Source organism: Kitasatospora sp. GP82, assembly GCF_029892105.1.
In the GTDB taxonomy this organism is placed as follows: Bacteria; Actinomycetota; Actinomycetes; order Streptomycetales; family Streptomycetaceae; genus Kitasatospora.
In genome coordinates this window covers 56,044-168,741 of record NZ_JARZAJ010000005.1, presented here as the reverse complement: position 1 = coordinate 168,741, position 112,698 = coordinate 56,044, and the positions used below count along the sequence as shown (strand labels likewise).

Here is a 112,698-nt window from a genome sequence, read left to right as displayed (position 1 = left end):
CAGCCCGGCGGCCAGCTTGCCCGGCTGCTGGAGCAGCTCGAGCAGCCGGGGCAGCACCTCGGCGCGCAGCGGGCGCAGCAGGGCGGCGAGCCGTCCCCGGACCCACGGCACGGCGAGTGCCAGCACCACGACGACGCCCGCGACCGCCGCCGCGGCGGCCAGCACCGGCGGGTCGGGCAGTTCGGCTCCGGTGCCGCGCCCGAGCAGGGCACTGAAGGCCGCCAGTTGCAGCAGGTGGAGCACCAGTCCGATCAGCTGGGACGCCCCGACGCTGGACAGCGCCTGTGCGGTCGGGATGCCGCTGCACTGCAGGAAGCGGGTGTTGAGCGCCATCCCGCCGACCCCGCCGGGCGAGACCAACTTCACGAAGGAGCCCGCCGCTTGGGCGGCCAGCGCGCGCCGGAAGTCGACTCGCTCGGGGACGAAGCCGATGAAGCCGAGGGTGCCCGCGAAGTAGCTGGCGACGGCGGCCAGCGCGGCCGCGGTCAGCCAGCCGGGGTCGGCCTCGGCGACCGCCGACAGCGGGTTGGTCCGGGAGCTGAACAGGAACTGCAGCAGCAGGTATCCGGCCAGCACCCCGGCGGCCACCGTGAGCAGGGTGCGCGGACGCAGCCGCTCCAGCCGTACCGGCTCCACCGGAGCCTGTGGACGGCCGCGCAGGCCCTCCTCCCGGAGGGCGGCCAGCAGCTCGGGGCGGCCCTTGAGCGCATTGCGGGTGCCGCGCGGCAGCGCGATCGGCTGGAGCAGCGGAAGCGCGGCGCAGACCGCGTCCCCGCCGAGCACCGCCGCGGCGGTGGCCACCGCGCGCTCGGCGCCGACCCGCAGCGCCAGGGCGGTCAGCAGTCCGGCGACGTCCAGGTGCAGCAGCAGCTCGCCGGCGGCGATCTCGCCCTCCGTGAGTCCGATCAGGTGCACCGCGCCGTCCGGGCCGACCAGGATGTGCTCGGGAGCCAGGGCGCGGTGGGCGATCCGGCGGCGGTGCAGCAGGTCCAGTTGCCGCCAGGTGTCGGTGAGCAGCTCGTCGGTCAGTTCGGCGTCGGCGAGTTCCGGCAGGGTCCGTCCCGGCAGGTACTCGTACGCGACCACGGCGCGGTCGGCGTCCAGTTCGGCGGTGGCGGCCAGGCGGCGGGTGCGGGCTCCGGCGGCGGAGGCGGCGTAGGCGAGCAGGGCCTCGTGCTCCAGGCCGGAGCGCAGTGAGCGCAGGCCGCGCGGGCGCGGGGCGGTGCGCAGTCGCAGCAGCAGCCAGAGGCGGTGGAACATCCCGGTGGCCTGGGCCTGGCGGTCGAGCAGGTGGACGTCGAGGTCGGGCCGGTCGTCGTGCTGGGTGACCAGGTAGCGGCAGGACCCGGTGCGGCGGGTGAGGTGCGGTCGTACGCCCGCCTGCCCGAGGGTGTGCCGCAGCTGCTCGGCGGTCGGGCGGCAGATCGGGGTGCCGACGGCGTACACGGTGCCGTGGGCGGTGGCCCAGCCCACCAGCAGGGCCAGCACCAGGGAGAGCGGTGTGGCATAGCCGGTGACCAGGCCGGAGAGCCCGGCCATGGCGAGGGCGGCGGTCAGGGCGGTGCGCCAGCGGGGCAGGCCCGCGAGACCGGCGGCGGTCATGAAGGCGAGGACGGGCGCCAGGTGGCCGTACACGGCGTCGGTGCGGCCGAGGCCGTCGGGGGCCGGGTGGGTGAGCGTGGCGACAGTGCCGAAGGCCGCGTCGAGCCCGAGCGAGAACCCGTAGGCGATGACGGCGGCGAAGACTCCGTCGGCGACCCGCAGTGCGGCCCGGCGGGCGAGCCGGTCGATGGCGAAGGCCAGCGGGACGAGCAGCAGTACGACGGCGGAGGCCACCCCGGCGATCTGCCCGGGTGGCCAGGGGACGTGCTCCGCGCCCTCGGCGACATCGGCCTCGAGGCCGTCGGCGGTGCCGTGGGCGCCCATGGCGACCAGCAGGGTGAGTCCGGCCGTGGTCAGGCCGAGCGCACAGCGGATCAGCGAGCCCGGATAGCGGACCCGCTGGACCTCGGGGGTTGTCGCTCCGACCCCCGCTTTCGTTGGATTGTCGTCCCGTATCACCGTGGCCACGCGGCATGCTCCCACATGTACGGTTCGACGTTCGGCTGATCGGTCAGGTCGTGTCGCTGTCGGTATCGGGGTCCGCAGCCCTACCCGAGAAGGGTCTGAAGGCTAGAATCCGGACATAAAGCCCATGCGTCCGCATCCCCGCGCACCCCGGCGCGGCGAGTGGCCGCCGAAGGGAGGTCGATGATGACCAAGCGATCGACGAGCAAGATGACCGGACTCCGCCGCGGCACCCAGGAACTCCTCGAACGCCGTGGGATGGCCGCCAATCCGAGCGGGCTCCCGCCGGTCCTCAACGCCGGCGGACCCAAGGGCGCGGAGGGCGGGCCGCACTTCGGCGACGCGAGCTTCAGCCACGGCGGTCGCCGCGCCTTCGGGATGGCCACCCCGCTCTCGGGACCGGCCCGGCACGCCGAACTCCCCGGCCACCGCCACCGCGGCGCGGAGAAGCACTCCGCCCACTGAACCCTTCCCCGGACGGCGGGGTGGCGCCCATCCAGGGGTGCCACCCCGCCCGACTCCCGGGCCCGAATGGGAGAGTGGGCGCGCACGCCCGGCCCACAACACGCCCGGAGGAAAGTCATGTCGGACACGCCGCTGCTCCAGACCCGCGATGAGTGGCTCGCCTCGCTGACCCGCGTCTACGCCGCCGCCGGCTGCCTGATCAGTGATCAGCAGGGGCGGGTGCTGATCGTGAAGGCCGGCTACCGGGAGCACTGGCAGTTCGTCGGCGGCACGGTGGACCCGGGGGAGAACCCCGTGGAGTGCGCCAAGCGTGAACTCCTGGAGGAGACCGGCATCGTCGGCGAGCCGGGAGAGCTGCTCGCCGTCGCCTGGACCCACCCGTCGGCGGAACTCGAGTACCCGGCCTGCCACTTCCTCTTCGACTTCGGCACCATCCCGGCCGACACCCCGATCACCCTCCCGCCCGGCGAACTCGACAGTCACCGCTGGGTCACCCCCGAAGAGGCCCTCACCCTCCTCGGTCCCAGCCGCTCCCTGCGCCTGACGGCGTCCCTCGCCGCCCGCGCGGACGGCCGCGTCCGCGTTGTCACGAGTCCCAACGCCGGTTTCTGACCGCGGGTTTCGATGCGGCCTCTCGCGGGGCGCAGGGTCGGCGTGAGCAGGCGTGCGGCCCGGCGCCGTCTCAGCGCCCTGCGCCCCCGGGCAGTGCATGGTCACCGGCTGCGGAGGGATCGGCCGGGCGGGGCTGCTCCGGCTTGCGCCAGACGTACGCGGCGGAGACCGGCTGGTGGCGGTGGCGCTCCCACTTGGGCTTGAGCGCGATCCAGCGGTCGCCGACCAACTCCTCGCGCATCTCGGCCAGTTGCCAGCCGGCGGCCAGGCCGGCCGTGAGGTGGTCGCTGACCAGGTGGAGGTGGGTGGTGATGGCGATCGGCGAGCCGTCGGCGCCGTCGAAGTGGGTTGGCATCCCGGCGGCCATGATGAAGTGCGGATGCAGGCCGACCAGCACGAACAGGGCGCCGGGACCGGCCAGCCGGAAGGCTTCCCGGTAGAGCGGGGCGAGGTCGGCCAGGTGCTCGTCCACCAGTGAGGAGATCACCAGGTCGTACGCCTCGCCGGGCAGGCCGGTCGCGGCGAGGTCGCCCTCGATCAGCCGGTCGTGTGCGCCCTTGCCGCGCGCCACCGCCAGCATCTCGGGTGTCAGGTCGACCCCGTCCACCGCGCCGACGCCCTGGGCGCGCAGCCAGGCGCCCGTCCGCCCCGTCCCGCAGCCGAGGTCGGCGGCCCGCTCGACCGATCCCCAACCCGGTACCGCCAGTCGGGCGAGGACCTCCAGGTCCATCGCGTCCTCGACGGTCTGCTCGTAGCTGCCGACCCACTGCCCGTACCCCGTGCGGACGTCCACCATGGGATATCCGCGCGCATCGAAGTCTGCGAATTGCGCCATACTGCGCAGTATTGGCGGCCTCTCGGGCCCGCCGCGAACGAATTTCGACCAGCAGACGTCCGAACGAACTCCGGAGCAGCGCAGTGCGGATACGGATCCTGTCGTACCCGGAGGCCGAGGTGCCGCCAGAACTCCGGGCACGGGTATGGGAGTTGCAGGAGTCGGCCTGGCCGAGCGGCGGACCGGACCCCGGGCTGAGCCATGATCCCGCACTGGATCCGCAGTCGATGCTGCTGGTGGACGAGGACGGCCGCGTGCTCGCCGCGCTCGATCTGCTCGGCAAGCAAATCGCCCACGCCGGAACGACGTTCGCCGCACGTGGCCTGAGCAGTGTGGTCACCGACCGCGCGCACCGGGGGCAGGGCCACGGCGGGCGGCTGGTCGCCGCCGCCCGCCGGGCCGTCCAGGACGGCGGCGCGGACCTCGGACTGTTCACCTGCGACCGCGTGCTGCGGGGCTTCTACGAGAGCGCCGGCTGGGAGCCGCTCCCGGGTACGGTGCTGGTCGGCGGCACGCCGCAGGAGCCCTTCCCGAGCGATCGGCCGGGCTTCGACAAGGTGACCATGGCGGGGTTCTGCTCGAAGCGGGCCCGGGCAGCAAGGGAGAGTTTCCTGGCCGCCAGGATCGACCTCCATCCGGGCACCATCGACCGGCTGTGGTGATCCGGCGGCAGGGGGTTCAGCCCGTCAACCGGGCCCGGAGGGCGGCCAGTTCGACGGACGGCAGGTAGCGGTCGGGGTCGAAGGCCGCCAGGGTGCCCAGCAGCGCGGCCTCGGCCGTGGTGCCCGCCCCGGCCAGGATGCCCTCGATCACCTGCTCCTGGTCGGCCTGGCCGAGCATGCCCCAGAGCGGGCGCAGGTTGGGGGTGCTGAGCAGGTAGTCGTCCACGATGGCGCCCGGCTCGGTACGGACCGCCGCCAGCAGGACGAGTGCGGCCAGACCGGTACGGTCACGCCCCGCGCCGCAGTGCACCACGACCGCTCCCGGACGCGCCAGCGCGACGGCGGAGACCACGTCCTGGACGGCGTCCGGGCAGTGGTCGAGGTACGGGAGGAAGGACAGCGGGGTGCCGTCGAGGCCGCCGAACCGCTCCCACCAGGCAGGTCCGGCGAGCTGGTCGAGCGGAACCCGGACCAGGTCGATCCCCTCCGGGAGGGGGAGCAGCGGCCGGTACTCCTCCTCGTTGCGCAGGTCGACCACGGTGCGCACCCCCTGGTCGGCCAGCGCTGCCCGGCCCTCGGCGGTGAGGCGGTCGAGATTGTCGGCGCGGATCACGGCGCCCCGCCGGGTGCGGCCGCCGTCGGCGGTGGGCAGCCCGCCGAGGTCGCGTATGTTCAGACAGCCGTCCCAGGTGAGCCGGCGGTTGGTCAGCAGCTCGTCCGTCATGCAGTCGTTCCCCCTTGGTCAGGAGGCGTTCGCCCCCTGTTGACCAGACACCGGGGGTCGTGGGGACGGTTCCGCCCACCCCGCCCGGGCCTGTTCGGTGGCAGCGAACACCGCGCCGTGCCCCGGTGCCCGGGGTGTGCCGGGGCTCACCCCGCACCGGGCGGAGACCGGTTCACCCCAATGCCGCATGATGTGGTGGGTGCACAGTGCAGAACCTCAGGGGACGGGCGGCGACCACACCGTCGGCGGCCCGATATCACCGGTCGGCCCGATCGCGGCCGGCCCTTCGGAGCCGCCGGGCGATCCGCTGCCCGCAGGCCGTCCGACCGACCTCTCCGGCGCCGTAAGGGCCGCCCAGCAGGGGGACGAGGACGCCTTCAGGCTGCTCTTCCGTGCCGTCCAGCCGGGGTTGCTGCGCTATCTGCGCATCCTGGTCGGCGGCGGGGCCGAGGACGCCGAGGACATCGCCTCCGAGACCTGGCTGCAGATCGCCCGCGACCTCGGCGGCTTCACCGGGGACGCGGACGGCTTCCGGGGCTGGGCCGCCACCATCGCCCGCAACCGGGCCCTGGACCACCTCCGCCGGGTGCGCCGCCGCCCGGTCGCGGACCTCCCGTTCGAGTACCTGGCCGAACTGGCCGCAGCCGAGGACACCGCGGGGACCGCGCTGGCCGCCGTCTCCACCGCCGACGCGCTGGCACTGATCGCCCGGCTGCCCAGGGACCAGGCCGAGGCGGTACTGCTCCGGGTGGTGCTCGACCTGGACGCGGAGAGTGCCGCGCGCGTCCTGGGCAAGCGCTCCGGCAGTGTGCGGATGGCCGCCCACCGGGGGCTGCGCAGGCTCGGGAAGCTGCTCGACCAGTCCGGCGGCCCGGCCCTCGGCATCCCGGACAGGTCCGCCCAGCCGCCCCGGTCGGGGCCGTGGCGCGACCCGGGACAGGAGGCGGAACCGGAGGCCGGGAAGAAATCCTCGAAAACCTCCGCACAGGGTGTGACACGAGCCAGGGCCGCGACGCTGAAGGACATGAGATGAGCACCAACCGATCCCGCCGGATCGACCGCGACTCCGCCGAGCAGCTGCTCGGCGGAGCCAAGGTCGGCACGTCGGCCGGTCAGGCCCCCCTCGCCGGTCATGCCGCCCTCGCGGGGCTGCTCGCCGCCGCTGCCGCTCCGGCCGACGCGGACGGCGGGCCCGATGCGAACGGCGTACTGCCCGGGGAAGAGGCGGCCCTGGCCGCGTTCCGGGAGGCCCGTCGCAACCCTGCACCGCAGACCCGGAGACGAACGATGGCGGACACCGCGACCACGCGGGCCTTCAGTGCGAAGGCCGTTGCTGTCGCGCTCGTCGCCACCGCACTCGGCGGTGTGGCCGTCGCCGCAGGTACCGGGCACCTGCCCGCCGCCCTGGGCGGACCGGCGGCCAGGAATGCGCCGGTCGGTGCGCAGCCCACCTCCGGTGCGTCCGACGGCTCCGCCGGGCGGTCCACCACGGGCAGTGCCGCAGGCGCGGCCTCGGGGCAGCCCGGGCTGAACGGATCCACCCCGCCCGCGACGAGCCAGGGCCGGGGCCAGAGCCCGAGCGTGGACGCGGCCACGGGCGGGAGCAGGTCGGGCAGCAGTCCCGATGACGACGCCGCCGTCGCCTTGGCGGTCAAGCTCTGCCACCTCTACGCCGACCGGCTGGCCGCCGGGGCCAAGGCCGACCCGCTGTCCGGCGAACCGGCACTGGCCCCGCTGGCCGTGGCGGCAGGCGGGGCGGACCGGATCGAGGGCTACTGCACCGCCGTCGCCGCCGCAGTCGGGGGCAGGGACGGCAGTGGCGGTGGCCCGGGCAACGGGATCACCATCCCGGCGCCCGGCCCCGGCGGCGGCAAGGGCCTCCTCCCGACCAGGCTCCCGATCGAGCTGCCGACCCTGCCGGCGCAGGCCCCCAAGCCCTCGGGCCTGCCCGGAGACCACGGCGCTCTTCCCAGCGGCAACGCCGGGGACGGCTCGGTGAGCCCCTGAGACCCCGGACGGGCGGTGAGCGACACCCCCCGGGCTCACCGTCCGTCCGGTTGCACCACACAGGCAGTACCTGATTCCAACTCCCGTACTCCGGGCGATCGGTGGGCTCCCCCGTGTCCACCGGCCGCCCGGCTCGAAAGCTCCGGGCGGGTCGGCGAGGTTCCCCCGGGCCTGCCGACCCGCCCGGACCGCTCCGCAGGACCGCCCCGAGGGCGCATCCTCAACTCCCGGGCTCCGGGTGGCGGCCGCTATCGTGCACAGGTGCACGAGGCGGCCCGAAGCCTCCGGCCGGTGGACCCGAGGGGAGTGGTGCCAGGTGATCGGACGTGCGCTGAACGGGCGTTACGTACTGGAGGAGATACTCGGCGTCGGTGGCATGGCCACCGTCTGGCGCGGCCACGACCGGGTGCTCGGACGCGCGGTAGCGGTCAAGGTGCTCAACGGCGGTCTCGCCGACGACCCGCGTTTCGCCGAGCGCTTCGGCCGCGAGGCCCAGCACGCCGCGATGCTGGTCCACCCGCGCATCGTCACCGTCTTCGACTCCGGTGTGGACCAGGGCTCCCCGTACATCGTCATGGAGCTGGTGCACGGCCGTCCGCTCAGCCGGCTGATTGCGGAGCTCGGACGGCTGCCGGTCGAGCGGTCCGTCGGTATCGCCGCCGCCGTCTGCGAGGCGCTTGAGGTCGCCCACGCGGCCGAACTCGTGCACCGGGACATCAAGCCCGGGAACATCATGATCACCCACGACGGCGGGGTGAAGGTGGTGGACTTCGGCATCGCGCGCGTCGGCTCCTCCAGCTCGCGGCTGACCCAGACCGCCACCGTGCTCGGCACGGCCGCCTATCTCTCGCCCGAGCAGGCCACGGCCGCCGGGGTGGACGGCCGCTCCGACCTGTACGCGGTCGGCTGCGTCCTGGTCGAGATGCTCACCGGACAGCCGCCGTTCGACGCCGACACCCCCGTCGGCATCGCCTTCAAGCACGTCAGCGAGCAGCCCGCCCCGGTCGCGGCCCGCCGCCCCGACGTACCGCCCGCGCTGGACGCGGCAGTGCTGCGCCTGCTCGCCAAGCAGCCCGCAGACCGACCGGCCACCGCCGCCACTGCCCGGGCCGAGCTGCTGGCCGCTGTCCCGGTCGCCGCGACCACCGACCGCACGGCCGAGTTGCTGGCCGCCGGTGACCGGACGGCCGAGCTCATCGGCGCGACCCAGCTGTTGCCCCCGGTTGTCGCTCCGCAGCTCGGCGTCGGTGCCGCCGACCCGGGGCATGCCGATGCGCAGCGCACCGCCGTACTGCCGCCGACCGTGCCGCCGCCGTTCGCCCCGTCCTTCCCCCCGTCGGCTGTCCCTTCGGACGCACCGCCGGTGACCGGCCCGGCGACCTCGCTGATGGAGGCCGTCCCGCTGTCGCCGCACGAGGCTTCCGGGCCGTCGCCGCAGCGCCGCCGCCGACCGCTGGTACCGATCGCGATCGGTGTCGCCGTGGTGGCGGGTGTGGCCGCCGTCGGCGCCTTCGCGCTCAGCGGGTCCTCGGGCAGCCCGGCCGGGACCGCAGCCGAGACCGGCCGTCCGGCGGCCGCCGCTCCCACGGCCGCTGCCTCGGCATCCCCCTCGCCGAGCGCTTCGGCCGGGCCTGCGCCCACCGCCAGGAGCGGTCCCGCCGCCGCACTGGCCGCACTCCGCGCCGAGGTGGCGAAGGCGCAGTTCGCCAAGGAGCGGGACAAGCAGGGCGACTTGCTGGACCGCCTGGACAGCGCCGCCGAGGCGATCGCCGAACACCGGCCGCAGGACGCCGAGTCGGTGCTGCGCAACGTCCAGAAAACCGTTAGGGATCTTGCAAAGAAGCATGTGATCGACGGCGGTGCGGGCCAGAACTGGCAGAACCGGCTCGGTGCGCTGATCAACACCCTGCACGGGCAGCAGTCCCGTGACCACAACAGCTCCGACAACAACGGCGACATCAGCTACGGGGACAACGGGAACGGCAACTGAATCAGCGGGCCCGGCACCACCGGTTTGCCGTGCGGAAATGCCGGAGCCTCCGGTCCGTCAGCTGACGGACCGGAGGCTCCGGGGGACGGCTTTTGCGGCCGCTCAGGCGCCGGTGGCCGACTTGTTGGTCTCGGCCGCCGTGGTGACGTGTGTCGGGTTCACCGCCGGGCGGGGCTGCTCGGTGGCCGTGTTGGCAGCCGTCGAGTTGGCGGTGGAGTTCTGGGCGGCCGCATCGGCCGGGACCTCGTCCTCGCGCAGCGCCTTGGTCTCCGCCTTCAGGATGCGCATGGACTTCCCGAGGCCACGGGCCATTTCAGGCAGCTTCTTCGAGCCGAAAAGCAGAACGATGACAGCCAGCACCACCAGGAGGTGCCAGGGCTCCAGACCGTTGCGCAGCATCCCTGACCACCGGTCCCTTCGGATATCTCGCCGTTATCAGGGCCGGGCGGGCTCGCCCGACCTGGCCAGTATGCCTGGCGCGAGCGCAGAACGTATACACCGGCCGGGAAACGGTGGTCAAAGAGCAGATGTTCTGCAGGGGAGATGGGAAATGTGGTCTCGACCACAATATGTCAGGTCGGCCGGTCAGGGCCCGCTTTCGGGAGTCGCCGGGCAGGCTGCGGCGGCCGGCGGGCGTTCGGGGTGCCGAGCCCCGGCTGACGGTTCGCCAGACCGGTGTGCGGTGCGGGCGCCGCGTTGACGATCGGTGCCGGGCCAGGCGGCGACGGCCGCCTCGCGGGCGGGCTGGGCCTCCCGCCCAGGGGGGTGTGCGCGGCCTTGGCGGCGCCCGCCGGAAGGGCGGCGGGCAGCTTGACCTCCAGGTGGGCCCGGTGGACGGCGGCTCCCGCCGAGGATCACGATGCCCAGCGAGCTGCCCGGTTCGGTGGCGGTCTCCGAGGTGGCGGAGGCCACACCGGCACGCTCGGCCGGGGCAGCGGTCAGGATCACCCACAGGAGTGAGTCGGGGCCGGGTCATCAGCCCGAAGCCGGCCGCACCGGAGATCTTCGTCCAGGTGGAGAGCCCGCCCGAGCCGGAGGAAGCCCTGGGCGCAGTGAAAAAGCAGTGCAAAAAAAGGGTGCGGCTCGGACTCGCCGCGCTCTTCCAGGAGCCGCAGGAGGTACCGGACGAGCCGGCCAGGGGCGCTTTCTTCCGGCTGATCCTGGCCTGACCGGCCGCACAGTGGTTCGTGGCACCCGGGCAGGTGCCGGACGGGCGGCAGCTGCTGCGCGGAGTGCAGCTGGCCGGCGGGAGGGTGCTGGGTGTGCCGGTGTCCGAGGCGTCGGCCAAGGAGCGGTGACGTCCCGGTTCGGTTGGCTCAGTTTGTGACGGCGGTGAGCAGCACCACCGAGTTCTCGTGGGCCAGCAGGCCGTGCCGCTCCTGTGGGATCACGCGCAGCTGCCCCGCTGTCAGCTCCAGCCGTCGGCCCGAGACGGTCAGCGACACCCGTCCGCGCAGCACCTGGAGGCTGGCGGCGATCGGCGCGTTGTGCTCGTCCAGCGAGGTGCCGGCCGTCAGCGCGATCACGCTCTGGCGCAGCACGCTGTCGTGGACGACGAGGTGTGCGCTGCGCCCGTGCGGGGAGGCGGCGGCCTTTGCGGCGTGTTCGGTGGCGAGCGCCATGAGGTCGGCGGGGGTGTCGACGGGGGCGGGGTCGGCCATCGCGTCCTCCTGGCTCGCACAGTCCCGGGTCGGGGCGGAGGGTTTTCCGCGAGGAGCTCCGGCTCCTGGTGAAGGGCTCTCGCCCGTGACCCTAGGCGCGGCCGCGACTATCCCGCGCGCTGGACCGGTCGGTCGGGTTAGCCCTGTCGACGGGTGTCTGCCGGAGGGGGCGGGCACGGTGCCGTCCATCGGCAGGCGTCCTCCGGGTGCGGGCGGCGCGGTGCTCTTGGATGGTGGATGCCATGGCGACCAATCAGAACCTCATCGGTGGATTCCAGGTCAACCGGGGCATGCTCACCGTCGGCGCGGCGCTCACCGGACTCGGCGCGCTGATCGGCCTGACCGGCACAGTGATCGTCGGCGTGGCGCTGGCCTCGGCCGGGCGGGGCTGGGTGCGGCAGCTGGAGACCCCGCCGGGCGAGCTGGCGGCCCGCACCCTGCAGCACGCCAGGGCGGCCTCGCTGGCCGGGCTCGACGCCTGGCGGGCCCATGCCGCGGACTCCGCCCACTGAGCGGACCACGCCAGCAGCCCTCTCGGGCAGACGCCGAGCCCCTGGACGTCAGCGGGAGAGCTGCGCCGTGATCTCGTCGCGGAGAGCGCGTTTGACGATCTTGCCGGTCGGGTTGCGTTGCAGTTCAGTGCTGCGCAGGAAGACGTGCTCGGGCACCTTGAAGGCGGCCAGTCGCGCGGCGACGTGGGCGCGCAGCCCGTTCACGTCGACGCATGAGCCCGCCCGGAGCACCACCACGGCGGCGACCTCCTCGCCCAGGATCGGGTGCGGCACGCCGACCACGGCGGCGTCCGCGACCTCGGGGTGGTCGAAGAGCACGCCTTCGACCTCGACGCAGTACACGTTCTCGCCGCCGCGGATCACCATGTCCTTCAGCCGGTCGACGATGTACACCTCGCCGTTGCGGAGGCAGGCCAGGTCGCCGGTGCGGAACCAGCCGCCGTCGGCGAAGGCGGCCGCGGTGGCCCCGGGGTTGTTGCGGTAGCCGCTGAAGATCGGCTGTCCGCGCAGCCAGAGTTCGCCGACCTCGCCGTCCGGGAGCGCGGTGCCCTCGGGCCCGGCGATCCTGACCTCGACGGCGGGGGCGGGGCGGCCGATGCTGTCGGGCTGTTCGACGTAGCGGGCGCCGAGGTTGGCGATCACGCCGCCGCAGGTCTCGGTGAGCCCGTAGCCGTTGCGGGCCTCGACCCGGCCGTCGAAGCGGCGGGAGATCCGGCGGGCCAGTTCGGGCGGGGCGGCCGCGCCGCCGGTACTGATCATCGCCAGTCCGGGCAGCGGGTACTGGCCGGAGTCGGCCGCGTCGAGCAGGCCGAGCGCGGTGGCCGGGACGCCGACGAAGGTGGTGACCCGGTGTTCGGCGATCAGTCCGAGCGCGGTGGCGGCGTTCCACTTGCGCATCAGTACGGCGGTGCCGCCGGTGGCCATCAGCGGGAACATCGAGGTGAAGGCCGCCACATGGAAGAACGGGAAGGTCATCAGCACGGTCTGCGGTTCGACCCGGGTGAGGTCGCCTCCGGCGGAGAGGACCGAAGCGGCCGCGAAGAAGCGCGGGTTGAGCACGGCCGCGCACCAGGCTTCGTGGGTGGCGACAACTCCCTTGGGATGTCCGGTTGTTCCCGAGGTGTAGAGGACGGTGGCGGTGTCCCCGGGGGCGAGGTCGACCTCCGGTGCGGCCAGGCCGGTGAGGGGCAGCTCCTCCAGCCGGTCGTGCCCGGACCCGGGTGCCTCGACGGTCAGCAGCGGTACGCCGTGGGCGGCGGCCCAGGCGCCGGTCCGCTCCGCGCGCTCCCGGTCTGCGACGATCAGGCGGGGTGCGCAGTCGTCCAGCGCGTACGCCAGCTCGGGGCTCTCCCACCAGGCGTTCAGCGGGACGGCCACCAGGCCCGCCAACTGGGCGGCCCAGAAGGCGATCTGCCACTCGGGCAGGTTTCGCATGGCGATCACCACCCGGTCACCGGGCCGCAGGCCGTATTCGACGCGGTAGTGGTGGGCGAGGGCGGCGGCGGCCGCGTGGTGCTCGGCGAAGGTCCAGCGGCCGGATCCGGCGATCAGGAACGGGCGGTCCCCGTGTGCCAGGGTGTCGTTCAGCAAGTCCCGCAGTGTGCGTGGACCATGGCGGTACCGGTGGCCCCGCGGGGTGTCGACGGTCTCGAAGGGGGCGCCCGGCTCGCGGAGTGCGGCCTGGATGTGGGCGAGCTTGGCGAGCGCTGGTGTCATGACGTCCTCGGTGCGGTGGCTCGGGAGGTCGCGGCCGGGTCCGGCAGCGGGCCCATGGGGGAAGCCCGCTGCCGGGGGACGCGCGGCGTGCGGTGGGGGTTCGACTGCCGCGCGTGCTGCTGGACCTTACAGGCCCAGGGACTTGGCGATGATCGTCCTCATCACTTCACTGGTGCCGCCGTAGATTCTGAAGACCCGATTGTCGGTGTAGAGACGGGCGATCGGGTATTCCAGGATATAGCCGTAACCGCCGTGCAGCTGAAGGCACTTGTCGATCACCTGGGAGGCGGACTCGGTGCAGAACAGCTTGGTCGCCGCCGCGTCCGCGACCGTCAACTCGCCGTTCTGGTAGAGCTCCAGTGCCCGGTCCACCATCGACTGCTGGGCCGTCACCTGGGCCTCGCAGTCGGCGAGTGTGAACTTGGTGTTCTGGAAGTCGGCCACCGCCTGGCCGAAGACCTTGCGCTCCTTGACGTACTTCACCGCGAACCGCACCGCCGCAGCGGCCGACGCGTACGCGCCGACGGCGATCGCCAGGCGCTCCTGCACCAGGTTGTGGGTGAGGTAGCTGAACGCCTTGCCCTCCTCGCCCAGCAGGTCCTGCACCGGCACCAGGACATCGGTGAAGGAGAGTTCGGCGGTGTCCGAGGTGCGCAACCCGATCTTCTGCAGCTTGCGGCCGACCGCGTAGCCGGGGGACTTGGTGTCCACGCAGAGGATCGACAGGCCGGCCCGGCGGTCGGCCGGGTCGTACGGTGCGGTCCGGCAGACCACCAGCACCAGGTCGGCCAGCACGCCGCCGGTGATGAAGGTCTTGGCACCGTTGAGGACGTAGTGGGTGCCGTCCTCGGAGAGCCTGGCGGTGGTGGAGATCCCGGCCAGGTCCGAGCCCGCGCCCGGCTCGGTCATCGCGATCGCCGTCATGATGTCGCCCGAGACGAAGCCCGGCAGCCAGCGCTGCTTCTGCTCCTCGTTGGCGTACTCCAGGAGGTAGGGCAGCACCAGACCCGTGTGCACGCCGGAGGAGCCGAAGGTGACTCCGGCGCGGGCGCACTCCTCGCTCACCACCGCCTGGTACTTGAAACCGCTCTCGCCCGCGCCGCCGTACTCCTCGGGCACCTCGATGCCGTACACGCCCAGCGCGCCCAGCTTGCGGTAGAAGTCGCGCGGGGGGTGGCCCTCGGCCTCCCAGCTCTCGTAGACCGGGGCGACCTCTTTGGTGATGAAGCTCCGGATCGTCTCCCGGAACGCCTCGTGGTCCTCGTTGAACACGGTGCGGCGCACGGCGGCGCTCCCTTCGTGGTGCCCGTTGATCGCTCCATAAGTTAATCGTCGGTAGCTTCGACTGTCCAGCATTCCGACGGCTTTTTCTCGCGGCTCAGGGGTGGAGAAGTGAATCCTTGGTACCCTGATCCGGATCATCACTGGGGCCGACCGCGAGGGGATGGACGTGGCGACAGAGCGGGGGGTCGTGCGCAGGCCGCCCGGACGCAAGGCCCAGATCCTCGCGGTGGCGAGCGAGCAGTTCCACCGGCGCGGCTACCACCAGATCTCGATGGCCGAGGTCGCCGCCGAGGTCGGCATCACCGCCCCGGCGCTCTATCGGCACTACCGCAGCAAGCCCGAACTCCTGCTCCGCGCCGTCGAGTCCGACCTTGCGGCCGTGCGTACGGCCGTCCGCTCCGCCCAGGGCTTGGACGGGCTGTGCGCCGCGCTCGCCGCCGTCGCCGTCGACCACCGCGCGCTCGGCACTCTCTGGCAGCGGGACGCCCGCCTGCTGCCCTCCGTCCAACGGGCCGAACTGTGGGGGTGTCTGCGCGAGGACATTGCCGAGATGGCCCGGGTCCTCACCGCGGCCAGGCCCGAACTCCCCTCGGAGGATGCCGAGTTCCTCTGCTGGTCGGTACTCTCGGCGTACGGCAGCCTGTCCTACCACACCTTCGCGCCGCCCCGGCGCCGGTTCGAGCGGCTGCTCCAGCGGATCGGTGGTGCGGTGCTCGCAGGCACCCTGGAGGGTCTGCCCGACACCGGATCGGTGGCCCAACGTCCTTGCCCTGCCTCCGAGTCGAGGCGTGAGGAGCTGCTCACCGCCGCCGTGCGGCTGTTCCACGAGCGCGGCTTCGACAACGTCAGCACCGATCAGCTCGGCGCCGCCGTCGGCATCGCCGGACCGAGCGTGTACAAGCACTTCGACACCAAGGCCGAGCTGCTCGCCGCCGCCCTGGTGCGCAGCCGGGAGCGGCTCTGGCACGAGGTCGAGGGTGCCATCGCGGGTGGCGGTGCTCCGCCCGAGGCCCTGGCGGCAGGACTGCGTGCGTACGTCGACTTCGCGCTGCGCCACCGCCACCACCTCGGGGTGATGCTCAGCGAGACCGAGCGGCTGGCCGAGCCGGACCGCAAGGCGGCGGTCGACTTCCGCCGGGACTTCCTGCGCACCTGGGTCGGGCTGCTCCAGCAGGTGCGGCCGCAGTACGAGAGCGCGGAGGCCCGTATCCGGGTGCATGCGATGTTCGCCCTGGTCAACGACGGGGTGCGGAACAGGCCGGGGTGCTCGCGGCCCGATCTGGCAGGATGCCTGGTCGAGTTGAGCCGTGCTGCGCTGGGTCTGACGGCGCAGCAGCCGGACTGAGGGGCGGGCCCGCGGGGAAGCCCGCCCGGTCACCGGCTCAAGCCTCCTGGCGGCGGCTCAGTAGAGGACGAAGGGGTAGTACACGTGCCGCGCCAGGTTCTTGTCGCCCTGGACGGTGCCGACACCGCCGGCATTCCCGGCGACGCCGAGGCTGTTGTTCTGGTTGCCGCCGCCCGAGCCGGTGGCGGACTGCCGGGCCGCGTTGCCGTTGCCGCTGACGCTGCCGACGATGTTGCCGGAGCTGGTGTTGCTGACCACGCTGCTGTTGGAGTCGTACGTGGCCCCCGCGCCGTTGTCGGCCTGGGCGGCGCCGATGCCGGCGGCGAGGAAGGCCCCGACGGCGGTGACGACAGCGGCTGCGCGAATACGGGACACAGTGGTCTCCCTGCTGGCTGGTGCGAATTGTGGCGCCGACGGGGTGGCCGCCCCGACTGCGCCGGTACCTGACGTCGCACCGCAAGCATTCCCCGATCGGCCGATTGACTTCAACCGATCACCGTCCGGTTCCCTCGTTCGTGTCACCCGGATGGAATATCCGCAGGGCGTCCAAGGTGGGTCCGAAGGTCACGCCATCCAGAAGAAGACGGCGGTCATGCGCTTGTCCTCCAGGGTGCTGCCCCAGTAGCCGGTGGCGCTGTGGATCATGTTGGAGGTGTAGAGCAGCAGTCGGTTGTACTTGTGCGGTACCCGGACGTCCTCGGTGAAGGCGTCGGGGGCGACGAAGCGTGTGCCCAGGGCGTCCACCAGATTGTTGTGAGGCGCCGTCACCATGTTTCCGCCGAGGGTGCCGCCGGGCAGCTGCTGCCGGTAGAAGCTGGTGCCGCAGTCCTTGGGCACGCCGGGGTTGAGGTAGAGCACCGCGGCGTACCTGCACAGGGCGCGGGAGTCGGTGTGCGGACGGGTCTCGCACTCGTCCCGGCCGACCACCTGAATGCAGTTGTGGTTGAGGGTGGCACCGCCGGGGGCGGTCTCCTGCCAGAGCCTGCGCTCACCGGTCGCCTTGCGCACCAGCCGCTCGACGTGGGCCAGTTCCTCCGGTTCGAGTCCGGGCATGGTGCGCAGCCCCGGCCAGGTCTCCGGCTTGTGCGGGTAGCCCTCGGTCCAGTCGTCCTTCGCCAGGCAACGGGCCCGGACGGCATCCGCGTCGGGCAGCACATTGTCCAGTACCCAGTAGTCCCTCCCGGGCGTGGGCTTGCGGTACGGGAGGACCGGGAGAGTCGGGGTCCGCTGTGGCCTAGGGGGAATTGGCATGGGCAAACCATATGGTTCGGGCCCGTCAGCGGTCGCCCACGAGTTGGTCAATCTTCAGTCAAGCCAAGGGAGTTGTTCTATCTCTTGGCCAATGCTTTACCATTTCATTTCCCAAGCCCTGCCATCAGGAGTTCAGCGCGTGACCAGCCTCTCCCTCGGCCCGTCCCCACGGAGCTGATCCCCGCCTTCGGACTGCCCGGCATCCTCGCGATCGTCTTCGCCGAGTCCGGCCTGCTGATCGGCTTCTTCCTGCCCGGTGACTCGCTGCTCTTCACCGCAGGTCTGCTGGTCGCCGACGGCGCCTACCTCACCCAGCCGCTCTGGCTGGTCTGCCCGCTGATCGTGGCCGCCGCGATCATCGGCGACCAGGTCGGCTGTCTCTTCGGGCGGAAGGTCGGCAGGGTCGCCTTCGTCCGGGAGAACATCGAGGCGATCCTGGTCGGCATCGTCGTGGTGTCGGTCGTCCCCGTGGCCATCGAGCTGCTGCGCTCCCGCAGGGCGAGCCGGGCCGCCGTGCGGCCGGTGGACCGGTAGGTCGAGTAGTCGCAGCCGGGGCTGCCATTCCGTACATGTGCGTCTGCGCGTTCGATCAGGCAAGGTTGGACGAAAAGATCACACCGGTGGCCGGATGCCACCAGGGGCGGTAGGGAGTGGTAGTGCCTAAGCGGGGCCGGGGCCGATCGGGCGGCGGCAAGAAGGTCAGGGGCGGGCGGCCCACAAGATCGGTGCCAAAGCCCGTACCGCCGCGCGAGGCGCCGCCCACCGAGGGTCTCCTCGGATCCGCCGCGCCGCCCGTCGAGCGGCAGACCGTCATCCCGCTCGCTCCGGCCCCGGTCGAGACGGAGGGGCTGCTCGGTCCCGGCGAGCCCACGGCGCCCGAGCCGGACACCGCACCGCCGTCCGCCACCAGGGCCCCGCGCTACCCCGAGGGCCCGGAGGACACCCTCACCCCCGAGGTCTGGCGCGCCGTCGGGTACGCCCCGCCCACCGGCCTGGCCGTCCCCACCCTCAGCCCCGGCGCGCCCGGCGCCGCACCCTGGCCCGACCGGATGCGCACCCTGCTGCGCACGCCCATGGCCGAGCGCCCCGCCTACGAGCGCACCCAGCGCGAGCAGAAGCCCGAGGTGGTGGTCAAGAACATCCCACGCATCCTCGACCTGACGCTCCGGATCGCCGAGCTGCTGCTCGCCACCGGCGAGGCCGCCGAGGACGTCGAGGCCGCGATGCTGGGCATCGCCCACGCGTACGGGCTCGACCACTGCGAGCCGCAGGTCACCTTCACCCTGATCGGGATCTCCCACCAGCCCTCGTTGGTCGAGGCCCCCATCACGGCGGACCGGGTGGTCCGCCGGCGCACCACCGACTACACCCGGCTCGCCGCCGTCTACAAGCTGGTCGGGGACATCACCGCCGAGAAGCTCTCGGTCAACGACGCCTACCGCCGCCTCGCCGAGATCCGACGCAACCGGCACCCGTACCCGACCTGGCTGCTGGCCCTGGCCACCGGTCTGCTGGCTGGTGCGGCCTCCTTCCTGGTCGGCGGGCGGCTGGACGCCAAGGCGTGGCTGGTCTTCGCCAACGCCTTCGTCGCCGCCATCCTGGGCGACCGGCTCGCCTCGCTGGTCGCCCGGCGCGGGCTGCCGGAGTTCTACCAGTTCGTGATCGCCGCGATGCCGGCCGCGACCTCCGGCATCATCCTCTCGCTCAACCACCTCGGGCTGCGCGGATCCGTGGTCATCACCGGTGGACTCTTCGCCCTGCTGCCCGGACGTGCCCTGGTCGCCGCCGTGCAGGACGGTCTCACCGGCTTCTACATCACCGCCGCCGCCCGGCTGCTGGAAGTCCTCTACCTGGTCGCGGGCATCATCATCGGCGTCATGCTGATCCTCTATCTCGGGCTGAGCTTCCACGCCAGACTCAACCCGAGCGAGAGTCTGATCGGCGTCAGCCACCCGCCGGTGCAGCTGGTCGCCGCGATGGTGCTGACCCTGGCCTTCGCGATGCTGTTGCAGACCGACCGCCGCAACCTCCCGCTGGTCACCCTCAACAGCTGCATCGGCTGGTCCACGTACGGGGTGCTCACCCACAACGCCAACGTTTCCCCGATCGTGGCCACCGGCGTGGCCGCCGGCCTCGTCGGCCTGTTCGGCCAGCTGATGGCCCGCTACCGGCGTGCCTCCTCGCTGCCGTACGTGACGCCCGCGATCGGTCCGCTGATGCCCGGTTCGGCGATCTACCTCGGGATGCTCTCCTTCACCCAGAACCAGCCCGACATCGGACTGATCGCGGTCGGCCGGGCCGCCGCCCTCGCGCTGGCACTGGCCGTCGGTGTGAACCTCGGTGGCGAGATCGCCCGGCTCTTCCTCAAGCAGCCGGGCACCGAGCAGCCCCTCGCACCGGCTCTGAAGGTGCCGCGTCGGGCCGCGAAACGCACCCGGGGATTCTGACCACGCGTTAGCCGGGCGAGACCCGGAGCACCAAGGAACGAAGGCAGCGCCACCCATGATCAGCTCGCTGTTGGACGGCTACCGTACGCACATCGTCGCTGCGCACAAGCAACCGCTGTTCCTGCTGCTGGTCGGCTTCATCTGCTCGTTCGTGATGATCAGGTTCAGCGTCCGGATGATCCGCGCCAAGGTCCGCTGGTGGCCCGGCAACATCACGCCGGGCGGTCTGCACATTCACCACATGGTCTTCGGGCTCGGCTTCCTGCTGATCAGCGGCATCGGAGTGTTCGCCACCAACGGCGGCCATCCCTGGATCGACTGGTTCGGTCTCGCCTTCGGGATCGGCTGCGGCCTGGTGCTGGACGAGTTCGCGCTGATCCTGCACCTCGACGACGTCTACTGGAGCGAGCAGGGACGCAAGTCCGTGGACGCGGTGATCCTCGGCATCCTGGCCACCGCCCTGCTGCTCACCGGGTACGTGCCGCTGAGCGTCGTACCGGGTCAGACGACGCCGGAGGGCTCGGGCCGCTGGGGCCTGGTCGCGGTGATCTCGGTGAACGCGCTGGTCTCGATCGTCGCGCTGCTCAAGGGCAAGGTCTGGACGGGTCTGCTCGGCATCATGGTGCCCGGCCTCTCCGGGATCGGCGCCGTGCGGCTGGCCCGGCCCAGCAGCCCCTGGGCGCGCTGGTGGTACCCCGGCAGGCCGCGCCTTCAGGCGCGCGCGCTCCGTCGCGAGCGCCTGCTGCACCAGCGCGCGGACCGTGCCCGCACCTGGCTGTTCGACCTGATCGCCGGGGCGCCGGACAAGGTCCCGGCCCACCACGCCGCCACCCACCGGGTGGCCGAACGCATGGCCGCCCGGGCCACCGCCCATCTCGACGCGCACGCCGCCCGCGCGCTCGCCCGCCGCTCCGCGCGCCTGGCCGACCGCCGCTCGGCCGGGCCGGCCCCCGCCACGGCCCCGGCGGGTACCGCAGCCTCCGCCGCGAGCGACCCCGAGCGGCACACCCGCGCCCAGCAGCGCCGCCGCACGGTACGCGCGGGCCGCAGCCGCAGCTATGCCGTGGGCCCGGGCGGGCGACCCGCCGCCCGTGGTGGGGCCACCGGCGCGCAGGGCGCCCCGAGCGCGGTGGGCCCTGAGGCGCGCGCCCCGTACCGCCACCCTCACCACCCCCGGCTGCCGCATCCGAGGTCACGACGCTGACCATGCACCGGCCGTCGCCCGCCGCCAGCCCGTCTTCCCGGGACGAGGGCTGACGCAGGGTCGAATAAATCCGATATCTCACCCGACCGGGGGTGCGGGGATGCCGTCGGAAATTTGCGATGTTTGAGAATATTGCGGTGAGTGACTGAATTGTCACGTGATGGGACATTTGACGAAGTGTCATACTCCGCACGAGAGGGCCCCCCATGGCACGCAGACTCCTGCCGACGCTCCTGCTGGCATTCTCGGGTCTGCTCGGGCTGCTCCCCGCTGCCGCCGCTGCACCGGCGGCGAGTGCCCCGGTCCCGCCTCGGTCGGCCGCCGCGACCGCCGACGGTCCCTACCCCTCCACGGAGGAGATCGACCGGGCCAGGACCGACGCCGGTACGAAGGCCGGCGACACCGCGGCGATCGAGGCCCGACTGACCGCCGCGCAGGCGGAACTCGCGGACGCGGGCCGGGCCGCGGAGCAGGCGGTGGAGGCGTACAACGGCGCGCAGGCCCGGCTGGCCAAGGCCCGCACCGAATCGACCGCCGCAGCCCGGCGCGCGACCGTCGCCGAGGCGGGCCGCACCGATGCCGCCGAACGCGCGGCCCAGCTGGCCGCCGAGACGTACCGTCAGGGCACCAGTGCCGAACTCTCGGCCATCAACGCCCTGTTGGGCGCCAGGGGCCCGCGCGCCGCCGGCGACCAGGCGTCCGCCATCGGCGTGGCGGGGGCCAGGACCAAGGAGATCCTGGACGCGGCCACCGCCACCGCCACCGCAGCCGCCCGCGCCTCCGTGGCCGCCAAGGAGGCCGAGCAGAGTGCGGCCCGCGCCGCCGAAGCCGTACGGGTGGCCAAGGAGCAGGCGCAGGCCCGGCTCGCAGCCCAGCAGTCGCAGGTCACCGAGATCGCCGGGCGTCGTGAGGAGCTGCTGACCGAGCTGGCCAAGGCCCGCAACACCACCGTCGAACTGGAGCGGCAGCGACGCGAGGCACTGGAGACGATCGCGCAGCGCGAGGCCGAGCAGGCGGCCCGGGCAGCTGCGGACGCCGCAGCCTACGTTCCCGGCCCGTCTGCCGACAGCGCCTGGTCGGCCGGTGGCGCGGAGGCGGCGATCGCCTTCGCCCGCTCCAAGGTCGGCCTGCCCTACATCTGGGGCGGCGAGGGACCGGACGGTTACGACTGCTCGGGCCTCACCATGAAGGCCTGGCACCGGGGCGGCAAGTCCCTCACCCACTTCGCGGCCACCCAGTACGCCGAGTCCACCCCTGTCGGCTACCACCAACTCCGGCCCGGTGACCTGGTGTTCTGGACTCACACCGGCCGCGCCGAGGACATCTACCACGTGGCCATCTACATCGGTGACGACCAGATGATCGAGGCTCCCCGCCCTGGCATGGAGATCAAACAGGCCAGCCTCTGGATCATGGGCCGCCCCGACTTCTACGGCCGTCCGTAACGGGCCCGGCCGCCGTAACGTGCTCAGCGGGCAGGTGGGCTGCTCGCATCGGACTGTGTGAGGATGCGCCGAAGCCAGCGGGAACGGGCGTTGCGGGCGTCCTGGCTGAGAGCTGCCCGTGGTGCGAAGGTGTCGAAGCCGTGGAAGGCTCCGGGCCATACGTGCAGTTCGGCTCGGCCGCCGGCCTGCCAGATCGCATTGGCATAGGCCACATCCTCGTCCCTGAAGGTCTCGGCCGACCCGACCTCGATGTAGGCCGGGGGCAGCTTGGACAGATCCGTAGCGCGGGCGGGAGCCGCGTAGGGCGGCAGGTCCGCAGTGCCGTACCGGTCGCCCAGCAGCGCCTGCCACGCGGTTGCGTTGGAGGTTCGGTCCCAGGTGTCGATGCCGGCCATCTGGTGGCTGGAGAAGGTGTTGTTGCGGTCGTCGAGCATCGGGCACAGGAGCAGTTGCCCGATCGGTGTGGGCCCGCCTCGGTCACGGGCGAGCAGGGCGAGTGTCGCGGCGAGTCCGCCGCCGGCACTCTTTCCTCCGACGATGATGCGGTCCGCGTCGATGCCCAGTCCGGCCGCGTGCACAGCCGCCCAGACGAATCCGGCGTAGCAGTCCTCCACCGGTCCGGGGTACTGCGCCTGCGGTGCCAGTCGGTACTCGACAGAGATGACGGCCAACTCCAGCGTGAGAGCCCACTCGCGAAGCAGCTGCGGAAGTACGGACCACGCATTGCCCATGATCATTCCGCCGCCGTGCATGTAGTACAGCAGCGGCAGCGGCCTGGCGATCCCGGCGGGCCGTGCGCTCACGAGTGTGACGTCCTGCCCGCCCGACGCTCCCGGCACACGCAGCTCATCCACCTCGAAGCGGCCGTCGGCCCGGAGATCCCGGACCGTCGGCCTGGGCCGGGCCGCAGCATCCCGCTCCTGCCGGGCCGCAAGGTTCTCCAGCGTGAACGGCTCCCTTGCCCCGTCCCCCAAAGCCCCCAGCGCCACACGCAGTTCTGGGTCGAAAGGGGGCGCATCCCAAACCATCGAGACAGGGCCGGGCTCCGACGGCATGCCACCGGCACTCATGACAGGCCGTCCCGTCGGGCGGGGGAGTACCGGCCGGCATCCCGACCGGAACAGCTCGTCAGCACGTCCGTGCATGCAGGGAACGCTCGCGCGAGGTCCATGCGGCGTAGTCAATCACCTGCCAGGTGCAGGCCACAGCTCCTCAGCGAAGGTCACAGGTCGAGACCGTCCTCGGCCTCCTCGGCCCAGGCGGGCTGCCAGTCGTCGCCGAAGAGTTCGACCTGCTCCTCCGGAGTCAACCGCATTCCGGTCTTCGATGCCTCCATCATGCGATCGACTGCGCAGGGCATCTTCTGCAGGCGGGAGATGCGCTCCACGAGCTGTGACCGCTGCCGACGCAAGTGGTCGCACGCAGCGGCGTCCGGGTCATCGAGGATCCGGCCGATCTCTGCGAGCGGAAACCCGAGTACACCCGGTACCCGCCCCAGGTGCGCCCGCTCGGGCGGAGGTTGATGAACATCGGCATGCAATGCCCGGATTCGATTGGAAGGAGCCGTTTGCCGCCCTGCACCGGGACGCCGAGGGGACCGTCACCGGGCTCGCCGTCTACCGCACAGACGAGGTCTGGGACGGCAGTTACCCCAACTCCGTGCTCACGGTGAACGACTTCCTCGCCCTCGACTCCGGCACCACCGTCGCCCTGTGGCGGTTCCTCTGCTCCGTGGACTGGGTGCGCAAGGTCGTGGTCCGGAGCTGCGGTGCGGACCACCCGCTCCCACTGCTGCTCAACGAGCCGCGCGCCGCGACCCCGAAGGCCGAGAACAGTGACTTCACCTGGCTGCGTCTGCTCGATGCGCCCGGCGCCTTCGCAGCCCGCCGCTACGCCGCGCCCGGCCGCGTGGTGCTCCAGGTCGGCGACCCGGACGGCTACGCCGGGGGACGCTGGGCGCTGGAGGCCGGCGCCGACGGCACCGGCAGCTGCACCCCCACCGACGACGAACCGGATCTGGCCCTCGGCGCCGGCGCACTCGCCTCGCTCTACCTCGGCGACGAGACGGCGCCCAGACTGGCTGCCGTCGCGCTGCTCACCGAACTGCGCCCGGGCGGTGTTGCCGCTGCCGACCGGCTGCTGCGCACGCCGCTCGCACCATGGAACCCGGACGGCTTCTGAGCCGGTCTTCTGGGTCGGTTTGCTGGGTCGGTCTGCTGAGCCCGTCGCGAAACGGAGCGGCCCTGCTCGACCGAATTCACCCGGACTCAGGGAAGCAGGCCGCTCCGTCGACTACGGCCTCGCGGTGCGGCCGATCGTGGGCAGGATGAAGTCCTGGATCAAGTCCTTGGCGTCCCGGACGATCGGGCGGAATACCCGATAGCGCGAGAGATTGATGATGCGTGCCGCCATCGGAGTCGAGCGGCGGACGAATTCGCGGGTGCGCTCGGTGTCCGGGGTGCGGTCGAACACCCAGTAGAGGACGACGATCATCAGATGGAGCCAGAGCAGGTCGGGCAGCAGCTCCGCGAGTTCCGAGTCCAGCTTGGGCGCCAGCTCCGAGCCGGTCAGCACCTCGCTGAACAGCTCGACCGCCGTCGTGCGGGCCGGATGGGACTCGTTGGAGAACGGGCTCAGCGAGCTCGTCGGATCGGCCGCCGTGCGGAAGAACTGGGCGGCGAATTCGTGGTACTCGACCGCGCAGTCGATCCATGAGGTGAGGGCGATCTCCAGCCGCTCGGCGAAATCCTTGCGACCGGCCATCCGGGCTCTGGCGTCCGCCGCGTGCTCGTACGTCATCCGGTCGTAGAAACCCTGGATCAGGAATTCCTTCGACTCGAAGTAGTAGTACGCATTTCCGACCGAGACGCCCGCCTCGGCGGCGATGGCTCTCATGGTCGTCTTGTCGTAACCGCGCTCCTGGAAGAGTCGCATGGCGGTTTCGAGGATCAGCGCACGGGTCTGCTCGCTCTTGTCGGTCTTGGGCTGCGCGCGCCCGCCGCGCACCTCGGTCGTCGGTGCGGTGCGCACCTCCGCGGCCGGGTCTGAAGCGGGCAGCCGGTTGCCCGGGGTGCTCCCGTTCGCCAGGCCGTCCCCGCTCGTAGGGCCGTTTCCGCCGTTCGTCGTTGCCACGTCGTCCACGATTCCTGAGCCTAGCCGGACGCCGTCGCGGGACGTTCTACGCGATCGGGCTGCGCCGTACGGGATGTCCCCTGTTCATCCGGTACGGCACAGTCCGGCGCCCCCGCGCCCCCGATCCCCCTCCACCCCCCCGGGCCTTCCGGTGTCCGGCCGGCGGCCCCCGGGTGGTTTCGAACGCGTTCAAAACCACCCGGGAACGACTCTAACGACACCGCTGAACGCGTTCAAGTCGGCGGCGTGGGAGGCTCGTCACATGAACCGACAGACCGTCATCCGCGTCGGGGGCGCTGCCGACGCGGCCACCGTCGCCGCCCTGCACTCCGAGAGCTGGCGCACCACGTATGCCGGGATCGTCCCGGCCGAGGCGCTGGGTGACGGACTGGCGGAGGAGCGCCGCGAGCTGTGGGCGATCCGGCTCACCGCGGACTACGGCGAACCCGCCGACACCCCGGTGCTGCTGATCGCCGAGGCCGACGGGGAGGTGGTCGGCTTCGCCTACCTTGTCCCGCAGCCGGACGGCCGGGTGCTGCTCGACAACCTGCATGTCAGGCCGGGGCGCACCGGCGGCGGCATCGGCCGGGCGCTGCTGCGCGAGGCGCTCGCACGCACTGCGCACGCGCCCCTCTGCCTGGAGGTGCTGGCCGGCAACACCCGTGCCGTCGCCTTCTACGAGCGCGAGGGCGGTGTCCGTACCGACGAGCGCGAGGGGTACTTCCCGGGCGGCTTCACGCTTCCCGAGTACGAGTACACCTGGGCGCCGGGCGGAGAGGGGGCGAGGGGCTGACGCCCTGCCGCGCCGGGGGCCGGAGCTGGGGGTGTCCTTTGCGCACATGCGGGCCTCCGAGGGTGGGGTGTCGTTCGCCAGATAGTCGTTGATGACCTTGCGGGGCAGTTGGCGTCCTGGTGGCGGGGGAGGCCGTTCCGCCTGCCGGTACTGCTCCGGCGGAGCAGTACCGGATTGCTGCGGGGCGCACCGACAGGATGCGGAGTCAGGTGTGGTCGTAGACCGTCACGGGCACCCCTCGATCCGTCAGCCGCGCCGCGACCATCGGCTCGATCAGCTCCCAGCGGCCGCCCGCCAGGCCGCAGCCGATCCGGGGCATATGGACGGAGGCGCCGAGTCTCAGCGCGTGCTCGCCGAGCCGGCCCAGCGCTGCGTCGATCGCCTCATACCGGACCGGAACGCCTGTCGAGCGCCCCGTCCGGATGCCTCGCTGGCCCACCAGGTTGGCCACCCATACATAGGGCTCGACCTGCACCAACTGTGCCGCGCCGAGGCCGAAGTCGTTGCCCGAGCGCTCGCGGTGCCAGCGCCGGTATGCCGCCTCGGGCTCGGGCCAGCGGCGGGAGAGTGCCACCACGAAGCCCTTTCCCCAGCCGCCCAGGTCGTTGCAGACGTGCGCGATCACCTTGACGCCCTTGCCCTGCGGCGCGGTGGCGTCGCCGCGCACGTACCTGATCTCCGTTCGGCGCGTGTCCGCTGCCTGTGCCCCCATGACCGCAACGCTAGCGGCCGGCACTGACAACCGCCTCCGCATTCGGCGCTGCGTCGGTCGCCCGTGCCGCGGCAGCCGCGGCAGTCACCGCAGCCGTAGCGGCTGCGGTGGTCGAGGCCCGGTGAGGTCGCAGTCGGCGGTACCCCGCAGCGGTGAGCAGCAGGGCCAGCGCCGCCGCTCCGGCGGGCACCGCGTAGCCGGTGCCGGGGGCGGTGTGCTGGGCGATCGTGCCGCCGACTGCGGATCCGGCCGAGATCCCGATCATGATGCCCGACACGGCGAGTGACATCCCCTCGTTCAACTTCCCGGCAGGAAGCACCTCCTGGACCACCGTCATCCCGGCCACCATGGTCGGGGCCGTCCCGGATCCGGCGACGAACAGTGCGACCGCCAGCAGCGCCAGTCCCGCCCCCGAGGCCGAGACGGCCAGCGGCAGCAGCAGGAGCCCCGCCATCGCGGCCACCCCCGTCAGCAACACGGACGCCGCCGACCGCCGTGTCCTGACCAGTCCGAAGGCCAGTCCCGACACGCACGATCCGGCCGCCATCAGCGCCAGCAGCCCGCCCCCGAGTGCCCGTTGGCCGAGTGCGTCCGAGTACGCGATGGTGGCGACCTCCATCGAACCGAAGGCGACCCCGGTGGCGAGGAAGACCGGTACCACCACCCGAAGTCCGCCCGTCCGCCAGATGCCGTCACGGTCCTGCTGCACGGGCTGCACGGGCTGCACCGGAGGTTCGGTACGGCGCTGCGCGGCGAACAGCAGCGTGCCGCCGGTCGCCATCAGTCCGCCGGCCAGCAGCCCGGCCTCCGGGAAGAGCGAGGTGCAGAGCAGCATCGCCAGCACCGGCCCTGCCATGAAGCAGAGTTCGTCCAGGGCCTGTTCGAGGGAGTTGGCGAGGTGCCGGGCGGCCGGGTCGTCCCGGTGGAGGTGGGCCCAGCGGGCCCTGGCCATGCCGCCGAGGTTCGGCAGCACCGAGGCGGCGGGCCAGCAGACGAAGTACGTCCAGGTGGGCGCTCCGTAGTGCACGCAGAGCAGCAGTCCGGCGAACGGTGCGGCGGCCACCAGGACGCTCGGCACCGCCACCCGGGCCTGCCCGTAGCGGTCGACCAGCCGCCCCAGCAGCGGCATTCCGACCGCGACGGTCGCGACGCCGACCGCGGAGACCGCCCCCGCCAGGGCGTACGAGTCGCGGCGGGTGGCGATCATCACCACGGTGCCGACGCCCGTCATCGAGAAGGCGAGCCTTCCCAGCAGCCCTGCCAGGGTGAAGGCGACGGCTCCGGGCGGGGTGAAGATGCGGCGGTACGAGGCGAGCACGGGTCTCCCGGGTCGGGTGGAGTGGGACGGCCTCAAGCGTGGCCGTGCCGGGTCCGTCCGGTCCAACACCTGTTCTGCCGGATTGACGCACTGCTGTTGTCAATCAGCCCGGCGCTTCAGGCGGAGCGACGGCCCGCCGCCTTCCGGCCGGGGGTGGGGAAGCGCGTTGCTAGCCTGCCGACATGCCCGTTGATCTGCACCCGCGACTACTGCGCGGTTTCGTGGCCACCGCCGAGACCCTGCACTTCGGCCGCGCCGCCGAGCGGCTGCATATCGCCCAGCAGGCCCTCAGCCGGGATGTCCGGACGCTCGAACGGGCGCTGGGCGAAGTCCTGTTCGGCCGCACCACCCGTACCGTCCACCTCACCCCGGCCGGGGAGCGGCTGCTCCCGCAGGCGCGTCGCCTGCTGGCCCTGCACGACGAGATCGTGGCGGGCTCCGCCGGGCGGGCGCTGCTGGTGGACCTCAACAGTGCGGTCACCGGTGAGGACCTGACGGCCGACCGGCTGCTCGCCGCCGCCCGTACCGCCCGCCCCGAGTGCGAGCTGCTTGCCCGCTACCACGGTGGACTCGCCTCGGCGGCAGGGGAGTTGCTGGCACACCGGCTGGATGTCTCCTTCGGCCGCTTCGCCGGTCTTGCGGCACCGGTACGAGCCCAACTCGCGCACGAGCCGGTACGGTTGGAGCGGATGGCGGTCATCCTGCCGGAGGCCCACCCCCTCGCCGGACTGCCGGAGATCCCCGTGGCCGCCCTGGCCGGCCACCCGTTGGACATCTGCGCGGGCAATCAGGCCACCACCGAGTGGACCGATCTCGGACGGCAGCTCGTCGACGCACACGGCCTGGTGGCCGCACCGCCGTACAGTCCGCCGGTCGGTGTGGGCGAGCTGGCGCACTACCTGGCGCGCCATGGCGAAGCGATGCTCACCACGACCGGGGGCCCTGCGGTGCCGGGCTCCGTCACGCGCCCGCTGGTCGAACCGGTGCCGTTGAGCCTGGTCGGACTGGTCCACCGCCCGGAGCTGCGCCACCCCGGGTTGGACGCGCTGCGCGCTGCGGCGGCGGAGTTCGGTGCGCGCGAGGGCTGGCTGCGGCGGCCGTCCGGCAGTTGGCTGCCGCGCGAGGATGCCGCCCTGCTGGACGGCTGACGGCTGACGGTTCGCGGCCGGCGGTCGCCGGCATCTCGGCCGCGAGAGCCGTCCGGACGTGCGAGCGCCCCCGCCGTCCGGGGGTCGGCGGGGGCAGTGCGCGGAGCGTAACGCTCGTGCGAGGTAGCGCAGTCGGGTGCTCGCCGGGTGGGCCGAGGCTCAGGCGGCCTTGACGGCGGAGATGTCGAAGGAGAGCTTGACCTTTTCGCCGATCAGCACGCCACCGGTCTCCAGCGCCGCGTTGTAGGTGAGTCCCCACTGCGTACGGTCGATGGTGGCCGAGCCCTCGAAGCCGACCCGCTCCGCGCCGTAGAGATCGGTCGCGTTGCCGGTGAAGTCCAGGTCGAGGACGACCTGGCGGGTCGTGTCCTTGATGGTCAGATCGCCGGTCATCCGGTAGGAGTCGCCGCGCAGCCGCTCGGCAGAGGTGCTGCGGAAGATGATCTCCGGGTAGGTGTCGGCGGCGAAGAAGTCGCCGGTGCGCAGGTGCTCGTCACGCTGGGCCTGGTTGGTGTCGATGCTGGCGACCTTGATCACCAGCTCGGCGGAGGAGTTGGCGGGGTCGCTGCCGTCCAGGCGCAGCTTGCCCTCGTACTCGGCGAACTCGCCGCGAACGTTGGTGACCATGGCGTGGCGCACACCGAAACCGATCCGGCTGTGGGCCTGGTCGATGGTGTAGTCGCCGTTGAGGTGGGACAGGTCGGGGCCTTCGGGGGCCCGGACGGCCGTAGCGGTGGTGGTGGCGGTGGTCTTGTTGCGGCTGAAGATGCCCATGGCTCCTCCTGGTGCTCCGAAGCCATTTGTTTAGGCTTCAACTTGTTGGCACCAGCATAGCCCCCCTTTGTTCAATGTTCAACCATGGCGTGGGGGATTCCCTCGGGAATCCCCCGGACGGCCGTGTGTGCGCCGCCTTGCCCTCGGGTTCAGTGCTTGGTGGCATCCACCAGCTCGAAGGCCGTGCGGCCGTCGATCGTCTCGCGGACGATGTCCGCGTGGCCCGCGTGCCGCGCCACCTCCTCGATCAGGTGCAGCAGGATCCAGCGCGCCGTACGGCGGCTGTTCGGCGGGAACCACGGCGCCACCGGCAGTGGAGCGTCCACCTCGAGGCTGGGCAGGCCCCGGATGATCTCCTCGGTCTCGGTGGCCACCGCCTCGTACTCCTTGAGCCAGCCCGCGAGCGTCTCCCCTTCGGTCAGCCGGTGCTCGTCCGCCCAGTCGGCGGGCTTGATCCGCCCGCGTTCGTCACCCGCCAGGATGCCGACGATCCAGAAGCGCTCGCACCGCGCCACATGCTTGACCAGCCCGGCCACCGACAGGCTGCTCGCGCTGGGCGTGGCCACCGCCTGGGCCTCGCTCAGGCCGTGGGCCGCGCGGCGGATCGCACCGCGCTGGGCGTCCAGGAAGGCCAGCAGGCCGTCCCGCTCGTCGGTCTCCGTGCGCACCAGGATGGGCATTTCGACTACCTCTCGTCGTGGGGGTTTCCCCGCTTCGGCACGACCGACGCTATCGGCGGTATAGGACAGTTCCGGTCCGCTATGGACACCCGGATAGGCTCGATCGGGTCCGCAGTCACGCCCGCCGTCACGCCCGCCGTCGACTCCGCCATCGGGTCCGCAACGTATTCCGGGAGGTCAGAGCGATGTACGCCCTGCACGCGCTCTGGCAGTCCGACGGCCGGTTGGCCCTGTGGGCCGAGGATGCGCAGGCGTACGGCGCTCCCCGCGAACCCGTCGGCCGGCCCGCTGAGTCCGGCGAGTCCGGCCTGCCAGGGGGGTCGATCGTGGGCGGTGGTTCCGGTGGTTCCGGTGGCACCGGGGAGCCCGGCGTACTCGCAACGGCAGGCGCACCCGGAGCGCTGGTGCGCCGAGCGCGCAAGGACGTACGGGTCGCCGCCCACCCCTATGCCTGCCCCGCCGGCTTCCTCGCGCGCCTTCTCGCCGGCATCGGCCCGGGGCTCGGCTGGCTCGCCGAGCAGGCGCCCGAGCGATGGGCCACTCTGCTGCTTCCCGGCCTCGGCGCAGCGCCCACTCCGTCCCCGCAGCTGCCCGTCGGTGCCGTCGGGCGCGGGATCCTGCTGTCCCCATGGCGGGTGCCGGTACTGGTGTTCGGCCCTGTCGAGGCTGCCCAGCTGCTGGGTGAACTCTTCGACCCCCACGGGTCCGTGGCCACGGCCGAACTCCCCGGAATGGGCGCGGTCGAGGTTGCCTACGGCGCCTCGGTGCGCTGGCTGACCGCCGTCCACGACCTCGCCTGGCGGCTCGTCGGCCGGGGGCGTGTGCTGCCCGTACTCCGGGAGGAGGAGAGCGGAGCGGCCTACGCGCGCTGGCAGCCCGCGCCGGACGCACTTGCCCGGCGCGAGGCCGAGGCACTTGCCGCCGGGTGTCCGCCGATCTGTCTCGCCGAGTACCGGCCCGGCGCCCCGGACCGTACCGGTGCCGAACTGCTCGCCGAGGTCCTGGACGTCCTGGCCGACCGTGAGACCCGCGTCGCCCTGGAAGGCGCACCGCCCCCGCTGCGGCGCGCGCCCGCCGGCACCGCAGAGGCATGGCTGGCGGCCCTCTGCTCGCACTCCACCGACGGACGCTTTTACGACGGGCGCTCCGCCGACGGAGGTTCCGCCGAAGGGCGTTCTGGCGGCGGACGTTCGGGGGCCGTCGCCGACCTCCGGGAACGGCTGGCAGCCTGGCACGCCGGGGCCGGCGCTCCCGGGCGGCTGCTGCGCCTCTGCTTCCGGCTCTCCGAACCGCTCGGCGACGACGAACCGCCCGGCCATGACGGTGACGGTGGTCCGGCCGAGAATCCCAACGATCGAGCCGGTGACGACGATTGGCGTCTCGACTTCCTCCTCCAGGCAGTCGAGACGCCGTCCCTCCTGGTCACCGCCGACGACCTCTGGTCCGGCGGCCCTGCGCCGGCTGCTCTCGCTCGGCAGGTCGCGGACCCCGTCGAGACGTACACCGCAGAACTCGACCGGGCCGTCCTCCGTCGCCCCGAACTCCGCCCGGCGCTCCGCGCTTCCCGCCCCACCGGCCTCACCCTCGACCGCGCCGGGGCGCTCTCCTTCCTTCGCGAGGCCGCTCCGGCCCTCACCGAGGCCGGCTTCGGCGTGCTGCTCCCCGCCTGGTGGCAGCGCCGCCCACGGCTCGGGCTGGCCCTGACGGCAGCCCGTACACCCGTGGCCGGGGCCATCGAGCGGACCGGGCAGATCGACCGTGACGCAGTCGTGGACTTCCGCTGGGCGGCCGCACTCGGCGAACTCACCCTCACCGAGCAGGAGTTGGCTGATCTGGGCGCCGCACAACAGGGCCTGGTCCGGCTGCGCGGCCGATGGATCGAGGTGGACGCGAGCCAGATCGCGGCCGCGCTCGCCTTCCTGTCCCATCGGGGCGGCGGGTCCATGTCCACAACCGAGGTGCTGCGCCTGGCACTCGATCCGTCGGCACAGGTTGCCGGGCTGCCGGTCACGCGGGTCGAGGCCACCGGTCCGCTGGGCGCGCTCCTCGCGGACGCCTCGGCGGACCCTGATGCCACGGACGGCGCGCCGGGCGCGGTCGACGGCCCCGTGCGCGGTGGCGAGCGTACGCCGCCGCCCGCCCTCCCACAGGACTTCGGAGCCACCCTCCGCCCTTACCAGGAGCGGGGGTTGGCCTGGCTGCATGCCATGGCGCAGCTCGGCCTCGGGGTCGTCCTGGCCGACGACATGGGCCTGGGCAAGACCGTGCAGACCCTCGCCCTGCTGGCCGTCGAGCAGGGCGAACGGGCGGAACGGGAGGAACAAGCGGAACGGGCTGGGCGGCCGTCCGGGGTTCCGGTGCCCAATCTGCTGGTCTGCCCGATGTCCCTGGTCGGCAACTGGCAGCGGGAGGCCGCCAGGTTCGCCCCGATGCTGCGAGTCCACGTCCACCACGGCGCGGACCGCGCCGAAGGCTCGGTCGCCCAGGCCGTCGCGGCCGGGGCCGACCTGGTCATCACCACTTACGGGTTGGTCCAGCGGGACGCCGAGGAGTTGGGGCGGATCTCCTGGCGCAGGGTCATCGCGGACGAGGCCCAGTTCATCAAGAACGCGGCCACCGCCCAGTCTCGGGCCGTGCGTGCGCTGAGGGCAGAGCACCGTATCGCGCTCACCGGCACCCCGGTCGAGAACCGGCTGGCCGAGCTGCATGCCGTACTCGACTTCGCCAACCCCGGGCTGTTCGGTTCGGCCGAGTCCTTCAAGGAGCGCTACGCCATCCCGGTCGAGCTCAACGGGAACTCCGCTGCAACCGGCCGACTCCGCAGGCTCGCCGGCCCGTTCATGCTGCGCCGGTCCAAGTCGGAGCCGGTGATCGCAGCTGAACTCCCCGCCAAGCAGGAGATCACGGTCTGGTGCAACCTCACCCCCGAGCAGGCCGGGCTCTACCAGGCCGTGGTGGCCGATCTGCTGCAGCGCCTCCAGGGCGTTCGAGGTGTGGAGCGCCAGGGAGCCGTACTCGCCGCGATCGGCAGGCTCAAGCAGGTGTGCAACCATCCCTCCCAACTGCTCCACGACCGAGCGGAGCTGGGTGACAGGTCGGGCAAGGTGGCGCGGCTGGAGGAGATCCTGGCGGAGGCACTCGCCGAGGGCGACCGGGTTCTGGTCTTCACCCAGTACGCGGAGTTCGGCCGGATGTTGCAGCCCCACCTGGTGGAGCGGCTCGGTGAAGAGGTGCTCTACCTGCACGGGGGCGTGCCGAAGCGCCGCCGCGAGGAGATGGTTGCCCGCTTCCAGTCTCCGGACGGCCCCCGGATCTTCCTGCTCTCGCTCAAGGCGGGCGGTACCGGGCTCAACCTCACCAACGCCAATCATGTGATCCACCTCGACCGTTGGTGGAATCCGGCGGTGGAGGACCAGGCGACCGACCGCGCCTTCCGGATCGGCCAGCGAAGGGACGTCCAGGTCCGGCGCCTGGTCTGCGTCGGCACGGTGGAGGAGCGGATCGCCGAACTGATCGAGTCCAAGCGGGCCTTGGCCGAAGCCGTGGTCGGCGAAGGTGAGCAGTGGCTCACCGACCTCTCCGCCGCCTCCCTGCGCGAACTCGTCTCCCTCTCCGCCGACGCGATCGGCGAGACCGAGACGGCGGTCGCAGTAGCAGGCGGCGGAGTGGCCGGAGAAGCGACCGGTGCCACCACAGCTGGAGTGACCGACCGATGACCGACGCCCACGCACTCGCCGCCCGCCTGGACACCTTCTGGGAGGGCGACTTCACCCTCCACGCCGCTCCGGCGGGGCCCGTCACGCCCGCCGGCCCGCATGGGGCCGCTCCCGGGGACACCGGGGCCGAGCTCGGACCGGCGATCGCGGACCTCGGCCCCTCGGGCATCCGTGTCGCCGGCCGCGACCTCGCCGTACTGCTGGCGTCCGCCTACCGGGAGATGACCGGCTCCGGTGACTGAGGTTCCGCCGCAGGCCGAAGCAGCCGGCGGCCTGTGCCCCTGACGGATGCGGCGGGTGTCGCGTTCGAGGACGCGCGGGAAGCGGTCGTCGCAGACGACGCGGATCAGCTCACGATGGAACGCGCGATGCGGAACCCCACGTCGTCGACCTGGAAGCCCGGGTGGCTGCGCCGCCGCGCGGAGGCCCGGCAGCTCCAGTGCTCGTCGAACCAGCCACCGCCACGTAGCACCCGGTAGGTGCCGTAGACCTCGGCGTCGTAGATGTCCCAGCACCAGTCCCAGACGTTGCCGAGCATGTCGTAGAGGCCCCACGGGTTGGGCTGCCTGCCGCCCACGTCGTGGATTCGCTCGTGCGAGTTGCCGCGGTACCAAGCGATCTCGTCGAGCGGCCCGTAGTGCGGCCCGGTCGTACCGGCACGGCAGGCGTGCTCCCACTCGGCTTCGGTCGGCAGCCGGTACCCGTCGGCGGATTCGTCCCACTCGATGCCTTCGCCGTTGGCATGGAGGTGGTAGGCGGGCGCGAACCCGTCGCGTTGGGACAGGGCGTTGCAGAACCGGACCGCATCCCACCAGGAAACGCCCTCGACGGGCAACTGGTCCCCCTGGGCAGTGCTTGGCCGCCGGCCGGTGATCCGTGCGTACAGCGCCTGGGTGATCGGGAGCGCCGCCAGCCGGTACGGCGCGAGCTCGATCGACCAACTGCGCTGTGTCCGCCGGTCGGACAGCGTTACCTGCCCCGGCGGAATAGCGATCATCTCGTTTCCTGCACTCGCGTCCATGGGCAGGAGATCCTACCGACACCTGTCCTGGACGACCGTGCGGCCGGCCTTCCGGGACGGGACAACTGATCACATCTCCGCGCCGGGAACATGACGCGCCGTCTGGTCTCATCCAGCTCCGGGCATGAGTACGCCGCAGACCTGTCGCAGCGTTCACGCCGGCGTCCTACTCGGCGGGCTGGTCGAAGGTGGGGATCCGACGCTCGGGCGACCTGCACTGGTTGCTAATGTTAGCGCCCTGCTTGCATTTGCAAGCAGGGCGGAGCAGACTGCGGGTATGGCCTCACTCAACGTCGGCTCGCTCGGCGAGTACATCCGGGAGCAGCGGCGGAACGCACAGTTCTCGCTGCGGCAGCTGGCGGAGGCTGCCGGTGTGTCCAACCCGTACCTCAGCCAGATCGAGCGCGGGCTGCGCAAGCCGAGCGCGGAGATCCTGCAGCAGATCGCCAAGGCGCTGCGGATCTCGGCGGAGACGCTGTACGTCCAGGCCGGGATTCTGGAGGAACGGCAGGGTGAGGGGCTCGAACTGAGAGCCGCGATCCTGGCCGATCCGCTGATCAACGAGCGGCAGAAGCAGGCGTTGCTCGCGGTCTACGACGCCTTCCTGAAGGAGAACAAGGAAGGTCCGTCGACGGACGGGGCGACGGCGGCGATACCCGCCGACAAGGGCTGAACAGCCGACAAGGGCTGAACAGCCGACAAGGACCGAACGACTGAATATGGGTGGCCGTCCAGCCGGGTGGCCACCGGGCGAAGACCTACGACAGGCCCGTGGCCGGGCCGTCGACGCAAGGGAGGACCGGTCATGCCGATCACCGACGAGATCAAGAAGACCCTCAGCGACCCGACTCCGCTGTACGCCCTCGCGGGCGCCGGCGATCTCGCGTACGAGAAGCTGCGCGAGGTGCCCGGCAAGGTCGAGGCGCTGGCGGCCGACCGTAAGGGCACCCAGGAGAAGGCTGCGGTCCGGCTGCAGGAGGCGCAGGCCCGGCTGGTCGAGGCGCAGGCGAAGGTGACCGAGACGGTCACCACGCTGCCGACCGACCTCAAGGTGCTGCAGGAGAAGGCCCAGGTCTTCGCGTTGCAGCAGGTGGGCCGGGCGGCGGAGCTCGCCGTCAAGGCGAAGGAGGTCTACGACGAGCTGGCCGTGCGCGGCAAGGCGGTCGTGGACAAGGGCCAGGACGAGGACCGGACGCAGACCCAGGGGGCCGGGCCCGCCGTGGTCGCGGTCGATGCCGAGGAGCCCGTCGAGGCCGGGATCGTGGCAGAGGAGCCCGCTGAGGAGACCGCTTCGGCCTCGGCGAAGAAGACCCCGCGGGCGCGGAAGTCCGGCGAGAAGCCCGCCGAGAGCTCCGGTGAGGACTCCGCGGCCGCCGCCGGGAAGTAGGCGTCCACCGAGAAGTAATGCGGGCACATCCCGCAGGGTCGGTTCGTTGTCCGGTGTACGGGTGCCCGGTCGTGCCACGATGGGAAGTGACCTTGCCCGCCCCGGTGTCGGCGAAGCCGGTGCTGCCGTAGCCGCAGTGAGGAGACCGCAGTGGTGCAGATCCTGCTCTTCGACTTCCTGAACCCGTTCTGGTGGCTGACCACCGCGATGGTGTGCTTCAAGCTGTTCGCCTTCGTGGACGCGGCGACGCGGCGCGAGGACGCCTACCGTGCGGCGGACAAGAAGACGAAGCAGTTCTGGTTGATCATTCTTGGCATCGCCCTTGCGCTGGACCTGCTGCTCGGGGGCAGTGTGTTCGCCCTGCTGTCGCTGGTCGGACTGGTCGCCGCGATCGTCTACATGGTGGATGTCCGCCCCGCCATCAGGCAGCTGACCGGTGGCTCCGGCGGCAACGGCAACCGGCGGAACACGGGCCCGTACGGTCCGTGGTGACCTCGGTGCAGTAGAACGGTGAAGTGATGGTGGGAGCGGTACCCCGATCGGGTACCGCTCCCACCGCGTTTCGCGGCCCGCAACAGTCCGCAACAGCCCTGGCAGTCAGCCCATGATGACGGGCGCCGGGTTGCGCTCCAGCAGCAGGACGGCGACGTCGTCGGTCAGCGAGCCTCCGTTGAGCTCCTCGACCTCCGCGATGGCACTGTCGACCAGCCGGCCACGGGTGAGGCCGGTGGACTGGTGGTCGCCGATCAGCTCGACCAGGCCGTCCTGGCCGAGCCGAGGGGAACCGGCGCCGACCCGGCCCTCGACCAGCCCGTCCGTGTAGAGCATCAGCCGCCAGCCGGGCTGGAGCTCCAGATGCTGGGCGGGCCAGACCGCCTGGCCGTCGTCGCACGGGACCAGCCCCAGCGCCGGGCCGGCCTGGTCGGACGGGAGCAGCACGGGCCGCCCCTCCGGCCGGAGCAGCAGCGGGGCAGGGTGCCCGGCCAGATAGAGCTGGGCGTGCTCCACCGCCCCGGCGGAGGCCGGAGCCGCGGGAGCGTGAGGAGCCGGGGAGGCCGAGGGAGTCGGGGCAGTCGGCTCGGGGGAGAGCACCAGCATGCAGAGCGTCGCGAAGATCTCGTCGCTGCGCCGCTCGTGCTCCAGGACGTGTTGAAGCGTGCTGAGGAGCTTCTCGCCGGTGAGCCCGGCGAAGACCAGGGTGCGCCACGCTATCCGGAGGGCGACACCGAGGGCGGCCTCGTCCGGACCATGGCCGCAGACATCGCCGATCACCACATGGACGGTGCCGTCGCCGGTACGGACGGCGTCGTAGAAGTCGCCGCCGAGGAGTGCCCGGCGGCGGCCGGGGCGGTAGCGGCGGGTGAAGGCGAGCCCGGCCCCGTCGAGGAGAGGGGTGGGGAGCAGGTGCCGCTGCAGGCGCGCGTTCTCCTGGCCGCGCAGCTCGGCCTCGACCAGTCGGCGCTGCGACTCGTCGGCCCGCTTGCGCTCGACCGCGTAGCGCAGGGCGCGGGCCAGCAGTGGTCCGTCGGTCTCGTGCTTGACGAGGAAGTCCTGGGCTCCTGCCGCGACGGCGGCCGCGCCCAGCTCGGCGCTGCCGGCGTCGGTCAGGACCACGACGGCGGTGTGTGGCGCGCGCCGAAGAAGCTCGCGCAGCCCGTCCAAGCCGTCCGGGGAGTCAAGGCCCTCGGTGCCGTCGTTGGCGTCCGGCCGGCCGGAGCCGTCGGGCCGGCTGAGCAGTCCGGGTCGGCTGTGCGGGCCGGGCGGGCCGGACACGCCCGACGAGTCCGGCAGGGCGGGCAGCTCGCCGGGGGCGGCCAGGTCGAGCAGGACACAGCTGAAGTCGGAACCGCGCGGGCGGCTCCGGCGAGCCGCGGGCAGGGTGGGAGAGAGAAGAGCGGCGGCCTGGTCGATCCCGTGAGCCCAGTGGATCTCGATGGCGGCACCGCTGTCGGCGACCAGCTGTTCGATCAGCACCGCGTCGGAGACGTCGCTCTCGATGACGAGCAGTCGGAACGGCGTGCCGCGGGAGGGTGTCACGGGGATGCCGTTGGTACCGCGAGGGTGCGGTATGGGGCTGGTGCCGCCGTCGATGCGCCTGTCGTTGCGGCTGCCGATCCGTCCTTCGGGCTGCCCGTCCTGCCCGTCCGCGTGCACGGCGGCGGATTCGGTGTCCTCGAGGTCGGGTTCGCCTGCCCGGGCGTTCATTTTGCTGTCGGTCCGCCCGCTGACGCGTCCGTCCCTTCGGAGGGCAGCGAGTCCTGCTGTCCGCCTGGCCGACCGGCCAGAGGCGGTCTCGCCGCCGCCGTCCAGCTGATCGGCGGCCGCGCCGATGGTCTGGCCGGCGGCGTGCTCAGTCGTGCTGCCGGCACGTTCGGTCAAGACTCCGCCGGTGCTGCCCGGCCGGTACGAGGCACGCGGTGCCCGCCCGTCTCCCGTTGCGGGCATTGGTCGATCCTCCCTTTCCCCGACTGGGCAACGGCTGAGATCCGTGCTCAGTGCCCGCATGGCACCGTGCGTCGGGGAGCTTCTCGCGACCATAACGTGATCTCCGGGGATTTCTCTGGCCGACCGGCGCCGATGTGGTAATTGCCACGCTCTCAGCGGGCCGGGCGGTTACTGTGGGCGCCCTGTGGAGGCGGTGTGACGGGAGGTCCGGTCCGGTGACACAGATCACGCTGGTCGAGGGTGACATCACCGAGCAGCAGGTGGACGCGATTGTGAACGCCGCTAACTCCTCCCTGCTCGGCGGCGGTGGGGTGGACGGCGCCATCCACCGCCGGGGCGGCCCGGAGATTCTGGAGGACTGCCGCAGCTTGCGGGCCTCGCGTTACGGCAAGGGTCTGCTGACCGGTCGGGCAGTCGCCACGAGGGCCGGCCGGCTGCCGGCCAGGTGGGTCGTGCACACGGTCGGGCCGGTGTATCTGCCGGAGGAGTACGAGCAGCGGGCCGGGCTGCTGGCTTCCTGCTATCGGGAATCGCTGCGGGTGGCGGTCGAGTTGGGGGCGCGGACGGTGGCGTTCCCGGCGATCTCGGCCGGGGTGTACGGGTGGCCGTTGGAGGACGTGGCACGGATCGCCCTCGTGACTGCCACGGAAGCGGCGGCGGAACTGGCGGAGCGGGCGGAGCTGGCTGAGATTCGGTTCGTACTGTTCGGAGCGGAGGCGTACGAGGTCTTCGAGCGGGTCTGGCGCGCACTGGGGCCCATGAGCTGACGGAGGCTCAGGCCCTTGGGTTGAAACCGGCGGTTCATACGGCTGCGTCCATGGTGACGTGATGGGGCGTCAACATGCTAGGGATATTCGATAACTCGTTCGAGTGAAATCCCGTGGCCCGTCAGGGAGTCGAAGTGTCCAGGGCCCGAGGCCGAGGCGGACCCGCTACGGGGCCAGCGCGCTCCACGGCACCGTGACCTCGCCCTGCCGCCAGCGCCCTCGCGCGTCCGCCAGTGGCCAGTTGCCCGCCAGCGCCGTGCAGGCGGCCACCCATCGCTGGCGCGCCCCGAACGCTCCGTACGGCGCCGCGGCCGACCACGCCCGGTCGAAGTCGGTCAGGAACGCGTGCACCGGACGCCCGGGAACGTTGTGGTGGATGAGCGCCTTGGGCAGCCGTTCGGCCAGATCGGAGGGCTGGCCGAGCCCGCCCAGCCGGGCGGCGAAGGTCACCGTCCTGGGCCCTTCGGGGCCGAGCGCGACCCAGACGTGCCGTCGGCCGATCTCGTCGCACGTCCCCTCGACCAGCAGGCCACCGGGTGCCAGTCGTCCGCAGAGCCGCTCCCAGACCGCGGCGACCGCCGACTCCTCGTACTGTCGCAGCACGTTCGCCGCCCGGATCAGCAGTGGCGCCGCCCCGTCCAGCGGCACCTCGAAGCCGCCGCGCCGGAAGGTCAGCAGCGGCGGTTCGGCGTACGGAAGGGCGGCCGCGACCCGCTCGGGCTCGATCTCGATCCCCACCACCCGTATGTCCGTCCGCACCGCCCGCAGCCGGTTCGAGAGCTCGACGGCGGTCCATGGTGCAGCGCCGTAGCCGAGGTCCACGGCGACGGGTGGCCGGTCGGCCGAGCGCAGCACGGGGCCCAGGGTGTGGGCGATCCAGCGGTCCATCCGGCGCAGCCGGTTGGTGTTGGTCGTGCCTCGGGTCACCGTGCCGACCGGGCGGGCGGAGCGCCCACGGGCGGGGGAGGGATCGAACGAGGCGGCCATGCCAGGCAGCCTACGTGGCCGATGTCGGCCCATCTCATCCAGCGAGACGGGAATACCGGCCATCGACCCCGAAGTTGTCACACTGGACGAATGCCCGTCCGAGCCACCGCCCATAGGCGGTGTCCAGGCAGGGCAGGAGCCCCGGCGGTTCGGCGCGGCAGGCACGCCCGCTGGCCCGGCACGCAGGACAGGCACGCAGTAGCAGCACAGCCCGCAGGAACAGCATGGCCACGGCAGTCGGGGAGCAAGAGGAGGCTTCAGCCCGGTGACCCAGCACCCCGTACGGACGGCACTTCGTGCCCAGATCGGGCTTCCACCCGCCCGTGGGCGTCTGCAGGCACTGGTCGGCGGGCGCTCCCGTCGGCCGCGCCGGATAGCCATGCTGAGCGTCCACACCTCGCCGCTGCACCAGCCGGGCACGGGCGACGCGGGCGGGATGAACGTCTACATCGTCGAGCTGGCCAAGCGCCTGGCCGAGCTGGACATCGAGGTCGAGATCTTCACCCGGGCGACTCGCTCGGAGGACGCGCCCACCGTCCCGCTCGCCCCCGGGGTGCTGGTCCGGCACGTCACGGCGGGCCCGTACGAGGGGCTGCTCAAGGAGGACCTTTCTGCCCAGCTCTGCGCCTTCACCCACGGCGTGCTGCGCACCGAGGCCGGGCACCGTCCGGGCCACTACGACCTGGTGCACTCGCACTACTGGCTCTCCGGGCAGGTCGGCTGGCTGGCCGCCGAGCGCTGGGGCGTGCCGCTGGTGCACACCATGCACACCATGGCCAAGGTCAAGAACGCCGCGCTCGCCGAGGGCGACACCCCGGAGCCGGCGGCGCGGGTGATCGGTGAGACCCAGGTGGTCGAGGCTGCGGACCGGCTGATCGCCAACACCGCCGAGGAGGCCGACGAGCTCTCGCACCACTACTCCGCGCGCCGGGACCAGCTCGCCGTCGTCCATCCCGGCGTCAATCTGGACGTCTTCCGGCCCGGTGACCGCGCTGCCGCGCGGGCCGGGCTCGGCCTGCCGCAGGACGCCGCGGTCCTGCTGTTCGCCGGTCGGATCCAGCCGCTCAAGGCGCCCGATGTGCTGCTCAGGGCCGTCGCGGTGCTGCTGGAGCGGGCGCCGGAGCTGCGCGAGCGGCTCGTCGTCCCGGTCGTCGGCGGCCCCTCCGGCACCGGCCTCGAGAGGCCGGAGAGCCTGCACAAGCTCTCCGCCCAGCTCGGTATCTCGGACGTGGTCCGCTTCAACCCGCCGGTCGGCCAGCCGCAGCTCGCCGAGTGGTACCGGGCCGCCTCGGCGCTGGTGATGCCCTCGTACAGCGAGTCCTTCGGTCTGGTGGCCCTGGAGGCGCAGGCGTGCGGCACGCCGGTGGTCGCGGCAGCGGTCGGCGGTCTCCCGGTCGCCGTCCAGGACGGCCGTACGGGCACCCTGGTGCACGGCCACGACCCGCACGCCTGGGCCGAGGCGCTGCACCCGTATGTCACCCGGCCCGAGCTGGTCGGACAGCAGGGCGAGGCCGCCGCCCGGCACGCGGCGGCCTTCGGCTGGAACGCGGCCGCCGCCGCCACGGCGGAGGTGTACGCGGGCGCGCTCACCCGCCCGGCAGGGCGTCTGGGGCGCTCCCGGCTCCGCCTGTCCTGACGCTCCGGCCCGGGGTGGCCGGTTGCGCTGACGCCCCGGCCCGGGGCGATCGGCTGCGCCGGGCCGGGGCGATCGGCTGCGCCGGGCGGGGCCGTACGGCCTGGCTCATCGGCCGGGCCCGGGGCGCAGGGCCGAGCTCGGCCCACGAAGGTGCTGCGCAGACACCGGCCGACCCGGCTGCACTGTGCCCCTACCGCCGAGTAGCGTCTCCTCCATGGCAATCCGCACGAAGGACGACGCTCTCGGCCTGCTCCGCGCCGCACTGGACGAGGCCGAGGTGGCCTGGGAACCGGCCGCAACCGACCCGTACACCCTGGTCGCCTCGCTGCCGGGCACCCGGAAGCTGGCCACCACCTGCGCACTGCGCATCGGGGACCACACGCTCTCGGTGAACGCGTTCGTGATCCGCCGCCCTGACGAGAACCACGAGGCGGTCTACCGCTGGCTGCTGGAACGCAACACCCGCCTGTTCGGGGTCGCGTACGCCATCGACGGCCTTGGCGACGTCTACCTCGCGGGCCGCCTCCCGCTGGAGGCGCTGACCGCGGACGCGGTGGACCGGCTGCTCGGCACCGTGCTGGAGAACGCCGACGAGCCCTTCAACACCCTGCTCGAACTCGGCTTCGCCTCCGCCATCCGGCGCGAGTGGGAGTGGCGCACCAAGCGTGGCGAGTCCACCCGCAACCTCGAAGCCTTCGCCCATCTGTCCGTCCCGGCCGGGCCGGCGACCCCGCCGCAGCCGACCGATCAGGGCTGAGCGGCCCCGGGCGGCCCCGGGCAGCCCCGATGCAGGAGGGGCCGCTCGGCGAACATGTAAGCGGCATATGCCGTACATGCACCTTACGGAAAGGCTTTCGGCCCGGTCGGCGGTTTTCCGGCTCCATTAAGCTGTGAGCCATGGCTGACACGACGTACCGACTCATCCTGCTCCGCCACGGCGAGAGCCAGTGGAACCAGAAGAACCTTTTCACCGGCTGGGTCGACGTCGACCTCAACGAGAAGGGCGAGAAGGAGGCTGCGCGCGGTGGCGAGCTGCTCGCCGCCGAGGGCTTCTTCCCCGACGTGGTGCACACCTCCCTGCTGCGCCGCGCTATCCGCACCTCGCAGATCGCCCTGGACAAGGCCGACCGCCACTGGATCCCGGTCAGCCGCAGCTGGCGCCTGAACGAGCGCCACTACGGTGCGCTCCAGGGCAAGGACAAGGCCCAGACCCTGGCCGAGTTCGGCGAGGAGCAGTTCCAGCTCTGGCGCCGCTCGTACGACACCCCGCCGCCGGTGCTCGCCGACGACGCCGAGTACTCGCAGGCCGGTGACGCCCGCTACGCCGACATCCCGAGCGAGCTGCGCCCGCGCACCGAGTGCCTCAAGGACGTCGTCGAGCGCATGCTGCCGTACTGGTACGACGCGATCGTCCCGGACCTGGCCGCCGGCCGGACCGTCCTGGTCACCGCCCACGGCAACAGCCTGCGTGCGCTGGTCAAGCACCTCGACGGCATCTCGGACGAGGACATCGCGGGCCTGAACATCCCCACCGGCATCCCGCTGGTGTACGAGCTGGACGCCGACTTCAAGCCGGTCGTCAAGGGCGGCCGCTACCTGGACGCCGAGGCCGCCGCGGCCGCCATCGAGGCCGTGAAGAACCAGGGCAAGAAGTAGTCCCCGCGCCTCGAAGAGTGCTCGAGCGCAACCGAGCCCCCTGCCTGCGGATCTCCCGCGTGGCAGGGGGCTCGCTCGTGCGACGGCGCCCGGGGCCGATGCCTCCTGTCCGGCAACGCCCCTGCTGTACAAGGAAGTTCGAGGTCTTCAGGGGTGTTTCAGAGGTGGTTCAGACCATTGACGGCCGACGGCCGCGCTTCTACCGTATGTGCCGGAACCGGCGCGGGCGCGCCACCATCCGTTCTCGGATCCCGCCCCCACGCATGCGGGCTGCGCCTCCGTGCACTCCATCCACCCCCACGCCCCGCCTTGGCATGTCCAGAAGCGGGTTCAGGAAGGAGCACCATGCGTAAGCGCCACGCCCTGGTGGCGGCTGCCTTCTACTCCTGCACCGACGTCACCTTCTGACGCGCAGGCCGGGTGCCCCCCGCCGAGCGGTTGGGGGCACCCGGCCTGCGGACGGGACGCGGCTGCTCAGTGGCCGCCGCAGCAGCCGCCGCTGGCGCCGCCGCACTGGCACGGCGCGCCCGACTGGCAGCCGCAGCCGCAGCCGGGGCCGCAGCCGCAGCCGGCGGCGAGGATCGGGAGCAGGGCCGGTGCGGACGGCTCGGTGATGCTCGGCGGGGGAGTGTTCGGGGTCGGGGTTGCCTTCATCGCGCTGGGGCCCTCCTCGGTACGGGCACACGTCGGTGTGCCTACTCCATGAGTGAAGCCCCGTTGGTGACGGGGCGTCAACGGGCGCGTGGTGGTGGCCGGACGGCGCTTCCGTGCGCCCCCCGCCGGGGACCCTGGGCGCGCGGTTCAGCAGTGCAACCGCCTCGCGCGCCCCCGAGGGGGCTGCCTACTCGGCGCTGCCGACCTCGGTGGCCGGGACGAACTCGCCCGCGTGCTCGCCCGTCACCAGGAACACCACGCGCTTGGCCACCGACACCGCGTGGTCGGCGAAGCGCTCGTAGTACCGGCCGACCAGGGTCACGTCCACGGCCGTCTCGATGCCGTGCTGCCAGCGGTCGTCCAGCAGGTGCGAGAAGAGCTCGCGGTGCAGCGCGTCGATCGCGTCGTCGTCCTGCTCCAGCTCCAGCGCCTTGTCCACGTCCTTGGTGGCTATGACCTGGCCGGCCTTGGCGACCAGCCGCTGGGCGAGCTGCCCCATCTCCAGCACGATCGAGTGCAGGTCACGCGGGACCGCCGTGGCGGGGTAGCGCAGTCTGGCCACCTTGGCGACATGGCGGGCCAGGTCGCCGCAGCGCTCGAGGTCGGCGCTCATCCGCAGGCTGGTGACGACGATCCGCAGGTCGGTCGCGACCGGCTGCTGGCGGGCCAGCAGGTCGATGGCCCGGCTCTCCAGGTCGTGGTGGAGCGCGTTGACCTTCTCGTCGGCGGCGATGACGCTCTCGGCCAGCGCCAGGTCCGCGTCGAGCAGCGCAGTGGTGGCCCGGCCCATGGCCGAACCGACCAGCCGGGCCATCTCGACCAGTCCGTCGCTGATCGAGTCGAGTTCCTCGTGGTACGCGTCGCGCATGCTCTCTCCCTCAGTAGCTGTGTCGGTGGCGGTGCCGACCGGGCATCCCGTCATTCCGTACGGTCACGCCCGGCGGGCATCGCGTACGACGGCCGGGAAGGCCGCTGCTGGTGGCGCGAATCGTACGCGCGCCACCGCCCACACGGGCTGCGCCACCCACATTGGGCCGTCCGGGCGACCACGCACGGCCGGTGCAGTGAACCGGTGGAAACCTGAAGGTGAATTCTCGGCAACGTAAGGCCGATCCCTTGATCGCACTCTTGGGGGAGGTCTTCACCTAGCGCTTAGGCTGGCCGTATGGACGTGAATGTGGCTGCCGCCGCTGCCTGCGCCATAGCCGGGCTCGGTGTCGGCCTCACAGCCGCCATAGCGTTCCGTTGGAGCGAGCGTGAGCTGAACCGTGGCAGCAGCGGCAAGAACCGAACCAGTGTGAGCAGCGCACCGACCCAGGAGCCGGCGCTGCCGCCCGGCGTGGACACCGTGCTCTCCGTGCTGCGCTCCTGTGCCATCGTGCTCGGCGAGGGCGACGAGGTGGTCAAGGCCAGCTCGGCCGCCTATGCGATGGGCCTGGTCAGGGGCGGTGCGATGGCTGTCGAGCAGATGCTCTCGCTGGCCAGGGCGACCCGCAGGGACGGTGAGATCCGGCAGGTCGAGCTGGAGGTTCCCCGTCCGGGCGTCGCCCGGGCGGCCGAGCCGCTCGCGGTCTCGGTCCGGGTCGCCCCGCTCGGCTCGCGGCTGGTGCTGGTCCTGGTCGAGGACCTCACCGAGCGCCGCCGGATCGAGGCGGTCCGCCGCGACTTCGTGGCCAACGTCAGCCATGAGCTCAAGACCCCCGTCGGTGCGCTCTCGCTGCTCTCCGAGGCCGTCGCGGACGCTTCCGACGACCCGGAGGCCGTCCAGCGCTTCGCCGGCCGGATGCAGATCGAGGCCACCAGGCTGGCCAGCCTGGTCCAGGAGATCATCGACCTCTCCCGGGTCCAGGACGACCAGCTGCTGATGGACCCGGAGCCGGTGCCGGTGGACGAGTTGATCGCCGAGGCGATCGACCGCTGCCGCCAGCCGGCCGCCGCCAAGCAGATCCATATCGCGGCGGGCGGCATCGGTGAGCTCTATCTGCACGGCAACCGCGGCCAGCTGGCCGCCGCACTCGGCAACCTGGTCGAGAACGCCGTCAACTACAGTCCGCCCCGCACCCGGGTGGCCATCGCCACCCGTCGCATCTCCAGCGCCGCCGCACTCGGCGAGGCGGACGGCGAGCTGATCGAGATATCGGTGACCGACCAGGGCATCGGAATCTCGGAGAAGGACCGCGAGCGGATCTTCGAGCGCTTCTACCGCGTCGATCCGGCCCGCTCCCGGGCCACCGGCGGAACCGGCCTCGGCCTCTCCATCGTCAAACACGTCGCTGCCTCCCACGGCGGCACCGTGTCCGTCTGGAGCGTCGAGGGCCAAGGCTCTACCTTCACGGTGCGGCTCCCCGCCGGGCAGGCCCCGGCGGAGCACCCCGTACCCGACCTGTCGAACGAACCCCCCGTAACCGCAATCCCCCTTCCTGCCCCGGAGGCCCGATCGTGACCCGAGTACTGGTGGTCGAGGACGAGGAGTCGTTCAGCGACGCCCTGTCGTACATGCTCCGCAAGGAGGGCTTCGAGGTGGCCATCGCCGCCACCGGGCCCGACGCCCTGGAGCAGTTCGAACGCAATGGCGCCGACCTGGTGCTGCTCGACCTGATGCTCCCCGGCCTGCCCGGCACCGAGGTCTGCCGCCAGCTGCGGGTCCGCTCCAATGTCCCGGTGATCATGGTGACGGCCAAGGACAGTGAGATCGACAAGGTCGTCGGGCTGGAGATAGGAGCCGACGACTACGTCACCAAGCCCTACTCCACCCGTGAGCTGGTCGCCCGGATCCGGGCGGTGCTGCGCCGCCGCGGTGAGGACGGCAACGGCAGCGGCGACAGCGGCGGCCCGGGCGCGCTGGAGGCGGGCCCGGTCCGGATGGACGTCGATCGGCACGTGGTCACGGTGGACGGCGCCAAGGTCGACCTGCCGCTGAAGGAGTTCGACCTGCTGGAGATGCTGCTGCGCAACGCGGGCCGGGTGCTCACCCGGATGCAGCTGATCGACCGGGTCTGGGGCGCCGACTACGTGGGCGACACCAAGACCCTGGACGTCCACGTCAAGCGCCTGCGGGCGAAGATCGAGCCCGACCCGGGAGCGCCGCGCTACCTGGTGACGGTGCGCGGCCTCGGCTACAAGTTCGAGCCGTAAACCGCCTGGACGGAACACGAAGGGCCCCTGCTCAGCAGGGGCCCTTCGCCGTTTGCGTGGTCGCTGACCGGCGTCAGTGCGCGCTCGGGCTGCCACTCGGGGTCGTACCGGCCGGGGCGGAGGCCGGGGCCGAAGCGGGCGCCGAAGCCGGGGCGGACGCCGGGGCCGAGGCGGGGGCGGAGGCCGGGGCCGAAGCCGGGGCCGAAGCCGGGGCGGACGCGGTGCCCGACGGAGCGGCGGGAGCCACGGCCGGGCCGAAAGCGGCGTACAGGCCGGTGGCCGGGGCGACCTGGGCCTGGGCGGTGACCTTGCCGGCCTTGGCGAAGGCGAAGGTGGCCGGGGCGAAGCCGCCGACCTTGACGGCAGCCGAGGCGAGGTGCGCGGCGGGCTGGCCCTCGCCGCCGAGCAGCACCGAGCCGCCGGCCGGGATGACGATCTCGCTGAGCGGAGCGCCCTTGGCGTCGGTGAAGGTCGCGGCGGCGCCCTCGCCGACGGTGACGGACTGCAATGCCTCGGGGGAGGTGCCGCTGTTGGCGATGTTGACCGAGACGTTGGCCGGGCCGGTCTGATCGGCGACGGCGTCGGCCTTGGTCACCACCACGATGTTGTTGAGCTTGAGGTTCTCCCCGAGCGAGGCCGCCGCGTTGTCCGGCTTGATCTGCAGGGTGTCCGGGGTGTTCCCGGCGGCGCAGGCGGACAGCGGGACGATCGCTGCGAGGACGAGGGCGGCGATGGCGCCGCGTCGAAGGCTCCGGCTCACGGCGGCGCTTCTCCTTGGATCACGTGTCGGGTGGTCAGGGCTCAGACTACCGACCGCACTTATCCGCTACTCACGGGGTGGCCCCGTGTCGCGCCCCGGGTGCCCGTACGGCCTTGCTCGGCCGTACGGCTGAGGGGTACGCCGCGCACGAACGATGGTCACCCGCCGGTCGCCCCCCGTCCGGCCGGTGGAACCGGGCCGAAAGCAAGATCGGGCCACGACGGAGTACGCGGCAAAAACTCAAGATCCAATCATGGTTTCCGCAGTGTCGCCACAGGTTTCGTCAGGTCCTCCATACCGCCTCCGACCTGCGGGAAGCCTCCGTCGAACATCGGTCGCAGCACGTGAAGGGGGTGCTTGTCAAGCCCCGAGACCGGCCCTGACCTGCGAAAACGCCCTTCGGGTGCGCCGAAAAGCGTGTTATTCTGGAAAGCCACGGAAGGGGTCCTGTCACATGACGTTCAAGGTTGGCGACACGGTGGTCTACCCCCATCACGGGGCTGCGCTGATCGAGGCCATCGAAACTCGCCAGATCAAGGGTGTGGACAAGACCTACCTGGTGCTGAAGGTGCAGCAGGGAGACCTGACGCTGCGCGTGCCCGCTGAGAACGCAGAGTTCGTCGGCGTGCGTGACGTAGTCGGCCAGGAGGGTCTGGACCGCGTCTTCGAGGTGCTTCGTGCACCGTACACCGAAGAGCCCACCAACTGGTCCCGCCGCTACAAGGCGAACCTGGAGAAGCTGGCGTCCGGCGACGTCATCAAGGTTGCCGAGGTCGTGCGCGACCTGTGGCGCCGCGAGCGCGAGCGCGGTCTGTCGGCCGGTGAGAAGCGAATGCTGGCCAAGGCCCGGCAGATCCTGGTCAGCGAGCTTGCTCTGGCCGAGAACACCAACGAGGACAAGGCGGAGACGCTGCTCGACGAGGTGCTGGCCTCCTGAGGCCGACCTCACGGTAGCCCCGCAATGCCACGGCGCCCGATGTCGGCGCGCCATCATGGTCCGGTACCCCGCGTACCGGGACGGATGGTGCGGCGGCACTTCGGGCGCTTCGGCATACCCGCGCCCGGGCGTGTGCAAGCCCGGGAGTGTGTCGACGCGGTGGACCACGGCGGAACTCGGTGCGACGGTGACTCTGCCCCGCGGGGCCCTGAGGAGTGTGCGGAGGCTCACGGACTCGCGGTTGGAAGGGGTCCGCGCCGTGCACCCGCCGCGCACGCCATGGCCATACCCACTTCGGCGAAGGAGTGAAACCTGAACGCCACAGCAGCAGTTGCAGCAGCCGTCGTACCAGCCGCAGGCCGGGGCGAGCGGCTCGGGCCCGGAGCCCCGAAGGCCCTGCGCGAGCTCGGCGGGGTGCCCCTGCTGGTGCACGCGGTACGGGCCCTGGCACGCAGCCGGGCAGTCGGTCTCGTCGTGGTCGCGGCGCCGCCCGGCGGCGAGGCCGAGGTGGCCGCGCTGCTGGACAGCCACGGTCTGGACGGCAAGGACGTCCGGGTGGTGGCCGGCGGCGCCACCCGCCAGGAGTCGGTGCGCCTGGGTCTGGCCGCGATCCCGGCCGGGACCGAGATCGTGCTGGTGCACGACGCGGCCCGGCCGCTGGTGCCGGTGGACGTGGTGGACGCGGTCGCGGCCGCCGTCCGCGCGGGCGCCGAGGCCGTCGTCCCGGCCGTACCGCTGGCGGACACCGTCAAGCGGGTGGCCTCCGCCACCACACCGGGCGGCCCCGAGCCGGTGCTCGACACGCCCGAGCGCGCCACGCTGCGCGCCGTACAGACCCCGCAGGGCTTCCGTCGGGACACCCTGCACGAGGTGCACCAGAAGGCGCTGGCCGAGGAGGCCGACGGCGCGCTGCCGCCGGTCACCGACGACGCCGGACTGGTCGAGCGCTACGGCGGCCAGGTGGTCGTCGTGCCCGGCCACGAAGAGGCCTTCAAGGTCACCCGCCCGCTGGACCTCGTACTCGCCGAGGCCGTACTCGCCCGACGGAGGGCCTCCGATGGCTTCTGACCCTGTGGTGCCGCGGATCGGCATCGGCACCGATGTGCACGCCTTCGAGGCGGGCCGCCCGCTCTGGGTGGCCGGTCTTCAGTGGCCGGACTCGGAGTTCGGCCTGGCCGGGCACTCGGACGCGGACGTGGCCGCCCACGCGGCCTGCGACGCGCTCTTCTCGGCTGCCGGGATCGGTGACCTGGGGGCGCACTTCGGCACCGACCGGCCCGAGTGGTCGGGCGCGGCCGGGGTGAAGCTGCTCGGCGAGGCGGCCCGGCTGGTCCGCGAGGCCGGTTTCGAGATCGGCAATGTCTCGGTCCAGGTGATCGGCGTCCGCCCGAAGATCGGCAAGCGTCGGGACGAGGCGCAGGCCGCACTCTCCGCCGCCGTCGGCGCCCCGGTCTCCGTCTCCGGCACCACCACCGACGGCCTCGGTCTCACCGGCCGGGGCGAGGGGCTGGCCGCGCTCGCCACGGCGCTGGTCTACGAAGTCGGCTGATCACCCCGGCCGTTGCGTTCCATCCGGCGGGCTCATGTGCTGACTGACAGTCAATTCGTCTTTTCCGCAAGGGAGTCGATGGAGACTGCCGGTCGGCCGGGAGTCGCTCGCAAGGATGCTTCGTGCTGCGGGGCCGTTGGCGACAGCCAGGACGGGAGTGTCCGAGCGGTCTGCCGGAGCGGGCCCCGCACGGCGGTCGGCCGCACCCGTGCGGACGGTGGGCGGCGTTCGAGCGGCCCCCGCTGCGGTGTGGATACGACGAAGAACTGAGGACTGCGGGCCGGAAAGGTGGCGGGGCACCCCCTGCCGCCCACTACGCTTGACGCTGTGAGCCTTCGCCTGTACGACACCAGCACCCGCCAGGTACGCGACTTCGTCCCGCTTGTACCGGGCTGTGTCTCGATGTACCTGTGTGGCGCGACCGTCCAGGCGGCCCCGCACATCGGACACATCCGGTCCTACCTCAACTTCGACATCATGCGCCGGTGGTTCGGCTACCGCGGCTACCAGGTCACCTTCGTCCGCAACGTCACGGACATCGACGACAAGGTGATCAAGAAGGAGCGCGAACTCGGCACCCCGTGGTGGCAGATCGCGTACACCAACGAGCGGGCCTTCAACGAGGGCTACGCCACGCTGGGCTGCCTGCCGCCCTCCGTGGAGCCGCGTGCCACCGGACACATCCCCGAGATGATCGAGATGATGCAGAAGCTCATCACGAAGGGGCATGCGTACGAGTCCGAGGGCAACGTCTACTTCGCCGTGGGCACCTTCCCCCAGTACCTCGGGCTCTCCAACCAGCGGTTGGAGAACCTGCTGCAGCCCGAGAGCGAGGGCGAGACCGGCAAGCGCGACCCGCGCGACTTCGCGATGTGGAAGCGGGCCAAGGAGGGTGAGCCCAGCTGGGACACCCCGTGGGGCCGGGGGCGTCCCGGCTGGCACCTGGAGTGCTCGGCCATGGCGCACAAGTACCTGGGCAAGGCCTTCGACATCCATGGCGGCGGCCTCGACCTGATCTTCCCGCACCACGAGAACGAGATCGCCCAGTCCAGGGCCTTCGGCGACGACTTCGCCAACTTCTGGGTGCACAACGCCTGGGTCACCATGAGCGGCGAGAAGATGAGCAAGTCGCTCGGCAACTCGGTGCTGATCTCCGAGATGGTCCAGCGCTGGCGGCCGATCGTGCTCCGCTACTACCTGGCCGCTCCGCACTACCGCTCGATGATCGAGTACAGCGAGGAGTCGATCGGCGAGGCCGAGACCGGCTTCGCCCGGATCGAGGGCTTCATCCAGCGCGCGATCGAGCGCTGCGGCCCGGTGGACGCGGCGCCCGAGGTGCCGCTGGCCTTCGCCGAGGCGATGGACGACGACCTCGGTGTGCCGCAGGCGCTCGCGGTCGTGCACACCGCCGTCCGGCAGGGCAACAGCGCGCTCACCGCGGACGACAAGGAGAGCGCGGTGGCGCGACTCGCCGAGGTCCGTGCGATGCTCGGTGTACTGGGTCTCGACCCGCTCGACGAGCAGTGGGCCGGGGCCGACCGGGGCGACGACCTCCACGGGGTGGTGGACTCGCTGGTCCAGCTGGTGCTGGAGCAGCGGCAGGCGGCCCGGGCCCGCAAGGACTTCGCCACCGCGGACGCCATCCGTGACCAGCTCGCGCTGGCCGGGCTGTCGATCGAGGACACCCCGTCCGGCTCGCGCTGGACGATCAACAACCAGTAACCCCTTTGCGGTGAAGGGGTGAGGGTGGGCCGTGCCGGACCGGTGCGGCCCTCCCTCCTTGTCCGGCGACGGACGGGGAGGGGCCCACATGACGCAGAGCATGCCGTGGGCGGCCGACGGCCGCCGGGCGTGACGGACAGACAGGAAGTACAGCCATGGCCGGCAACAGCGCACGCAGGAACCGCCGCAACCCCGGATCGAAGAAGGGCGCGAGTGTCGGTACCGGTGGCCACAGCCGGAAGTCGCTCCAGGGCCGGGGCCCGACCCCGCCCGGTGAGGCTCGCAAGGGTCACCCCAAGCAGCGCGCCGCCAACGCCGCGCTGAAGCGCGAGCGGGACGCCAAGGCGCGTGCCGGTATGCGCCGCGCGGGTGCCGGCGGCCGTGGTGGCCGTGGTGGTGCGGGCGCTGCCGAGCTGGTGGTCGGCCGCAACTCGGTGGTCGAGGCCCTGAAGGGCGGCGTTCCGGCCACCGCGCTGTACGTGATGCAGTTCATCGAGACCGACGACCGCGTCCGTGACGCCTTCCAGGCCGCCAACGAGCGGGGTGTCCCGCTGATGGAGGCCCCGCGCGCGCAGCTGGACCAGATGACCGGCGGGCTCAACCACCAGGGCCTGGTGCTCCAGGTCCCGCCGTACGAGTACGCGCACCCCGACGAGCTGGTCGAGGCCGCCTCCGAGTCCGGCGAGGACGCGCTGATCATGGCGCTGGACGGGGTCACCGACTCCCGTAACCTCGGCGCCGTGGTCCGCTCCGCCGCCGCCTTCGGCGCGCACGGTGTGGTCATCCCCGAGCGTCGGGCCGCCGGTATGACGGCGGGCGCCTGGAAGACCTCCTCCGGCGCGGCGGCGCGGCTGCCCGTCGCCCGGGCCACCAACCTGACCCGGGCCCTGGAGGCGTACCAGAAGGCCGGTCTGATGGTGGTCGGCCTGGCCGCCGACGGCGAGGCCGAGATCGCCGACCTGGACGTGCTGACCGGCCCGGTCGTGATCGTCGCGGGCAGCGAGGGCCGGGGCCTGTCCCGCCTGGTCTCCGAGACCTGCGACATCCGGGTCCGGATCCCGATGCCGGGTGAGACCGAGTCGCTGAACGCCGGTGTCGCGGCGGGCATCGTGCTGTACGAGGCCGCGCGGCAGCGGGCGAAGCGCGGCTGACGCCGCCGCGGGAGCCTCGGGAGCTCCGGGCGTGCACGTCCGGGCTCGGCCGACCGAGGTTCCCGTCGCCTGCGGGTGACCCGGGGCACCGGATTTCTGACCGTCAACCGATCGGGCCTGACCGGGCTCGATCGGTTTGCGCATGATCACTTCAATCGGCGCCAGGAATCCACTCGGGAGAGTGTCCTAACCGGCCGTCACCCGGTTAGACGGGTGTGGACACCAGAACACCTCGGCGCCCGGGGCAGGGCAGCACGGCGGGGATAGACGACGGCCCCGGCCTCAACACGGTCAAGGTGCCGTCGGACCCGGCCCGCCTCAGCAGCACCCAGGCCAGCTTCCGGGTACGGCTCGCCGCCCCGGTGGCCCCGATCATTGATGCCCCGGCCGGTGCGGCCTTCGGCGACCCGTACGGCATGCAGAGCCTCGGCAGCAGGCCAATGGGTACTCCGCAGGTCGTGGTGGACAGTTCGGCGTTCCCGGCGCTGGCCGGGATCGGTCTGGTCGGGTCCGTCGGCACGCCCGTCCGTCGCAAGGGCCGGGTCACCGCCGTCACCTGGACCGGGCAGGCCGCGCCGGGCGACCTGGCGGCGACCCAGCTGCTCGAAGCCGTCCGCCTCAGCACCGTGCCCGCTCCCGCAGGCGGGCCCGGTGGCGGGTCAGGCTCCTTCGCGATGGACGACACCCAGCGGCTCGAGCCGTACGGGCACGCCGTGCCCAGGCAGTCGGGCTCGCCCGACGGCCCCGGCCGCGCAGCCGGTTACGGCGGTCGGGCAGGGCACGGTGGCCCGGGCATCAGGGTGGGGCCCGCCTGGCGCCCCAGCGGCGAGCTGTCCGAGGTCGGTCCGCTGCCCAGCGGGGAGACCAGGCACGCCTGGTACCCGGGCCGGAAGGTCGACCTGGGTCTCGTCCTGCTGCCGCTACGCGTGCTGCTGGGCTCGCTTTCGGTCTACGCCGGGTTCAGCAAGCTCTGCGACCCGGTGTACTTCGACGGCGGCCAGCGCGGCTCGATGATGCGCTGGCTCGGCTCGCTGCACCCCTGGAAGGTCGCGCAGCCGCTGCTCGACTTCGCCATGGCGCATCCCGTCGGTGCCGGGCTCGGGGTCGCGTTCACCGAGGTCGTGGTGGGCGTGCTCTCCATCCTCGGCCTCTGGCAGCGGCTCGCGGCAGGCGCCGCGATGGTGCTCTCCGCGGCCCTGCTCTTCACCGTCAGCTGGCGGGCCGTCCCCGTCTACGACGCACCCGACCTCATCTTCCTGGCGGCCTGGAGTCCACTGCTGATCGCCGGCGCCCCGTTCGGTTCGCTGGACGGGCGGATCGCCCTGGACGCATGGCGCCGGTACGGCTCCGACGCCCCGGCCGCGCTGCGCCGCCGGATCCTGCGCCGGGGCGCGGTGGTCACCGCCCTGGTGATCGGGACGACCCTGCTGCTCGGCTCCACACTGGGCGCAGCGGTCCGTACAGGCGGCCGCCCGGCCCCCGGGCCCGCCAAACCGCCGACCGAGTACGGCTCGCCGGTATGGCCCGCCACCGGCCAGTCCACGGCGCCGAGCCGGAGCAGCACGCCCTCGCCCAGCTCCTCGTCCGCTGCGCGCCCGGCCTCGCCTTCGCCCTCCGCGTCGCCGTCGCCCTCGTCGTCCAGGACCGGGAAGTCCCACTCCACCTCGAAGACGGACCGGAGCCCGAGCAGCTCCGCCGACAGCACAGGTGGCACCTCCGGCGGTGCCGGGGGCCGCAGCGGCGGCGCCGGAAGCGGCGCCACGGGCACGAGCGGCTCCACCCCGAAGCCCGGCTCCACCGGCGGCGGCCTGCTCGGCGGGGTGCTGGGGAGCGGCCGGCTGACCGACCTGCCCACGCTCGGGATGGACGGCGCCCGGCACGACAGCGGGAGGCCGGGAACCATGACCGTCTGATCGCGTCGACGTACGGCTGCCGGGCCTCTCCTTCGGGAGGGGCCCGGCAGCCGTTTCCGTGCGCTCTCCGCCTGCGGTTCGCGGCGGCTTGCGTGGGGGCGTATCCAGGCGAGGGCGCAGGCGAGGGCGAGGGCGAGGGCGCGGGGGTCAGGAGGCGATGGTCGGGCTTCCAGCCCCGGAGGCCAGTTCCTTGGCCGCCTCGGTGAGGTCCTTCGCGGTGTCGATGGCCCGCCAGTAGCAGCCCTGCGGCAGCTGGTAGCCCGCCAGCCGCCTGTTGCGGGCGAGTTGGGGGAAGGTGGTCCGCTCGTGGTCGCCGATGTCAGGCAGCAGCTCCCGGAACTCCGGCCCGAAGACGTACAGCCCGGCGTTGATCAGGAACGGTGAGGGCGGCGACTCGATGAAGTCCAGCACATTGCCGAACCGGTCCGTCTCCACGGCGCCCCAGGGGATGCGAGGCCGGGCCAGTGCGAGCGTCGCGATGGCGTCCCGCTCGTGGTGGAAGGCGGCCATGTCACGGAGGCTGAAGCGGGTCCAGATGTCGCCGTTGGTGGCGTACCAGGGTTCGTCCGGGCGCGGCAGCGCCTTAGAGGCGTGCTTCAGACCGCCGCCGCGCCCGAGCGGCTCGGTCTCCACGACGGTACGGACGTTCAGCGGCAGATCGGCCCTGTCGAGCCACTCCTGAAGCACCTCGGCCAGGTGGCCGCAGGAGATCACGGCGTCGGTGACACCCTCGGCGGCCAGCCACGCCAGCTGGTGCCCGACGATCGGCGTCCCGGTCCCCGGGATCTCGACCAGCGGCTTCGGCCGGTCGTCGGTGTACGGACGCAACCGGGATCCCTGACCGCCCGCCAGGATGACGGCCTGGGTCACGGTCGGCGGGCCGACGTGCGGTGGCACGGGGAGGGGCGCGGCGTGCGGGAGCGGCGGCATGGCGTCGGCAGCGGTCATAGCGAGAACAATAGGGTCCCCGGTCGAAGAGCGACTCCTGCTGGAGCGGCACCGCCCGTTCTGCACTCGGTACCCGCGTGGCGCCCGGTACCCGTGGGGCAGTCGGTGCTCGGCGTTCGTACGCCGGCGGTGGTACCGGGTGCCCGTACGGTCAGCCGACCACGCCCGCAGCGAAGGAGCCGTCGCAGACCGGGCGGGCGAACGAGCGGGCCCGCTGGACGTCGCCCTGGTATTTGCGGACGGCGGCGCGGCCGAGCTCCGCAGCGAGCGTGCTGCAGTACGGGGTGAGCGTGGGCTTCTCGCGCATGGTGCGCTCCAGCAGGTCGAGCGCGGTCCCCGGGTTGTGGTTGCGCAGCTCGTCCATCAGGTCGGCGCGGAGCGCGTCCTGCGGGGAGAGCCCCTCGGTGTTGGAGGTCGTGGTGGCGCGGCCGATGGTCCCGTCGCCGCTGGACGCCGCGACCACCTGCTGGTCGAGACCGGTGGGCGGCGCCCACGGGACGCGGGTCACGGCAAGGGTGCCGGTGGTCACCAGGATGACGGGCAGCGTGAGGGCGACGGTCTGGCCGATGCGGCGAACGAGCTGTTTCACGTTCAGGAGAGTAGCGCTGGGTGGGGTTTGAGTTGCACTCCGTTACACCATCGAGTGATTCGTGTCCTGATTCGTCCGGTCATCGTGTTGACGTGCGGCTGCCGAAAGGGGCCACGTACGTGCGAGGCGTGCGTGGTACGTGCGAAGGGTGCACGGTGCGGGCGGCGGTGCGTACGAGGGAGGGCCGGAAAGGGGTGAGCCCCGGCGGACACCGTCCGCCGAGGCTCACCGCCGTTGGCCGTTGTTCAGGAGCCCAGGCGGGCGCCCGTGCTGGTCGAGAAGACGTGCGCCTCGCCGCCGGTCGGGACCACGTGGATGGTCTCGCCCTTCTGCGGGACCTGGCGGCCGTGCACGCGCACGACGATGTCCTTGTCCTCGCCACCGATCTTGGTGGTGCCGTAGACGAAGCCGTCCGCGCCGAGCTCCTCGACCACGTTGACGGTGACGGCGACACCCTCGATGCCGCCCGCGGGGACGATCTCGAAGTGCTCCGGGCGGATGCCGACGGTCACGGTCTTGTCGCTGCCCGCGCCGGCCAGGTCCTCGCGCGAGACGTTGACGACCGAACCGCCGAACTTCACACCGCCGTCCACCAGCGGGACGTCGATCAGGTTCATCGCGGGCGAGCCGATGAACCCGGCAACGAAGACGTTGGCGGGCTTGTCGTACATCGCGCGCGGGGTGTCGACCTGCTGAAGCAGACCGTCCTTGAGCACCGCGACCCGGTCGCCCATGGTCATGGCCTCGGTCTGGTCGTGCGTCACATAGACCGTGGTGATGCCCAGACGGCGCTGGAGGCCGGCGATCTGAGTACGGGTGGAGACGCGCAGCTTGGCGTCCAGGTTGGACAGCGGCTCGTCCATCAGGAAGACCTGCGGCTCACGGACGATCGCACGACCCATCGCGACACGCTGGCGCTGACCACCGGAGAGTGCCTTCGGCTTCCGGTCCAGGTACTGGGTGAGGTCGAGGATCTTCGCGGCCTCCTCGACCTTGGTGCGGATCTCCGCCTTGTTGACGCCAGCGATCTTCAGGGCGAAGCCCATGTTGTCCGCGACGGTCATGTGCGGGTACAGCGCGTAGTTCTGGAACACCATGGCGATGTCCCGGTCCTTCGGCGGCAGGTGCGTCACATCGCGGTCGCCGATCCGGATGGCGCCACCATTGACGTCCTCCAGACCGGCCAGCATCCGCAGGCTGGTCGACTTGCCGCAGCCGGACGGGCCGACCAGCACGAGGAACTCGCCGTCCTCGATGTGCAGATCCAGCGCGTCGACGGCCGGCTTGTTGCCGCCCGGGTAGAGGCGGGTCGCCTTGTCGTACGTCACAGAAGCCATGGCTGTGCTCTCCTTCACCGGCAGGAACGTGCCGGACGATCCGAGTAAAGGGTTGGGTTGTCCGTAGCCGCCCTTCCGCAGTGGTCTGAACCACCCGGTGAGCCGACTCCCGGCGACGCTACCCGCCGGTTCACCCGCTGTCAGCCCCCCACCGCACCCGAATTCGACATCAATCCGATCACAACCCGGACAGCCCGGTCATACCGGTCACCTTGATATCCGCCACCACCACCCGCCGCCGTCCCGGTAGACTGCCCCTGGTGCCGCCGTGGTCAACCGCGGACGGTCACCGCGCCTCCTTAGCTCAGCTGGCCAGAGCACCGCTCTTGTAAAGCGGGGGTCGTCGGTTCGAACCCGACAGGGGGCTCTCGTTTCCACCCCGGATGAGCTGCAGCTTTGGCCTTCTGGGGGCTTCATCGCCGGCCTCGGACTTCTCGTCCGAGGCCGTTTGCGTGAGCGATGCGTGAGCGGATGGCGGGGTCGTGGGGGATGCCGGGGTGGACTCGGCAACCTTGCGCGGCTTGTTGGCGCGGGGGACGAGGCGGGCCGCCGCCTCGGCGATGGCGCGGTCGACCTGGGGGAGCAGGGTCGTGTAGGTGTCCGAGGTGATGCCGATCGAGGAGTGGCCGAGCATTTCCTTGATCGTGTGGAGGTCGGCGCCCGCTGCGTGAGCGAGGCTCGCCGCGCCGTGCCGGAGGTCGTGCAGGCGGATCGGCGGCAGATCGGCCCCTTCGGACAGCTCGCGGAACCGGTCGGTGATGGCCATGGGGTGCAGCCACTCACTGTTCTCCTTGGTGAAGACCCGGCCGGTCTCGACCCAGGCCGCGCCCCACTTCTCGTGGTCGGCCCGCCACCGCGATCCCCGGTCAGCCCGGTCAGTACCGCCCGGCGACCGGTCAGAACGTCGGACTGACCGGCGACGCTGACCGGAACTCCGCCGGGCTGACCGGGGTGACCGACGTGACCGCCGACCAGCCGGTCACTGACCCGGTCATCAGCCTGCTCACTGGCCTTACCCCGCCCACAGCCTGTGGACAGAATGGCGGGCCGACGGTCGAGGCTGAGCTCGACGAGCTGGTGACCCGGTCAGATGACCGGGTTGCCCTTGATGGGGTGACCGGCGACACCGACGGCCCGGTCACGCCGGGCGCGGACCTGCTGACCGAACTTCGGTCAGCCATCGCCCGGTTCGTCATTCTGCCGTCCGAGCATGCCCTTGACGCGGTGACCTTGTGGGTGGCAGCCAGCCACCTGCAGCCCGCGTGGCAGCACGCTCCGCGCATGTCGGTCATCGGTTCGGCCAAGCGGTGTGGAAAGTCGCGGCTGCTCGATGTGATCACCGAGACCTGCCACGATCCGCTCATCACGGTCAACGCGTCCTCGGCAGCCATCTTTCGGTCGATCACCAGCAAGCCACCGACCCTGCTGGTGGACGAGGCTGACACCCTGTTCGGCAGCGTCAAGGCGGCAGAGAAGAACGAGGACCTGCGCGGCCTCCTGAACGCAGGTCACCAGCGCAACCGGCCCACGCTGCGTGCGGCAACCCGGACGCCCTGTCCACCGAGCACATCCTGACCGCGCTGAAGGCCGACAGCGAGGCTCCGTGGGCCGAATGCGGACCCACCGGGCTGAGCGCACGGGGCCTGCAGCTCCTGCTCAAGGACTACGGCGTCAGCTCGGCGAACATCCGCTTCGACCGCGACACCCAGCGCAAGGGCTTCACCCGTAACAGCTTCCTCGACGCCTGGAGCCGCTATTGCCCCGAGCCGGCCGGACAGCCCGCCGGCATCGGCCGCTGACCCTTCGCCACCCGTACCACCCGTCCCCGCCCAGCTCAGAGCGGGGACGGGTCACTTCCCCGCAACGAGTCCAACCGTCCCGCGCCCGTCACCCGTACCAGCCTGACCAGCCATGCAACGACTGGGACGACTGCAACGCCATCACGGCGTTCAGGATCACTGCGATGGACTGGCCGCTGGGGGACCGGACTGATGCCGCAGGCGGAGCAAGTTGTCGCATTGGATATCCCAACGCGACCGGCCCGCCCAGAAGGACGAGCCCACCCTGCGGGTGGCTGCACGAGGGCGCGCAGCCACCCGCAGGCGCGGGCGCGGCAGAGCCGGCCTCTGGTGTCCGGTGCGACCTGGCTACCCGAGCTGCAGCAGATGCCCGAGTCGATGCCGTAGTGGCTCCTCCAATTCGAGGTTGTCGCCGCGCGTTGTGGTTTGCAGGAGCTCGGTGATGACCACGAGCTCGGCGAACCGTCCGGTCGGCGTGTTGAGGATGTGGTCGAGGCGCCGGCGGACGTCGGCGGCAGTCTCGGGGACGAGGAGGCTGTAGGCATGGAGAAGGGCTGCGTCGTAGCCTGCGGGTGCGATGCCCCAGCCTTCCCAGTCGAGCACTGTGAGTTTCGGGCTGGTGAGGTTGGCCCAGTGCAGGTCGCCGTGGGCCGTCGTCCACGCGGGAACGGTGGTGTCGACGGGGATGCCCAGGTATTCCGGCATAGCCCGGTCCAGGTATTCCTGGCGGATCGCCACCCGGCTGCTGGGTACGGTGGCAATGGCGTCGAGCGCGCCGCTGAGACTCTCCCACCAGGTGTCGTCCAGGTCCAGCGCTGCCCGAAGGATGGGCTCGTGGGTAGTGATGGTGGTCGCGACTTTGTCGTACAGCTCCGCCAGATAGCCGTACTCGCCCTCGGTCCAAGCGCGCCGCTCCCGCAAGCGGGGCCGGGGTACCGCAGGAGGCATGACGCGTTCCGCCTCCTGCGGACCCTCCCAGAGCTTGCCGCCGGCCTTGTCGGCCGGGGCTGACACCAGGCGGAGCCAGCCCTCGCCCAGGGGCGTGGAGACCGGGCGGCCGAGTGTGCGGCCGCGCCAGCCCCACGCCTCGCGCGAGCCGATCGGCGTTGCGTGGAGCGCCGCTGCTGCTGCGGTGTGCGTCTCCCGCATCCGCTTGGCGGTGTCCGGCTCAGGTTCCGAGTACATCAATGACCCTTTGCAGCGCGTCCGGAGACAACGTGGGCTGGCCAACGGCGTCGGCGGCCTGCCTCCAGTGTTCCGGGTTCCCCGTCGACAGGAGTACGCGATTCACTCCCGGGGCTGAGGCGACGACGGCGAGGGCGGCCTGGGCGGGTGTGCTGCCGGGCCTGATCAGTTCGGCCAGGTCAGAGGTCACGAAGCCGGGGATCTCGCCGCCGTGGAGCGGCGCGGAGACCAACACCTCCAGTCCCGTGTCCATAGCATCGACCAGCGGTCCTTGTCCGTCGAGGGACTGGGCGAGTGGTGCGAGGTGGACGAGCGAGACAGGGAGCTGGATGGCCCGCAGGCTGTGGTTCGGGCCGCCCGCTTTGGTTGCGAGTTCAAGCAGGGAGGGCACGTCGAAGAGGCCGCTACTGAAGCCCCGCCAGGTCGCCACCCCGTAGGCGCTGATGGTGTGTTGGGCGCACGCCTCTTCCAGGGCCAGGAAGGCGCTGTACAGTCGGTCCGCGATCTCGCCTTCCCGGCACCCGTGTTCTGGGTTGTGCAGGAACACCAAGTCAGGCACTCGGCCGAGCGTGCGCTTGCTGCGAGCTACCTGCCAGGCGATGTAGTCGGGAGCAAGGCAGTGCCCGTGCTCGGCATCCTCGGCGGACAGCGCGCCGGCGCGTACGCCGATACGCCTGGCGCCTGGTGGCACGAACCCCACCTTCGTGGACACGTGCAGATCCGGGTAGGCGGCCAGGACCAGGGCCAGCGATGTCTCCGCCCGGCCGTTCTCGTAGTTGGGCGCGGTGTCCACCCAGTCAGCACCACGGGAGGCGGCCATCAACGCGGCCTCGGCCACATCGAGACAGCGGTAGGTGCCCAGGCCCAGCCGTGCGGTCATCGCCCACCCCCGATCGTCGCGACCTGTCCGTCGACCAGTTCCGTTACGAGGCCGGCAGCCTGTGTGAGGGTGATGTCTGCGGCCTGCGCGAGATCGGCCAGCCGGTGGCTTCTCCCGTCGGAGAGAAGCGCGAGAATCGGCTGGGCCTTGGCCGCGAACGTCCACTCCTCGCCACCGGCGGTCAACCGGATGGTGCTCTCCGGCCCGGCCGCGAGTGCGGGCCGCGTGGTGACGAGACGTACCCGCAGGTCAGCGTCCGGCGGAGCCGCTGTGATGTACGGCAGCGACGGAACGAGCCTGGCCCGCTCGGTGGCGTCGCGGGCTGCGGAGAACCGCGTGATCAGGTCCGCGCTCTCCAGCTCGGCCGCGACGAGCTTGCCGATCGTGTCGAGGAAGGCACGCTGCTCCTCGGCGGTGCCGAAGCGCGGGATGTCCGCCCGGACGGCCTCGTGAGCGCGCAGGATCTCCGATAGCCAGGTGACCAGGTCGGCACCTGTGGTGCTCTGTAGCCCGCACGTGACGTGCAACGAGTGCTGGCCCTCAGAGGCGGCGACGGTGTGCCACCAGCCCCGAGGCAGATAGAGCATATCGCCGGCGGTGAGGACCAGATCGGCAATGGGCTCTTCCGGCGGCGGCTCCGGTGTCTCGATGTCGCGGTGCATCGGCACCGTGCGGGTGGGGCCGTAGATGCGCCAGCGCTTTGCACCGTCGAGCTGGACAACGACCACGTCGTGATCGTCCCAGTGGATGCCGAAGCCCTCGGTGCCGGTCCAGGAGCCGTACAGATTGACCTGTACGCCGGTCCGCAGCCAGCGCTCCAGCTGACCGGCCAGAGCTCCGATGCCGGGATGGAGCTCGTCGACGGCGTCCAAGACGAGCGTGGCCCCTTCGGCGAGCCGCCTGTGCAGCTCGGAGGGCTGGAGCTGGTGCCAGACGGTGCTCCGCCGGGTGGTGATCGGCCGGGAGTACGTGTGCGCGGGCACCTGCTCTCCGTTGGCGGCGAGGCGGAAGCGAGGGGGTTCGAACCGATGGTGGGTCAGGATGGCGTTGAGGTCATCCCAGCTCATGAGTCCGGTGAGTGACGCGGCTTCACCGCGTGCGACCTTGAAGCTGCGGCCGAGCGTCTGGGCGAGGAAGTCATCCCCGCCCAGACGCTCGACCACCGAGAAGTGCTCGGCGGTCATTGCGATGCAGCCGTCAGTCGTTGGTGTCGGTTCGGCCGGTGGAGCCGCCGTCCGACGGCTGCTCGCCACGCGAGCGGGCCGCGGCGACCTTCGCACGGGCGACCAGCAGACCGTCGCCCTCCAGCTCGGTGCTGGTTGTCAGGTTCTCGGGCATGAAGCACTCCTTCGGAATCATGAGGCGGGCCGACTGCCCAGCCCCGTCGTGGGTGCAGCGATGGATCCGTTGCCACGGCAAGCCGCCGGCGAGGAACCTCAGGTGCTTATGCCGCGTGGCTGTTGACCAGCGCGGCCACCCGCATCCCCCCAAGCCCACGTCGGGGCAGGAGGAAGTCTTGTCAGGCACTGGTCGGCCCGACATCCCGTGCTTTCGGGGCAGCGGCCCTCACCAGCGCAGTGAGTCGCTCGTCGCCCGAAACGGCAGCGGTGGTGCCGACCTCGAACCAGATCCGTTTGCCAGCGGGGTCCGGCTCGGCGCCCCAGTTCGTCGCGAGCGCCGCCAGCAGGAACAGCCCCCGTCCGTCGGTGGCGTCGAGATCGATCCCACCTGCAGCCGGCAGTTCGTGGCCGACATCCGTCACCTCGACGCGCAACCGCTCACCGTCCCAGGACACGCGCACGACGCACGGGGCGGCCGTGTGGGATACGGCGTTGGTGATCAGCTCGCTGGACAGCAACTCGACATCGCGGAGCGCGTCCTCCGCCAGGGGCAAGCCCCAACCGCGCACGGCCCGTATCACCCGCCGCCGGGCGTCCGGCACGGCCTCGGCACTGGGCAGCACGCGAAAGCCGAACGGGGCGGGGGCGGTGGCTTGGCGAGTGGCGACGGACATGAGCGCGGACCTTTCACCGGGACGAGGTCGGCAGCGGGCCGATTCGCGCCGGGATTCACCCGGCAGGTATCTACAGAACCGCCTCCAACGTCGGTGAACCAGAGCAGAATTGAAGCGGCAATGAGGCATCCGTGCTGCAAACCCGGGCATGACCTGGCCTGTTATGGCTACAGACGAACTGACGTACTTCTGGAGGACGCGGGATGGCATCCAGGAGGTCCCGGCTGATCCAGCGCAGGGAGGCTGTCGGCCACACCCAGGAATCCCTGGCTGAAGCCCTCGATGTGGACCGTACGACCGTGGGGCGATGGGAGAGCGGTAGGGGTGCCCCACAACCCTGGATGCGGCCGAAGCTCGCCCGCGCTCTGGAACTCTCGGTCGATCAGTTGGCCGACCTGCTGGCAGCACCCCCTGCAGTCGCCGAAGCAGTTCCATCGCCCAGCAGCATCGGCGACGCCTCGACTCCCGTGCCTGCCCGGCGTACGGACCACGACAACGATCTCGTAGTGGCGGTGGCAGCCGACTCGGCAGAGTCCGCGCTCTTCCTCCGCTTCGCGAGCGCGTCCAACGTGGACGACACGCTGCTTGAACAGATCGACGCGGACATTGCGAGGCTGGCAGGGGACTACGTGAGCAAGCCGGTGTCCGAGCTCTTCCACGACATCGGAACCCTCCGGCGAGGCGTGTTCGACTTACTCCGAGGCCGCCAACACCCCTACCAGACAAGCCATCTCTACCTGCAGGCGGGACGCCTCTGCGGCCTGGCCACCCATGTAGCCCTCGACCTCGGCCAGTACACAGCTGCGGCTACGCATTCGCGAACGGCCTGGCGCTGCGCGGAGTCAGCCGGCCACAACGGTCTCCGGGCCTGGATCCGATCCGTCCAGTCCTTGATCGCCTACTGGCAGCAGGACCACCGCCAGGCCGCTGAGCTGGCCAGAGCCGGACTGCTGTACGTGGACAGCGGGACGATCGCAGCTCGTCTGCTCAGCCTCGAAGCACGGGCCACCGCCGCGCTCGGCGACAGCGCGAGCGCGCTACGAGCGGTGGAAGCGGCCGCGGCGGCGCGGAGCACAGTAGCCGCCGTGGATCTTCCCGGCGTATTCACGTTTCCCGAGGCCAAGCAGTGGACCTACGCCGGCACCGCCCTCCTTGCCCTGAGCAGCCAGCGTCACGTGAACCGCGCCATCGAAGCGTCCTCCAGGGCCATCAACCTGTACGAGTCCGCACCGCAGCAGGAACAGTCCTCCGGCGACTTGCTGGCCGCCCGCCTTGACCTCGCCAACGCCCACCTCGCCCACGGCGACCTCGACGGCGTGCGGGAGAAGCTCTCGGTGGTGCTGGACGCCGCACCAAACCGGCGAACAGCGAGCATCTCCAGCCGCCTTCGGGCGCTGAGCGCTCGTCTCGGGGAGCCCGCATACTCAGGCTCCCCGATCGTCCTGAGTCTCCGTGAGAATGTCAGAGAAGCCTGCTCTCGACCCGCACTCACGAACCCTCCGGAGCTGCCCCAGTGATGAGCAACACCGCACAGCAGGATGCCGCAGTCGCCGACAAAGCGATCCTCGCGAACAGCGCCTACGCCGACGGACGCCACCTGGCCGCCCGCCAGTCGATCTACCGGTGGCAGCAGCCGCAGTACGACCTGCCCGGGATCGTCGTTGAAGAGCTGGCCGACACCAGCGGCACCGTCCTTGATGTTGGCTGCGGCAACGGCAAGTTCGTCAGCCGCCTGCACACGGACCGCCCGGATCTCCAGGTCGTCGGAATGGACATCTCGGCGGGCATCCTCGCCGACGTCGAGAGGCCGGTCCTGGTGGCCGACGCCCAGGCCCTGCCCTTCGCCGACGACAGCGCCGACGCCGTGTTGGCCCTGCACATGCTCTACCACGTCAGCGATATCGAGGCCACGATCAAGGAACTGGACCGTGTCCTCCGGCCTGGCGGCATGCTCATCGCCTCAACCAACAGCGACACTGACAAGCAGGAGCTGGACCAGCTCTGGGCCAGGGCCGCAGGAGACGTCCTCGGGATTCCTAAGGGGCCAGCACGGGTCTCCCTCAGCTCCCGCTTCTCCCTGGAGAAGGCCCCCGGTTTCCTCGGTGCGGCGTTCAACGACATCCGGGTGCGGGAGTTGCCCGGCACCATCGAGATCAGTGATCCTGCGCCGATCGTTGCCCACCTCGGCTCCTACGAGGCGTGGGCCGAGCAGTGTGGTGTGCCTTTCCGTGAAACTATCGGCCGAGCGGCTGAGATTGTTGCTGCCATCATTGCAGACGAGGGTTCATTTAAGATCGCATGCCTTGGGGGGATGCTCGTCTGTCGATCGAAGATTTCTGATCGGTGACGGTGTCAAACAGAAGTTGACCCAAGGTTGGTGGGGCCATCATCGCACCAATGCAAAATATCAGTGAAATTCAAGGTCTTTTAATTGCGCGTCTGAGCTAACTCTCGGAAGGGTATGTTCATGGACTTTGAATCCGTAGCCAAGGCTGTGACTGCAGTAGTAACACCCGTCGTGGCCCTTGCTGGTGTGGCTAGCCGACGGAAGAGACTTCGCAATGAGATTCGCGAGAATCTCGCGCTCGCGGAAGAGTTGCAGAAGAACACGATCCTTAATGAGCATACGCCGGTGGCGGTGTGGTTGTACGGTAGGATCGCTTTGGATGTGGCTAAACTTACTGGCCAGCCGCTTGGTGTGCCAAAGAAGCCAATTCCGAAGGGCTCTGTAGTGGCCGCTGCTGTAATTTCCGCAGGCTTCGGATGGTGGGTCTACCTCATTGATAGGGGTGGATTTGTCTGGTACTCCGTTTTCCCGGGTTCGGTAAGTGTGCTGATGCTCATCTCTATTCTGGGAATGACTACCAATAGGGAAATTCCAGATGCAAGTCAGGGATCCGGCCAGCAAGACCCTGAGGGGGAAGAGGCTGGTGCTGCCGAGGAGATCTCCGGGTTGCCTGCTGAGGAGGCCGCGTGCGCGATGCGTGAGCGGACGGGGTGGCAGGAGTCGCCTGGAGCCGGATCACGCAATCGGCTGCGTGGCGCTGACCTGCAGGTTCAGCGCCACGCGGCATCAGGCGTCACGCCCCGTCATGATCCAAGTGGGGCTTGTAAAGCGGGGGTCGTCGGTTCGAACCCGACAGGGGGCTCATAGCTTGACCTGCGGCGGAGCCCCGAACCGATCTTGGTTCGGGGCTCTTTCGTGACGCCGAGGCCAAGGCCCGTGGGACTCCAGCGCCCGTAGTAGTCCAACGGCCCGCTGGGGCTCACACGGGCGTGGCAGGCAGGGGAGCCGTACCGAGGATGGCGGGGTCGTTGCCGAGATCCTCCAGCAGAGCGTCCAGCTTGGCACGGTCGACCGACGACATCAGGAAGACGTGCACGTAGCCGCGTCGGGTGGTCTCGTCGCCCGGGACCGTCAGCACGTCCTGCGAGGACAGCGACCACTTCGCCACCAACTCAGGGCTGGGCTTGCGGAACCGCACCGTGATGGCGCCCGGGGTACGGGCAGGCCACAGCTCGATGCCCTTCTCCTGTTCCAGGCAGCGGAGTTGCCGCTCCAGGTAGGCAGCCAACTCCTGGGCCCTGCGGATCCGGTCCACCTGGTCCTGGTAGGAGTGCCGGGACAGATGGTCCCAGAGCACCAGCGGCGAGAAGCCGTTGCGCGACCCGGCGAACGTGGTGTCGGGCGCGCCCGTGTACTCCGGCTGCGACGGCGGTGAGATCTGGTACTTGACCTTCGTCATGTAGATGCCGCACGGCCAGGGTGCGCCGGGCCACTTGTGGCCGCTCATGGCGATCGAGGAGACCATGTCGAGGTCGCCGAACTCCCGGGTGGGCAGGGTGATGCCGAAGTCGAACTCCGGAACGTCCGTGTCAGGGGTCCAGCCGAACCTCGCCGCATCCGCGCCGGCCATCCGCATGAACGGCGCATACCCGGCACCGAGGGCGCCGTCCACGTGGATCCAGAAGCGCCGGCGCAGGTCGACGAGCGGCTCGCCGGTGCTCGGGTCCTTGCCGTACACCACCTCACCCTGGATCAGCCCGTACTTCTCGAAGATCGGCAGCAGGCGCTCGCAGACCTGCCGGACGTCGTCGTGGGCGCCCTTGAAGGTGCTGCCGAGGTTGAGGCTGACGAAGATCGGGTGCCCCTTCGCGGCGAAGAACTCCACCAGCACCGCCAGGGCGTCGATGTCGATCTCGCCGGTGCCGTCCCACGGGTGGCCCGAGGGGCCGCTGCGGGAGGGCACTTCGGTGGGCCACTCGCCCGGTTCCGTCGTGGGCCCGGCCAGCGGACACTCGTCCCGGTACTTCTCCGTGCCCACGGCGTGGAAGGTCTCGACGCCCAGCACCCGGACCGCCTTGGCGAACGAGTAGTGGGTGTCCTCGGAGTAGAACGCCACCGGGCGGTAGGCGTTGGGGTTGCCCGGCTCGGACGGGGACTGGACGTACCGCAGGGCGCCGGACGTACCGGTCGGCGGTTGGATCAGCGCCTTGCCGCTCAGGTAGTCCCTGGCGTTCCAGAGCGCGTACATGTTCCCCTCGGTCGAGCCCATGGACAGCACGTACCCCCAGTACGACTCCGGGTCGTCCGGGTTGTGCGGCGCCTCGGCGTTCCACAGGGCGGCGTAGTAGTCGAGCACCGCGCGCTCGACGGCCTTGGTGTTCGGCTTGTAGCCGCCGCTCTGGAACGGGTCACCGAGGTTGTTGATGTTGTGGTGCATGAACCGGCCGAGGTCGAAGGCGCTGCCGCCCATCTCCTGGGTGGCCTGGTAGCCGAGCAGGTACCGGCGCTTGCCCGTCAGGTACTCGTCGATCCGGTCGAGGGTGCGCAGGCGCTGCTCGTCGTCCAGCCCATCGGCCGGGATCTCGAACTCGCAGGCGTCCGGCTCCGCGGCCGGGCCCTGCGGTCTGTGGAGGGTGGACATGTCCAGGGGCGGTATGCGGATGCCCGGCCGCGCGGGCTCGTCGTGGCCCACGTGGACGGCCAAAGTGTCGGTTCGGCTCATGGCACAGCACTCCCGGTTCGCTGGGTCGGACGTCCGCCGGGCGAGTCCGGTGGGTTGGCGATGGCCGATCCGATCGGCAGCCAGGATGGAACCTGTGGTGCTGGAGGGGGAAGTGATCCGAAGAACATTCGGAATCAGCGCGCAAGACCTTGCGAATCATCGGTATGAGCAGGAACCCTGAGTGTTGTGCCGAATTTTCCTCACGCCCGGCGGGCGCCCATTGATGACGTGGACCGGGCGATCCTGCGCATCCTCGCCGACAACGCCCGCACGCCGAACAACGCGCTCGCGGACGCGGTGGGCATCGCCCCCTCGACCTGTCTGGCCCGGGTGCGCGCGCTGCGGGAGCGCGGGGTCATCCGCGCGTTCCGGGCCGAAGTCGCCCCCGCCGCGATCGGACTGCCGCTGCAGGCGATGATCTCGGTCCGACTCCGGGCCCACACCCGTGAACAGAACGAGAGCTTCCGCGCCACGGCCCCCGACATGCCCGGCGTCGTGGCGGTGTTCCACATGGCCGGATCCGACGACTACCTTCTCCACGTCGCCCTCGCGGACCCCGACGCCCTGCGCGACTTCGTGGTGGACCACCTCACCACCCATCCGGCGGTGGCACAGACCCGGACCAACCTAATCTTCGAGCAGATCGCCGGCCGCCGGCACCTGACCCCGGGCCTGTGACCGGCTCCACCGCGCGCGCGACACGGGCCGGCTCACGGGGATGATCTCCGGGAGCCGGCCCTTCTGCATTGTTCAAGTCCTTTGTCTCGCCGTTGGCCGAGTGGGGGCCTGTACTCTGACCGCACGGTCAGAAACCTGACCTTGCGGTCAGAACTCGCGAGGGGAGCGGGAGCATGGAACGGACGACGTGCTGCGTTGTGGGTGGGGGCCCGGCGGGGATGATGCTCGGGCTGCTGCTGGCCAGGGCCGGGGTCGAGGTGACGGTGCTGGAGAAGCACCGCGACTTCCTGCGGGACTTCCGGGGCGACACCATCCACCCCTCCACGCTGAGGCTGCTGGACGAGCTCGGCCTCGGCCGGACGTTCGCGGGGCTCCCGGCCCGCAGGCTGGAGGAGATGCAGATGAAGATCGGCGACCACACCGTCACCATGGCCGACTTCCGGTACATCCCCGGCCCGCACAAGTACGTCGCGATGGTCCCGCAGTGGGACTTCCTGAACCTGCTCGCCGACGCGGCCTCCGCCGAGCCCTCCTTCACCCTGCGGATGCGGACGGCCTTCACCGCTCTGCGCACCGAGCGCGGCCGGGTGACGGGCGTCCACTGCGTCGACGAGGACGGTGTGCCCGGTGAGATCGCAGCTGACCTCGTGGTCGCCTGCGACGGAAGGGACTCGCTGGTCCGCCAGGAGGCCGGGCTGCGCCCCGACTGGTACGAGGTGCCGATGGACGTGTGGCAGGTGCGGGTGCCGATCGAGCGCGCCGACAGTGCCAAGGCGGGCCGGGTGTTCGGACAGGTCCGCGACAGTCGGATAGCGGTCACCATGGACCGGGGCGACTACTACCAGACCTCGTACCTCATCGCGAAGGGCAGTGACGCCAGGCTGCGGGCCCGGGGCATCCAGTGGTTCCGCGATCAGCTCGGCGAACTGTTCGGCTGGGACGGTGAGGTGACGGATGCGATCGAGTCCTGGGAGGACGTCAAGCTGCTCGAGGTGACGATGGGGCGGCTCCCGCGGTGGTACCGGGACGGTCTGCTGTGCATCGGCGACTCGGCGCACACCATGTCCCCGGTCGGCGGAGTCGGCGTCAACCTCGCGGTGCAGGACGCCGTTGCTGCCGCCCGGATCCTCGCCGGGCCGCTGCGCCGAGGGGCCGTCGGACCGGCCGACCTGGCACGGGTGCAGAAGCGGCGCTGGCTGCCGATGGCGTTCGTCCAGAAGGCCCAGCTGAGCGACCACAGGGCGATGCACGGGCCCGTCCTCAACGGTACGTTCGACACCGAGCGCCTGCCGGCCCCGTTCCGGCTGATGCAGCGGGTGCCCGCGCTGCGCGGCGTGGCGGGCTACCTCGGCGGGATCGGCATCCGCCCCGAGCGCGCACCCGAGTTCGCCCGCAGGCCCCAGCAGGCCGTAGTGCGCGGGTAGTGCGGGCGTAGTGGTCGACGTCCTTGAACTCCCCGGGCCGCTCGGCGACTTGGGGTGAGTCGTCCGAAGCGCCGGGACTGAACCGCGGGTTCAGTCCCGGCGCTCGATCGCGTTCAGGGTGAAGGTCTCCAGCTCGGCCGTGGCGGCGTCGAGATCGAGCTCGGGGTGGATCAGCCAGTGCGAGATGACGCTGTCGATCGCGCCGCCGATCGCGAGTGCCACCACCTGGGTGTCGAACTCGCGCAGCCGTCCGGCGGCCTGCCCGGCGGCCAGCAGCTCGGCCAGGGCCTGCCGGCGGCCGTGGGTGTCGTGGGAGCCGGGGTTCTTCAGCCGGGTGCCGCCGTGGTCGTCCAGCAGCATCTCGGTGATCACGCGGACGTGGCGGCGGTTGGCCTGCTGATAGCCGATCATCGCCCGCAGGTAGGCGACCACGGCGGCGAGCGGGTCCGTCTCCCGCTCGACCCGCTCGGTGACGTATGCGGCGAACTGCTCGAAGACGTAACCGAGTGTCGCCTGGGTGACGTTGTCCTTCGAGGAGAAGTGGTACAGCACCGCCGACTTGGAGATCCCGGCCTGCTCGGCGATCGCCGAGAGGGAGGTCGCCGGGTAGCCCCGGCTGGAGATCAGGTCGATGGTGGCCTCGATGATCTGCCGGCGGCGGGCCTCCTCGATGAAGGTCCGCGTTCCGGCTTCCGAACTCCGGCGCGGGGCCATCGACACGCCACCCCTCACGTTTCTCCGAGCACACCGAACGACACCCGACCGTACACCGCCCGATCCGGGCTTGGCGAAGCGGCGGCGCGCCGGTGGGAGACGGGTGGTTCGCCGCCCGGGCGGCCGTCCGCAGCCGGTCCGCAGCCGGTCCGCAGCCGGTCCGCAGCCGGTCCTCAGTCGGTCCGAAACTGGTCTGAAATCGGTCGCCCGTTGCCCGGTCGCCCGCTGGCCGGACGCAGTCGCGCGGCTTCGAACTCGCCGGATGCGCACGTGAGTTCACCGCGCGCTTCGGGGCGGATCGTCAGCCGCCGGGTACGAGCGGCTAGATGCCGAGCCGGTGGGCCCGGGTGGCGGCCCGGCCGAGCAGCTGGTGGATGTCGGCCTGCCGGGTGGCCGGGTCGTCGTTGTACTGGTCGGGGGTGTCCACCGGGTGACCGGCGGCGCGCAGCACCTCCATCACCTGGGTGCGGGCGCGGCGGGCGCTGTCGGGTGTGCCGTAGCCGTGGGCGAGGACGGCCGCCTGGGCGCCGAGCAGACAGACCCGCCCGGCGCTGTCCCACATGGCCCCTTGCAGCCAGCCGTGGAAGGTGATGTAGCGCGAGGCGAGCTGGAGATGGTCGGCCACGGTGACGGGAACGGGGCGGGCCGGACGGCGGACGAGCCGGTCGAGGAGGGTCTGACGTGGTGCCGGACGGTCGGCGTTCCAGGGCTGCCGGACGCTGCCGTGGGCGCAGATGCACGGGACCACGATGCGCGCGGGTGCGGGGAGGGAGGCCAGGTACTCCTCGATCTCGGCGATCAGGCCGGACCCGTCGGGGGTGAGTACGAACGGGTGCGGGGCTCGGGCGAGGATCGGCACGACGGGCTCCGATGGTCTGGTTTGTCCCTGTTTGCTCCTTCCGTTGATATCCCGGAGCCGGCTCCCGGCGGCGGAGGCGCGCACCGGATGCAGCGGTCGTGTCGGAGGTCGTACCGTGGACGGGGGCCGACTGTAGGAGGCCGCGATGCCCGGTTCTGTCACGATCAGCCACACCGATGCGCTGGTGATGCTCAGCCACTCCGACGCCGAGCGACTGGCGACGACGCTGCGGGAGATCTCCCGCCTGCTGGAGGCGCCGGGCCCCAACCGCCTCACTGACGCGCAGGTCAGCGCCCTGTGCGCGGGGAAGGTGCACCACCGCGAGGAGTTCACCGAGTGGTGCCGCAGTGTTTCGGAGTATCTGAAGGCGCACCTGTAGCAGCGCGCGAGGTCCGGCGGCGTCAGCGTCCGGCGGCGTCAGCGTCCGGCGGCGTCAGCGTCCGGGGTGCGTCAACGGCCGGAGTGCGGTGAGGGCCGCAACCCCGGCCGTTCGGGTGCGATTGTTCGAGTACTCCACGGCTGCGACATGGGGAATTGCTGTCGATTCGAGTATTTGGCCGAATAGTTATCGCTCAAGTGAACCAGTCGTACTAATTGGGCACCCATTCCCGCCACTCGAATGAGTGATTGCGAATGACTCCGAATGGGCTCAGCATGTGTGGAGCAACACACACTTCACGCGCTCAGGCGGAGGCTTCCTCTCATGACGACCGAAACCAATCTTGGTATTCCTGCACAGAGCGGCCAGCCGCAAACCCGGCAGCAGACCAGCCTCGGCACCGCCGGTGCCCGGAACCTGGCCACCACCACCAAGTCCGAGCCGCAGATGCAGGGCATCAGCTCGCGCTGGCTGCTCCGGATGCTGCCGTGGGTGCAGGTGTCCGGTGGTACGTACCGGGTCAACCGCCGGTTGAGCTACGCGGTGGGGCGCGGCCGGGTGAGTTTCGTCAAGACGGGCGCCGAGGTGCGGATCGTGCCGCCGTCGCTGCGCGAGGTGCCGGTGCTGCGCGGCTTCGAGGACGATGCGGTGCTGAACGAGCTGGCGGGCCGGTTCACCCAGCGGGACTTCGCCGCGGGTGAGGTGATCGTCGAGGCCGGGCAGCCGATCCAGGAGGTGTACCTGATCGCGCACGGCAAGGTGAACAAGATCGGCACCGGCAAGTACGGCGACACCACCGTGCTCGGTGTCCTGGCCGACGGCGACCACCTGGGGGACGAGGCCGTCCGCCAGAGCGACGCGCTGTGGGACTACTCGGTCAAGGCGGTCACCGCCGGTACCGCGCTCGCGCTGTCCTGGAGGGCCTTCGAGGAGTTGGTGGAACGTTCCCCCGCGCTGCGCGAGCAGATCGCCGCCTACCTCGCCGGCTCGCAGCTGTCGCAGAACAAGCACGGTGAAGCCGAGATCGAGTTGTCCGCCGGTCACGAGGGCGAGCACGAGCTGCCCGCCACCTACGTGGACTACGAGCTCGCGCCCCGTGAGTACGAGCTGAGCGTCGCGCAGACGGTGCTTCAGGTCCACAGCCGGGTCGCCGACCTCTACAACCAGCCGATGAACCAGATCGAGCAGCAGTTGAAGCTGACCATCGAGGCACTGCGCGAATGCCAGGAGCACGAACTGGTCAACAACCGCGACTTCGGCCTGCTGCAGAACGCCGAGTACGAGCAGCGCATCCAGACCCACTCGGGCCCGCCCACCCCGGACGACATGGACGACCTGCTCAGCCGCCGCCGGGGCACCAAGATGTTCCTCGCCCATCCGAAGGCGATCGCCGCCTTCGGCCGGGAGTGCAGCAGGCGTGGCCTCTATCCGACACCGACCGAGGTCCAGGGCCACGGCGTCCCCTCCTGGCGCGGGGTGCCGATCTTCCCCTGCAACAAGATCCCGATCGTGGACGGGCACATCAGCTCGATCATCGCGCTGCGTACCGGCGCGGACAACCAGGGTGTGGTCGGCCTGCACCAGACCGGTATCCCGGACGAGTACCAGCCGAGCCTCTCGGTGCGTTTCATGGGCATCAACGAGAAGGCGATCATCTCCTATCTGGTCAGCGCCTACTATTCGGCCGCGATTCTGGTGCCGGACGCGATCGGGGTTCTGGAGAATGTCGATATTGCGCGCCCGCGTGACTGACCGAATCCGACCCGGCTCCATTCGGTACGGATTCTGATCGGCAGACAGGGCGTTGTCGATGCGACCCGGGAAGAAACGTCGATTCGCACGACTGCGCCCTGCCCGCTCCCGCACCCAGGCTCGGTGAGGTCCTCGCGACGGGCCCGCCAGGGGAGCCGGACAACCAGGGGGAGGAACACACATGGGGATCTTCACGCTCGAGCGCGGCAACCGGGAGGGACACCAGGCCGCCGATGTGCTGGCCCGTACGCGTTCGCTGCTCGACCCGGCGCTGCGTACGGCAGTCGAGACGCTACCGGGCTCGCTGCGCCGGGTCTCGGGCTACCACTTCGGCTGGTGGGAGGCGGACGGCACGCCGTCGGCGGCCGGTTCGGGCAAGGCGATCCGTCCAGCCCTCGTCCTGGCGGCGGCGCAGGCCATGGGCGGCCGACCCGCCGAAGCCGTCAGGGCGGCGGCCGCCGTCGAACTGGTGCACAACTTCACCCTGCTGCACGACGATGTCATCGACCGGGACGAGACGCGTCGGCACCGACTCACCGCCTGGAAGGTGTTCGGCGCCACCGAGGCCATCCTCGCCGGTGACGCGATGCACTCGCTCGCCCTGCGCACCCTTGCCGAGGACGGCCACCCCGCCGCCCCGGGGGCCGTCCGGCGGCTCGCCGACTGCGTCGTCGAGCTCTGCGCCGGTCAGCAGAGCGACTGTGCCTTCGAGCAGCGCAACGACGTCTCGCCGGCCGAGTGCCTGGAGATGGCGGAGGCCAAGACCGGTGCCCTGATCGGCTGTGCCTGCGCGATCGGTGCGCTCTACGCGGGGGCGGACGAGAGTGCGGCGCAGGCGATGGACGCCTTCGGCCGGGAGATCGGCCTGGCCTTCCAGCTGATCGACGACCTGATCGGCATCTGGGGCGACCCCGCAGTCACCGGCAAGCCCGTCGGCGCGGACCTGGCCGCCCGTAAGAAGTCGCTGCCGGTGGTCTACGCCCTGGGCTCCGACACCAAGGAGGCGGTCGTGCTCGCCGGGCTCTATGCGCTCGAACGCCCGATGACCGCCGAGGAGTTGCTGGCAGCCGCGGCCGCCGTGGACGGCTCCGGCGGGAGGGCCTGGGCGCAGACCGCGTCCTGCGAGCGGATGGCCGCCGCGATCGGCCACCTCTCCGCTGCCGTGCCCGACCCGACAGCCGCCGACGACCTGCTGGCCCTGGCCGAGCTGGTCACCCGCCGCAACCACTGAGGGCTGCCCGCCCGCCTGCCCGCCGCTCGCCCGGAAGTCCGTACCGCCCGAAAGTCCGTACCACCTGGAGAGCCGTACCCGCCTGCAAGTCCGCACATCTGCAAGGAAGCACAGCGCATGAGTCTGCTGGACATCGGAATCCTGGTCGGAGTCCTGTTGGTCGTCGCGGCAACGCTGTACGTGGTGCAGCGCTGCATCCCGCACCCGGTACGTGAGGTCCACAACGACGTCGCGGGTTTCATCTTCGCTGCCGTCGGCGTGCTCTACGCCGTGCTGCTGGCCTTTGTGGTGATCGCGGTCTGGGAGAACAACGACTCGGCCCGCAAGACGACCTTCAAGGAGGCCGACTCGCTGGCCGGGGTCTACTGGATCTCCCGGCAGCTGCCCGCCCCGCTCGGCCCGCAGCTGGAGAAGCGCACCCTCGACTACGCCGAACTGGTCAAGGACGAGGAGTGGCCGCGGATGGCCCATCACCAGAGCAGCGCGGCCGCGACCGACCTCGTCTACCAGATGCGCGGCGACGTCTTCTCGATTCCGGTCGGCAACGACCAGCAGCGGGTGCTCTACGACCACGCGGTCAGCCACCTGGAGAGCCTCGCCTCCGAGCGCCGCGCCCGGCTGAGCCAGGTGGACGAGGACGTGCCGCCGCTGCTCTGGGCGGCGCTGATCATCGGCGGTGTGCTGACGGTCGGCTTCACCTTCCTCTTCGGGCTCTCCAACACCTTCTCGCACGGCCTGATGGTGGTGGCACTCGCCGGACTGGTGGTGATCTCGCTGATCGTCATCAGGGAGATGGACTTCCCGTTCGCGGGGGTGGCCGCCGTCAAGCCGACCGCTTTCGACGTCTTCCTGCAGCGTCTGCCCCCGCCGCGGTAGGGCCGGTCCTGCTGACCGCCGCCGGCGGGGACGGACGGTCGAAGTCCGGCCTCGGCAGCGGCGTTCCGGTCGGCGGCGGTCAGCCCGCTGCCCGGTCCAGCAGCTTGCGCTCCTTCTCCGGCTCGATCCCGAGCGGGACGCTCCCCTGGGCGTAGGGCTTCTCCCGGGGGCCGCGCTCCTGGATCCAGGCCCAGGTGTCCCGGACGGACTCGGCGACCGGGCGGCAGGTCAGCCCGGCGGCCTGGGCACGGGTGGTGTCGGCGAGCCAGATGGCCTGCCACTCGGGCTTGTCGGGGGACCAGAGCGGCAGTTCGGTCCAGGGCTGGACCTCGGCTGCGAGCAGCTGCTCCTCATCGACCCAGACCAGCTCGGCCGCCGATCCCGTGGCCTCCACGCACGCGGCCAGCCACTCGCCCATGGTGGTCGAGCCGGCCGGCGCCGTGGTCACGTACCGGCCGGTGGCGCCGCGTTCCACCAGGTCAAGACCGAAGGCCGCGAAGTCGCGGGCGTCGATCAGCTGCATGGCGCGGCCCGGGTCGCCGGGGGCGATCACCTGGCCGCCCTGTGCGATCCGCTCCAGCCACCAGGGCTGGCGGCCGATGTTCTCGTACGGGCCGATCAGCAGGCCGCAGTTGAGGATCACTGACCGCTCGGCGCCGAAGTGTTCCAGCAGTGCGCGTTCGCACCCGGCCTTGAGCTCGTTCGCGGGCGGCTGGTCGGGCGGGGTGTCGGCCGGGCAGGGGTGGGTGGGGGAGCCCTCGCTCACCGGCAGGGCGGGCCAGTCGGAGAAGGCGTGGATGGACGAGACGAAGCTGTAGTGGTCGGTGTGCGGCCGCAGCAGGCGGGCGGAGAGGGCAACGGCGGCGGGCTGCTGGCCGGAGGTGTCCACCACCGCGTCCCATAGCCGGCCGTCGATCAGCCGCTCCAGGTCGGCGGCGGAGTTCCGGTCGCCCCGGACGGCCTCGACGCCGGGCTGGTCGGGGCCGGACACACCTCGGTTGAAGGTGGTGACCCGGTGGCCGCGGTGGAGCGCTTCCCAGACACAGGCCCGTCCGAGGAAGGACGAGCCGCCGAGTACGAGGATATTCATGGTGCTCAGCCTGATCCCCCAGGAGCCTTTCTGAATACGGCCGTTCACCACCAGCGGATCCCGTTCACTCCTGGCGGACTGCGGCGTGTCGTTCCGGCGAGGTGCGGCGAGGCGTCCCGGTGAAGCGCTCGGCGGCTGCTCCCGGAGCGTCCGGCCGCGCCTCCGGCGTGCCATGGCTGGGCACCGCCCCTAGCGTCCCCTTTGTACTGTAATGTCCGAATGGCTCACCGGCCGGTCAGCTGACCGGCCGTAGGTGTGACCAGGCAGTGGGGAGTGCAGCAGCATGGGCAACCCGGCGCTCGTCGACCCGGCGACGATCAGGGAGACCGCCGCCGAGGCGTGGATCTGGGGCTACGCCCTGCTGGAGAACTACCGGACCATGTACCCGCAGGCCATCGACGACGCGGATCCGCGCTTCGTCGGCGGCTTCGGCGTCTTCCGCCACTGCTCGGACCCCTTGAGCCCGTCGGATGCCAACCTCGCGGCACCCGACGCCGACACCCCGTACTCCTGGGCCTGGTTGGACCTGCGAGCGGAGCCGTGGGTGATCGAGGTCCCGGCGATGGACCGCTACCACGTCCTTCCGGTGCACGACCTGGACACCTCCTACGTCGGCTTCATCGGCTCCCGCACCACCGGCCAGGCGGCGGGCCGCTACCTGATCGCGGGCCCGCACTTCGTCGGTGACGGCCGTCAGGGCTTCGACGGCGTGCTGCGCGCCGGCACCGAACTGGTCGGCATCGTCGGGCGGACGCACCTCGCGGGACCGCAGGACGTACCCGCGCTGCGCCGGATCCAGTCGCAGTACGTCCTCAAGCCGCTCAGCATCCACCTCGGAACCCCGCCGCCGCCCGCCGCGCCCGAGCCGCTCTGGCCGGTCTGGCGGGAGGAAGTGCTGGAGACGCTGGAGTTCTTCGTCTTCCTGGACTTCCTGCTCGGGTTCTTCCCGGTGCTGCCCGCCGAAGCGAACCTGCGCAGTCGTCTGGCCGAACTGGGCATCGGATCAGGGGACTTCGAACCGGCCGTACTGGCGCTGGACATCCGTGAGGCGATGCAGCAGGGCATCGCGGACGGCCGGGCCCGGCTGGCGGCCGAGGCTGCCGAGCCCGAATCGGTCGGCTGGTTCGGCACTCGTGCCCAGATCGGCAGCGACTACCTGGCCCGCGCGGTGGGTGCCCGGAAGAGGCCGTACGGGCTGCCCGGCGAGGAGGCCTGGTCCACCGGCCTTCACTGCGACGAGCAGGGCAACCGCCCGCCTGATGCCGCCGAGCACGACTACACCGTCCACTTCCCGGCCGGGCACCTGCCACCGGCCAGGTTCTTCTGGTCCGTCGCCGTGTATGGGCTGCCCGAGCGCCAGTTGGCGGCCAACCCCCTCGGACGCTACTCGATCGGCGACCGCACCCCCGGCCTGGTGCACGACGCGGACGGCGGTCTCACCCTGCACATCCGGCGCGAACGCCCCGCCGACCCGGCCGAGGCGGCGAACTGGCTGCCCGCCCCCGACGGCCCGTTCGCCGCCGTGATCCGGGTGTACGGCCCGGAGCCGCAGGTGCTCGACGGCCGCTGGCAGTGCCCGCAGCTCGGCATGCACGGCTGACCGCGTACGGCAGGTGACGCCATGTCAGATTTGTTACTGGGAGGAGTCTCGCATGTCCGATGCCACCCTGGAGGCGTTGGCGGCCGATGCCTACGTCTACGGCAGCCCGATGGTCCGCGACCTCACCAGGGTCGATGCCTTCGTGAGGCGCGGCCTGGGCAGTGGCCTGCCTGCCACGCCCTTCAACCGCTTCGCCCACGCACGGGAACTGGCCACCGCCCGCACCGAGTTCGCCTCGGTCAACAACGACACGCTCTACTCCATCGCCCAGCTCGACCTCTCCGGCGGCCCAGTCCTGCTGCACGTCCCCGACAGCAGGGGTGACTACTACGTCCTCCAGTTCGTGGACGCCTGGACCAACAACTTCGCCTACCTCGGCCGCCGTTCCACCGGCACCGCTGCACAGACCTGGCTGATCACCCCGCCGCACTGGCACGGCACACCCTCCGAGGACGTCCAGGTGATCGTCTCGCCGACCACCGTGGCGACCATCGTCGGCCGCCACGCCTGCGACGGACCGTCGGACCTGCCCCGGGTGCTCGACCTCCAGCGGCAGCTCACCCTCACGCCACTGGAAGCCGGTGGGGTGTACGCCTCGCTGCCCGAGCCCGACCCGGACGTCCGCGAGGACCTGCGCTTCCTCGAACAACTACGGGTGTGGATGGCCGCCTTCCCGCCCGCCGAGGCCGACGTGGCCTACCAGCAGCGCTTCGCCCCGCTCGGTCTGCTGGACGCCGGGACCTCCCCGTATCTCGCCCCCGCGCCGGAGTGGGCGACGGCACTGGCCAAGGGCCTGGAGGCCGGCCGGGAGCGGGTCGAGGCCGCGACCAGACCGACCGAGGACCACCCCGCCGGAGAGTGGAGCGCCAACCTCCACCTCTTCGACTACAACCTCGACTACTTCGGCCCGGGGACCGTGGCCTCCCGCGACTGGCGGACCGCCGACCGCCGGGCGGCCTACCTGACCCGCGCGGCCGCCGCCCGCATCGGCCTCTGGGGCAACCACGCGTACGAGGCGGCCTACGCCATCACCTACGACGATGCCGAGGGCAAGCCGCTCACCGGCGCCCGCTCGTACACCCTGCGCCTCGACCACCTGCCGCCGGTCGACGCCTTCTGGTCGATCACCGTCTACGACGTCCCCGACTACCGCCTGGTGGAGAACCCGATCGGCCGCTACTCGATCGGCGACCGGACCCAGGGGTTGTCGTACGGGGAGGACGGTTCGCTCACCCTCGTCCTCCAGCACCGACGCCCCGACAACCCGGCCGAGGTGGCGAACTGGCTGCCCACCCCGGCGGGCGAGTTCCGGCCGATCCTGCGGATGTACCAGCCCAGGGCCGCCGTACTGGACGGCTCGTACCGGCTGCCCCCGATCGAACCGCGCTGACCCGAGGCCCCGACTGCCGGAGGGTCCAGGCCCGGGCGTGCGGGTTCGTGCCCCGCGGAGGAGACTGCCCGCGAAGGAGACTGGGCGATGGGTGAGGCGATCGGACAGATGCTGGCCCCGGCGGTCGGTATCGCGATCAGCCCGGTGTCGCTGGTCGCGGTGATCATGATGCTGGCCACGCCGCGCGGCCGCGTCAACGGCACCGCCTTCACGCTCGGCTGGGCGGCGACGCTGGCGGCGGTGGTCACGGCGGTGGTCACGGCGGTGGTCACGGCGGTGGTCACGGCGGTCGTGCCGGCGGACTCGGGGCTGGACACGGGAGGGCCGGGACCGGCCTGGTCCTGGTGGGTCAGGCTGGCGGTAGGCGTGCTCCTGCTGGTCCTCGGCGCCAGGCAGTGGCGGAATCGTCCGCGCGAGGGCCATGTGCACAGCCCGCCCGGATGGATGCGGGCGATCGACCGCTTCACCCCGGGACGGTCGGCGGGCCTGGCGGCCGTCCTGGTCGGTGCCAACCCGAAGAACCTGGTGCTGGCGATCGGCGGCGCGGTCTCGATCGCCACCAGTGGCGGCGGCGCGGGCGGCAAGGCCGTCGCCGTGGCGCTGATGGTGCTGGTGGGGTCGCTGTGTGCGCTGCTGCCGCTCGCCGTCCGGCTGCTGGGCGGCGAGCGGTCGATGAAGCTCCTCGGCGAGTGGAAGGCGTGGATGTCCACCCACAACTCGGCGATCCTGACGGTGCTGCTGGTCGTCCTGGGGGCGAAGTACGTCGGTGACGCGATCTCCGGGCTGACGGCCTGACAGGTGTGCCGTTGCGCGGGGACGGCCCTGCACGGTCCCGGGGTGCGGGCCTAGTGGGCGGGGGCGGGCCCCGAGCCGGTCGGGGCCGCGGTCGGGGCCGGGGTTGCGGTCGGTGGAGTGGCGGTCGGGGCGGTGGTCGGGGTGCTGCTCGGGGTGGGCGAGGGACTCGGTGAGCCCCCACGCTGCCGGGGGCTGCCCTCCAGGGTGACCACGGCTTCGGACGGCGGGAAGACGATCCGGGCGGTCCAGGCGGTCTCCGGCGGCTGTCCCGCCCTGTCGTACCCACCGGCTACGGTTGGCGCCATGGCTGCCCGCACCAAGACCACCGCCAAGCCGCGCCCGGCGTACCGCTGCACCGAGTGCGGCAACCAGCTGCCCAAGTGGGTCGGCCGGTGCCCCGAGTGCAACGCCTGGGGCACCGTCGAGGAGTACGGCGCGGTGCCGATCCGGATGACAGCCGCAGGCCCGGTCAGCGCGCCCGCCAAGCCGATCGGCCAGGTGGACGGCCAGGTCGCCACCGCCCGCACCACCGGGGTGCCCGAGCTGGACCGGGTGCTCGGCGGCGGGATCGTCCCCGGCGCGGTGGTGCTGCTCGCGGGCGAGCCCGGTGTCGGCAAGTCCACCCTGCTGCTCGACGTCGCGGCCAAGGCGGCGAGCGCGCAGCACCGCACGCTCTATGTCACCGGTGAGGAGTCGGCCGGGCAGGTCAGGCTGCGTGCCGACCGGATCAACGCGCTCTCCGACCACCTCTACCTCGCCGCCGAGTCCGATCTGGGCGCGGTCCTCGGCCATATCGAGGCCGTCAATCCGGGGCTGCTGATCCTGGACTCGGTGCAGACGATCGCCTCCGCCGAGCTGGACGGCGCGCCCGGCGGCCCGGCGCAGGTCCGTGAGGTGGCGGGCTCGCTGATCCGCGCCTCCAAGGAGCGGGGGATGGCCACCCTGCTGGTCGGCCATGTCACCAAGGACGGCCAGATCGCCGGCCCCCGCCTGCTGGAGCACCTGGTCGACGTGGTGCTGAGCTTCGAGGGGGACAGGCACGCCCGGCTGCGCATCATCCGGGGAGTCAAGAACCGCTACGGCGCCACCGACGAGGTCGGCTGCTTCGAGCTGCACGACGAGGGCATCGAGGGGCTGGTCGATCCGTCCGGCCTCTTTCTGACGCGCCGTGACAAGCCGGTCCCCGGAACCTGTCTGACGGTCACTCTGGAGGGGCGCCGTCCGCTGGTCGCCGAGGTGCAGGCGCTGATGGTGGATTCGCAGATCCCCTCGCCGCGCCGGACGACCTCGGGTCTGGAGTCGCCCCGGATCGCCATGATCCTGGCGGTGGTCGAGCGGCACGGCGGCGTCAAGCTCGGCAAGCAGGACATCTACACCGCGACGGTCGGCGGCGTGAAGCTCACCGAGCCCTCCGCCGACCTGGCCATCGCGCTCGCCGTGGCCAGCTCCTCCTCCGACACGCCGCTGCCGAGCAACCTGGTGGCGATCGGCGAGGTCGGTCTGGCCGGTGAGGTCCGCCGGGTGACGGGCGTGCAGCGGCGGCTCGCCGAGGCGCACCGGCTGGGCTTCACCCACGCGCTGGTCCCGCCGGACCCGGGCAAGGTGCCGCCCGGCATGAAGGTGGTGGAGGTCGCCGACATCGGTGAGGCGCTGCGGGCCATTCCAGGGCGCCGCCGGGCCGCCCGGCCGAAGGCGGACGCAGGCCACGGTGTGGCGCCCCCGGGCGGCAACGGCACTGCCGGCCAAGGGCGTTCGGCTGCGCGTTCGGCCACGGCGCCCGCCGTCGCGGCCTACCCGGACGAGTTGATGGCAGGCTGGGAGCCGGTGGACTCGGACGAACTGGTCTGACCCCGGCTCCGATATTGCCGTGCACAGTTAGACTTTGCCCTGTCCAATTGGCACGAAGTGCAATAAATGAGCAGCGACAGACCGTCGGGCGCCACGCCACACGGTCCGGGGCGACCGGAGGAAGTCACGTGGCAGCCAGCGACCGGGCGGACAAGTCCCCCCGCGAAGAGGCCCTGCTGCGGGCTTCCCTTCTAGCCATCGCACCGGGTACCCCGCTGCGCGACGGCCTGGAGCGAGTCCTGCGGGCCAACACCGGCGGCCTGGTGGTGCTGGGCTTCGACCGGACCGTCGAATCGCTCTGTACCGGCGGCTTCGTCCTCGACGTCGAGTTCTCCGCGACCAGACTGCGTGAGCTGTGCAAGCTGGACGGCGCGGTGGTGCTGGACAAGGACATCACCAAGATCGTCCGAGCCGGTGTGCACCTGATGCCCGACTCGGACATCCCCACCGACGAGACGGGCACCCGCCACCGCACGGCCGAGCGGGTCAACCGTCAGACCGGCTTCCCCGTGGTCGCCGTCTCGCACTCGATGCGCCTGATCGCGATGTACGTCAACGGCACCCGCCGGGTGCTGGAGGACTCCACCACCGTGCTCTCCCGCGCAAACCAGGCGCTGGCCACGCTGGAGCGCTACAAGCTCCGCCTGGACGAGGTCGCCGGCACCCTCTCCGCGCTGGAGATCGAGGACCTGGTCACCGTCCGGGACGTCGCCGCCGTGGTCCAGCGCCTGGAGATGGTCCGGCTGATCGCCGCCGAGATCGCCGGGTACGTCCTGGAGCTCGGTACCGACGGCCGACTGCTCTCGCTCCAGCTGGACGAGCTGATCGCGGGCGTGGAGCCGGAGCGCGAGCTGGTCGCCCGCGACTACTTCCCCGAGCGGGCCGCCAAGAAGGGCCGTACCGTCCCCGAGGTGCTGGCCGATCTGGAGGCGCTCACCCACGCCGAGCTGCTCGACCTCCAGACCGTCGCCAAGGCGCTGGGCTACTCCGGCTCGCCCGAGTCGCTGGACTCGGCGGTCTCGCCCCGCGGTTACCGACTGCTGGCCAAGGTCCCGCGCCTGCCCAACACCGTGATCGAGCGGCTGGTCGAGCACTTCGGCGGGCTGCAGAAGCTGCTCGCCGCCAGTATCGACGACCTTCAGACCGTCGAAGGCGTCGGTGAGACGCGGGCCCGCTCGGTGCGCGAGGGGCTGTCGCGGCTCGCAGAATCGTCCATCCTGGAGCGCTACGTCTGAGGGCTGACGCCCCGTCGGGCCTGCTGGGCGGGATTGCGCCGCCGGTGGCGGGTTTCGTGTGTCCGGCCCGGCATGGTGAACCTCAACGGCCGTCTGCCGCACGACATTTCGCGCGGCAGGCGGCCGTCGGCGTTCACGATGCCGGGCCGGCGGAGGCTCAGCCCTCCAGGCGGATCGAGGTGCGGGCGGAGACCGGTCCGCCGGACGGTCCGGTCAGGGTGGCCTGCACCAGGTAGTTGCCCGGCTGGGCGGTCGAGCCGTCCGGGGAGGCGCACTGCGGCTTGCTGCGGCTGCGGTCCCAGGTGAAGGTCTCGGTCAGGCCGGTGCCCGCCGCGATCTGCACCCAGGTGCTCTGCTTGTCCGTCGGGCAGTCGGCGGAGGACCAGATCCGCTCGTTGGCGGCCGAGGTCACCACGATCGCGGAGGCCGTGCGGCCAAGGTCCACCCGGCAGTTGGCCCCTGAGGTGTTGCGTACGGTCAGCGCGAGACGAGGCTTGTCCTTGCTCTCGTACGAGTTCTGGGTGCCGGCCAGCTCCAGGGTGACCTGGGAGGCGGTGCAGACCGGGAGGGTCATCACCTCGGCGGTGTTCACCATGGGAGGCGTGGGCCCGCCACCGGTGCCGCCGGAGCCCCCGGAGGTCCCCGCCGTGCCGCCGGCCGGGGAGCCGGACGGGGCGCTGCCGCCGCCCGTACCGCCGCTCAGGCTGACGTCACCGCCGCCTCCGCCGGAGACGCCACCGGTACCGGCCGTGTCGCCTGCGCCGCCCGTACCGCCGGGGCGGCTGGTGATCGCGGGGCCGGTCGGGGTCGCGCCGGGTGTGATCGACTGGGCCGGGGCCGGTTGCGCGGTCCTGTCCGCGCTCTTGTCCCCGCCACCCTGACCGGCCGCCAGCCAGACGACCAGCGCAGTCACGGCGAGGAGGACGGCGAACACGACAATGCGCCGCCGCCAGTAGATCGACGCCGGCAGCGGTCCTACGGGTTGACGCAGAGAGGGCACGCGCAAACTCTACGAGACTGCAAGCACCCGTTGATGCATCAACACTGCCCCTGCGTCGCTTCATTCACATGATCCGTCATTTCCCCCGGACGAGGGACGCAGGCGGGATGCGTTTCGTTCGTCGGCGATCAAGGTGTGCCGTTTCTTCACGGTTCCCTGCGGAGGCCCGTGGAGTCGGAAGCAGAGCCTGGAGCGGATCGGGGAAGGCCGGACCGCCGGTGATCTCCTTGCCGGGAGACGGACCCGGCGGGGCCGAGGCCGTGGGAGGATCGAAGGGTCATGGCTGCCATCACCTCCACCCCCGCCCCGCTGCTCCACTCGACCGTGCTCGACTGGTACGAGGCCAACGCCCGCGATCTCCCCTGGCGGACACCGGACGCCTCGCCGTGGGCGGTCATGGTGAGCGAGTTCATGCTCCAGCAGACGCCGGTCAAGCGGGTCCTCCCCGCCTACGCCGTCTGGCTGGAACGCTGGCCCACCCCGGCTGACCTGGCCACCGACGCCCCCGGCGAGGCCGTCCGGATGTGGGGCCGCCTCGGCTACCCGCGCCGGGCGCTGCGGCTGCACGCCGCCGCCGTCGCGATCACCGAGCAGCACGGCGGCCGGGTGCCCGACGACCATGCGGCGCTGCTGGCGCTGCCCGGGGTCGGCGAGTACACGGCCGCCGCCGTCGCCTCCTTCGCCTTCCGGCAGCGGCACGTGGTGCTGGACACCAACGTCCGCCGGGTCTTCGCCCGCGCCGTGACGGGCGTCGAGTACCCCGCCCAGGCGACCACCGCCGCCGAGCGCCGTACCGCGACCGAGTACCTGCCCGCCACCGCCGAGACCGCCGCCACCTGGGCGGTCGGCGTGATGGAGCTCGGCGCACTGGTCTGTACCGCCCGCAGCCCCGAGTGCGAGGCGTGTCCGCTGCTGCGCCACTGCGCCTGGCAGCGTGCGGGCCGGCCGCCGTACGAGGGCCCGGCGCGGCGCGGCCAGTCGTACGAGGGCACGGACCGGCAGGTGCGGGGCAAGCTGCTGGCCGTTCTGCGGGAGGCGCACGGCGAGGTGCCGCAGGCGCGGCTGGACGCGGTCTGGCCCGAGGCCGTGCAGCGGGCGCGGGCGCTGGACGGCCTGGTCGCGGACGGCCTGGTCGAGCCGGTCGCCCCCGGCGTGTACCGCCTCCCGCAGTAGCGCTTTCGCACGCGAGGAGCGCAAGAGGGGCGCGGTGAACTGCGCGAACGACCGGGCGCTCTTTAGCACTTTGGGCGCCCGATCAGCGAGGTACCACCTGAGGCGCTGCCTGGCTGATCGGGTGCCCAGTGCGGTCGGTCAGACCGCCGCGGCCTCCATGGACTGCTCGGGCGACGGTTTGCCGGCGCCCCGCAGCGGGACCTCGCGCAGGAAGAGCGAGGCCGCGACGGCGACGACGCTGACCACGGCGCCCCAAAGGAAGACGGTGTGGATGCCGTTGGAGACGGCGTGGTGGTACGCGTCCTGGACGGGGGCCGGGAGCGCGCGCAGGGCCTCCGGGCTGGTCTGGCTCATGCCGCCGCCCTTGGCCCCGGCGGGCTGGTTCGGCAGGCGCTCCTTCATGGTCGCGGTGACCCGGTTGTTGAAGAGGGCGCCGAACAGGGCGACACCGAAGGAGCCGCCGATGGTCCGGAACAGGGTGGCGGTGGAGCTGGCCACGCCCATGTCCTTGAGCTCCACGCTGTTCTGGGCGACCAGCATGGTGATCTGCATCAGGAAGCCCATGCCGGCGCCGAGCACCACCATGTAGCAGGAGGAGGTGAACCGGCTGGTGTCGGTGGAGAGGGTGGAGAGCAGCAGCGAGCCGCCACCCATCACGACGGTGCCGATGATCGGGAAGATCCGGTACTTGCCGGTCTTGGTGACGACCTGGCCGACCACCAGCGAGACCACCAGCATGCCGAACATCATCGGCATCAGCAGCAGGCCGGAGTTGGTCGCCGAGGCGCCCTGCACGGTCTGCTGGTAGAGCGGCAGGAAGGTGACGGCGCCGAACATCGCGAAACCGACGATGAAGCCGATCAGCGAGACCATGGCGAAGTTGCGGTTGCGGAACAGGCCGAGCGGGAGCATCGGCTCGTCGACCCGCTGCTCGACGTAGCAGAAGGCGATCAGCGAGGCGACGGCGAGCGCGGCCAGGCCGAGGATCTGCTTCGAGCCCCAGGCGTACTGCTGGCCGCCCCAGGTTGTGATCAGGACCAGCGAGGTGATGCCGGCGGTGAGCAGGATCGCGCCGACGTAGTCGATCTTGGCGTTGGAGCGGACCTTGGGCAGCTTCAGGGTGACCACGATGAACGCGAGCGCGACCAGGCCGAGCGGCAGGTTGATGTAGAAGGTCCAGTGCCAGTTCAGGTGGTCGGTGATGAAGCCGCCGACCAGCGGACCGCCGATGGTGGCGAGGGCCATCACGGCGGCGAACATGCCCTGGTACTTGCCGCGGTCGCGCGGCGGGACCAGCGCGCCCATGATCGACATCACGCCGACCATCAGACCGCCGGCGCCCAGGCCCTGGACGGCGCGGAACGCGATCAGCTGGGTCATGCTCTGCGAGAGGCCGGAGAGCGCCGAGCCCAGCAGGAAGATCACGATCGAGGTGAGGAAGGTGCCCTTGCGGCCGTAGAGGTCGCCGAGCTTGCCCCAGATCGGGGTGGAGGCGGCGGTGGCCAGGGTGTACGAGGTGACCACCCAGGACAGGTGCTCGGCGCCGCCCAGATCGCCGACGATCGTCGGCATCGCGGTGCCGACGATCAGGTTGTCGAGCATCGCCAGCAGCATCGCGACCGCCAGGCCGATCATCACCAGGCGAATCTCGCGGTGTGACCTCGGCGCGGGCTCGGTCGCCCCCTCGGCGGTCGGTGGTCGGTCCGCCGAAGCCTCGACCTGCTGTTGTGACATGGTGCGTCTCCCAGAAGCGCGGCGCCGGCCGTCGGGCCCGGGGCCCCGTGGTGGCGGGGTTTCCGATCCACTTACTTGACGACCGGCTAGTGAATCGTCAGCTGGCACGGTAGGTTGTGTACTAGCCGGGCGTCAAGCCAGTTTCGGCGGACCGCCCCTGGGCAGGGAGAATGCAGCCCGAGGGGTACGCCGCAACCGGCGTGCGACCGCCCCACCACCGCAGTCACAAGGCAGGCCAGTACGGCATGAGTACGACGCAGAGCCCCCGCACCGACACCCGGGCGCGGATCCTCGACGTGGCGCTGGAGCTCTTCTCGGAACAGGGGTACGAGAAGACCTCGCTCCGCGAGATCGCCGACCGGCTCGGGGTCACCAAGGCCGCCCTCTACTACCACTTCAAGACCAAGGACGACATCGTCCACGGCATCGTCGAGAGCATGGCCGCGCCGATCGACGAGGTGATCGTCTGGGGCCAGGAGCGGGAGTGGTCACCGGAACTGCGGGACGAACTGGTCCGTCGATTCGCGGCCGGGATGGCCTCGCGGGCACCCCTGCTGCGCTTCTTCCACGAGAACCAGCCCGCTCTGCGCGACTCGAAGGCCGGGCTGGAGTTCAAGGACCGGATGCTGGCGATGATCCGCCTGGTCCAGGGACCCGACGCTACCTTCCCGGACCGGCTCCGGGCCACCATGGCGCTGTTCTCGATCAACTCCGCCTTCTTCCTGGTCAAGGAGTCCGTCGCCGGCGGGTTCGAAGGCAGCGAGCCCAAGGTCTCGACGGTGGAGGAGGCGATGAAGGCCGCCCTGACGGTCGCACTGGAGATCGCCGCCAGGATCGAGCCCTCGGACGTCTGACGCACCGCCCCCTCCGCCGCGAGAAGCACCGCGAGAAACGCCGCGAGAAACACCGCGAGAAACACTGCGCCCCCTCCGCCGGGAGAAGCGGAGGGGGCGCCGTGCGAGGAACGGGCTCAGAAGTCGCTGACCCCGTGCGCCGAGAGGTAGGCGATCGGGTCCACGACCGCCGCGTACCGGTTGGCGCTGCGGATCTCGAAGTGCAGGTGCGGCCCGGTGGAGTTCCCGGTGGTGCCGGAGCGGCCGATCTCCTGACCCGCCGACACCGCCTGTCCGGCGTTCACCTCCAGCGAGGACATGTGCGCGTACTGGGCGAAGTGGCCGTCCGCCAGCCGCAGCACGACCTCCTTGCCGTATGCGCCGTCCCAGGCGGCCGAGACCACGGTGGCCCGGCCGACCGCGAGCAGCGGCGTACCGGGAGACACCGCGAAGTCCACACCGGTGTGGTAGCCGGCGGCGTACGACCGGTTGAGCTTGCCGAACGGGTTGCTGATCGACGCGCCCGGGGCCGGGGCGGACCAGGCAGGTGCGGACGCGGGGGCCGGTGCGGGAGCGGCCGTTTCGGCGGCGGGTCCGGCGGCGGGTTCGGGGGCCCCGGCGGTGCTCGGTGCCAGGTTGGCCGCCACCGTGACGGCCTCGTGGACGTCGACCGAACGCGGCAGCTCGTACGAGGAGGGCTTGGACACCTGCACCAGCGCGGGCTGGTGGAACGGCACAGCGGGTGCGGTGAAGGCCGAGCTGCCGGGGGTGGTGGGGTGCACGGTCAGCGCCGCGGCGCTGCCGGGCAGCAGCAGGGCGCCGAAGGCCACCGCGGTGGCGCCGCTCCAGGCCGCCACCGCCCGGCGTTCCTGCACCCACCGGACGGCCGGGCGGAGGCGGTCGGGCGTGCGGGCGTCGACCGCACGGGAGAGCCTGCGGGCGCCGGCCTCGGCGGTGGCACTTCCGGCACTGATCGCGTCGGCGAGCCTGCGGGTGCCGATCGCCGTGGTGGCGCTTCCGGCGCTGATCGCTTCGGCAAGCCTGCGGCGGACGGTATGGCGGGAAGGCATCGGGTGCAGCACCTCAGGGACGGGAGCAGCCCGCAACGGGGCCGCTGAGGCTCGTCGGGCTGGGGACAGACAGATCTAAGCCGCCACGGCGGGAGACCCAAAACCCACGACCTACTACGGCATGTAGTCCCCACGCCCGGCGATCTCCGGACGCTCCGCTCGATGATCTTTCGATTGGATCATCCGCTCCGCGGGACTCGGCTGGCTCGCGGGTGGGACCGAAGTCCCGGACGGCCGGGCCGTTTCATGGCCCAGGAGGGCAGTGCCCGGCTACTACCGGGCCTCGTACCGGGATTGCGGGCTGTGACAATCGCCACCCGAGGTGTCCGAACGGTGGTCGGCTGCCCGGCTTTTCGGGCCCGGAAGCGTGAACCGCGACACAGTTCCACCGACCCGGTACCGACCCGCCTGCTGTTCCCCCTCGGCCCCCTCGTGCCACGCTGGCCGTACCACGGCAGCACCCGTCCTGTTCGAGCACCCCTTCCCCGACCGGAGGACCTCCCCATGACGGCACCGCAGCTCAAGCCCGGCACATCCTGGGACGAGACGTACGCCCGCTGCGTACGGACCGCGCCCGAAGCCTTCGCCCCCGACCGGCTGCTCAACCTGGTCCGCGGCGAATGGCGAGCCGTCGGCACCCCCGGCGAACACACCACACCCGTGGACGGAACCCGGATCGCCGGGCCGCCCCGGGTCGGCATCGAGGAGGCACAGCGGGCCGTCGCCTTCGCCATCGAGCAGCACACGGCCTGGGGAAGGGTCCCCCTGGACGAGCGCAAGGCCCGGGTCGCCGCGGCGGTGGACGGCCTCGCCGAGCAGCGCGACCTGCTCGCCCTGCTGCTGGTCTGGGAGATCGGCAAGCCCTGGCGGCTCGCCTGCGCCGACGCGGACCGGGCGCTGGACGGCGTCCGCTGGTACCTCGACAACATCGAGCGCCAGCTGGACGGCCCCGGTGGTGTCCAACGCGGGCCCCTGCCGGGGCCGGTCTCCAACATCGCCAGCTGGAACTACCCGATGAGCGTCCAGGTGCACGCCGAACTGGTGCAGCTGCTGGCCGGAAACGCGGTGGTCGCCAAGACCCCTTCGCAGGGCGGTTTCCACTGCCTCACCCTCGCCCACGCCGTGATGCACCGCGCCGGGCTGCCCGTCACCCTGCTCTCCGGCATGGGCGGCCGGATCGCCGACGCGCTGATCCGGGCCGAGGGCCTCGGCGCACTCGCCTTCGTCGGCGGCCGGGCCAACGGCCGCAAGGCCGCGACCGCCCTCGCCGACCTCGGCCGCCGGCACTTCCTGGAGCAGGAGGGCCTCAACGCCTGGGGCATCTGGGACTTCACCGACTGGCCGACCCTCGCCGCCCACCTGCGCAAGGGCTTCGAGTACGCCAAGCAGCGCTGTACCGCCTACCCCCGCTATGTCGTCCAGCGCACGCTCTTCCCGGCCTTCCTGGAGACCTACCTCGGTGTCCTGGGCAGTCTGCGGTTCGGCCATCCCCTGGCCGTCGCCGCCCCCGAGGACCCGCTGCCGGACCTCGACTTCGGGCCGGTCATCCACGCGGCCAAGGCCGCCGAGCTCCGCGCCGGGTTCGACGCCGCCGTGGCAGGACGGGCCGTCCCGCTGCACCGGGGGAGCCTCGCCGACGGCCACTTCCTGGCCGGTCAGTCCCTCGACGCCTATCTCGCGCCCGCCGCCGTCCTCGACCCGCCCGCCAACTGGGCCCTGCACCACTCCGAGCCCTTCGGCCCGCTGGACTCCATCGTCCTGGTGGACACCGAGGCCGAGCTGCTCGCCGCGATGAACGCGGGCAACGGCTCGCTGGTCGCCTCGCTCGCCACCGACGACCTCGCCTTCGCCGACCGGATCGCCCCCGACCTGCACGCCTTCAAGATCGGCATCAACAGGCCGCGCAGCCGGGGCGACCGCGAGGAGGTCTTCGGCGGTCTCGGCGCGTCCTGGAAAGGCGCCTTCGTCGGCGGCGACCTCCTGGTCAGGGCCGTCACCTACGGCCCCGAGGGCGCGGACGAGAAGCTGTACGGCAACTTCCCCGCGTACTCGCTGTATCCGCCGCGCTGACGTACCGAGGGTGAGCCCCGCGCCCCTGTCCGGCCCGCCCCTGGGCACATCACCTGCAACCGTCGGTGTCCGGGGCATGTTGCGCCGGGGCCGGATCGGGGATTATCAGCGGATGGGTTACGAACCTGACACCGCGTCCACCGGCGGCCCGCGCGAGCGCCGGTTCGCCGCGTTCCGCCGCAGCGAGCGGCTGCTCTCGGGCGTACGTCCGCAGAGCATCCGCGAGCGGCTGACCGCACTGTCCGCACTGCACGAGCCGTCCACCGACGGCGCTGCGGTGTACGACCTCGACCAGAGCCCCGACTTCTACGGCGACGGGCTTGTTCGAACGCTCGAAGGCCGGGTCGCCGACCTGCTCGGCAAGCCCGACGCGCTCTTCTTCCCGACCGGCACCATGGCCCAGCAGGTCGCCCTGCGGATCTGGGCCGAACGCAGCGGCAACCACACCGTGGCGATGCACCCGCTGGCCCACACCGAGGTGCACGAGCGCAGAGCGTACGCCCGGCTGAGCGGCCTGGACGCCGTCTGGCCGACCACCGGCCCCAGACTCCCCACCGCCACCGAACTCCTCGACCTGGGTGAGAACTTCGGCACCCTGATGGTCGAACTCCCGCTCCGCGACGTCGGATTCCTGCTGCCGACCTGGCCCGAGCTGGTCTCGCTCACCGCCGCCGCCAGGGAACGAGGCGCGGCCGTCCACCTCGACGGCGCCCGGCTCTGGGAGTCCACCTCGCACCTGGGCCGCACCCTGCCCCAGATCGCCGACCTGGCCGACTCGGTGTACGTCTCCTTCTACAAGACCCTCGGCGGCATCAGCGGTGCCGCCCTCGCGGGACCCGAGGACTTCGTCCGCGAGGCCCGCTCCTGGCGCCACCGGTACGGCGGCCAGCTCTTCCAGCAGTGGCCCGCCGCGCTGGCCGCCCTTGCCGGACTGGGCAGTGAACTCCCGCGCCTGGACGCATACGTGGCGCACGCCAGAACCGTCGCCGCCGCCCTCGCCGAAGTCCCCGGCGCCCGGGTCTTCCCGGAGCCCCCGCACACCCACCAGTTCCAACTCTGGCTCCCGCACCCCGCGAAGGACCTGGACGAGGCCGGCCTGCGCCTCGCCGAGGAAGAGGGCCTCGCCCTCTTCTGGGGCTGGAGCGAACCCGGCCTGCCCGGCCTCGCCGGACACTCGATGATCGAGGTCACCGTCGCCGCCGAGGCCCTGGACTGGACGGCCAAGGAGATCACGGAGGCCATGGCGGCGTTCCTCGCCCTCCTCTAGCCTCAACTCCAGTGCACTACAAGGGAGACAGGGGCAGCAGATGGAAGCGCGGATCGAACTGGCCGACGCCATCGAGGCGGTACGGCAGCAACTCCTCGACGCGGCCGCCAGGGGCGCAGGGCAGGAGATCCAGTTCGAAGTCGGGACGGTCCAACTGGACTTCAACGTCGAGCTGAAGCGCGAGGCCAGAGGCAAGGGCGGTATCAAGGCCTGGGTCCTCTCCGCCGACACCGAGGCAGGCATCTCCCACCAGCGCAGCCACAAGATCACGGTCTCTCTGACCCCGAAGGACACCCGCACCGGCAGCAGCGTCGAGGTCGGCAACCCCGACCTCGGCAGCCGGGGCGGCTTCTAGTGGCCGTACGTGCCGTCGCCGTTCGGGCGGCCTCACAGGGGAGCGGGTACCTGCTCGCTCCCCGGATGGTCCTGACCGCGGCGCATCTGCTGGGTTCCCGTCCGGCGGAAGCGGCCGTGCCGGGCGGTACGGGTTGGTCGGACTGCTCGGTACTGTGGCGGGACGCCACGCTCGACGTGGCGCTGCTGTTCGCCGAACGCGAGCTCGTACCCGGCGAGATCGAACCGGTGCGGTGGGGGCGGACCGAGGGCACCGCGCCCGTCCTCGGCTGCCACGTGATCGGCTTCCCCGCCGCCGAACGGGACGCGCTCGGTCACCTGGACAGCACCCAGGTCCTGGGCACCCTCACACCCGGCAGCAGCCTGATCGGCGGCGGCCACGCCTTCGTCCTCAACCAGGCGCCACCGGCAGCACTGAGGGATGCCGACTCCCCATGGGTCGGCCTTTCCGGCGCCGGTGTCCTCTACCTCGACCGGCTGATGGGCATCGCCGTCCGCGACCGCAGACCCGAGTCCTGGCAGAGCTCCCAACTGGATGTTCTACCGGCCTCCGAGCTGCTCGCCTCCGACGGGCTGCTCTCCCTGCTCACCGACCACCTCGGCCGTACCCCTCACCTTGAAGGCGTCACCAAACAAGACATCGCCGACGCCAAGTTCGAGGCCCAGTACGCCGAGTCGATCCGGGCCGACTACGGCCGTATCCGCATCTTCGGCCTCAGCCAGGCCCACGGCCAGGGCCGCCGGGGCTGGGAACTCGACGCCGGCTACCTGACCCTCCAGGCGTCCACCTCGGGCGTCCGCTCCTACGACCGGGACGGGCGCGGAGCCGACCATGTGCCGCAGCGGGTCTCCCAGCTGCTCAAGGGCAAGCGGCGGATACTCCTGCGAGGGCAGGCCGGTTCCGGCAAGACCACACTGGTGCAGTGGCTGGCCACCCGGGCGATGGCCGGGACGTTCGATGCCGAACTGGCCGAACTCAACGGGCGAGTGCCGCTGGTCCTCCAACTGCGCAAGCTCTTCCTCAAGGAGAACCTCAGCCCGAGGCCGGAGGAGTTCCTGGCCCTGGACGGCCGGATGTGCGCCGGCCGTCAGCCGAGGGACTGGGTGCACCGGATGCTGCACAGCGGCCGGGCCATGCTCCTGGTGGACGGCCTGGACGAAGTCCCGGAAGCCCAGCGCGACGAGGCCCTGTCCTGGCTCGAACGGCTCCTCGACCACTATCCGAAGGTCTGGACACTCGCCACGGTCCGCCCCTCGGCGGTCAGTCGTGGCTGGCTGGAGCACCTGGGCTTCGAGGAGCTGTCGCTCTGCCCGATGGATGAAGCGGACCGCCGCCGCTTCATCGCCCGCTGGCACCGTGCGGTCCTCGGCGAACTGCTCGGCGATGCCCGTACCGAAGCCGAAGCGGACCGTCACCGTCAGGACCTGGCGGAGCTGGAGGCGAGCCTGCTGCGTTCGCTGGAACGCTCCGCCGAGCTGGCCCAGATCACCGACAGCCCGCTGCTCTGCGCCATGGTCTGTGCGCTCAACCGGGAGAACGACGGCGCACTGCCGACTCACCGGATGGAGATCTACCGGGACGCGCTGACCATGATGCTGGTCAAGCGGGACGATGGACGCCAAGTGCGAGGGCCCGAGCAGTTGAGCCTCTCCGAGCAGGAGCAGCTTGCCCTGCTCCGCCGGATCGCCCACTGGCTCGTTCGCAACAACCAGGTCGAGGGCCGCCGGAAGCAGGCCGTCAGCCGCATCACCGAGGCCCTGCCCAGCCTGCCTGCCGTCGCCCGCCAGGGCTCGGCCGACCAGGTCTACACCCACCTGCTCAACCGCACCGGCCTGTTGGCGGAGACCAGTACCGAGACCTTCCAGTTCATCCACCGCACCTTCCAGGACTATCTGGCCGCCATGGAGTTCCGGGAGCAGAGCGATTTCGGCCTGCTCGCGGTCATGGCCGCGGAGGAACACTGGGGCGACGTCATCCGCATGACGGTCGGTCACTGCGGCCTGCGCGAACGGTCCGAACTGCTCCGGCGCCTGCTGATGGAAGGCGATCGCGACGCGAACGAGGACATCTTCCTGCTGGCAGGCACCTGTCTGCCGTATGCACCGGAACTGGACGGCGAGGTCCGGGCGACCGTGGTGACCAGACTACGAGCGCTCCTGAAGACGTCGCCGCGTCTGCTGCCCGATGCAGCGCTCTGGTCGGCCGTCGGTGAGGATCTGGTGGACCTGCTGCTTGAGGCAGCGCCGCGCCTGGAGCATCAGGCGGCCCCGATTCCGCGAATCCTCGGCCGGATCGGCGGTAGTCACGCGCTGCGGGCGCTGGGGGAGATGGCTGTCGGGGCGGACGAGGTACTGGCCGAAGCAATCGCCCTCGAGTGGAGCAGCTTCAAGGTGACGGAGTTCGTGAACGCGGTCCTGAGCCGGCTGGACCTGTCGGTCGTACCCCTCGTGATTCGATCCGCCGCACAGCTCGACTGGCTGTCCCGACAGGATTCAGCCCGCTCGGTGGTCCTGTGTCCGCCCTTGGCTGTGGACCAGAGGGTGTTCGGCCGGGCGGGTGACGGCGTGGAACGCCTCGATCTGCAGTCCCTGCCGGGGCTGACGGAGCTTGCCTTCCTGCGGGAGTGGGCGGCACTGAAGAAGTTGACCGTGCAGAGCTGCCGGGATCTGACGGATCTCTCCGCCCTCGACGGGCTGGGGCTGGAGACGTTGTGTTTCTTCGACTTTCCGGGCCGGGAGCCACCGACCCGGTTGTGGGAGATGCTCACCGGAATGCCGAGGCTTTCCAGGCTGCGGACGACGGCACCGGAGATGGCCCAGGCGCCACAGGGGTTCTCCGTGCCCGGAGTTCGCTCGCTCGGCCTCGTTCAGGTGCCCGACGACTACCGGCTGGACCAGGTCGTCGAGCCTTTCCCGGATCTGGACGAGCTGGACCTGCACCTCGATGTGAAGACCGATGCGGTGGACCTGCGCGGGGTCAGCGGGCGGCCCGGGCTGCGAGTACGGGTCGCGTTCTGGCGGCGGAATGTGAAACTGATCGGCCGTGAGCTGTTCCCGCCGGGCGCCCTGACCATCAACTGAGGGTGGCCCCCGGCGGATTCGCTCCGCCGGGGGCCACCCCGGGTCCATCGCGTCAGGCCGTTACTTGACCGGGCGGACGGCGACCACGGTCTCCAGCTTGTTGAGGCTCTGGTAGACGACCGAGATGCTGGTCCTGGTGTCGGGGACCTGGACGCTGCTGTACGGCGTGGCCGGGTCCCAGTACTTGCCGGTGTGGTCGTTGAAGGTGCGAACGCCCTTCGAGGACGGGATGTTGGTGGCGACGTCGGCCTTGTGGAGCGCGAGGCCGTCGGTGTTCTCCAGGCCGAAGGTGGAGTCGTAGCCCTGCATGCGCGGGCGCATGTAGGAACCGTCGGACCACTTCAGCGGGGTGGGGTGGGAGTCGATCGGGAGGATCAGACCGGCACCCGGGTGAACGCTGGTGTTGTTGTCGGACTGGGAGGTGTCCCAGAGCCAGATCAGCAGGCCGTTCTGGTAGGCGTAGTGCTCGACCCAGTTGGGCTTGGCGGCGGAGCCGAAGTTGTACGGGCCGACCTTGAGGGTGGAGTCGTAAGAGACGTACTGGCGGTTCTCGGCCAGGTAGTACTGGGCGTAGTCCTTGGAGAACTTGCCCGAGATCCGGGAGAAGCCGGTGGCCTTCCAGCCGTTGTCGCCGTTCTCGGCGCCGTCGGTGAAGACGGTCTTGCCGTCGGCGGTGACGGCGATGTTGTCCAGGGCGAGGCCCTTGAGGTGGACGCCGCCGTCGGTGGTGTTGTGGAAGCGGACCTTGACGGCCTTGCCGGCGTACGCGTCCAGCGGGAAGGACAGGTCGCCCCACTTGTTGGCGGAGCTACCGGTCAGACCGGCGTTGCCGGCGTTGTTCTTCGGGATGGCGGTGCCGTTGAAGGTGCCGTCGAGGGCCTTCCAGTTGGCGCCGCCGTCGGTGGAGACCTCGGCGTAGGCGAAGTCGAAGCCCTGCTCCAGGTCGTACCAGCCCTTGGCGGTCAGGGCGGCCTTGGCCTTGCCGGTCAGGTCGAGGTCGCGGGTGAGGGCGACGTCGAGGTTGTCGGCGCTGCCGCTCCACCACTCGCTCTTGCCCTCGAACGGGGTGTTGATCTCGGTGGTGACGGTCTTGTCGGGGAGGTTGACGACCAGGGCCTGCGGGCGGGCGGTGTTGTACTCCACCGGGCCGAGCAGGTGGACGGAGTCCTGACCGGCCTTGGCCTTGTCGTACTTGAGCCAGCCGAGCTGGAGCTTGCTCCAGACGTCCAGGTCTCCCGGGCGGTCGCCGATCTCCTTCCGGCCGGTGCCGAGCCAGGAGCCGGAGGACATCAGGGACCAGAAGCCGACCGAGTTGTCGTTGCCCGATCCTGAGGTGTCGTAGAGGTCGGGCAGGCCGAGGTCGTGGCCGTACTCGTGGGCGAAGACACCGAGGCCGCCGTTCTCCGGCTGCATGGTGTAGTCGCCGATCCAGAAACCGGTGTCGCCGACCTGGACGCCGCCCAGCTTGTTGTCGGCGGGGCCGGTCTGGCCCTTCTGGTCGCCGTAGACGTAGCTGCGGTGGGCCCAGAGTGCGTCGGCGCCCTGCTTGCCACCGCCGGCGGACTCGTCCTCACCGGCGTGCACGATCTGGAAGTGGTCGATGTACCCGTCGGGCTGGTTGAAGTTGCCGTCGTGGTGCGAGCCGTAGCGGTCCCACTTGTCGTACTCGGCGAGCGTGGACTTGATCTGAGCGTCCGTCTGGCCCTTGGCCTTCTGGTCCTTGTACCAGATGTCGACGGCGTCGCGGATCAGGTCCTGCGCGTTGTCGCAGACGTGCTGGCCGCAGTAGTCGGAACCGTAGCGGGCCTCGTTCCAGGGCACGCGCACCCAGTCGGAGACCTGGCCGTCCACTGAGTACCGGCCGGAGGACTGGCGCTCGTAGTAGGTCTTCAGCGAGGGCTTGTCCTTGCTGAAGTACAGGTCCTGGTAGTGGGCCTGGTTGTAATCGGCCTGCCAGGCGGTCGAGTTGTTGGTGGTCTTGTCCGGCGCCGCGATCTCGTTGTGCTTCGGGCCCGGCGTGCCGCCGTACTTGACCTTGCCGTCCGGCGTCTTGGTCGTGTTGTCCACCTGGTCGCCGAAGTCGACCAGGATGGTGAAGATCTTGTCCGTACGCTGACGCGCAAGCTCGACGTACCTGTCGCGGCCCAGCTTGATGCTGGTGCTGCTGCCGTGCTGCTCGATCTTGGCGGTACCCGCCAGGAGCTGCTCGGTGGCGGCCTTCTGCTCGGCCTTGACCTTCTGGGTCAGCGGGCCGGGAAGGTCGTGGTCGACCTTGGCGGCCTGGGCCAGTGCGGCGTCGGCCGGATCCTGGGTGATGGCGACCGGAGCGGCCGAGGCCGATCCGGGCAGCAGCCCGGCGCCGAGCGTGGCGGTGACCGCCACGGCGGCGGCGGCCGCGGCAGCCCTCTTGGATATCTTCAACGTGGTGACGTCCTCCCCATGCCGGCACAGCGGTTGGCCCTGCCGGTGAACCAATGAAAGACAGGTGGAGGACATTTGACCGAAGGATGGGGTAATAAAGATAGTCCTTGACCATGACATGGCCACGGCGCTATCCTCCGCAGCTCCCGATCGCCTGACTGCCGGTCATATGCCGTGGCCTGTTGGGCGGACAGGGCATCCATCGTGCCCGAACCAGCTTGGGAACCCGCCGAACGGTGGGAATTGCCGTGCGCTTTGTCACAGGAAGGGCAAAGCGGGGGGACGCACTTCGGCAACACTGATTCAACAAACCCTAAACAGACAGGGCCGTGGCCCCCGACTGTTCGTCGGGGGCCACGGCCCTTGGTGCTGCCTGGTGCTGCTGTTGTTACTTCGTCAGGTCGGGACCGGTCGAGGCGACCGCCGCCGGGGTGTCCGCCACCGGGGACTTCTCCTCGCCCCGGAAGGTGAACTTGGCCTCCTTGCCCTCGCCCTCGACACCGACGACCACGATGTGGCCGGCCCGCAGCTCGCCGAAGAGGATCTTCTCCGAGAGGTGGTCCTCGATGTCGCGCTGGATGGTGCGACGCAGCGGACGGGCACCCAGGATCGGGTCGTAACCGCGCTTCGCCAGCAGCTTCTTGGCCTCGACGCTGAGCTCCAGGCCCATGTCGCGGTCCTTGAGGCGGCCGTCCACCTTGTCGACCATGAGGTCGACGATCTGGATGATGTCGTCCTCGGTCAGCTGGTGGAAGACCACGATGTCGTCGACACGGTTGAGGAACTCGGGGCGGAAGTGCTGCTTGAGCTCCTCGCTGACCTTCGCCTTCATCCGCTCGTACCCGGTGGCCGTGTCACCCGTGGCCGCGAAGCCCAGGTTGAAGCCCTTGGAGATGTCCCGGGTGCCGAGGTTGGTCGTCATGATGATGACGGTGTTCTTGAAGTCCACCACGCGGCCCTGGGAGTCGGTCAGTCGACCGTCCTCCAGGATCTGCAGCAGCGAGTTGAAGATGTCCGGGTGGGCCTTCTCCACCTCGTCGAAGAGCACGACGGAGAACGGCTTGCGGCGCACCTTCTCGGTGAGCTGGCCACCCTCCTCGTACCCGACGTAGCCGGGGGGCGAGCCGAAGAGCCGCGAGACGGTGTGCTTCTCGCTGAACTCCGACATGTCGAGGGCGATCAGCGCGTCCTCGTCGCCGAACAGGAACTCGGCCAGCGTCTTGGACAGCTCGGTCTTACCGACACCGGACGGACCGGCGAAGATGAACGAACCACCCGGGCGCTTCGGGTCCTTGAGGCCCGCACGCGTGCGGCGGATCGCCTGGGAGAGCGCCTTGATGGCGTCCTCCTGGCCGATGACGCGCTTGTGCAGCTCGTCCTCCATGCGCAGCAGGCGGGAGGACTCCTCCTCCGTCAGCTTGAAGACCGGGATGCCGGTGGCGGTGGCCAGGACCTCGGCGATGAGCTCCTCGTCCACCTCCGCGACGACGTCCATGTCGCCGGCCTTCCACTCCTTCTCGCGCTTGCCCTTCGCGGTCAGCAGCTGCTTCTCGTCGTCGCGCAGCGAGGCGGCCTTCTCGAAGTCCTGCGCGTCGATCGCGCTCTCCTTCTCGCGGCGGACCTCGGCGATCTTCTCGTCGAACTCGCGCAGGTCCGGCGGCGCGGTCATCCGGCGGATGCGCATCCGGGAACCGGCCTCGTCGATCAGGTCGATCGCCTTGTCCGGCAGGAAGCGGTCCGAGATGTACCGGTCGGCCAGGGTGGCGGCGGCGACCAGGGCGGCGTCGGTGATGGAGACGCGGTGGTGCGCCTCGTACCGGTCGCGCAGGCCCTTGAGAATCTCGATGGTGTGCGGCAGCGACGGCTCCGCGACCTGGATCGGCTGGAAGCGGCGCTCAAGAGCGGCGTCCTTCTCCAGGTGCTTGCGGTACTCGTCCAGCGTGGTGGCACCGATGGTCTGCAGCTCGCCACGGGCCAGCATCGGCTTGAGGATGCTGGCTGCGTCGATGGCACCCTCGGCGGCGCCCGCGCCGACCAGGGTGTGCAGCTCGTCGATGAACAGGATGATGTCGCCGCGGGTGCGGATCTCCTTGAGCACCTTCTTCAGGCGCTCCTCGAAGTCACCGCGGTAGCGGGAGCCCGCGACCAGGGCGCCGAGGTCCAGCGTGTAGAGCTGCTTGTCCTTCAGCGTCTCCGGGACCTCGCCCTTGACGATCGCCTGGGCCAGGCCCTCGACCACGGCGGTCTTGCCGACGCCGGGCTCACCGATCAGCACGGGGTTGTTCTTGGTGCGGCGGGACAGCACCTGCATGACCCGCTCGATCTCCTTCTCGCGCCCGATGACCGGGTCGAGCTTGGCCTCGCGGGCGGCCTGGGTGAGGTTGCGGCCGAACTGGTCCAGGACCAGCGAGGTCGACGGGGTGCCCTCGGCGGGCCCGCCGGCGGTGGCCGACTCCTTGCCGCCGCCCTGGTAGCCGGAGAGCAGCTGGATGACCTGCTGGCGCACCCGGTTGAGATCGGCGCCCAGCTTCACCAGGACCTGGGCGGCGACGCCCTCGCCCTCGCGGATCAGGCCGAGCAGGATGTGCTCGGTGCCGATGTAGTTGTGGCCGAGCTGAAGGGCCTCGCGGAGCGACAGCTCCAGCACCTTCTTGGCCCGGGGGGTGAAGGGGATGTGACCGGACGGGGCCTGCTGGCCCTGGCCGATGATCTCCTCGACCTGCTGGCGGACCGCCTCGAGCGAAATCCCGAGGCTCTCCAGGGCCTTAGCGGCGACACCCTCACCCTCGTGGATCAGGCCCAGGAGGATGTGCTCGGTGCCGATGTAGTTGTGGTTGAGCATCCGGGCTTCTTCCTGAGCCAGGACGACAACCCGCCGCGCGCGGTCGGTGAACCTCTCGAACATCGTTTATCGCTCCTCAGAGCGGTCGGGCAGTTCGGGGACTGTCCCCGCCCTGTCCTTCCGCATGCTAGTCCCGCTCAGCGGCGCGGCCCACGGATCAACCCCACTCTCGTGAGGAATCATGCTGCGCGACCAGCCGACACCATTCCCAACCTGATGCTGGGAGACGGTGTTCCCTCAGGTGGGCCCAATGCACCGGTTGCCGCTACGCCATCGGCGAACAGAGCCCGCCATGGGCGGAGCAACCGGCTTGCGGATCGCAGGGCGGGGCCCGAGAGCCCCGTCCATCTGCATTCATACCCGGTGTTCCGGCGAGATTCGCGCAGTTTCCGCGTCAGCCGTGTTCGCCTCGCGAGAAGTCTGCCGACGGACGCCTGCCGGATTCCACCGAGGTGACGGTGGATCAGCCGCGCCCGTTCAGGTGGTACCGCGTTACCGCCCTGCGCCTTTGGCGTTGCACAGCCCGTGACCGCCGCGCCGCCCAAGTCCACGACCAGGACCGCGCCGATCGCCGGCCCCGAGCCGGTCGCAAGCCCCGGGCTGCCGGCCGATCCTGCGGCCGCACTGCTGGGCTCGGACCGGGTCGAGCTCCGCCGGCCGGTCGCCCTGGCCGCACTGGGGCGACTCGACCGCCTGCACAGGCCGTCCGGGCCCGTGGTGGCCCGTGGGCGGCTGGCCGCCTTCCTGCTCGCCCCCGGAGCGGCGGAGGCCGTGCCCGAGCTGCTGCACTGGCTCGGTTGGGGCGCCGAGTTGGACTCGGCCCTCACGGCGCGGACGGCGGCGCCGACGGTGCGGCGCGGCCCCGGGAACCCCGTGAGTACGGAGAACACCGAGAGCGCCGGTGGTCGGCTGCCACGGCCGCGGGGCGCGGGGGACGTGTCCCCGCGCCCCGCTCGCCGACTGGCCACACCGCAGGCCGTCTGGCTGCGGCACGGGGAGCCGGGCCCGGGTCTGGACCTGCGCTCGCCCGATCTGCTGCGACTGCTCGACTGCCTGGCGGACGCCTGCGCCCGCGACCTGATGGGTCTGGCGCCTGCCCGCTGACGCCTGCCGTCAGGAGGCGTTGGCCGCCTCGTACGCCTCACGGACGTTGCTCGGGACGCGGCCGCGGTCGTTGACCTCCCAGCCGTTCTCCTTGGCCCACGCGCGGATCTTGGCGGTGTCCGGAGCGCCGGTCGCCGCCGGGCGGCCCGCACCGCGGCCGGTACCGCGACGGGCGGTGGTCAGACGGCCGCTCTGCTTGCGGCCCTTCTCGACATACGGAGCCAGCAGACCGCGCAGCTTGTCCGCGTTGGTGCTCTTCAGGTCGATCTCGTAGGCAACGCCGTCGAGAGCGAACGTCACCGTCTCGTCCGCCGAACCGCCTTCGAGATCGTCTTCAAGAATGACCTGCACCCTCTGTGCCACGGGCTTCCCTTTCCGCCTAAACGATCCATTGCCTATGGGAAAGGAAACCGCCTTTTCCCGGAAAACACAAACCCTTGCCCGCCACGTGCTCTGCCCTCGTCGCGGACAAGCACCGTTCAGAGGTCCAGCAGCATGCGTGAGTTGCCCAGGGTGTTGGGCTTCACCCGCTCCAGGTCGAGGAACTCCGCGACACCTTCGTCGTACGAACGCAGAAGTTCCTCATAGACATCCGTAGCGATGGCCGCCGGATCTGTCGTACCATCGTCGGTTTCACAGACCTCGCCGATCTCGACGAAACCGTGTTTCGCGAAGAACGGCACCTCGAACGTCAAGCAGAAAATCCGACGTACGCCCAGCCAGCGCGCGGTCTGCAACAGCTTCTCCAGCAGCACATGGCCGATACCGTGCCCCGTGCAGGCCGGATCCACGGCCAGGGTGCGCACTTCGGCCAGGTCCTCCCACATCACATGCAGAGCGCCGCAGGCCACCACCACGCCGTTGTCGTCGCGTTCGGCGACCCAGAACTCCTGCACCGATTCGAACAGCGTCACGGTGGGCTTGTCGAGCAGAATGCCGTCTCGCGCGTAGGCGTCGATGAGCCGTCGTACTGCCCGCACGTCAGTGGTCCGCGCCCGGCGGATGGTGACCTCCATGGCGGGACGTTATCGCGTCGGCGGCTGTGCGGTCTCCCCCGTATCGGACTGTGGCCGGGTATCGGCGGGGGGATCGGCCGGCGGTTCCGGATCCGGGAACAGCGCGGCAACGCGCAGCGCATCGCGCAGTGCCTCGCGTTGCTCCGGCGACATCAGTCCGAAGAAGTGGACCAGTGCCGCTGCCGGATTGTCGCTCGTCGCCCACGCATCGTTCATCAGCGCCGCCGTGTATGCCTCGCGGGAGGAGACGGGTTCATATCTATACGCCCGCCCCACCTGGTCCCGGCGCAGCCAGCCCTTTCTGTAGAGCTTGTCGAGCACCGTCATGACAGTGGTGTACGCGATATCGCGTTCCGACTGCAGATCCTGCAGAACCTCCCGAACGGTGACCGGGCGGTTCCACTGCCAGACCCTGGTCATGATGTCGTTCTCAAGTTCTCCGAGTTGCCGCACCATAGTCCGGCCAGGATAGGAACTGATTCGGACAAAATTGGCGATTCAGAAGCAAACCGGCGCGCCGCCACCCCGATGGGGGTGACGGCGCGCCGGCTGGAGCTCTGTTATTCGGCGGCTGCGGCCGTGGCGGTGCGGGCGGCCATCGCCTCGGCCGCGGCGTCCTCCTTGCCCTTCTGGGCGCCGCCCTGGCTGCGGATGATGGCCCGCACCAGGAAACCGAAGCCGATCGCCATAACCAGCGGTGGCACGATCGCGCTGACGTACTCCATCAGATCACTCCTCGGTCTCGGACTCGGTGTCGGACTCGCTGTCCGCCTTGGGGCCCTTCGCCTCCGGCTTGACCAGCGGGAAGAGCACGGTCTCGCGGATGTTCTTGCCGGTGAGCAGCATGATCAGGCGGTCGACGCCCAGACCCAGGCCGCCGGTCGGCGGCATCGCGTACTCCAGGGCGCGCAGGAAGTCCTCGTCCACCTGCATCGCCTCGACGTCACCGCCGGCTGCCAGCAGCGACTGGGCGGTGAGGCGGGCGCGCTGCTCGACCGGGTCGATCAGCTCGGAGTAGGCGGTGCCGATCTCCGTCCCGAAGATCACCAGGTCCCACTTCTCCGCCACGCCCGGGATCGAGCGGTGCTGGCGGGTCAGCGGGGAGACCTCGGTCGGGTAGTCCTTGATGAAGGTCGGCTTGATCGCGTTGTGCTCGAGCAGGCGCTCGACCATCTCCAGCACGATCTGGCCGTGGCCCCACTCCTTCTCCCACGGCACACCGGCGCCGTCGGCGAGGGCGCGCAGCTCCTCGACGCCGGTCTCCGGGGTGACCTCGGTGCCCAGGTGGGCCGAGATGCCGGGGTAGACGCTGACCTCGGCCCACGGCTCGGCCAGGTCGATCTCGTGCTCCTGGCCGTCCGGGCCGATGCCCTTGACCACGGTGGAGCCGAGGGCGTCCCGGGCGGCGTTGACGATGGTCGCGCGGATCAGCTCGGCCTGGGTGTCGTAGTCGCCGTAGGCCTCGTACGACTCCAGCGAGGTGAACTCGGGGTTGTGGGTCGAGTCCGCGCCCTCGTTGCGGAAGTTGCGGTTGATCTCGAAGACCTTCTCCGCGCCGCCGACCACCAGCCGCTTGAGGTACAGCTCGGGGGCGATCCGCAGGAAGAGGTCGATGTCGTAGGCGTTGATGTGGGTGGTGAACGGGCGGGCGTTGGCGCCGCCGTGCACGGGCTGGAGCATCGGGGTCTCGACCTCGATGTAGCCGCGCTCCTCGTACGTGCGGCGGATCGAGCGGACCACCTTGCTGCGCAGGTGGAGGATCTCCCGCGCCTCGGGGTTCACGATCAGGTCGACGTACCGCTGGCGGACCCGGGCCTCCGGGTCGGTCAGGCCCTTGTGCTTGTCCGGCAGCGGGCGCAGGCACTTGGCGGTGAGCTCCCAGCGGTCCACCATCACGGACAGCTCGCCGCGGCGGGAGGTGATCACCTCGCCCTCGACACCCACTTGGTCGCCCAGGTCGATGTCCGACTTCCAGGCGGCCAGCCGCTCCTCGCCCAGCTTGTCCAGGGAGAGCATCACCTGGAGGTCGCCGGAGCCGTCGCGCAGGGTGGCGAAGCAGAGCTTGCCGCCGGTACGGGCCAGGATGACGCGGCCGGTGATGCCCACGCGCTCGCCGGTCGCGACGTCCGGCTCCAGGTCCGGGTGCTTGGCGCGCAGGTCGGCAATGGTGGAGGTACGGGGGAAACCGACCGGGTACGGGTCGATGCCGGCCGCCCGGAGCCGGTCCAGCTTCTCGCGCCGGACGCGCATCTGCTCAGGAAGGTCGTCGGTCGCGGGGACGGTGCTCTGATCGCTCACCCCACCAGAGTAGCCAGGGTGTCGGGGTGTTCTGCGACGGGCATGTCCCCGGCCGCCGGGGACATGCCGATCAGCCCGAACAGGGCGAGCTTCATACCGCTCGCCTGGGCCGGGACGGCCGTCATGCCCGCCGAGAGCAGAGCCGCCAGGCCGGCCGCGCCGATGCCCGCCGCGCGGCGCACACGTATGGATCTCACATGAGTCCTTTGACCACAGGGATGTGGCAGTGATGTCGAGGACTCTGTCACCGGGCGGACCGGCGTCGATCGAGCGCGAATCGGGCAGTTCGGGGCGGGGCTCCCGTATCGCCGTGAGGTTTTGCTGAACTTTTGTCAGAACGGCGTGGGGGAGGCCGCAGGCGGCCTCCCCGGGCGGATCAGCCGGTGCCGGTGGCGAGTTCCAGCTCCTCACCGTCGTCGGTGGGGAGCGGGGGCTGCGGCTGGGGCTGGGGCTGCGGGCGGTTGCGGCGGCCGAAGATCTCGGCGGGGGTGGGCATCCGTCGAGGCTGCTGCTGCGGCTGGTGGGGGGCGGCGGGCTTCTCTGGGGTGGGGGCGCCGGCGGCGTTGCTCATCGGGATCCGTCCTCCAACTGGGATAGGGGTCACTGACACAGCGGGGATTGGCTCGGAGGCCGGGCTGGGCACGGCGGTGAGATGGCGCTGGCCGGACCCGAGCGCGAGCCGCTCGCGGACGTCCGCCTCGGCGATCGCGTGGCAGCGGCCGGAGAGGCGGGAACGGCGGGAGCGTTCGGTGCTGCCGCAGGGCAGGCGGGAGAGCGACCGGAGGGCGGTCAGGTCCTCGGGGAGCGGCAGATAGCCGTCGGAGACGGCCTCCTCCAGGCGTTCCAGGTAGCCGGAGGCGCTGCCGGGCAGAGCGGCCCGGTAGCGGGCCAGGTCGGCCAGCAGGAAGGTGCGCAGCCTGCCGCCCTCCCGTACCGCTTCGTCGACTGCTTCGGCGAGGCGCAGTGCCTCCTGGACGTCCTCGGCCCACAACTCGCCCAGCGGGGCGGGGTGCGGAGAGTGGGCCGGGTGGAGGGCTTGGGCGAGGGCACGGCGCAGCACGCGGACTTCATCGGCGCTGAAGGCCATGCCGCCGCGCGATCCGTGTGGCGTAGGCATGGATTGACAGTACGTGGCATACGTCCGAATTCAGGCGATTTGCGCCGCGTTTGTCCCGATTGGCCGATGGTGGGTTGATCCGATCGGATGCGGGATGTATGACCTGGCGTCAGCTGCCGGGGGTCGGCGCCCGGAACGGGGCCGTCAGCTCGGCCTGTTGCGCTCGAAGACCAGGCGCAGGCCGATCAGGGTGAGCCAGGGCTCGTGCACGTCGATCGCGCTCGCCTCGCCGAGGACCAGTGGTGCCAGGCCGCCGGTGGCGATCACCTGGACGTCCTCCGGGTCCTTGGCGAGCTCCTTGGCCATCCGCTCGACCAGGCCCTCGACCTGGCCCGCGAAGCCGTACAGGATGCCGGACTGCATCCCTTCAACGGTGTTCTTGCCGATCACGTTACGGGGGCGGGCCAGCTCGATCTTGCGCAGCTGGGCACCGCGGACGCCGAGGGCCTCGACGGAGATCTCGATGCCGGGGGCGATCGCGCCGCCGACGTAGTCGCCGCGTTCGTTGATCGCGTCGAAGGTGGTGGCGGTGCCGAAGTCCACCACGATGCACGGGCCCCCGTAGAGGTGGTTGGCGGCCAGTGCGTTGACGATCCGGTCGGCGCCGACCTCCTTGGGGTTGTCCATCAGGACGTGCACCCCGGTCTTGACCCCCGGCTCCACGATCACCGCGGGGACGTCGCCGTAGTAACGGCGCGTCACCTCGCGGAGCTCGTGGAGCACGGCGGGTACGGAGGAGCAGATCGCCAGGCCCTCGACCCGGTCGGTGGCATCGACGATCGGGTGAGACCCCATCAGTCCGTGCATCAGCACCGCCAGTTCGTCCGCCGTGCGGCGCGGATCGGTGGAGATCCGCCAGTGCTCGACGATCTCCTCGCCGTCGAACAGGCCGAGTGTGGTCTGGGTGTTGCCGACGTCGATGGTGAGGAGCATGGGGTGCTTTCTGTGGGAGGAGGGGCGTGCCTGCCGACTGCCCGGGCCGGGCCTAGGCGCGGAGGTCCAGGCCGATGTCCAGGATCGGCGAGGAGTGCGTCAGGGCTCCGACGGCGAGGTAGTCGACACCAGTCTGGGCGACCTCGCGGGCGGTGGCCAGGGTCAGGCCGCCGGAAGCCTCCAGCTTGGCACGGCCGGCGACCAGGGCGACGGCCTCCTTCAGCTGGGTGACGGTGAAGTTGTCCAGCAGGATCAGGTCCGCCCCGGCCTCCAGCACCGGCGGGATCTGGTCCAGGGTGTCCACCTCGACCTCGACCGCCAGCTCGGGGTACGCCGCGCGCACCGCCCGGAACGCCTCGGCCACGCCGCCCGCGGCCACCACGTGGTTGTCCTTCACCAGCGCGGCGTCCGAGAGCGCCATCCGGTGGTTGGCGCCGCCGCCGCAGCGGACCGCGAACTTCTCCAGCGCGCGCAGGCCCGGGGTGGTCTTGCGGGTGTCCCGGACGACCGCACCGGTGCCCGCCAGGGCGTCCGCCCACTGGCGGGTGGCGGTGGCGATGCCGGAGAGGTGGCAGAGCAGGTTGAGCGCGCTGCGCTCGGCTGTCAGCAGGTCGCGGGTACGGCTGCGGACGGAGAGCAGCACCTGGCCGGCCTCGACCACGGCGCCGTCCTCGACGTGCCGCTCGACCTCGAACTCCTCCTCGCAGATCAGCGAGACCACGGCTTCGGCGACCCGCAGGCCCGCCACCACACCGGCCTGGCGGGCGGTGAAGTCGGCGGTGGCGACGGCGTCCGCGGGGACGGTGGCGACCGAGGTGACGTCCTCGCCGCCCGCCAGGTCCTCGGCCAGCGCCAGGGTGGCGATGTCCTCGACCTCGATCGGGTCCAGACCGGCCGCCTCCAGCAACTCGGCCAGCGCCGGGTCGAGACCGGTCTCGTACGCCTCGCCGTCACCGCAGGCGCAGCCGTCGCCGCAGCCGCCGGCCAGGGGGAGTTCCTCGTGGGAGTGGGTCATCAGTTGCTCCTTGGATCTTGGACGCGGGGGGGGGGGGGCTTCGGGGGCGCGGTTTCTCAGGGGGAAGGGTGGACCTTCAGAGCCCCGCGCCCCTGAAGGTCCACCCTTGCCCCTGGGGGTCATCCGGTGACCGGGGTTCCGGTGGTGGCCAGGGTGGTGATCAGGTGGCGGTGCCAGTGGGTGTCGTCCCGGTCGGGGAAGTCCTCGCGCCAGTGGCAGCCCCGGGTCTCCTCACGGCGGGCGGCGGCGGCCACCAGCGCGGAGGCGACCAGGTGGAGGTTGGCGGCCTCCCAGGTCTCCACGCGCGGGTCGGCCGGCTTCTCCTCGGCCACATGGGCCAGCGCCTGCTCGGCGAGGGCGGCGAGCCCGGCGGCCGTGGCGGCCATGCTCTCGGCCGAGCGCAGCACGCCCGCGCCGCGCGACATCAGCCGCTGGATCTCGGCCCTGGACTCGGGCGCGGGCAGCGGGACGCCGACGGCCGCCCGGGCCCCGGCCACGTCCACCGAGCGCTCGGGCAGTTCACCCGAGCGGTGCCGCTCGGCGAGGTCGGCGGCGATCCGCTCGGCGAAGACCAGACCCTCCAGCAGTGAGTTGGAGGCCAGCCGGTTGGCGCCGTGCACGCCGGTGCAGGCGACCTCGCCGCAGGCGTACAGGCCGGGCACGGTGGTGCGGCCGCGCAGGTCGGTACTGACCCCGCCGGAGGCGTAGTGCGCGGCCGGGGCCACCGGGATCAGCTCGGTCACCGGGTCGATTCCGTGCGACCGGCAGGACGCCAGGATGGTCGGGAAACGCGTCGCCCACATGTCGGCGCCGAAGTGCCGCCCGTCCAGGTACATGTGTTCGGTGCCCTTGAGCTGCATCTGCCGGGTGATCGCCTTGGCGACGATGTCACGCGGCGCCAGCTCGGCCAGCTCGTGCTGCCCGACCATGAACCGGTTCTCGTCCGCGTCCACCAGGTACGCGCCCTCGCCGCGGACGGCCTCGGAGACCAGCGGCTGCTGGCCCTCGGCCTCCGGACCGAGCCAGAGCACGGTCGGGTGGAACTGGACGAACTCCAGGTCGGTCACCTCGGCCCCGGCGCGCAGCGCCAGCGCCACGCCGTCGCCGGTGGAGACCGCCGGGTTGGTGGTGGCCGAGAAGACCTGGCCCATGCCACCGGTGGCCAGCACCACGGCGCGGGCGCGGATCGCGCCGACGCCGTCCCGCTGGCCCTCGCCCATCACGTGCAGGGTCAGCCCGGCCGCGTGGCCCTCGGCGTCGGTGAGCAGGTCCAGCACCAGGGCGTGCTCGATCAGCTCGACACCAGGGTCGCTGCGTACGGCGGTGACCAGGGCGCGGGATATCTCCGCGCCGGTGGCGTCGCCGCCCGCGTGGGCGATCCGGCGCCGGTGGTGGCCGCCCTCGCGGGTCAGCAGGATCTCGCCGTCGGCGTCCAGGTCGAACTCGGCACCGACCGCGATCAGTCGGCGGACGGCGTCGGGACCCTCGGTGACCAGGGTGCGCACGGCCTCGGCGTCG

Annotated in this window: 102 protein-coding genes, 1 tRNA gene and 3 pseudogenes (2 of these 106 cut by a window edge); 56 read left to right on the top strand and 50 right to left on the bottom strand. The window is 71.1% G+C overall.

Annotation, left to right across the window (positions count from 1 at the left end):
- A protein-coding gene (locus P3T39_RS07355) for a lysylphosphatidylglycerol synthase transmembrane domain-containing protein (RefSeq protein WP_280696534.1) crosses the window boundary here: on the bottom strand, positions 1-2,070 show its 5' portion. It extends 315 nt beyond the left edge of the window; only the first 2,070 of its 2,385 coding nucleotides appear in the window; its start codon is at positions 2,068-2,070; the stop codon falls past the left edge of the window.
- Positions 2,071-2,253: 183 nt separating this feature from the next.
- On the opposite strand from P3T39_RS07355, the gene P3T39_RS07350 reads away from it, so the two are divergent.
- Both P3T39_RS07350 and P3T39_RS07345 read left to right on the top strand, forming a co-directional pair.
- A complete protein-coding gene (locus P3T39_RS07350) occupies positions 2,254-2,532 on the top strand; it encodes a hypothetical protein (RefSeq protein ID WP_280696533.1) in 279 nt (92 codons plus the stop codon).
- Between the two features lie 117 nt (positions 2,533-2,649).
- The gene (locus P3T39_RS07345; protein WP_280696532.1) at positions 2,650-3,144 is read left to right on the top strand and encodes an NUDIX hydrolase; all 495 of its coding nucleotides are present in this window, start codon (positions 2,650-2,652) and stop codon (positions 3,142-3,144) included.
- 70 nt (positions 3,145-3,214) lie between these two features.
- Here P3T39_RS07345 and P3T39_RS07340 read toward each other — a convergent pair whose 3' ends face one another.
- A complete protein-coding gene (locus tag P3T39_RS07340) occupies positions 3,215-3,979 on the bottom strand; it encodes a class I SAM-dependent methyltransferase (protein WP_280696531.1) in 765 nt (254 codons plus the stop codon).
- A gap of 83 nt (positions 3,980-4,062) precedes the next feature.
- Between P3T39_RS07340 and P3T39_RS07335 the strand changes: the two genes are divergently transcribed.
- The gene (locus P3T39_RS07335; RefSeq protein ID WP_280696530.1) at positions 4,063-4,641 is read left to right on the top strand and encodes a GNAT family N-acetyltransferase; all 579 of its coding nucleotides are present in this window, start codon (positions 4,063-4,065) and stop codon (positions 4,639-4,641) included.
- 16 nt (positions 4,642-4,657) lie between these two features.
- On the opposite strand, the gene P3T39_RS07330 is transcribed toward P3T39_RS07335, so the two are convergent.
- Positions 4,658-5,365 carry a tyrosine-protein phosphatase gene (locus P3T39_RS07330; protein ID WP_280696529.1) on the bottom strand — a complete coding sequence of 236 codons (708 nt, stop codon included), beginning with the start codon at positions 5,363-5,365 and terminating at the stop codon, positions 4,658-4,660.
- Positions 5,366-5,555: 190 nt separating this feature from the next.
- On the opposite strand from P3T39_RS07330, the gene P3T39_RS07325 reads away from it, so the two are divergent.
- The 3 genes from P3T39_RS07325 to P3T39_RS07315 all read left to right on the top strand — a co-directional run bounded on the left by P3T39_RS07325 (position 5,556) and on the right by P3T39_RS07315 (position 9,362).
- On the top strand, positions 5,556-6,398 hold the full coding sequence (locus tag P3T39_RS07325) for an RNA polymerase sigma factor (RefSeq protein ID WP_280696626.1): 843 nt from the start codon (positions 5,556-5,558) through the stop codon (positions 6,396-6,398).
- On the top strand, positions 6,395-7,372 hold the full coding sequence (locus P3T39_RS07320) for a hypothetical protein (protein ID WP_280696528.1): 978 nt from the start codon (positions 6,395-6,397) through the stop codon (positions 7,370-7,372). Before P3T39_RS07325 ends, P3T39_RS07320 begins: the two co-directional genes overlap by 4 nt.
- Before the next feature lie 316 nt (positions 7,373-7,688).
- Positions 7,689-9,362, top strand: a complete 1,674-nt coding sequence (locus P3T39_RS07315) for a protein kinase (protein WP_280696527.1) — start codon at positions 7,689-7,691, stop codon at positions 9,360-9,362.
- A 102-nt stretch (positions 9,363-9,464) separates the two neighbouring features.
- Here the strand turns inward: P3T39_RS07315 and tatA are convergent, their stop codons facing one another.
- Positions 9,465-9,761 carry a Sec-independent protein translocase subunit TatA gene (tatA, locus tag P3T39_RS07310; protein ID WP_280696526.1) on the bottom strand — a complete coding sequence of 99 codons (297 nt, stop codon included), beginning with the start codon at positions 9,759-9,761 and terminating at the stop codon, positions 9,465-9,467.
- A gap of 557 nt (positions 9,762-10,318) precedes the next feature.
- Between tatA and P3T39_RS07305 the strand changes: the two genes are divergently transcribed.
- Positions 10,319-10,531, top strand: a complete 213-nt coding sequence (locus P3T39_RS07305) for a hypothetical protein (protein WP_280696525.1) — start codon at positions 10,319-10,321, stop codon at positions 10,529-10,531.
- A gap of 147 nt (positions 10,532-10,678) precedes the next feature.
- Here P3T39_RS07305 and P3T39_RS07300 read toward each other — a convergent pair whose 3' ends face one another.
- Positions 10,679-11,023, bottom strand: coding sequence for a cupin (locus P3T39_RS07300; RefSeq protein WP_280696524.1), 345 nt, complete (start codon positions 11,021-11,023; stop codon positions 10,679-10,681).
- A gap of 242 nt (positions 11,024-11,265) precedes the next feature.
- Between P3T39_RS07300 and P3T39_RS07295 the strand changes: the two genes are divergently transcribed.
- Positions 11,266-11,535 (top strand): hypothetical protein, encoded by a 270-nt coding sequence (locus P3T39_RS07295; RefSeq protein ID WP_280696523.1) that lies wholly within the window; start codon positions 11,266-11,268, stop codon positions 11,533-11,535.
- Between the two features lie 48 nt (positions 11,536-11,583).
- Here the strand turns inward: P3T39_RS07295 and P3T39_RS07290 are convergent, their stop codons facing one another.
- Both P3T39_RS07290 and P3T39_RS07285 read right to left on the bottom strand, forming a co-directional pair.
- Positions 11,584-13,251 carry a class I adenylate-forming enzyme family protein gene (locus P3T39_RS07290; protein WP_280696522.1) on the bottom strand — a complete coding sequence of 556 codons (1,668 nt, stop codon included), beginning with the start codon at positions 13,249-13,251 and terminating at the stop codon, positions 11,584-11,586.
- Positions 13,252-13,377: 126 nt separating this feature from the next.
- Positions 13,378-14,535: an acyl-CoA dehydrogenase family protein gene (locus P3T39_RS07285; protein ID WP_280696521.1), complete on the bottom strand. Its 1,158-nt coding sequence runs from the start codon at positions 14,533-14,535 to the stop codon at positions 13,378-13,380.
- Positions 14,536-14,701: 166 nt separating this feature from the next.
- Between P3T39_RS07285 and P3T39_RS07280 the strand changes: the two genes are divergently transcribed.
- Complete coding sequence (locus P3T39_RS07280; RefSeq protein WP_280696520.1) at positions 14,702-15,880, top strand: TetR/AcrR family transcriptional regulator; 1,179 nt, start codon at positions 14,702-14,704, stop codon at positions 15,878-15,880.
- 57 nt (positions 15,881-15,937) lie between these two features.
- Here the strand turns inward: P3T39_RS07280 and P3T39_RS07275 are convergent, their stop codons facing one another.
- Both P3T39_RS07275 and P3T39_RS07270 read right to left on the bottom strand, forming a co-directional pair.
- Positions 15,938-16,255 (bottom strand): hypothetical protein, encoded by a 318-nt coding sequence (locus P3T39_RS07275; protein ID WP_280696519.1) that lies wholly within the window; start codon positions 16,253-16,255, stop codon positions 15,938-15,940.
- Positions 16,256-16,444: 189 nt separating this feature from the next.
- A complete protein-coding gene (locus P3T39_RS07270; RefSeq protein WP_280696518.1) occupies positions 16,445-17,131 on the bottom strand; it encodes a DUF6445 family protein in 687 nt (228 codons plus the stop codon).
- 139 nt (positions 17,132-17,270) lie between these two features.
- On the opposite strand from P3T39_RS07270, the pseudogene P3T39_RS07265 reads away from it, so the two are divergent.
- The 4 genes and pseudogenes from P3T39_RS07265 (at position 17,271) to P3T39_RS07250 (ending at position 22,227) form a co-directional block, all read left to right on the top strand.
- Positions 17,271-17,665: pseudogene (locus P3T39_RS07265) on the top strand (hypothetical protein).
- A gap of 191 nt (positions 17,666-17,856) precedes the next feature.
- Entirely contained in the window at positions 17,857-19,578 is a 1,722-nt protein-coding gene (locus tag P3T39_RS07260; protein WP_280696517.1) for a threonine/serine exporter family protein, read from the top strand.
- A gap of 55 nt (positions 19,579-19,633) precedes the next feature.
- Entirely contained in the window at positions 19,634-20,782 is a 1,149-nt protein-coding gene (locus P3T39_RS07255) for a hypothetical protein (RefSeq protein ID WP_280696516.1), read from the top strand.
- A 206-nt stretch (positions 20,783-20,988) separates the two neighbouring features.
- On the top strand, positions 20,989-22,227 hold the full coding sequence (locus P3T39_RS07250) for a C40 family peptidase (protein ID WP_280696515.1): 1,239 nt from the start codon (positions 20,989-20,991) through the stop codon (positions 22,225-22,227).
- A 23-nt stretch (positions 22,228-22,250) separates the two neighbouring features.
- On the opposite strand, the gene P3T39_RS07245 is transcribed toward P3T39_RS07250, so the two are convergent.
- Complete coding sequence (locus P3T39_RS07245) at positions 22,251-23,255, bottom strand: alpha/beta hydrolase (RefSeq protein WP_348534313.1); 1,005 nt, start codon at positions 23,253-23,255, stop codon at positions 22,251-22,253.
- A 511-nt stretch (positions 23,256-23,766) separates the two neighbouring features.
- Between P3T39_RS07245 and P3T39_RS07240 the strand changes: the two genes are divergently transcribed.
- The gene (locus P3T39_RS07240; RefSeq protein WP_280696513.1) at positions 23,767-24,408 is read left to right on the top strand and encodes a sterol carrier protein domain-containing protein; all 642 of its coding nucleotides are present in this window, start codon (positions 23,767-23,769) and stop codon (positions 24,406-24,408) included.
- A 111-nt stretch (positions 24,409-24,519) separates the two neighbouring features.
- On the opposite strand, the gene P3T39_RS07235 is transcribed toward P3T39_RS07240, so the two are convergent.
- Entirely contained in the window at positions 24,520-25,257 is a 738-nt protein-coding gene (locus tag P3T39_RS07235) for a TetR family transcriptional regulator (protein ID WP_280696625.1), read from the bottom strand.
- A gap of 364 nt (positions 25,258-25,621) precedes the next feature.
- Between P3T39_RS07235 and P3T39_RS07230 the strand changes: the two genes are divergently transcribed.
- Positions 25,622-26,152: a GNAT family N-acetyltransferase gene (locus P3T39_RS07230; protein WP_280696512.1), complete on the top strand. Its 531-nt coding sequence runs from the start codon at positions 25,622-25,624 to the stop codon at positions 26,150-26,152.
- A 205-nt stretch (positions 26,153-26,357) separates the two neighbouring features.
- On the opposite strand, the gene P3T39_RS07225 is transcribed toward P3T39_RS07230, so the two are convergent.
- Positions 26,358-26,864 carry a macro domain-containing protein gene (locus P3T39_RS07225; RefSeq protein WP_280696511.1) on the bottom strand — a complete coding sequence of 169 codons (507 nt, stop codon included), beginning with the start codon at positions 26,862-26,864 and terminating at the stop codon, positions 26,358-26,360.
- 10 nt (positions 26,865-26,874) lie between these two features.
- Positions 26,875-28,251 (bottom strand): MFS transporter, encoded by a 1,377-nt coding sequence (locus tag P3T39_RS07220; RefSeq protein ID WP_348534312.1) that lies wholly within the window; start codon positions 28,249-28,251, stop codon positions 26,875-26,877.
- 113 nt (positions 28,252-28,364) lie between these two features.
- Here P3T39_RS07220 and P3T39_RS07215 point away from each other — a divergent pair, with 113 nt between their 5' ends.
- A complete protein-coding gene (locus tag P3T39_RS07215; protein ID WP_280696509.1) occupies positions 28,365-29,330 on the top strand; it encodes a LysR family transcriptional regulator in 966 nt (321 codons plus the stop codon).
- Positions 29,331-29,489: 159 nt separating this feature from the next.
- On the opposite strand, the gene P3T39_RS07210 is transcribed toward P3T39_RS07215, so the two are convergent.
- Together P3T39_RS07210 and P3T39_RS07205 are read right to left on the bottom strand one after the other, a co-directional pair.
- Positions 29,490-30,104, bottom strand: coding sequence for a YceI family protein (locus P3T39_RS07210; protein WP_280696508.1), 615 nt, complete (start codon positions 30,102-30,104; stop codon positions 29,490-29,492).
- A gap of 149 nt (positions 30,105-30,253) precedes the next feature.
- Positions 30,254-30,784, bottom strand: a complete 531-nt coding sequence (locus P3T39_RS07205; protein WP_280696506.1) for a DinB family protein — start codon at positions 30,782-30,784, stop codon at positions 30,254-30,256.
- Between the two features lie 185 nt (positions 30,785-30,969).
- On the opposite strand from P3T39_RS07205, the gene P3T39_RS07200 reads away from it, so the two are divergent.
- Positions 30,970-34,500 carry a DEAD/DEAH box helicase gene (locus tag P3T39_RS07200; RefSeq protein ID WP_280696505.1) on the top strand — a complete coding sequence of 1,177 codons (3,531 nt, stop codon included), beginning with the start codon at positions 30,970-30,972 and terminating at the stop codon, positions 34,498-34,500.
- Complete coding sequence (locus tag P3T39_RS07195; protein ID WP_280696504.1) at positions 34,497-34,742, top strand: hypothetical protein; 246 nt, start codon at positions 34,497-34,499, stop codon at positions 34,740-34,742. The genes P3T39_RS07200 and P3T39_RS07195 overlap by 4 nt, the downstream gene beginning before the upstream one ends.
- A 104-nt stretch (positions 34,743-34,846) precedes the next feature.
- On the opposite strand, the gene P3T39_RS07190 is transcribed toward P3T39_RS07195, so the two are convergent.
- Positions 34,847-35,521: a formylglycine-generating enzyme family protein gene (locus P3T39_RS07190; protein ID WP_280696503.1), complete on the bottom strand. Its 675-nt coding sequence runs from the start codon at positions 35,519-35,521 to the stop codon at positions 34,847-34,849.
- Between the two features lie 277 nt (positions 35,522-35,798).
- Between P3T39_RS07190 and P3T39_RS07185 the strand changes: the two genes are divergently transcribed.
- From P3T39_RS07185 to P3T39_RS07175, 3 genes are all read left to right on the top strand, one after another.
- Positions 35,799-36,194: a helix-turn-helix transcriptional regulator gene (locus tag P3T39_RS07185; RefSeq protein ID WP_280696502.1), complete on the top strand. Its 396-nt coding sequence runs from the start codon at positions 35,799-35,801 to the stop codon at positions 36,192-36,194.
- Between the two features lie 132 nt (positions 36,195-36,326).
- Complete coding sequence (locus P3T39_RS07180; RefSeq protein ID WP_280696501.1) at positions 36,327-36,908, top strand: hypothetical protein; 582 nt, start codon at positions 36,327-36,329, stop codon at positions 36,906-36,908.
- A 159-nt stretch (positions 36,909-37,067) separates the two neighbouring features.
- Entirely contained in the window at positions 37,068-37,400 is a 333-nt protein-coding gene (locus P3T39_RS07175; RefSeq protein ID WP_280696624.1) for a DUF2516 family protein, read from the top strand.
- Between the two features lie 105 nt (positions 37,401-37,505).
- Here the strand turns inward: P3T39_RS07175 and P3T39_RS07170 are convergent, their stop codons facing one another.
- A complete protein-coding gene (locus tag P3T39_RS07170) occupies positions 37,506-39,287 on the bottom strand; it encodes a SpoIIE family protein phosphatase (RefSeq protein WP_280696500.1) in 1,782 nt (593 codons plus the stop codon).
- 281 nt (positions 39,288-39,568) lie between these two features.
- Here P3T39_RS07170 and P3T39_RS07165 point away from each other — a divergent pair, with 281 nt between their 5' ends.
- Positions 39,569-40,120 carry an O-acetyl-ADP-ribose deacetylase gene (locus P3T39_RS07165; protein WP_280696499.1) on the top strand — a complete coding sequence of 184 codons (552 nt, stop codon included), beginning with the start codon at positions 39,569-39,571 and terminating at the stop codon, positions 40,118-40,120.
- Positions 40,121-40,285: 165 nt separating this feature from the next.
- On the opposite strand, the gene P3T39_RS07160 is transcribed toward P3T39_RS07165, so the two are convergent.
- On the bottom strand, positions 40,286-41,107 hold the full coding sequence (locus P3T39_RS07160; RefSeq protein ID WP_280696498.1) for a class I SAM-dependent methyltransferase: 822 nt from the start codon (positions 41,105-41,107) through the stop codon (positions 40,286-40,288).
- Between the two features lie 304 nt (positions 41,108-41,411).
- On the opposite strand from P3T39_RS07160, the gene mshA reads away from it, so the two are divergent.
- The 3 genes from mshA (at position 41,412) to P3T39_RS07145 (ending at position 44,399) form a co-directional block, all read left to right on the top strand.
- Positions 41,412-42,743, top strand: a complete 1,332-nt coding sequence (mshA, locus tag P3T39_RS07155; protein ID WP_280696623.1) for a D-inositol-3-phosphate glycosyltransferase — start codon at positions 41,412-41,414, stop codon at positions 42,741-42,743.
- Between the two features lie 214 nt (positions 42,744-42,957).
- Positions 42,958-43,500 (top strand): YbjN domain-containing protein, encoded by a 543-nt coding sequence (locus P3T39_RS07150; protein WP_280696497.1) that lies wholly within the window; start codon positions 42,958-42,960, stop codon positions 43,498-43,500.
- Between the two features lie 140 nt (positions 43,501-43,640).
- Positions 43,641-44,399 (top strand): phosphoglyceromutase, encoded by a 759-nt coding sequence (locus tag P3T39_RS07145; protein WP_280696496.1) that lies wholly within the window; start codon positions 43,641-43,643, stop codon positions 44,397-44,399.
- Between the two features lie 474 nt (positions 44,400-44,873).
- Here P3T39_RS07145 and P3T39_RS07140 read toward each other — a convergent pair whose 3' ends face one another.
- Positions 44,874-45,053: a hypothetical protein gene (locus P3T39_RS07140; RefSeq protein WP_280696495.1), complete on the bottom strand. Its 180-nt coding sequence runs from the start codon at positions 45,051-45,053 to the stop codon at positions 44,874-44,876.
- Positions 45,054-45,240: 187 nt separating this feature from the next.
- Positions 45,241-45,921 (bottom strand): phosphate signaling complex protein PhoU, encoded by a 681-nt coding sequence (phoU, locus tag P3T39_RS07135; protein WP_280696494.1) that lies wholly within the window; start codon positions 45,919-45,921, stop codon positions 45,241-45,243.
- A gap of 297 nt (positions 45,922-46,218) precedes the next feature.
- Here phoU and P3T39_RS07130 point away from each other — a divergent pair, with 297 nt between their 5' ends.
- Both P3T39_RS07130 and P3T39_RS07125 read left to right on the top strand, forming a co-directional pair.
- Positions 46,219-47,496: an ATP-binding protein gene (locus P3T39_RS07130; RefSeq protein ID WP_280696493.1), complete on the top strand. Its 1,278-nt coding sequence runs from the start codon at positions 46,219-46,221 to the stop codon at positions 47,494-47,496.
- On the top strand, positions 47,493-48,188 hold the full coding sequence (locus tag P3T39_RS07125) for a response regulator transcription factor (RefSeq protein ID WP_280696492.1): 696 nt from the start codon (positions 47,493-47,495) through the stop codon (positions 48,186-48,188). Before P3T39_RS07130 ends, P3T39_RS07125 begins: the two co-directional genes overlap by 4 nt.
- Positions 48,189-48,261: 73 nt before the next feature.
- Here P3T39_RS07125 and P3T39_RS07120 read toward each other — a convergent pair whose 3' ends face one another.
- A complete protein-coding gene (locus P3T39_RS07120) occupies positions 48,262-48,948 on the bottom strand; it encodes a DUF461 domain-containing protein (RefSeq protein WP_280696491.1) in 687 nt (228 codons plus the stop codon).
- A gap of 454 nt (positions 48,949-49,402) precedes the next feature.
- On the opposite strand from P3T39_RS07120, the gene P3T39_RS07115 reads away from it, so the two are divergent.
- The 6 genes from P3T39_RS07115 to P3T39_RS07090 all read left to right on the top strand — a co-directional run bounded on the left by P3T39_RS07115 (position 49,403) and on the right by P3T39_RS07090 (position 56,220).
- Positions 49,403-49,885 (top strand): CarD family transcriptional regulator, encoded by a 483-nt coding sequence (locus tag P3T39_RS07115; RefSeq protein ID WP_014136563.1) that lies wholly within the window; start codon positions 49,403-49,405, stop codon positions 49,883-49,885.
- 312 nt (positions 49,886-50,197) lie between these two features.
- Positions 50,198-50,953 (top strand): 2-C-methyl-D-erythritol 4-phosphate cytidylyltransferase, encoded by a 756-nt coding sequence (gene ispD / locus P3T39_RS07110; RefSeq protein WP_280696622.1) that lies wholly within the window; start codon positions 50,198-50,200, stop codon positions 50,951-50,953.
- Complete coding sequence (gene ispF / locus P3T39_RS07105) at positions 50,943-51,434, top strand: 2-C-methyl-D-erythritol 2,4-cyclodiphosphate synthase (protein ID WP_280696490.1); 492 nt, start codon at positions 50,943-50,945, stop codon at positions 51,432-51,434. Before ispD ends, ispF begins: the two co-directional genes overlap by 11 nt.
- A gap of 327 nt (positions 51,435-51,761) precedes the next feature.
- Positions 51,762-53,156, top strand: coding sequence for a cysteine--tRNA ligase (cysS, locus tag P3T39_RS07100; protein WP_280696488.1), 1,395 nt, complete (start codon positions 51,762-51,764; stop codon positions 53,154-53,156).
- Between the two features lie 155 nt (positions 53,157-53,311).
- Positions 53,312-54,307, top strand: a complete 996-nt coding sequence (gene rlmB / locus P3T39_RS07095) for a 23S rRNA (guanosine(2251)-2'-O)-methyltransferase RlmB (RefSeq protein ID WP_280696487.1) — start codon at positions 53,312-53,314, stop codon at positions 54,305-54,307.
- A 215-nt stretch (positions 54,308-54,522) separates the two neighbouring features.
- A complete protein-coding gene (locus P3T39_RS07090; protein ID WP_280696486.1) occupies positions 54,523-56,220 on the top strand; it encodes a DoxX family protein in 1,698 nt (565 codons plus the stop codon).
- Positions 56,221-56,367: 147 nt separating this feature from the next.
- On the opposite strand, the gene P3T39_RS07085 is transcribed toward P3T39_RS07090, so the two are convergent.
- From P3T39_RS07085 to ugpC, 3 genes are all read right to left on the bottom strand, one after another.
- Positions 56,368-57,150: a nucleotidyltransferase family protein gene (locus P3T39_RS07085; protein ID WP_280696621.1), complete on the bottom strand. Its 783-nt coding sequence runs from the start codon at positions 57,148-57,150 to the stop codon at positions 56,368-56,370.
- A 169-nt stretch (positions 57,151-57,319) separates the two neighbouring features.
- Positions 57,320-57,757: a hypothetical protein gene (locus P3T39_RS07080; RefSeq protein ID WP_280696485.1), complete on the bottom strand. Its 438-nt coding sequence runs from the start codon at positions 57,755-57,757 to the stop codon at positions 57,320-57,322.
- 245 nt (positions 57,758-58,002) lie between these two features.
- On the bottom strand, positions 58,003-59,094 hold the full coding sequence (gene ugpC / locus P3T39_RS07075; protein WP_280696484.1) for a sn-glycerol-3-phosphate ABC transporter ATP-binding protein UgpC: 1,092 nt from the start codon (positions 59,092-59,094) through the stop codon (positions 58,003-58,005).
- Positions 59,095-59,387: 293 nt separating this feature from the next.
- Here ugpC and P3T39_RS07070 point away from each other — a divergent pair.
- A tRNA-Thr gene (locus tag P3T39_RS07070) sits at positions 59,388-59,461 on the top strand.
- 228 nt (positions 59,462-59,689) lie between these two features.
- Here P3T39_RS07070 and P3T39_RS07065 read toward each other — a convergent pair.
- A pseudogene (locus P3T39_RS07065) lies at positions 59,690-59,884 on the bottom strand (tyrosine-type recombinase/integrase); the annotation flags it as partial.
- Between the two features lie 323 nt (positions 59,885-60,207).
- Between P3T39_RS07065 and P3T39_RS07060 the strand changes: the two are divergent.
- Positions 60,208-60,893, top strand: a pseudogene (locus P3T39_RS07060) (DUF3631 domain-containing protein).
- Positions 60,894-61,241: 348 nt separating this feature from the next.
- Here the strand turns inward: P3T39_RS07060 and P3T39_RS07055 are convergent.
- The 5 genes from P3T39_RS07055 to P3T39_RS07035 all read right to left on the bottom strand — a co-directional run bounded on the left by P3T39_RS07055 (position 61,242) and on the right by P3T39_RS07035 (position 64,972).
- Positions 61,242-62,078, bottom strand: coding sequence for a hypothetical protein (locus P3T39_RS07055; RefSeq protein WP_280696483.1), 837 nt, complete (start codon positions 62,076-62,078; stop codon positions 61,242-61,244).
- On the bottom strand, positions 62,062-62,958 hold the full coding sequence (locus P3T39_RS07050) for an aldo/keto reductase (RefSeq protein WP_280696482.1): 897 nt from the start codon (positions 62,956-62,958) through the stop codon (positions 62,062-62,064). The genes P3T39_RS07055 and P3T39_RS07050 overlap by 17 nt, the downstream gene beginning before the upstream one ends.
- Positions 62,955-64,142 (bottom strand): cupin domain-containing protein, encoded by a 1,188-nt coding sequence (locus P3T39_RS07045; RefSeq protein ID WP_280696481.1) that lies wholly within the window; start codon positions 64,140-64,142, stop codon positions 62,955-62,957. The genes P3T39_RS07050 and P3T39_RS07045 overlap by 4 nt, the downstream gene beginning before the upstream one ends.
- 13 nt (positions 64,143-64,155) lie before the next feature.
- The gene (locus P3T39_RS07040; RefSeq protein ID WP_280696480.1) at positions 64,156-64,296 is read right to left on the bottom strand and encodes a hypothetical protein; all 141 of its coding nucleotides are present in this window, start codon (positions 64,294-64,296) and stop codon (positions 64,156-64,158) included.
- Positions 64,297-64,477: 181 nt separating this feature from the next.
- A complete protein-coding gene (locus P3T39_RS07035) occupies positions 64,478-64,972 on the bottom strand; it encodes an ATP-binding protein (RefSeq protein ID WP_280696479.1) in 495 nt (164 codons plus the stop codon).
- A gap of 569 nt (positions 64,973-65,541) precedes the next feature.
- On the opposite strand from P3T39_RS07035, the gene P3T39_RS07030 reads away from it, so the two are divergent.
- The 3 genes from P3T39_RS07030 (at position 65,542) to P3T39_RS07020 (ending at position 68,126) form a co-directional block, all read left to right on the top strand.
- Complete coding sequence (locus tag P3T39_RS07030; RefSeq protein ID WP_280696478.1) at positions 65,542-66,489, top strand: XRE family transcriptional regulator; 948 nt, start codon at positions 65,542-65,544, stop codon at positions 66,487-66,489.
- On the top strand, positions 66,489-67,319 hold the full coding sequence (locus tag P3T39_RS07025) for a class I SAM-dependent methyltransferase (protein ID WP_280696477.1): 831 nt from the start codon (positions 66,489-66,491) through the stop codon (positions 67,317-67,319). Before P3T39_RS07030 ends, P3T39_RS07025 begins: the two co-directional genes overlap by 1 nt.
- A 120-nt stretch (positions 67,320-67,439) precedes the next feature.
- Complete coding sequence (locus P3T39_RS07020; RefSeq protein ID WP_280696476.1) at positions 67,440-68,126, top strand: hypothetical protein; 687 nt, start codon at positions 67,440-67,442, stop codon at positions 68,124-68,126.
- A 112-nt stretch (positions 68,127-68,238) separates the two neighbouring features.
- Here P3T39_RS07020 and P3T39_RS07015 read toward each other — a convergent pair whose 3' ends face one another.
- Positions 68,239-69,981 carry a histidine decarboxylase gene (locus tag P3T39_RS07015; protein ID WP_280696475.1) on the bottom strand — a complete coding sequence of 581 codons (1,743 nt, stop codon included), beginning with the start codon at positions 69,979-69,981 and terminating at the stop codon, positions 68,239-68,241.
- A gap of 186 nt (positions 69,982-70,167) precedes the next feature.
- Here P3T39_RS07015 and P3T39_RS07010 point away from each other — a divergent pair, with 186 nt between their 5' ends.
- Both P3T39_RS07010 and P3T39_RS07005 read left to right on the top strand, forming a co-directional pair.
- Complete coding sequence (locus P3T39_RS07010) at positions 70,168-70,659, top strand: Lrp/AsnC family transcriptional regulator (protein ID WP_280696474.1); 492 nt, start codon at positions 70,168-70,170, stop codon at positions 70,657-70,659.
- Between the two features lie 173 nt (positions 70,660-70,832).
- Positions 70,833-72,083, top strand: coding sequence for an FAD-dependent oxidoreductase (locus P3T39_RS07005; protein WP_280696473.1), 1,251 nt, complete (start codon positions 70,833-70,835; stop codon positions 72,081-72,083).
- Between the two features lie 90 nt (positions 72,084-72,173).
- On the opposite strand, the gene P3T39_RS07000 is transcribed toward P3T39_RS07005, so the two are convergent.
- Both P3T39_RS07000 and P3T39_RS06995 read right to left on the bottom strand, forming a co-directional pair.
- Positions 72,174-72,797 (bottom strand): TetR/AcrR family transcriptional regulator, encoded by a 624-nt coding sequence (locus tag P3T39_RS07000; RefSeq protein WP_280696620.1) that lies wholly within the window; start codon positions 72,795-72,797, stop codon positions 72,174-72,176.
- A 322-nt stretch (positions 72,798-73,119) separates the two neighbouring features.
- Positions 73,120-73,656 (bottom strand): hypothetical protein, encoded by a 537-nt coding sequence (locus tag P3T39_RS06995; protein WP_280696472.1) that lies wholly within the window; start codon positions 73,654-73,656, stop codon positions 73,120-73,122.
- A gap of 145 nt (positions 73,657-73,801) precedes the next feature.
- On the opposite strand from P3T39_RS06995, the gene P3T39_RS06990 reads away from it, so the two are divergent.
- From P3T39_RS06990 to P3T39_RS06975, 4 genes are all read left to right on the top strand, one after another.
- Entirely contained in the window at positions 73,802-74,035 is a 234-nt protein-coding gene (locus P3T39_RS06990; RefSeq protein WP_280696471.1) for a hypothetical protein, read from the top strand.
- 324 nt (positions 74,036-74,359) lie between these two features.
- Positions 74,360-75,787, top strand: coding sequence for a family 2B encapsulin nanocompartment shell protein (locus P3T39_RS06985; protein ID WP_280696470.1), 1,428 nt, complete (start codon positions 74,360-74,362; stop codon positions 75,785-75,787).
- A gap of 181 nt (positions 75,788-75,968) precedes the next feature.
- Positions 75,969-77,018 carry a family 2 encapsulin nanocompartment cargo protein polyprenyl transferase gene (locus P3T39_RS06980; RefSeq protein ID WP_280696469.1) on the top strand — a complete coding sequence of 350 codons (1,050 nt, stop codon included), beginning with the start codon at positions 75,969-75,971 and terminating at the stop codon, positions 77,016-77,018.
- Positions 77,019-77,135: 117 nt separating this feature from the next.
- A complete protein-coding gene (locus P3T39_RS06975; protein ID WP_280696468.1) occupies positions 77,136-77,894 on the top strand; it encodes a DUF4239 domain-containing protein in 759 nt (252 codons plus the stop codon).
- 79 nt (positions 77,895-77,973) lie between these two features.
- On the opposite strand, the gene P3T39_RS06970 is transcribed toward P3T39_RS06975, so the two are convergent.
- Positions 77,974-78,984: an NAD-dependent epimerase/dehydratase family protein gene (locus P3T39_RS06970; protein ID WP_280696467.1), complete on the bottom strand. Its 1,011-nt coding sequence runs from the start codon at positions 78,982-78,984 to the stop codon at positions 77,974-77,976.
- Between the two features lie 283 nt (positions 78,985-79,267).
- On the opposite strand from P3T39_RS06970, the gene P3T39_RS06965 reads away from it, so the two are divergent.
- The 3 genes from P3T39_RS06965 to P3T39_RS06955 all read left to right on the top strand — a co-directional run bounded on the left by P3T39_RS06965 (position 79,268) and on the right by P3T39_RS06955 (position 82,769).
- Entirely contained in the window at positions 79,268-80,584 is a 1,317-nt protein-coding gene (locus P3T39_RS06965; protein WP_280696465.1) for a DUF1254 domain-containing protein, read from the top strand.
- Between the two features lie 52 nt (positions 80,585-80,636).
- Positions 80,637-81,974: a DUF1254 domain-containing protein gene (locus tag P3T39_RS06960; RefSeq protein ID WP_280696464.1), complete on the top strand. Its 1,338-nt coding sequence runs from the start codon at positions 80,637-80,639 to the stop codon at positions 81,972-81,974.
- A gap of 87 nt (positions 81,975-82,061) precedes the next feature.
- Positions 82,062-82,769 carry a GAP family protein gene (locus P3T39_RS06955; protein WP_280696463.1) on the top strand — a complete coding sequence of 236 codons (708 nt, stop codon included), beginning with the start codon at positions 82,062-82,064 and terminating at the stop codon, positions 82,767-82,769.
- 50 nt (positions 82,770-82,819) lie between these two features.
- On the opposite strand, the gene P3T39_RS06950 is transcribed toward P3T39_RS06955, so the two are convergent.
- Positions 82,820-83,074 carry a hypothetical protein gene (locus P3T39_RS06950; protein ID WP_280696462.1) on the bottom strand — a complete coding sequence of 85 codons (255 nt, stop codon included), beginning with the start codon at positions 83,072-83,074 and terminating at the stop codon, positions 82,820-82,822.
- Between P3T39_RS06950 and radA the strand changes: the two genes are divergently transcribed.
- Together radA and disA are read left to right on the top strand one after the other, a co-directional pair.
- Positions 83,073-84,617, top strand: coding sequence for a DNA repair protein RadA (radA, locus tag P3T39_RS06945; RefSeq protein ID WP_280696461.1), 1,545 nt, complete (start codon positions 83,073-83,075; stop codon positions 84,615-84,617). The genes P3T39_RS06950 and radA overlap by 2 nt on opposite strands.
- Before the next feature lie 176 nt (positions 84,618-84,793).
- Positions 84,794-85,852 (top strand): DNA integrity scanning diadenylate cyclase DisA, encoded by a 1,059-nt coding sequence (disA, locus tag P3T39_RS06940; RefSeq protein ID WP_280696619.1) that lies wholly within the window; start codon positions 84,794-84,796, stop codon positions 85,850-85,852.
- A gap of 157 nt (positions 85,853-86,009) precedes the next feature.
- On the opposite strand, the gene P3T39_RS06935 is transcribed toward disA, so the two are convergent.
- Positions 86,010-86,852 (bottom strand): hypothetical protein, encoded by an 843-nt coding sequence (locus tag P3T39_RS06935; RefSeq protein ID WP_280696460.1) that lies wholly within the window; start codon positions 86,850-86,852, stop codon positions 86,010-86,012.
- Between the two features lie 279 nt (positions 86,853-87,131).
- Here P3T39_RS06935 and P3T39_RS06930 point away from each other — a divergent pair, with 279 nt between their 5' ends.
- Entirely contained in the window at positions 87,132-88,025 is an 894-nt protein-coding gene (locus tag P3T39_RS06930) for an A/G-specific adenine glycosylase (protein WP_280696459.1), read from the top strand.
- A 138-nt stretch (positions 88,026-88,163) separates the two neighbouring features.
- Here P3T39_RS06930 and P3T39_RS06925 read toward each other — a convergent pair whose 3' ends face one another.
- Positions 88,164-89,660: an MDR family MFS transporter gene (locus P3T39_RS06925; protein WP_280696618.1), complete on the bottom strand. Its 1,497-nt coding sequence runs from the start codon at positions 89,658-89,660 to the stop codon at positions 88,164-88,166.
- 344 nt (positions 89,661-90,004) lie between these two features.
- Here P3T39_RS06925 and P3T39_RS06920 point away from each other — a divergent pair, with 344 nt between their 5' ends.
- Positions 90,005-90,613 carry a TetR/AcrR family transcriptional regulator gene (locus P3T39_RS06920; RefSeq protein ID WP_280696458.1) on the top strand — a complete coding sequence of 203 codons (609 nt, stop codon included), beginning with the start codon at positions 90,005-90,007 and terminating at the stop codon, positions 90,611-90,613.
- A gap of 116 nt (positions 90,614-90,729) precedes the next feature.
- Here P3T39_RS06920 and P3T39_RS06915 read toward each other — a convergent pair whose 3' ends face one another.
- A complete protein-coding gene (locus tag P3T39_RS06915) occupies positions 90,730-91,662 on the bottom strand; it encodes a M23 family metallopeptidase (RefSeq protein WP_280696457.1) in 933 nt (310 codons plus the stop codon).
- Between the two features lie 504 nt (positions 91,663-92,166).
- Here P3T39_RS06915 and P3T39_RS06910 point away from each other — a divergent pair.
- The 4 genes from P3T39_RS06910 (at position 92,167) to P3T39_RS06895 (ending at position 98,434) form a co-directional block, all read left to right on the top strand.
- Positions 92,167-93,732 (top strand): aldehyde dehydrogenase family protein, encoded by a 1,566-nt coding sequence (locus tag P3T39_RS06910; protein WP_280696456.1) that lies wholly within the window; start codon positions 92,167-92,169, stop codon positions 93,730-93,732.
- A gap of 112 nt (positions 93,733-93,844) precedes the next feature.
- Positions 93,845-94,999, top strand: a complete 1,155-nt coding sequence (locus P3T39_RS06905) for a beta-eliminating lyase-related protein (protein WP_280696455.1) — start codon at positions 93,845-93,847, stop codon at positions 94,997-94,999.
- A 40-nt stretch (positions 95,000-95,039) separates the two neighbouring features.
- On the top strand, positions 95,040-95,354 hold the full coding sequence (locus tag P3T39_RS06900; RefSeq protein WP_280696454.1) for a trypco2 family protein: 315 nt from the start codon (positions 95,040-95,042) through the stop codon (positions 95,352-95,354).
- 65 nt (positions 95,355-95,419) lie between these two features.
- On the top strand, positions 95,420-98,434 hold the full coding sequence (locus P3T39_RS06895; RefSeq protein WP_280696453.1) for an NACHT domain-containing protein: 3,015 nt from the start codon (positions 95,420-95,422) through the stop codon (positions 98,432-98,434).
- Positions 98,435-98,494: 60 nt separating this feature from the next.
- Here the strand turns inward: P3T39_RS06895 and P3T39_RS06890 are convergent, their stop codons facing one another.
- Positions 98,495-100,855, bottom strand: coding sequence for an immune inhibitor A domain-containing protein (locus P3T39_RS06890; protein ID WP_280696452.1), 2,361 nt, complete (start codon positions 100,853-100,855; stop codon positions 98,495-98,497).
- Positions 100,856-101,243: 388 nt separating this feature from the next.
- Entirely contained in the window at positions 101,244-103,760 is a 2,517-nt protein-coding gene (locus P3T39_RS06885; protein WP_280696450.1) for an ATP-dependent Clp protease ATP-binding subunit, read from the bottom strand.
- Positions 103,761-104,222: 462 nt separating this feature from the next.
- Here P3T39_RS06885 and P3T39_RS06880 point away from each other — a divergent pair, with 462 nt between their 5' ends.
- Positions 104,223-104,801 (top strand): hypothetical protein, encoded by a 579-nt coding sequence (locus P3T39_RS06880; RefSeq protein WP_280696449.1) that lies wholly within the window; start codon positions 104,223-104,225, stop codon positions 104,799-104,801.
- Between the two features lie 9 nt (positions 104,802-104,810).
- Here P3T39_RS06880 and P3T39_RS06875 read toward each other — a convergent pair whose 3' ends face one another.
- The 10 genes from P3T39_RS06875 to P3T39_RS06830 form a co-directional block, all read right to left on the bottom strand.
- Positions 104,811-105,164 (bottom strand): Lsr2 family protein, encoded by a 354-nt coding sequence (locus P3T39_RS06875; RefSeq protein WP_280696448.1) that lies wholly within the window; start codon positions 105,162-105,164, stop codon positions 104,811-104,813.
- Positions 105,165-105,280: 116 nt separating this feature from the next.
- Positions 105,281-105,817 (bottom strand): amino-acid N-acetyltransferase, encoded by a 537-nt coding sequence (locus P3T39_RS06870; RefSeq protein ID WP_280696447.1) that lies wholly within the window; start codon positions 105,815-105,817, stop codon positions 105,281-105,283.
- 9 nt (positions 105,818-105,826) lie between these two features.
- Positions 105,827-106,273 carry a BlaI/MecI/CopY family transcriptional regulator gene (locus P3T39_RS06865; protein WP_280696446.1) on the bottom strand — a complete coding sequence of 149 codons (447 nt, stop codon included), beginning with the start codon at positions 106,271-106,273 and terminating at the stop codon, positions 105,827-105,829.
- A gap of 104 nt (positions 106,274-106,377) precedes the next feature.
- The gene (locus tag P3T39_RS06860; RefSeq protein ID WP_280696445.1) at positions 106,378-106,542 is read right to left on the bottom strand and encodes a hypothetical protein; all 165 of its coding nucleotides are present in this window, start codon (positions 106,540-106,542) and stop codon (positions 106,378-106,380) included.
- Positions 106,543-106,546: 4 nt separating this feature from the next.
- Positions 106,547-108,115 carry a bifunctional lysylphosphatidylglycerol synthetase/lysine--tRNA ligase LysX gene (lysX, locus tag P3T39_RS06855; RefSeq protein ID WP_280696444.1) on the bottom strand — a complete coding sequence of 523 codons (1,569 nt, stop codon included), beginning with the start codon at positions 108,113-108,115 and terminating at the stop codon, positions 106,547-106,549.
- The gene (locus tag P3T39_RS06850; RefSeq protein WP_280696442.1) at positions 108,112-108,312 is read right to left on the bottom strand and encodes a hypothetical protein; all 201 of its coding nucleotides are present in this window, start codon (positions 108,310-108,312) and stop codon (positions 108,112-108,114) included. Before P3T39_RS06850 ends, lysX begins: the two co-directional genes overlap by 4 nt.
- Positions 108,313-108,491: 179 nt before the next feature.
- A complete protein-coding gene (locus tag P3T39_RS06845; RefSeq protein ID WP_280696441.1) occupies positions 108,492-109,232 on the bottom strand; it encodes a hypothetical protein in 741 nt (246 codons plus the stop codon).
- Positions 109,233-109,376: 144 nt separating this feature from the next.
- The gene (locus tag P3T39_RS06840; RefSeq protein WP_280696440.1) at positions 109,377-110,165 is read right to left on the bottom strand and encodes a type III pantothenate kinase; all 789 of its coding nucleotides are present in this window, start codon (positions 110,163-110,165) and stop codon (positions 109,377-109,379) included.
- Positions 110,166-110,217: 52 nt separating this feature from the next.
- Entirely contained in the window at positions 110,218-111,180 is a 963-nt protein-coding gene (nadC, locus tag P3T39_RS06835) for a carboxylating nicotinate-nucleotide diphosphorylase (protein WP_280696439.1), read from the bottom strand.
- A gap of 119 nt (positions 111,181-111,299) precedes the next feature.
- Positions 111,300-112,698, bottom strand: partial view of an L-aspartate oxidase gene (locus P3T39_RS06830; RefSeq protein WP_280696438.1) — the 3' portion only. The gene runs 263 nt beyond the window's last position; the window shows 1,399 of its 1,662 coding nt (coding positions 264-1,662); its start codon lies off the right edge, out of view; its stop codon occupies positions 111,300-111,302.

Coding starts and splice junctions, on each gene's coding strand:
- P3T39_RS06845 (WP_280696441.1), bottom strand. CDS start 109,232: ATGCCTACGCCACACGGATCGCGCGGCGGCATGGCCTTCAGCGCCGAT.
- P3T39_RS06885 (WP_280696450.1), bottom strand. CDS start 103,760: ATGTTCGAGAGGTTCACCGACCGCGCGCGGCGGGTTGTCGTCCTGGCT.
- P3T39_RS07050 (WP_280696482.1), bottom strand. CDS start 62,958: ATGACCGCACGGCTGGGCCTGGGCACCTACCGCTGTCTCGATGTGGCC.
- P3T39_RS06865 (WP_280696446.1), bottom strand. CDS start 106,273: ATGGTGCGGCAACTCGGAGAACTTGAGAACGACATCATGACCAGGGTC.
- P3T39_RS07190 (WP_280696503.1), bottom strand. CDS start 35,521: ATGGACGCGAGTGCAGGAAACGAGATGATCGCTATTCCGCCGGGGCAG.
- phoU (WP_280696494.1), bottom strand. CDS start 45,921: ATGCGCGACGCGTACCACGAGGAACTCGACTCGATCAGCGACGGACTG.
- P3T39_RS07085 (WP_280696621.1), bottom strand. CDS start 57,150: ATGCCGCCGCTCCCGCACGCCGCGCCCCTCCCCGTGCCACCGCACGTC.
- P3T39_RS07185 (WP_280696502.1), top strand. CDS start 35,799: ATGGCCTCACTCAACGTCGGCTCGCTCGGCGAGTACATCCGGGAGCAG.
- P3T39_RS07005 (WP_280696473.1), top strand. CDS start 70,833: ATGGAACGGACGACGTGCTGCGTTGTGGGTGGGGGCCCGGCGGGGATG.
- P3T39_RS07255 (WP_280696516.1), top strand. CDS start 19,634: ATGATCAGCTCGCTGTTGGACGGCTACCGTACGCACATCGTCGCTGCG.
- P3T39_RS07345 (WP_280696532.1), top strand. CDS start 2,650: ATGTCGGACACGCCGCTGCTCCAGACCCGCGATGAGTGGCTCGCCTCG.
- P3T39_RS06960 (WP_280696464.1), top strand. CDS start 80,637: ATGTCCGATGCCACCCTGGAGGCGTTGGCGGCCGATGCCTACGTCTAC.
- P3T39_RS07240 (WP_280696513.1), top strand. CDS start 23,767: ATGCCCGGATTCGATTGGAAGGAGCCGTTTGCCGCCCTGCACCGGGAC.
- P3T39_RS06990 (WP_280696471.1), top strand. CDS start 73,802: ATGCCCGGTTCTGTCACGATCAGCCACACCGATGCGCTGGTGATGCTC.
- P3T39_RS07350 (WP_280696533.1), top strand. CDS start 2,254: ATGACCAAGCGATCGACGAGCAAGATGACCGGACTCCGCCGCGGCACC.
- P3T39_RS06910 (WP_280696456.1), top strand. CDS start 92,167: ATGACGGCACCGCAGCTCAAGCCCGGCACATCCTGGGACGAGACGTAC.
- P3T39_RS07210 (WP_280696508.1), bottom strand. CDS start 30,104: ATGGGCATCTTCAGCCGCAACAAGACCACCGCCACCACCACCGCTACG.
- P3T39_RS07015 (WP_280696475.1), bottom strand. CDS start 69,981: ATGAGCCGAACCGACACTTTGGCCGTCCACGTGGGCCACGACGAGCCC.
- P3T39_RS07180 (WP_280696501.1), top strand. CDS start 36,327: ATGCCGATCACCGACGAGATCAAGAAGACCCTCAGCGACCCGACTCCG.
- P3T39_RS06950 (WP_280696462.1), bottom strand. CDS start 83,074: ATGGCGCCAACCGTAGCCGGTGGGTACGACAGGGCGGGACAGCCGCCG.
- P3T39_RS06840 (WP_280696440.1), bottom strand. CDS start 110,165: ATGCTCCTCACCATCGACGTCGGCAACACCCAGACCACACTCGGCCTG.
- P3T39_RS06870 (WP_280696447.1), bottom strand. CDS start 105,817: ATGGAGGTCACCATCCGCCGGGCGCGGACCACTGACGTGCGGGCAGTA.
- P3T39_RS07340 (WP_280696531.1), bottom strand. CDS start 3,979: ATGGCGCAATTCGCAGACTTCGATGCGCGCGGATATCCCATGGTGGAC.
- P3T39_RS07035 (WP_280696479.1), bottom strand. CDS start 64,972: ATGTCCGTCGCCACTCGCCAAGCCACCGCCCCCGCCCCGTTCGGCTTT.
- P3T39_RS06905 (WP_280696455.1), top strand. CDS start 93,845: ATGGGTTACGAACCTGACACCGCGTCCACCGGCGGCCCGCGCGAGCGC.
- P3T39_RS06955 (WP_280696463.1), top strand. CDS start 82,062: ATGGGTGAGGCGATCGGACAGATGCTGGCCCCGGCGGTCGGTATCGCG.
- P3T39_RS07320 (WP_280696528.1), top strand. CDS start 6,395: ATGAGCACCAACCGATCCCGCCGGATCGACCGCGACTCCGCCGAGCAG.
- P3T39_RS06930 (WP_280696459.1), top strand. CDS start 87,132: ATGGCTGCCATCACCTCCACCCCCGCCCCGCTGCTCCACTCGACCGTG.
- P3T39_RS07020 (WP_280696476.1), top strand. CDS start 67,440: ATGGACTTTGAATCCGTAGCCAAGGCTGTGACTGCAGTAGTAACACCC.
- P3T39_RS07245 (WP_348534313.1), bottom strand. CDS start 23,255: ATGGTTTGGGATGCGCCCCCTTTCGACCCAGAACTGCGTGTGGCGCTG.
- radA (WP_280696461.1), top strand. CDS start 83,073: ATGGCTGCCCGCACCAAGACCACCGCCAAGCCGCGCCCGGCGTACCGC.
- P3T39_RS06860 (WP_280696445.1), bottom strand. CDS start 106,542: ATGGAGTACGTCAGCGCGATCGTGCCACCGCTGGTTATGGCGATCGGC.
- P3T39_RS07230 (WP_280696512.1), top strand. CDS start 25,622: ATGAACCGACAGACCGTCATCCGCGTCGGGGGCGCTGCCGACGCGGCC.
- P3T39_RS07270 (WP_280696518.1), bottom strand. CDS start 17,131: ATGCCAATTCCCCCTAGGCCACAGCGGACCCCGACTCTCCCGGTCCTC.
- P3T39_RS07000 (WP_280696620.1), bottom strand. CDS start 72,797: ATGGCCCCGCGCCGGAGTTCGGAAGCCGGAACGCGGACCTTCATCGAG.
- P3T39_RS06975 (WP_280696468.1), top strand. CDS start 77,136: ATGAGTCTGCTGGACATCGGAATCCTGGTCGGAGTCCTGTTGGTCGTC.
- ugpC (WP_280696484.1), bottom strand. CDS start 59,094: ATGGCTTCTGTGACGTACGACAAGGCGACCCGCCTCTACCCGGGCGGC.
- P3T39_RS06920 (WP_280696458.1), top strand. CDS start 90,005: ATGAGTACGACGCAGAGCCCCCGCACCGACACCCGGGCGCGGATCCTC.
- P3T39_RS06900 (WP_280696454.1), top strand. CDS start 95,040: ATGGAAGCGCGGATCGAACTGGCCGACGCCATCGAGGCGGTACGGCAG.
- P3T39_RS07045 (WP_280696481.1), bottom strand. CDS start 64,142: ATGACCGCCGAGCACTTCTCGGTGGTCGAGCGTCTGGGCGGGGATGAC.
- P3T39_RS07025 (WP_280696477.1), top strand. CDS start 66,489: ATGAGCAACACCGCACAGCAGGATGCCGCAGTCGCCGACAAAGCGATC.
- P3T39_RS07145 (WP_280696496.1), top strand. CDS start 43,641: ATGGCTGACACGACGTACCGACTCATCCTGCTCCGCCACGGCGAGAGC.
- P3T39_RS07205 (WP_280696506.1), bottom strand. CDS start 30,784: ATGCCCATCCTGGTGCGCACGGAGACCGACGAGCGGGACGGCCTGCTG.
- nadC (WP_280696439.1), bottom strand. CDS start 111,180: ATGACCCACTCCCACGAGGAACTCCCCCTGGCCGGCGGCTGCGGCGAC.
- P3T39_RS07130 (WP_280696493.1), top strand. CDS start 46,219: ATGGACGTGAATGTGGCTGCCGCCGCTGCCTGCGCCATAGCCGGGCTC.
- P3T39_RS06915 (WP_280696457.1), bottom strand. CDS start 91,662: ATGCCTTCCCGCCATACCGTCCGCCGCAGGCTTGCCGAAGCGATCAGC.
- P3T39_RS07150 (WP_280696497.1), top strand. CDS start 42,958: ATGGCAATCCGCACGAAGGACGACGCTCTCGGCCTGCTCCGCGCCGCA.
- P3T39_RS07040 (WP_280696480.1), bottom strand. CDS start 64,296: ATGCCCGAGAACCTGACAACCAGCACCGAGCTGGAGGGCGACGGTCTG.
- P3T39_RS06925 (WP_280696618.1), bottom strand. CDS start 89,660: ATGATCGGCCTGGCGGTCGCGATGCTGCTGGCGATGCTCGACAACCTG.
- P3T39_RS06965 (WP_280696465.1), top strand. CDS start 79,268: ATGGGCAACCCGGCGCTCGTCGACCCGGCGACGATCAGGGAGACCGCC.
- tatA (WP_280696526.1), bottom strand. CDS start 9,761: ATGCTGCGCAACGGTCTGGAGCCCTGGCACCTCCTGGTGGTGCTGGCT.
- P3T39_RS07055 (WP_280696483.1), bottom strand. CDS start 62,078: ATGTACTCGGAACCTGAGCCGGACACCGCCAAGCGGATGCGGGAGACG.
- P3T39_RS06985 (WP_280696470.1), top strand. CDS start 74,360: ATGACGACCGAAACCAATCTTGGTATTCCTGCACAGAGCGGCCAGCCG.
- P3T39_RS07300 (WP_280696524.1), bottom strand. CDS start 11,023: ATGGCCGACCCCGCCCCCGTCGACACCCCCGCCGACCTCATGGCGCTC.
- P3T39_RS07250 (WP_280696515.1), top strand. CDS start 20,989: ATGGCACGCAGACTCCTGCCGACGCTCCTGCTGGCATTCTCGGGTCTG.
- ispF (WP_280696490.1), top strand. CDS start 50,943: ATGGCTTCTGACCCTGTGGTGCCGCGGATCGGCATCGGCACCGATGTG.
- P3T39_RS07160 (WP_280696498.1), bottom strand. CDS start 41,107: ATGGCCGCCTCGTTCGATCCCTCCCCCGCCCGTGGGCGCTCCGCCCGC.
- P3T39_RS07195 (WP_280696504.1), top strand. CDS start 34,497: ATGACCGACGCCCACGCACTCGCCGCCCGCCTGGACACCTTCTGGGAG.
- P3T39_RS07115 (WP_014136563.1), top strand. CDS start 49,403: ATGACGTTCAAGGTTGGCGACACGGTGGTCTACCCCCATCACGGGGCT.
- P3T39_RS06895 (WP_280696453.1), top strand. CDS start 95,420: ATGGTCCTGACCGCGGCGCATCTGCTGGGTTCCCGTCCGGCGGAAGCG.
- P3T39_RS06970 (WP_280696467.1), bottom strand. CDS start 78,984: ATGAATATCCTCGTACTCGGCGGCTCGTCCTTCCTCGGACGGGCCTGT.
- P3T39_RS07225 (WP_280696511.1), bottom strand. CDS start 26,864: ATGGGGGCACAGGCAGCGGACACGCGCCGAACGGAGATCAGGTACGTG.
- P3T39_RS07295 (WP_280696523.1), top strand. CDS start 11,266: ATGGCGACCAATCAGAACCTCATCGGTGGATTCCAGGTCAACCGGGGC.
- P3T39_RS07290 (WP_280696522.1), bottom strand. CDS start 13,251: ATGACACCAGCGCTCGCCAAGCTCGCCCACATCCAGGCCGCACTCCGC.
- P3T39_RS07200 (WP_280696505.1), top strand. CDS start 30,970: ATGTACGCCCTGCACGCGCTCTGGCAGTCCGACGGCCGGTTGGCCCTG.
- P3T39_RS07325 (WP_280696626.1), top strand. CDS start 5,556: ATGTGGTGGGTGCACAGTGCAGAACCTCAGGGGACGGGCGGCGACCAC.
- P3T39_RS06980 (WP_280696469.1), top strand. CDS start 75,969: ATGGGGATCTTCACGCTCGAGCGCGGCAACCGGGAGGGACACCAGGCC.
- P3T39_RS07140 (WP_280696495.1), bottom strand. CDS start 45,053: ATGAAGGCAACCCCGACCCCGAACACTCCCCCGCCGAGCATCACCGAG.
- P3T39_RS07330 (WP_280696529.1), bottom strand. CDS start 5,365: ATGACGGACGAGCTGCTGACCAACCGCCGGCTCACCTGGGACGGCTGT.
- P3T39_RS07215 (WP_280696509.1), top strand. CDS start 28,365: ATGCCCGTTGATCTGCACCCGCGACTACTGCGCGGTTTCGTGGCCACC.
- rlmB (WP_280696487.1), top strand. CDS start 53,312: ATGGCCGGCAACAGCGCACGCAGGAACCGCCGCAACCCCGGATCGAAG.